The organism is Aquabacter spiritensis, assembly GCF_004346185.1.
GTDB classification, from domain to species: domain Bacteria; phylum Pseudomonadota; class Alphaproteobacteria; order Rhizobiales; family Xanthobacteraceae; genus Aquabacter; species Aquabacter spiritensis.
Genome location: NZ_SMAI01000003.1, coordinates 112,526 through 224,038 on the forward strand (window position 1 = coordinate 112,526; position 111,513 = coordinate 224,038).

Below are 111,513 nucleotides of genomic sequence, written 5' to 3' on the forward strand. Positions count from 1 at the left end.
GCTGTCGGCCTTCTATTTCGACGTCCGCAAGGACGCGCTCTATTGCGATCCGATTTCCTCGGTGACGCGGCGCGCCTGCCTCACCGTGCTGGACGAGACCTTCGCCCGCCTCGTGACCTGGCTCGCGCCGATCCTGCCCTTTACCTGCGAGGAGGCGTTTCTCGCGCGCACTGGCTCGGTCGACGGCTCGGTGCATCTTCTCACTTTCCCCGACACGCCCGCCGCCTGGCGCGACGAAGCCTTGGCGGAGACCTGGCGCAAGATCCGGCAGGTGCGCCGTGTGGTCCTGGGCGCCCTGGAACTCGAGCGCGCAGCCAAGCGCATCGGCTCGTCGCTGGAGGCGGCGCCGGTCGTGCATGTCGCCAATCCGGAGCTGGCGGCGGCCCTCGAAGGTGTCGACTTCGCCGAAATCTGCATCACCAGCGGCGTGGCGCTCCGCTTCGACGACGGTCCGGCCGAGGCGTTCCGTCTCGACGACGTGCCGGGCGTCGCGGTGGTGCCGGGGCTCGCGGCAGGGCGCAAATGCGCCCGGTCCTGGAAGGTATCGGAAGAGGTCGGACGCGATCCCGACTTCCCCGACGTAACGCCGCGCGATGCGCAGGCCCTGCGCGAGCTTGCCGCCCGCGCCGCGGCGGAATGAGGCAGCAGCGCAACGGAGCATTCCATGGCCCCCCTTCGCCTCGGCATCCTCGTCGCGTTCCTGGTCCTGATCCTCGACCAGGGGAGCAAGACCGCGGTGCTGTCCTGGTCGGACAATTGGACCCAACCGACCTATCGCGTCACGCCGTTCCTGGACTTCGTCTATCTCTGGAACACCGGCATCAGCTACGGCCTGTTTCCGCAGGGCGATGCCGGGCGCTGGGTGCTGCTGATCATCAAGCTCGCCGCCGCGCTTCTGTTCGCGGCCTGGCTCGCGCGCACCGACCGCCGCCTCGAAGCGCTGGCGCTCGGCCTTCTGATCGGCGGGGCGATCGGCAATGCGGTGGACCGGCTGGTGTATGGCGCGGTGTTCGATTTCATTTCGTTCCACGCCTTCGGCTATCACTGGTACGTGTTCAACATCGCGGATGTCGCCGTCGTTGTGGGCGTGGTGCTGCTCCTTTATGATGCGCTTTTCGTGCGCGCCTCAAAAACGCCGCCCTCCGACGTCAGCCCTAGAGGCTGAGGAGAGCCGCGCGGTGCGCGGTTTCGAGGGAAGGCGCCCATGACGACGTCCATGCGGATCACTTTCGAACGGTGCGGTGCCTGGCGACGCCGCGTCATGGCCGTTCCGGCGGCGGGCCTGATCGGGGTCCTGACCCTTGCTTTGGCCGGCGGGGTTGCCCGAGCCGAAGACGGCGACACCGGCGATGGCGCCTTCATGCAGAATGTCTTGAGCGCGATAGGCCTGGTCGGCGACGCGCAGCCAAACATCCAGTATCGCGAGCGCGCGCCGCTCGTGGTCCCGCCGCCGCACGTGGCGGCGACCCTGCCGCCGCCGAAGTCGAGCGCGGCGGCCACCAATCCCAATTGGCCGAAGGACCCGGACGTGCTTCGGGCCCGTGCGGCCGCCGCTGAGGACCGCTCGCCGGTCGGGCTGAACGACATCGAGGTGCGCGGTCGCGCGCTCATGCCCTCGCAGCTCAACAATGTCCGGCACAAGCCGACCGCGAGCGTCACGTCCGGCGCGCCGGTCGGCGCAGATGCCCGTGCGCGCGACGAATTGATGCCGAGCGAACTCGGTTTCTTCGGCTGGACCAAGGGCTTGAACGGGGCGTTCAGCGACAAGCCGCTCACCTTCACCGGAGAGCCCGTGCGTGAGAGCCTCGTCGAGCCGCCGCCGGGATATCAGACCCCGGCGCCGAACGCGCCTTACGGGGTGGTGGAGAAGAAGGAAGAGACCTTCAAGTTCCCCAGCCTGTTCGATCTGCAGAATCAGACGTTGAACTGACCGCATTTCCTGCGTGCCGTACGCCGGGGCCGCGGGCCACGCACCCGTGGAGACCTTTCCTGTGACCATGAGACTTTTTGCAATGGCCGTCCTGATCGCCGCCACCGCTGCTTCGGCCGCTTTGTCCACCGCCCAGGCGGTGGGGCCGCAAGTGAGCGAGTTCACACTCGACAACGGCCTGAAGGTGTTGGTGATCCCTGATCGGCGCACGCCGGTCGTCACCCATATGGTCTGGTACAAGGTGGGCTCGGCGGACGAGGCGCCCGGCAAGTCCGGCATCGCCCATTTCCTCGAACATCTGATGTTCAAGGGTACCGAGAAGACGCCGCCCGGCATGTTCTCGGGGGAAGTCGCGCGGCTCGGCGGCCAGGAGAACGCCTTCACCTCCTATGACTACACCGCTTATTATCAGCGGGTGGCCAAGGAGCATCTCGAAAAAGTGATGAACTTCGAGGCCGATCGTATGACCGGCCTCAAGCTGACCGACGAGGTGGTCCTGCCGGAGCGCGACGTCGTGCTGGAAGAGCGCCGCATGCGGACCGACAACGATCCGGGCGCGCGGCTCGCGGAATCGCTCCAGGCGACGACCTATGTGAACCATCCCTACCAGCATCCGATCATCGGCTGGGAGCACGAGATCAAGCAGCTCAACCGCGAGGATGCGCTGGCCTTCTATCGGCGCTTCTATGCGCCCAACAATGCCGTCCTCGTCGTCGCCGGCGACGTCGAGCCCGAGGCGGTCCGCGCGCTCGCGGAGAAGACGTTCGGCCAGGTGCCGCGCGCCGACACGCCGCCGCGCAACCGCCCGCAGGAGCCGGAGCCGGAGGCGCACCGGCGGGTGTCGCTGAGCGACCCGCGTGTCGCCCAGCCGAGCGTCCAGCGCACCTATCTCGTGCCGTCCTACCGCACGGCGACGGGGCGCGAGGCGGAAGCCCTGGATCTCGCGGCGCAGATCCTCGGCGGCGGCCAGACCGGCCGGCTCTATCGCGAGCTGGTCGTCGGGCAGGAACTCGCCGCCGGGACGGGCGCCTGGTATCAAGGCACGTCCTACGACGCGACCCGCTTTGGCGTCTCCGCCGCGCCGCGTCCCGGCGTGTCGCTGGAGACGCTGGAAAAGGCGATGACCGGCGTGGTCGAGCGCTTCGTCGCCGAGGGGCCGGACGAGCTCGAACTGGCGCGCGCCAAGACCCGTCTCGCCGCCGATGCGATCTATGCCCGCGACAATCAAGCGACTTTGGCGCGGATCTACGGCGCCGCCTGGGCCACCGGCATGTCGGTGAAGGACGTGAACGAATGGCCGGACCGGCTGAAGGCGGTCACCGCGGACGAGGTGAAGGAGGCGGCCAAGCGCTATCTCCAGCTCGGCCGTGCCGTGACGGGGTATCTCTCGGCCCCGGAGGCCCCGGCCACGCCGGCCAAGGTCGAGACGCGGGAGAACCGTTCGTGAGGGCTGTGCGCGGGGCCCTTCCCGCAAGAGGCTCGCGGACGGTGCGTCGCTCCGCTTCGGTCTATTGGAACGGCATATTTTTCGGCCCTCGCGCCGTCCTGCCCGTGCTCGGGCGCATTCTTCTGTTGGTGCTCATGTCCTTGTCTCTGGTTTCGCCGGCCGCCGCCCAGTCTCAGACCACGCGCATCACCCGCGTCGTGAGCCCGGGAGGTATCGAGGCCTGGCTGGTGCGCGACACGACTCTGCCGCTGATCGCGATGGAATTCGCGTTCCGGGGCGGCGCGGCCCAGGATCCGCCCGCCACCCCCGGCGTCGCGAGCCTCACAGCCTCGCTGCTGGACGAAGGCGCGGGCGATCTCGACGCCGCCGCCTTCCAGCGCAAGGTCGCCGACCTCGCGATGGAGATTTCCTTCGACGCCAACCGCGACGAACTGCGCGGCTCGCTGCGGACGCTTGGGGAAAATCGCGACGCCGCCTTCGATCTTCTGCGCCTCGCCGTGACGGCACCGCGCTTCGACGAGGAAGCGGTGGAGCGCATCCGCGCCGCTCAGCTCGCCTCGCTGCGCCGCCGCTCGACCGATCCCAATTCGCTGGCCAGCGAGCGCTGGTTCGCTCTGGCTTTCCCGGACCATGCCTATGGCCGACCGGTCGACGGCACGCTTGCCAGCGTGCCCACCATCACCCAGGCCGATCTTCAGACCTTCACCCGCAACACGCTGGCCCGCGATACGCTGAAGGTCGCCGTGGTCGGAGATATCGGCCCGGAGGAACTGGGCCGGGAGCTCGACCGGGCGTTCGGCGCCCTGCCGGCGAAAGCCACGCTCCGCCCGGTGGCGGACGTCGCGCCCAAGGGCATCGGCACGGTGGACGTGATCCCGCTCAACATCCCGCAATCGGTCGTGCTGATGGGAACGACCGGGCTCGAGCGCAAGGACGACGACTTCATCCCGGCCTATGTGCTGAACCACATTCTCGGCGGCAGCGCCTTTTCATCGCGGCTCTTCAAGGAAGTGCGCGAGGCGCGCGGTCTCGCTTATTCGGTCTATTCCTACCAGGTGGCGCTGGAGCATGTCGGGCTCTGGTTCGCCGGCACGGCGACCAAGAACGAGCGGGCCGGGGACTCCATCCGCATCATCGGCGACGAGTTCCGCAAGATTCTCGATGAAGGTCCGACCCAGACCGAGCTGGACGAGGCGAAAAGCTACCTGACCGGCAGCTATGCCCTGCGCTTCGACACCTCCTCGAAGATTGCCGGCCAGCTTCTGCAGATCCAGATCGACGATCTCGGCATCGATTATATCGATCGTCGCAACGCGCTCATCGAAGCCGTGACGCTGGACGATCTGCGGCGGGCCGCGCACCGCCTGACGGAGGCCGCCAAGGCCCTGACCGTGGTGGTGGGGCGTCCGGCGGGCCTCTCGGGAGGCTGAGCCGCCTTAACCATGCGGGCGGATTGTCCGCCCCCACCGTCTGCATGCGGCGTTAACAGTCTGTTATACAAACCGCCCGGTGCCCTGGAACTGGAGCTTCGTCATGCCCATGCCGTCCGTAGCCTCCCCGCTGAGCCGCCTGCTGGTGCCGGCCGCGCTTGCGGCGATGCTCGCCGGTTGCGGCGGCAATTCTCAGGGCCTGTTCGGCGCCCCCGGGACGACCGTGGACCCGGCCGGCGGCGGGCAGAGGATCTCCGATGCCGCGGTCGCGGGCGTCGGCGGGCCGTCGGTCACGGGTCCGCCGTCGCTCACGGTGGGATCGGGACCGGATGCCATCGATTATTCGTGCCCGATGGTCGATGTGCGGACCGGCGCGGCGGCCTGGCAAGTGCCGGCATCCGGTGGCGGCCTGCGCTATCAGGGGTCAATCAGCAACATGGCGCGCGAATGCGCCATCGTCGACCGCACCATGACCATGAAGGTCGGTATCGAGGGGCGTGTCCTGCTCGGCGACAAGGGTACGCCCGGCGCGGTCAATGTCCCGATCCGCATCGCAGTGGTCCAGGAAGGTCCGAGCCCGAAGACCATCACCACCAAATTCTTCACCGTGCCGCTCAACATTCCGGCCGCCGAAGGTCAGATCAGCTTTTCGGTCGTGGAGGATACGATCAGCTTCCCGCTCGTCTCGGCGGCCGAGATCGAGCGCTACGTCGTCTATGTCGGCTTCGACCCTCAGGGCACCGAAACCCGCCCGTCACGGCCCCGTCCCGCCCGCCCGGCGCCTTCGGCCAGCGCGCCGGCTGCGACCGCGCCGGCTGCCGCCCGTGCACCGGCGGCTTCGACGCCGACCGCCACCGCGGCTCCGGCCGCCAGTTCCAGCGCCGGGCAATCCGCTGCGCCGCCGGCAGCCACCTTCGGACCGCCGCCCGCCGCCAGCACGTTCAGCGCGCCGCCGGATTCCGGGACGTTCGGCCCCCCCCCCGCCACTTTTGGACCGCCGCCCGCCAGTCAGTGAGCGGAGGGGAGAGGCCCGTCGACGCGCGTTGACGCGGCCGGGCGATCTTCTATGCTGCACGGCGATGGCGGTTCGCCGCCGTCGATCGGACGATCCCTGCGGGAGAGACCGGCGGTTCGAGGGGGAAGCCCTACGGATTGCGCCGGCGCCGAAGGCGCAACCGCCCCGGAACCGCTCAGGCAAAAGGGCCGCAGGGGGACGAGCCTCTGGAAAGCAGATGCGGGGTCATAGCCGCGTCTCACCGAAGGAGTAAGCCGCACGGTGCAAGCCGGGCGCGCGAAATCTCTCAGGTTCCGGTGACAGAGGGGGCGCCGCCCGGGCCGTTCGGCCCGGACGCTTTGGCGCGACCCGATGGACACCGCAATGACCAATGACTCCGCCTCCCTTCAGCGCACCCCGCTCCATGCGGCGCACGCCGCCCACGGCGCGCGTCTTGTGCCGTTCGCCGGTTACGACATGCCGGTCCAGTATCCCGACGGCATCCTCGCCGAACATGCCTGGACCCGCACCCAGGCCGGCCTGTTCGACGTGTCGCACATGGGCCAGGCTCTCTTGGTCGGGCCTGACCACGATACGGCGGCGCGCGCGCTCGAGGCGCTTCTGCCGGCCGACCTGCGTGGTCTGAAGCCCGGCCAGCAACGCTATTCCCAACTCCTCGCGGAGGATGGCGGCATTCTCGACGATCTGATGGTGACGCGCCCGCGCGACCCGGCGCGCGAGGGAACCTTGTTCCTCGTCGTCAACGCCGCCGGCAAGCGCGCGGATTATGTTCATATCGCCCCCCGTCTGCCGGCCGATGTCCGGCTCGTGCCGCAGGAGGATCTGGCGCTGATCGCGCTCCAGGGGCCGCAGTCCGAAGCCGTGATGGCGCGGCTCGCGCCGGGTGCGGAGACGCTGACCTTCATGCACGCCGCCCCGCTCGAGGTCGCCGGCATCGCCTGCCATGTCTCGCGCTCCGGCTATACCGGGGAGAACGGCTACGAGATTTCGGTGGCCGCCGCCGCGGCCGCGGCGCTGTGGACCCGCCTCCTCCAGGAGCCCGAAGTGAAGCCGGTGGGCCTCGGCGCGCGCGACAGCCTGCGCCTGGAGGCCGGGCTCTGCCTCTATGGCCACGACATCGACCCCACCACCTCGCCGGTCGAAGCCGCCCTCGTCTGGTCGATCCAGAAGCGGCGCCGGGAAGAGGGTGGCTTTCCCGGCGCCGCGCGGATCCAGCGCGAGCTGGCGGACGGGCCGGCGCGGGTGCGTGTCGGCCTGACGCTGGAGGGCCGCGCGCCGGCCCGCGAAGGCGCCGAGATCGTCAAGGATGGTGAGACGGTCGGCGTCGTCACGTCGGGCGGCTTCGCGCCGACTTTGGGTGCGCCGATCGCCATGGGCTATGTCCCGCCGGCACTGGCCGCACCGGGGACGGGCCTCGACATTCTGGTCCGGGGACGGGCACTGCCGGCCAAAGTGGTCCGGATGCCGTTCGTCGCGCCGCGCTACGCCCGCAAAAATTGAAGAGGGGACAGGACGATGAGCGAGATCCGCTATTCCAAGGACCACGAATATGTCCGCGTCGACGGCGACGTCGCGACCATCGGCATTTCCGACTATGCGCAGAGCCAACTGGGCGACGTGGTCTATGTCGAGCTGCCCGAAATCGGCAAGGCGGTCGCCCAGGGCAAGGAAGCGGCCGTGGTCGAGAGTGTGAAGGCCGCGAGCGAAGTCTACGCGCCCGTCTCCGGCGAAGTGGTCGAGGTCAATGGTGCGCTCGAAGGTGCCCCCGCGAGCGTCAATGAGGATCCCGAGGGCCAGGGCTGGTTCCTCAAGGTCCGGATGTCGAACCCTGCCGAGCTCGAGGGTCTGATGTCCGCCGACGCCTATGCCGACTTCCTGAAAACCGTGTCCTGACGGCGGAGCAAGCCACGCCCATGCGCTATCTGCCCCTCACGCCCGAGGACCGCGCCGAGATGCTCGCCCGCGTCGGCGCCTCCGCGGTCGACGATCTGTTTGCCGACATCCCGGCCGACAAGCGCCTCACCGATCTGCCCGATCTGCCGCTGCGCAAGAGCGAGATGGCGGTCGAGCGGACCCTCGCCCGCCTTGCCGCGCGCAACGTGCCGGCCGGCAGCGTGCCCTTCTTCGTCGGCGCAGGCGCCTACCGCCATCACGTCCCTGCGACCGTCGACCATCTGATCCAGCGCTCGGAATTCCTCACCTCCTACACCCCCTACCAGCCCGAAATCGCCCAGGGCACGCTGCAATATCTGTTCGAGTTCCAGACCCAGGTCGCCGAACTGACCGGCATGGAGGTCGCCAACGCCTCGATGTATGACGGCTCGACCGCCGCAGCCGAGGCGGTGCTGATGGCGCATCGCCTGACGCGGCGCGATACGGCGGTGCTCGCCGGCAATCTCCACCCGCATTATGCCGAGACCATCGCGACGGTCTGCGCCCATGCCGGCCAGCCGATCCGCGCCCTTTCCCCCAACCCGGGCGGAGAAGACGATCTTGCGGCGGCGATCGAGGCTTCAGCCTCCTGCATCGTGGTGCAGACGCCGGACGTGTTCGGCAATCTGGTCGATCTGCGCCCGATCGCCGAGAAGGCCCATGCGGTGGGCGCTCTGCTGATCGCGGTGGTCACCGAGGCGGTCGCGCTCGGCCTGGTCGAGCCGCCGGGAGCGCAGGGAGCCGACATCGTCGTGGGCGAGGGACAGTCGATCGGCAATGCGTTGAATTTCGGCGGGCCTTATGTCGGCTTGTTCGCGACGCGGCAGAAATTCGTGCGCCAGATGCCGGGGCGTCTCGCCGGCGAGACGGTCGATGCGGAGGGGCGGCGCGGCTTCGTGCTCACCCTTTCCACCCGCGAGCAGCATATTCGCCGCGAGAAGGCGACGTCCAACATCTGCACCAATTCCGGCCTGTGCGCGCTGGCCTTCACCATCCATCTTTCGCTGCTCGGCGAGGCCGGACTGACCCGGCTCGCCCGCATCAACCACGCCGCCGCCTGCGATTTCGCCGACCGGCTCGCCGCACTGGACGGGGTGAGCGTGCTGAACGCGTGCTTCTTCAACGAGTTCACGATCCGTGTCCCGGGCGATGCCGCGGCCCTGGTCGAACGTCTGGCGCAGAAGGGCGTGTTGGGCGGCGTGCCCTATTCCCGCCTCGCCCCCGCCGCCGGTTTCGACGATCTGATCCTGGTCGCCGCCACCGAGACCACGACGCCCGAGGACCGGGCCGCTTATGCCGCCGCGCTCAAGGAGCTCCTGCCATGAACCGGGAAGGACGTGGCGCGACGGCGCCGGGCGCCATCTCCAATTCCGCACCCGCCACCTTCACCGGCAACCGGGCGCTGGATCTGGAGGAGGGACTGCTGTTCGAAATCGGCCGCACCGAGGTTACCGGCGTCGATCTCGACGAGCCGGACGCCTTCGCCCTGCGGCTCGGCGGATTGGAGCGCACCGCGCCGCTCGGCCTGCCCGGGCTCTCGGAACCCGAGGCGATGCGGCATTATGTGCGGCTGTCGCGGATGAATTACGGCATCGACAGCGGCCTGTTCCCGCTCGGCTCCTGCACCATGAAGCACAATCCCCGCCTCAACGAGCGGATGGCGCGTCTGTCGGGCTTTGCCGACCTGCATCCGCTTCAGCCGGTCTCCACCGTCCAGGGGGCGCTCGGCCTGATCGACGAACTCTGCCGCTGGCTGCTGGAACTCACCGGCATGGCGGCCGTCGCCTTCACGCCCAAGGCCGGCGCGCACGGCGAATTGTGCGGCATGATGGCGATCAAGGCGGCGCTGGCGGCCCGCGGCGACGCGCGGAGCGTGGTCCTGGTGCCGGAAAGCGCCCACGGCACCAATCCCGCGACGGCCGCCCTGCTGGGCTATGAGGTCCGCTCCATCCCCGCGCGTGCGGACGGGACGGTCGATCCGGAGAGCGTCAAGGCCGCGCTTTCCCCCGAGGTCGCCGCGCTGATGCTGACCAATCCCAATACGTGCGGCCTGTTCGAGCGCAATGTGGTGGAGATCGCGGCGGCGGTGCACGAAGCCGGCGCCTATTTCTATGCCGACGGGGCGAATTTCAACGCCATCCTGGGCAAGGTGCGGATCGGCGACCTCGGCGTCGACGCGATGCACATCAATCTCCACAAGACGTTCTCGACGCCGCACGGTGGCGGCGGGCCGGGGGCCGGTCCGGTCGTCCTGTCCCCGGCGCTCGCCCCCTTCGCCCCCTTGCCCGCTGTGGTCGCGGACGCGGACGGGCTGCGCCTCGTCGAGACGACGGACGCGCCGGAGACCGCCCAGGCGCTCGGGCGCATGTGTGCGTTCCATGGCCAGATGGGCATGTTCGTCCGGGCTCTGTCCTGGATGCTCTCGCACGGCGCCGACGGCATGCGCCAGGCCTCCGAGGATGCGGTCCTTTCGGCCAATTACATCCGCGCGAGCCTGATGGACCTGATGAGCGCGCCGTTCGCCACCCGGCCCGCCATGCACGAGGCCTTGTTCGACGATGCCTGGCTGGAGGGCACCGGCCTCACCACGCTCGACGTCGCCAAGGCGCTGATCGACGAGGGATATCACCCGATGACGGTGTATTTCCCGCTGGTGGTGCACGGCGCGATGCTGATCGAGCCGACCGAAAGCGAGAGCAAGGCGTCGCTCGATCTGTTCATCGCCGCCTTGCGCGACCTCGCTCTGGCGGCGAAGGCGGGGGACATGGCGCGATTCCAGGGCGCGCCCTATTACGCGCCGCGCCGTCGCCTCGACGAGACCCGTGCCGCCCGTGCCCCGGTGTTGCGCTGGACTGCGCCCGCGCCGGTGCCCCGCGCGGCCGAATAGGCCCGCGGCATAGCGGCTATTTCGCGCTGCGCCCGCCTCGGAGCGGGGGCAGCGCGACCAGAAGCAGACCGACCGCGATCAGACCCATCCCCCCGAGGCGAAGCGGCGGAAAACGTTCGCCGAGGACCAGAGCGGCGGTGACCGTGCCGGCGAGGGGGACCAGAAGCGAGAAGGGCGCGACCGTTCCGGCCGGATAGAGCTTCAGAAGATGGCCCCAGATGCCGTAGCCGATCCAGGTCGCGCCGATCGCGAGGAAGGCCACGGCGCCGAGCCCCTCCCAGGTCGGACGGAGCAGCGCGCCGGAAACGGCCGGCCAGCCTTCGAGCGCGAGCGAGAGGGCGAAGGCGGGCAGAGGCGGGACCAGGCTGAGCCAGGCGACCAGGGCGAAAATCTCGGTCGGCGGCGCACGACGGATCAGCACGTTTCCGGTCGCCCAACTCGCCGCGCCGCATAAGGTCAGAGCCAGGCCGAGCGCGGTCATGTCGCCGCCCGTGCTGGCCGCAATCAGCAGCAACCCGGCCAGGGCGACACCCGCGCCGGCGAGCTGGCGCGGCCGCGGCCGCTCCCCGAGGAAGAGCGCCGCGATCAGGATCGTGAAGAAGGCTTGGGCCTGGAGCGCGAGCGAGGCGAGGCCGGGCGGCATGCCGGCATCGATCGCCGAGAACAGGAAGGCGAACTGGCCGAGGAACCAGGTCAGGCCGATCGCCACCATCTGTCCCGCCGGCAGAGCCGGGCGCGGCACGAAGAAGACCGGCAGAGCCGCCGCGACGAAGCGCAGGGTCGTCAGGAGCAGCGGCGGATAATGGTCGAGCCCGAATCGCATGACGACGAAATTGACGCCCCAGATCGCCGCGGCGAGCACGGCAAGGGCAAGGTGTCGGGGCGCCATTTCGGATCCGTGGGCTGTCGCCGGCGAAGCGTGACGGAACCGTCTGGCCGCCGCCGCTCCCGCGATGTCGAGAGAGAATCGCGGGTGGTTTGCCCGCGCCGATCGGCCGGCATGCCGGCCGGATCGCATGAGGGAGCGTGTTTACCCGCGTTCGGGGAGCGGTGCACCGCACGTGTGGCGCGCACCAGCCGGCTTTAATCGGCGCCGGGTTCGGCGCGGGGCAAGGGGATGGTGGAGGGCTGGGGAATCGGCACGGTGTAATATTTGCGATTGGCAATGGTGCCGGTCTCGAACGGACCGGCTCCGGTCGCGTCTCCGGGCGCATAGGACATGGGGCCGGGTGGACGCGGGATCGCGGGCAGCGTCCCCGGCGGGGTCAGCACCGGCTGATAGGGATCTCCGGGCGCGGGATAGCTCCGCTGCGGTGCAGGGGCATAAATCGGCTGGCCCTGGGCATAAGGCGGACGAGGCGGTTCCTGGGGGGCGGCCGCCTGCTCCGGCTCGAAATCCTCCAAGCCGTGCTCGGGCGGGTGGGGCAGGATGTCGAGGGGCGCGCCGGGGGGCGGAATGTTTGCCGGCTGCGGCATCTGCCGCATCTGGGGTGCGGGAGCGGAGGGGCGCGCGAACAGCGGCGCGGGGCCGGAGGGCGGGGCGAACAGAGGCGGCGGCCCGGACGGCGGCGCGATCAGCCCGCCGCCGGCGGGTCCCGGCTGGCGCGCCATCAGCACCGGGGGCGCCATCGGGCGCGGCGCGGGCTTGCAGATCGTGCGGCCCTTGGCATGGCGCATCAGGTCCACATGAATGTGGTCGTAATGAAAGATGTTCGAGCCCGGCGCGAGGACGGTGGTGAACATGTCGCAGGCCCCCGCCTGGACCTGAAGCAGGAAACCCCGGGCTTCCTTGGGGCCGCGCCAATTGTCCTTGATCGTGATCGTCGTTCCGTCGGCGAACTGGAAGGCGCCGATGTCGAGCGCATTGCCGAAAGCGTGCTCGGAAATCTTGGCGGTCGCCGAGCCGTTCATCCCGCGGCAGGAGTAAGAGGACATCTGGCGGATGCCGACGACCGGCTGCCCCATCCAGGCGAGGGCGGCGGGCTGTACCACCTGGTCCAGCCAGATATTGAGGTCGCGCACCATGGGGCAGGCGAGGGTGGCGCGCGGCTGTACCGCGACGATGCCATCGTCGAGCGCGGTCACGCGGAACGGATGCTCCATGCCGCAAACGCCCGGCCCGTCGATGCCGCGCGCGGGTTCGACATAGGCCGAAACCGTGACGCCTTTTTCGGCGAGGCACTTCTCCTCCGCCTGGGCGCGCCAGGGCTCCCGTCGGTCGAACAGATCGAAACGACAGCCCGACAGGAGCCCCACGCAGACGAGCGGGGCTACGAGATACCTGAATACTCCGCGCGTCATGGAAGCACGATGCCGCGGCGGTCGTTGAAATCGGGTTAAAGGGGTCGCCGCACTTCTTGCGCGGCGCGAGCCGAGCCGATATAGAAGCGGCCTCCCGGCGGATGGGCGCGTAGCTCAGCGGGAGAGCACTACGTTGACATCGTAGGGGTCACAGGTTCGATCCCTGTCGCGCCCACCATCCGCACCTCTGCCGCCGACGCCGGCTTTCGCGCCCTATGCGGCGCGCGGCCCGGCTTTTCCGCACCGTTTTGCTTGACTGCCGCCGGTGGCGGATCAGATTGCGGCCCTTGTGGATACAGGACGGATTCGTCCGGCCGAGGGAGGGCATGCGGCATGGGGCAGGGAGACGGGCCGACGGGCACATTCGGACGCGCCACCCCGCTGCCGGCCGGCATGAAGCTTCTGCTCGCCGCCTTCCTTCTCACCTCCTTCGCCGTGAAGCTGTTCGTCGCCTGGCGCTTTCCCAATGCCAGCTATGCCGACGTCACGATGCAATATCTGGAGCAGGCGCACCGCCTGCTGACCGGGCAGGGCCTGGTGCCGTGGGAATATGTGGTCGGCGCCCGCTCCTGGCTGACGGCAGGTGCGATCGCGCCGGGCATGAAGCTCGCCGCGCTGCTCGGCGGCGGGCCGGACGCCCGTATCCTCGGCGCCGTGGCGATGTGCAGCCTGTTTTCGCTGAGCCTGATCGCGCCGGCCTTTCTGTGGGGCTGGCGCTTCGCCGGCCCGGTCGGCGCCGCGCTCTGCGGCGCGTTCGGCGCCTATTGGTTCGAGACGGTCTATTATGCCGGGCATCCCCTCCAGGATTCGTTCGGCACCTATTGCCTCGTGCCGGCGCTTTATCTCGCTTATCCCAATGGGCCGGCCACGTCGCTGCGCCGGCTGTTGGCCGCCGGCATCCTGCTGGGACTTGCCACCGCCTTTCGCATGCAGCTCGGCCCGGTCGCGGCGCTGGCGGCGATCTGGGTGGCGCGCACCCATCCCGGCCGATATCTGGCACTCGGCCTTGGCGGCGTGCTCGGGCTCGGCGTCCTGGGGCCGCTCGATTGGGCGACGTTCGGGGTGCCGTTCAACTCGATCATTCAATATGTCAAATATCAGGGCTCGACGATCGGTGCGGCCGAAGGCGGAAAATGGGGCTATGTCCCCTGGTACAATTATCCCGGCTGGATCCTCGGCTTCTATTCCGGTGCCTTCCCGCTCCTGTTCCTCACCGGCCTGATCGGCGCACGGCGCCTGCCATTGCTCCTGGCCGTGTTCGTGGTCAACGTCGCCTTGCTCCTGTTCGTCGAGGTGAAGAGCCCGCGCTACATGTATCCCGGGGTGCCGCTCGTGCTCACTTTGTGCGGCATCGGCATGGCCGAGCTGGCTCTGCGGCTCTGGGAGGGGCGGGTGCGCACCAGCCTGATCGCAGCGGGCGGCATCCTGTTCGTGGCCGTGATGTCCGCACTCCTGGGGGCCTTCAGCCATTTCTCGTCGCATTGGGTGCTGGGGCGCGGCATTATCCTGGCGACGCGTGCGGTGAATGCCGATCCGGCGGCCTGCGGCCTTGCCATCGTGCCGGCGAGCGCCTGGTGGATCAGCGGCGGCTATGTCTCGACCGATCCGCGCATCCCGCTCTATGGCGCGCAGGCCTCCGGGCCGGACGCGAAAGCGCAGAGCGCCGCGTTCAATTATGCCATCACGACCACGGAAACCCCCGACGAGCCGCTCCCGGATCTTTCGGCCCTCGGCTATGCGCCGCGCGGCTGCTATGCGAACGGCAGCCGCGGGCCGGCCTGCGTCTGGTTCCGGCCGGGCACCTGCACGCGCGGCGCTGCGCCTCCGCTCGCGGCCTCGTTGCCGAACTGGCTGGACGTGCCTGCCGCATCCGGGGCAGGGCGGCCGGAGCGGTGACACCATGCTGATCGTCACGAATTACACGGCGTTTCCCTCCCGCTGGCGGGCCGCCTGCGGGACCGAGGGCGAGACCGTTATCGCCCGCGGCCTCGCTGAGTTCCATCGCCACGCGCGGCGGCGGGACGCGGTGTTCGTGATCAATGGGGATGCCCATACGGTGATGGCCCTGGCATTCGCCCGAATGGCGATTCCCGGGTTCGATCGGCCGCTGGTCGCGATCGACCTGATCTTTCGCCGGCCGTCCGGCCTGAAGGGCCGGCTTGCCCATCTGGTCAAGCGGCCGCTCCTGGCGCGCGCGGACCTCTATATCAATTTCTTTGCCGACGCCCGCGGCGTCGGCGCGGTCTATGGGATTCCCCCCGAGCGCTGCAGCTATGTCCCCTTCAAGGTCAATCTCGACATCGCGCAGGTGGCGCATGTTCTGCCGACCGAAGAGTTCGTCCTGTGCTTCGGCCGGTCGATGCGCGATTACGACACCTTTTTCGACGCGATGGCGCGCCTGCCGCATCCTGCGGCGATCGCCGACGTCAACCCCGCGGACCTTGCGCAGCACGGCGCGCGCTTCACCCGGCGGCTCGAAGACCTGCCGGCGAATGTGTGCGTGCTCGACGATGATGGAAGCAGCGAGGCGCAACTCGACATGCTCCGACGCGCCAAGCTGGTCGTCATCCCGGTGCGCAAAGCGAGCTTCGTCGCCTCGGGAATCTCCACCGCGCTCAATGCCATGATGGTCGGCAAATGTGTGATCGGCACCGAGGGGCCGGGAATGACCGATATCTTCACCGAGGAGATCCTCGCGGTACCTCCGGAAGATCCGGCCGCTCTGGCCGCGATGATCGACCGCGCTTGGAACGATGACGCTTTGCGGCGCCGCGTCTCGGATACCGGACGGCGCTGCGCGGAGCGCCTCGGCGGCGAAGACGCGCTGGTGCAGCGCCTGATCGACCGCATCGCGGACACGTATGGCTGAGATGGCGATGCCGCCCCGCCTCAGCGTCGTGATCCCGACCCGCGACTGCCTGGCTTATCTCCCGGCCGCGATCGCAAGCGTCCGGGCGCAGGCGCTCGGTCCGGTCGAGATCGTCGTGGTCGACGACGGGTCCCGAGACGGAACCGGCGATTGGCTCGCCGGGGCGGCCCGCTCCGACCCACTTCTGCGCCCGGTCGCCGGGCCGGCCCGCGGCGTCGCGGCGGCGCGCAATCGGGGCATCGCGTCGGCGTCGGCGGAGATCATCGCCTTCCTCGACGCCGACGACCAGTATCTGCCCGGCGCATTGGACGACCGTTTGCCGCTGATGGAAAGCGACCCCGCCATCACCCTGACCTTCGCGGACGTCATGTCGGTGACGCCGGACGGGGCCCTGGTCGGGCATCAATTCGCCTATTGGCCGCTGTTCCGCGATTTTCTCGCCGGACGGTCGGGGCTGCTGCCGCTGGGACCGGACGCGTTCGCCATGCTGCTCGCGGAAATGGTCTGCGGCACCTCCTCGGTCGCAACCCGAAAAAGCGCGCTTGCGGCCGTGGGCGGCTTCGACGAGCGCTATCGTATCTCCGAGGATTGGGACCTGTGGCTGAAGCTCGCCCGGCACGGGCCGGTCTGGTGCTCGACCCGGCGCGCGACTCGCTATCTGGTGCGGCCGGGCTCTACGAGCCGCGACATGGGCGAGCTGGCACGCACCATGCGCGCGGTGTTCGACGCCCAGGTCCCCGACCCCGCCGCGATTCCCCAGCCCTGGCGCGGCGTCGCGCAGGCGCGGGTCCGGGTGGCCGAGGCCGAGGCGGCGATGATCGCCGGGCGGCATCGGGAGGCGATGCTCGGCCATCTCGCCGCCTTCCGCGTCGCGCCCTCGAAGGTGCTGGCGAAGAAGGCGGCGGCCGACCTGTTGCGGCTGCTGCGGCTCAAATGAGCCGCGTCAGGTGATGTATTGGGCGCCGTTCGCGGTCAGCGTCGAGCCAGTGATGAAGCCGGCGCCGTCGGCGGCGAGGAAGACCACGCAGCGGGCGATGTCCTCCGGCTCGCCGAGCCGGCCGACCGGGATCGTGGCGATGATCTTCTTCAGCGTCTCCTCGGGCACGGCGCGGACCATTTCCGTCGCGACATAGCCCGGCGCGATGGCATTCACCGTGATGCCGAGCGCGGCGCTTTCTTGGGCGAGCGCCTTCACGAAGCCGATCTCGCCGGCCTTGGCGGCGGAATAATTGGTCTGGCCGAATTGGCCCTTCTGGCCGTTGATCGAGGAAATGCAGACGATGCGGCCGAATTTGCGGGCGCGCATCCCCTCGATCACCTGGCGGCACATGTTGAAGGCGCTGTTGAGATTGGTGTTGATCACCGCGTTCCATTGCTCCAGCGTCATGCGATGGAGGGTGGCGTCGCGGGTGATGCCGGCATTGTTCACCAGAATTTCAACCGGGCCGAGTTCGGCTTCCACCGCGGCGACGCCGGCCTTGCAGGCGTCGAAATCCGAGACGTCCCACTTGAACACCGGGATCCCGGTCTTCTCCTTGAACGCCTGAGCGGCCGTGTCATTGCCGGCATAATTGGCGGCGACAGTGTAGCCTTCCGCCTTCAGCGCGATGCAGATGGCTTCGCCGATGCCTCGGGTGCCGCCGGTGACCAGAGCGGTTCGTCCCATGTTTCTCTCCCTCTCTCTTGCCTTGGTTATTTTGAGCCCGAAGCGGTCCGCACAGCTTTGCTTCTACGCAACGTCACGGCCGCATTCGACCTCTTTTTCCGCGTCGTCCTGTCGCGAAACAAACGTATGAAACGCAAAAGGCCGGCTCCCTCCCCGCGGCGGGGGCGGAGCCGGCCCTTGCATGGCCGAAGCGGCGGTGCGCGTCAGGCGCGCTCGAGGCACATGGCGATGCCCATGCCGCCGCCGATGCAGAGCGTGGCGAGCCCCTTTTTGGCATCGCGCTTCTGCATTTCGTGCAGCAAGGTGACGAGGATGCGGGTGCCGGACGCGCCGATCGGGTGACCGATCGCGATCGCCCCGCCATTCACGTTCACCTTCGAGGTGTCCCAGCCGAGTTCCTTGTTCACCGCGATGGCCTGGGCGGCGAAGGCCTCGTTGGCCTCGATCAGATCGAGGTCGTCAATCGTCCAGCCGGCCTTTTCCAACGCCGCCTTGGAGGCGGGGATCGGGCCGGTGCCCATGACCGCCGGATCGACGCCGGCCTGTGCCCAGGACACGATGCGGGCCAGCGGCGTGCGGCCTTCGGCGGCGGCGCGGGATGCGCTCATCAGCACCACGGCGGCGGCGCCGTCATTGATGCCGGAAGCGTTCGCGGCCGTGACCGTGCCGTCCTTGACGAAGGCGGGCTTCAGCTTGGTCATCGCATCCATGCTGGCGCCATGACGGATATATTCGTCGTCGCTGACCACGACGTCGCCCTTCCGGGTCGAAATCGTGACCGGCACGATCTCGTCCTTGAAGCGTCCGGCCTTCTGCGCGGCCTCCGCTTTGTTCTGCGAGGCGACCGCGAAATGGTCCTGGTCGGCGCGGGTGATCTGGTATTTGGTCGCGACGTTCTCGGCGGTATTGCCCATATGGTAGCCGTTGAAGGCATCCCACAGACCGTCCTTGATCATGGTGTCGACCAGATCGAGCGACCCCATGCGGGTGCCGCTGCGCAGATGAGCGGCGTGCGCCGACATGCTCATGGATTCCTGGCCGCCCGCGACGACGATGTCGCTGTCGCCGGTCTGGATCGCCTGGAAACCGAGCGCCACGGACCGCAGCCCGGAGCCGCAGACCTGATTGACTTCCCAGGCCGGGCTCTCGATCGGCACGCCGGCCGCGATCGAAGCCTGCCGGGCCGGGTTCTGGCCCTGTGCGGCGGTGAGCACCTGGCCGAGGATGACCTCGCTCACCGTCTCGGAGGAGACGCCGGCGCGCTCGAGCGCAGCCTTGATGGCGATCGCACCGAGCTGATGGGCGGGAAGGCTGGCGAGGGCTCCGTTGAACGAACCCACCGGGGTGCGCGCGGCCCCGACGATGACGACGTCGTCCTTCATGCTGATCTCCTGCAGGCGGGGGCCGGTAGCGGGCGAGTGCGTCCGGTGTGCCGCGCCCCGAGCGGCGCATCGTCCGTTGCCGTGCGATGTCGTGTCAATGGCCGCCAATGTCAATGCGCGCGTCCCGCCCGGGGAGCGCCGCTGCGGTCGATCGGGCGCCCGCGTGCGGTGCATCACGTAAGGTGAAGGCGACGGGGTGGATGCCGTCCCAGGACAAGGCGGCAAAGCGATTTCGCACCTCATGCTGCGCACAATAAGCAGGCATGCTGCGCACAAAAATAGTAGCCGCGCTGCGGGAAAGGCCGTACCCTCCCTCTGATCGAGGAAACGGATGCGCCCAATGGCCAAGACGCAAGACCCCGTCACCATCAAGAAATACGCCAATCGCCGGCTCTACAATACCGGTACCAGCACCTACGTGACGCTGGAAGATCTCGCCACCATGGTGAAGGAAGGCGAGGATTTCGTCGTCTATGACGCCAAAAACGGCGACGACATCACCCATTCCGTGCTGACGCAGATCATCTTCGAGCAGGAGAACAAGGGGCAAAATCTTTTGCCTATCGCCTTCCTGCGCCAGATCATCCGCTTCTACGGCGACAGCATGCAGATGATGGTGCCGCGTTATCTTGAAATGTCGATCGACAGTTTCACCAAGGAACAGGAGAAGTTTCGCGATCAGGTCGCGAAAACCCTGGTGGGCGCGCCCTTCGGCGGCGGATTCGACGAGCATGTGCGCCGCAACATGGAGATGTTCGAGCGCGCGTTCAATATTTTCATCCCCTTCAATAAGGGCGATGAGGCCGCCGCCCCCGCCGCGACGCCCGAGCGGCCGACCGACGAGCTCGACGCGCTGAAGCGGCAGATGGCCGATATGCAGCAGAAGCTGGAGCGCCTCGCAACCAAGCCAGAAGGCTCGAATTGAGCCGATCCCTTAAGGGATGATCCGAAGGTGCGGGGCGACCGATCCGCCCCGTCGCGGCATCGCTCTGCCGCGTAGGGGACGGCGCGGCGCCCCGCGCTGCGGGCTCACCCCTCCGGCTGGACCGCGCCCCCGCAAGGGCCGGCATAAGGCAGCGCGAGCCCCGTCAGCGCGCCCTGGATATAGTCGCATCCCGCCTCTTGAAGGGCCTTTGCGGTGCGTTCGCTGCGCACCCATTCCGCAACCGTCTTCAGGCCGAGCTGGCGGGCGAGTTCGATCAAGGCGCGGACGAAGGCGCGGTCGTCGGACGAGCGCATCATGTTGATGATGAAGCTGCCGTCGATCTTGACCATGTCGACGCCGAGGCCGCGCAGATTGCGGAACGAGGTCGCGCCCGCACCGAAATCGTCGATCGCGACGCGGGCGCCGGTCGCGCGGGCCTCGGTCACGAAGGTGCGAACGGCGCTGAGATCGTGGAGCACCACCGATTCCGTGAGTTCGAGGATCAGGCGCGGCCCGATGTCCGGCCCGACCTCCCGGCCGAACTGGCGCAGCCAATCGAAATCCGCGATCGACGAGGGCGAGACGTTCACCGACAGCGTGAGCGCCGCATCCCGCCGCAGGGCTTTGGTGGCCAACCCGAGGATATGGCGGTCGAGCACCCCCATCAGGCCGAGGCGCTCGGCCGAATCGACGATTTGCCCGGCATGCCGGCGGGCGCCGTTCGGCATCGGTGCCATCCGCACCAGCGCCTCGTGGAATCCGATCTGCCGGGTCCCGGTCTCGACGACCGGCTGAAGCGCGAGGCCGATCCGGCCGTCCCAGATGGCGCGCACGATCTCCTCGGCGGTCTTCTGATTGGCCCGCCTTTGCCGTTCGCGGGCGCGGTCGCGTTGATAGAGGTGGACCGAGCCGCGCGCCCGCCGCTTGGCGATGTCCAGCGCTTCGCCGAGGCCGGAAATCAGTCCCGACAGTTTGGCGGGAATTTCGGGCGCGGCGATGCCGCCGACGGTGACGCTGACCGGCATTCGTCCGGCCGATGTCTCCACGCGCGCGGCGCGAATGCTCGCGCAGATCGCCTCGCCCCGCTGCCGTGCGGCCTCGGCGCCCGTACAGCCGGTCGACAGGATGGCGAACTTGCTGCCGGAGAAGCGTGCGATGAGGTCGTCGGCGCCGATATGCCGGCGGAGCAGCACCGCGACGGCCTCGACCACCTGGTCCACGACCTCGAAGCCGAAGGCGTCGTTCATCCGCCCGAGATGGTCGATGCCGACCAGCAGGACGCACCAGTCCCCGGCCTGCCGCGCCCGCAAGCGTCCGGCGATACGCGCCATCAAGGTGCCGCGGCTCGACAATCCTGGTGGGCCGTCCGGATCTCCGGTGGACGTCGAATCTCCGGCTTGATCCGCCGAAGCGGCCTGTTCCTTGCGTCGTCCCATGCCGCCCACGGTCGCGTCTGCCGTCAAAATCTACAAAACACTATCACGCCAACAAATCACGCCCGTCACCCGGTTGGGGGAGCAAGCGCAACGTCGCGCTGGGCCACGCGCACGGACACTGAAAATCCGGTGATGACGTCGAGGAGCATGATGCCGACCAGCAGTGCGAACACGGACGTCGCCGCCTGCGGCACCAGCAGGAATTCCACCAGCGCCAGCACGAAGACAAGGATCGAGAGGATGTGATCGACGATTGAGCGCGAGGAGATGCGCGTCGCCTTGAGCACCTCGAACAGGAGGACGAACAGGCTGAGGGCGAGGAAGGCGTCGCCCACCGTGATCGGCCATGCCGCGCCGGAGACCATGGCGACAGGCAGGATCACCGCGTTCCATTCGACCCCGGGCGTCAGGAATACGACGATATTATAGATGGCGAGAGGGATGATGAGCAGCGGGATAGGCGTCAGCATGCAGCCTCCTCGATGACCCGAGCGCTATTGCGATCGAAACACTCACCGATGGGTCGCACATCCGAAGCCGAAAGTCACCGCCCTTCGTTGCGCCCCAGGAGAGAGGCCGCAACGCAATCAAGGGCTTGCACAAATTCGCCGGGTCGTAAAACCGCCCCGGCGCGGGGCTCACGCCTCGGTGGATTTGGGCTTCAGAATCTGCCGGCCGCGATACATGCCGGTCTTCAGATCGAGGTGGTGGGGACGGCGCAGCTCGCCGGAATCCTTGTCCTCGACATAGGTCGGCTGCTTCAGGGCGTCCGCCGAGCGGCGCATGCCGCGACGCGACGGCGAGGTTTTTCTCTTCGGGACGGCCATGTCCAAAACTCCGGCAAACGTTGTGTTCAGCCCCGCCCGCAGCGTCGGTTCGCGCGGGCCAGCGAAACCATCTTTCTGGATTGGAGGCGCGCCTTATACAGCGTCGCGCGGTGGAGCGGAAGGGCTCCCCGCGCTTTTCTGTTCCGCACCGCCCGAATCCCGCCGCACAGTCCCGGTTTGGTGGCCGTGGTCGCACGGTCACACCGCGGTGGGCGCCCCTTGCCACGCCGATGAAGCTGGGCGAGGGTGCGCGCCGCTCGGGAGGGCCCGTCGGGACGCCCCGAATATAGACAAAGGATAACGGCACATGATGCGTTCCGCCCAGACCGCTTTCCTCGCGGCGGCACTTTCGGCCCTCGCGGCCGGTGCGGCCATGGCCCAGACGCCGGCCCCGGCAGCGCCCGCCGCCAAAGGCGCGCCGGCCAAACCCGCGGCGCCCGCCGCCGCCAATCCGGCGGCCGCCGCCGACCCGGTGGTCGCGACCGTCAACGGCCAGCCGATTCGCGCGAGCGAGCTCGCGCTCGCCGAAGAGGATATCGGCCCCGGTCTGCCGCCCCAGGTGCAGCCGGACCAGCGCCGGGACTATGTGCTCTCCTTCCTCACCGACATGACGCTGCTCGCCCAGGCGGCGCAGGCGCAGAAGCTCGACCAGAGCCCCGCATTCCAGCAGCGCCTGGCCTATGCGCGGACCAAGGCGCTGATGGAGGCGCTGATGATGGCCGAGGCCGAGAAGGCCGTCACCGAGGAGGCCAAGCGCAAGACCTATGAGGAGTTCGTCGCGGCGAACAAGCCGGAGACCGAGGTGCGGGCCCGGCACATTCTCGTCGACGACGAAGCCAAGGCGAAGGAGATCGCCGCCAAGGCCAAGGCCGGCGCGGACTTCGCGACCCTTGCCAAGGAAAATTCGAAGGACAGCGCCGAGGATGGCGGCGATCTTGGTTATTTCACCAAGGAACAGATGGTCCCCGAATTCGCCGACGCCGCCTTCAAGCTGGATAAGGGGCAGGTCTCCGATCCGGTGAAGAGCCAGTTCGGCTGGCACATCATCAAGGTCGAGGACAAGCGCGAGAAGCCGGTGCCGACCTATGACCAGGTGGCCGACCAGATCGACCAATATCTGGTACGCAAGGCCCAGACCGACCTCGTGACCAAGCTGCGCGCGGATGCCAAGGTCGAGAAGACCGCAGCCGCCCCGGCCGCTGCGCCTGCGGCCCCCGCCGCGGCTGCGCCCGCGGCTCCGGCTACGCCTGCGGCTCCCGCTGCGCCCGCGACGCCGGCGCCCGCCAAGAACTGATCAGAGAAATGCCCGGGCGGCGCGCCGCCCGGGCAGAGCAGGCGGTGGCGCTGACCATCGCGGCTTCCGGCGCGGGCGGCCCTTCGGGCGGTCGGCGCCGGTTTCGTTTCCGGCACCCTTGCCTCGGGCGGCGACCTGCGGCACATCAGGCCCGCCGGGCTCCGGCGCGCCGCCGCCGCGGCGCCACCAGAGGGTGAGCTTATGTCCGTGTCCGTCTCTCCGCTCGCGCCGCAGGTCGAGCCGGTGGTTCCCCCGGTTCCCGGCGTCACCTTCGCCACCGCCGCTGCCGGCATCCGCTACAAAGGCCGCACCGACGTCCTCATGGCCGCGTTCGCGCGCGGCACGACGGTCGCGGGCGTGACCACCCGCTCGCTCTGTCCCTCCGCCCCGGTCGAGTGGTGCCGCAGCGTGCTCAAGAAGGGCAAGGCACGGGGCCTCGTCGTCAATTCCGGCAATGCCAATGCCTTTACCGGCGTGAAGGGGCGTGAGGCCACGGCCTTGACGGCGGAGATCGCGGCCCGCGCGCTCGGCTGCAAACCCGGCGAGATCCTGCTGGCCTCGACCGGCGTGATCGGCGAGCCGCTCGACGCGACCAAATTCGACGGCGTGCTTCAGGATCTCTCCGGTCGGCTCGCGCCCGAACCCTGGAGCGAGGCCGCCCGGGCGATCATGACCACCGACACCTTCCCCAAGCTCGCCACCGCGACCGTTTCGCTGGACGGGATCGACGTGGCGATATCGGGCATGGCCAAGGGCGCGGGCATGATCGCGCCGGACATGGCCACGATGCTCTCCTTCGTCTTCACCGACGCACCGATCGCCGCCGACCTCCTCCAGACGATGCTCCAGAAGGGCGTGCGCGACACGTTCAATGCGGTGACGGTGGACGGCGATACTTCGACCTCCGATACCTTGCTCCTGTTCGCCACCGGCGCGGCCAAGGCGCGCGGCGTCGCGCCGCTGAAGTCGGCCGACGATCCGCGGGTCCGCGTGTTCCGCACGGCGCTTCAGACCGTCCTCGCAGACCTCGCCGAGCAGGTTGCGCGCGACGGCGAGGGCGCGCGCCATCTGATCCGCGTGAACGTGCGGGGCGCGGTGTCGCGCAAGTCGGCGCGGCGCATCGCCATGTCGATCGCCAATTCGCCGCTGGTGAAGACGGCGATCGCCGGCGAGGACGCCAATTGGGGCCGCGTCGTGATGGCGGTGGGCAAGGCCGGCGAGCCGGCCGATCGCGATCGCCTGTCGATTTCGTTCGGCGACATCCGAGTCGCCGCCGAGGGCATGCGCGACCCGTCTTATGACGAGGCGGAGGTCTCCCGCTATATGACCGGCGCCGTCATCGACATCACCGTCGATCTCGGGCTCGGCACCGGCAGCGACCGTGTCCTGACCTGCGATCTCACCAAGGAATATGTTGCCATCAACGGCGACTACCGGTCGTGAAGATCACCCTCGTCGCGGCCTGCGCTCTGGTCGATGCCGACAATCGGGTGCTCGTCGCGCAGCGGCCCGAGGGCAAGGCGCTGGCCGGGCTCTGGGAATTTCCCGGGGGCAAGATCGAGCCCGGCGAGCGGCCGGAGGAGAGCCTGATCCGCGAATTGCGCGAGGAACTCGGCATTACGGTGAAGGAGGCCTGTCTCGCGCCCCTCACCTTTGCCAGCCACGGTTACGAGACCTTCCATCTTTTGATGCCGCTCTGGATCTGCCGGCGCTGGGAGGGACGGGTCGAGGCGCTGGAGCATGCGGCTCTGAAATGGGTGCGCCCCGCACGGCTGCGCGATCTCGCCATGCCGCCGGCCGATGCGCCGCTGATCCCGCCTTTGATCGACCTTCTCGGCCCCTGACCGCTCAGGCGAGGCGGGCGAGAGCGGCGCGCAGGTCGTCCGGCAGCGGCACCGGACGCCTCGTGTCGCGGTCGACATAGACATGGACGAAATGGCCCTGGGCGCAGGCGGTGTCGGGCGCCCCCTGGAAGATGCCGATCTCGTAGCGCACCGAACTGCCGCCGAGCCGCGCCACCCGGACCCCGGCACTCACCGGCTCCGGCACCGAGAGGCTGCGGAAATAGATGCAGCGGGTCTCCACGACGAGCCCGATCACGCGGCTGGTCTGCGGATCCAGCACGCCGCGGGACATGAGATATTCGTTCACCGCCGTATCGAAGAAGGAATAGAACACGACGTTGTTCACATGGCCGTAAATGTCCATGTCCGCCCAGCGCGTCGTGATCGCGAGATGGTGGGGGAAAGCGTCGCGGCGCGCGGGCTGCTCGCGGGCGGGGGACGGGGCGGTCATGCCATATTCCCTGGTTGAGCCTGAACCATTTAACGCGTTCGTTCGACGAACAGGACCGCGCCGTCCGACCGGATCACGGTGACGCGCGTGCCCGCCGGGAGGTCCGGCCCATGCACCCGCCAGAGCGAATCGTCCACCCGCACCGTGCCGGTGCCGTCATGGATCGCGCCTTCGAGGATGAAGGTGCGGCCGACCAGAGCGTCGATCCGCCGGTTGAGGAAAGGCCGGTCGCTCCCGGCCCCCCCGCGCGCGGCGAGCCAGCGGCCGGCCATCACCGCTGCGAGCGACAGCAGCGCGAACAGCAGGATCTGGATCTGCCATGCCGGCCCGAGGAGGAGGCCGATCGCGCCCGCGGCGAAGGCGGCGAGGCCCAGCCAGATTAGGGACGCCCCCGGCACGACGATCTCCGCTCCCAGCAGAAGGCCGCCCAGCAGGAACCAGCTCCAGGCGCCGAGCCCGAGAACCGTCTCGGCCATGGGTCAGACCTCCGAACCCGGCGTCCGCCCCACCGCTGGCCCCGTAGGGCCGGGGCCGCGGCGCGGCGACCGGGCGGACTCTCCGAACGCATCGCGCGCAATCTCGCCGATGCCGGCCAGGGAGGACAGCAGCGCGGTCGCCTCATAGGGGATCATGATGACTTTCTGATTGGGCGCCGCGGCGAGGCGCTCGAACGCCTTCACGTATTTTTCCGCGACATAGTAATTCAGCGCCGCCGGATCGCCGGCCGTCACCGCGCTGGACAGCATGGCGGTGGCCTTCGCATCCGCCTCGCCCAGACGCTCGCGCGCCTCCGCATCGCGGAACGCGGCCTCGCGGCGGCCCTCGGCCTCCAGAATCTGCGACTGCTTCTGGCCCTCCGCCCGCAGGATCTGCGCCTGCCTCAGGCCCTCGGCCTCCAGCACCGCCGCGCGCTTCTCGCGCTCCGCCTTCATCTGGCGGGCCATCGCGGTGACGAGATCGGCGGGGGGAACGATGTCCTTGATCTCGATGCGGTTGATCTTCACGCCCCAGGGCGACACCGCCGCGTCGACCACCCGCAGCAGACGCTCGTTGATCTCGTCCCGGTGCGACAGCAACTGGTCGAGATCCATCGCGCCCATCACGGTGCGGATATTGGTCGTGGTCAGCGCCAGGATGGAAGCGTCGAGGCGGGACACTTCATAGCTGGCCTTGGCGGCGTCGAACACCTGGTAGAACACAACCCCGTCAACGGAGACGGTCGCATTGTCCTTGGTGATGACTTCTTGGGTCGGCACGTCATGGACCTGTTCCATGACGTTTACCCGGTTGCCGATCCGGTCGATGAAGGGAAGGATGAGGTTGAGGCCCGGCCTCAGGGTCCGCGTATAGCGGCGAAAGCGCTCGACGGTGAATTCATAGCCCTGGGGAACCGTCTTGACCCCCGCCACGACGATGGCGATGGCGAGAACCAGCAGCACGAGGACGAAGAGGTTCGGTCCGATGTCCGGCATGGATGTCTCCCCGCCGGCCGAGGCGCGCCGGCAGGCGGGATAAGCGCATGCGCCGGGCGTTCCGGCAAGACCCGGCGTGCGGCGCTGTTACGCTTCGCCGGGTTGCCGCGTCACGTCGCAGTGAACGACAAGATCGTGAGAATGGCCGCGCCCGCCGCCATGAAGCCGACCATCATGCCCCAGAGGTGCCAGCTCGGTTGCTCGGCCGGCGGGGTGCTGTGATCTTCCTCGCTCTGCGCGAGATGGAGGGGATAGCCGCCATGTCCGGGGGCTGCGGCTGCGGCACCGGGACCCTGGTGCGGCATATCCTGATCCGTCCCGCTTGGCGGATGCTCGTCGTTTCGGAAGCGGTCACGTGCCGGATACCGAATGTCCATGGGAAAATCTCCTTTTCCCATCAACCTCCTGCTTCACGTGGGGTTCCGCATTTGCCCGGCGGTGCACCGCGGCATCCAGACAGGATTACCCAGTCGTGAACGCCCGCGTTGCCATCCGGCGGCCACAGCGGTCCGGATGCGGCAGCAGTCCGAGACTGTCGCAGCGGCTGGTCTCGCGCGTCACGCGATCCAAGGTGCCATTCGGTCGAGGGCGATCAGCGCCTCGGGCTCGACCCGCGGGCGCACCAGCGCCCAGTCCGTGTCGCGCACCAGCACCTCGGGGACCAAAGCGCGGCTGTTATAGGTGCCCGCCTGGACCGCGCCATAGGCGCCCGCCGTCATGACCGCCAGGAGGTCGCCGGGAGCCGGCAGAGGCATGGTGCGGGCGAGCGCCAGATAGTCGCCGGTCTCGCAGACCGGTCCGACCACGTCGACGACCGCCTTCCGTGCGTCGCCGGCCGGAGCCGCGACCGCGACGATGTCGTGATGCGCGTCATAGAGGGTCGGCCGGATCAGGTCGTTCATGCCGGCATCGACGATGACGAAGGTGCGGTTTTCGCCCGTCTTCACATAGAGGACGCGGGTGACCAGGATGCCGGCATTGGCGACGATCATCCGCCCCATCTCGAAGATCAGCGGCAACTTGAGGTCGCCCAGTGCCCGGCCGATCACGTCGGCATAGGCCGAGGGCGCCGGGGGGGCCGGATCGGAGGCGGCATAAGGCACGCCGAGCCCGCCGCCGAGATCCATGTGGTGCAGCCGGTGACCGGCCGCCATCAGATCGCGCGCCAGTTCCGCGAGCAGAAGCGTGGCATTCTCGAACGGCGCCATGTCGGTGATCTGGCTGCCGATATGCATGTCGACACCGGAGACCTCGATGCCCGGCAGACGCGCCGCCTCATCGTAGACCGCACGGGCGCGCGAGATGGGAATGCCGAACTTGGTCTCCGACGTGCCGGTCGAGATCTTGGCGTGGGTGCGGGCATCGACGTCGGGATTGACCCGGATCGAGACCCGCGCCGGTGTCCCGCGCGCGGCCGCGACTGCGGACAGGGCCTCGAGTTCGGGCTCGCTCTCCACATTGAAGCAGAGGATCCCGGCATCGAGCGCTTCGGCCATTTCCCGGCGGGTCTTGCCGACGCCGGAGAAGACGATGCGTCCGGCGGGGACGCCCGCCGCCAAAGCGCGCTTGAGTTCGCCGCCCGACACGATGTCCGCGCCGGCACCGAGGCGGGCGAGGGTGGCAATCACCGCTTGGTTGGAATTCGCCTTCAGCGCGTAGCACAAGGTGACGTCGCGGCCGGCGAACGCTTCGGTGAAAACCCGATAATGGCGCTCCAGCGTGGCGGTGGAATAGCAATAGAAAGGCGTGCCTACGGCCGCGGCGATCGCCGCGACATCGACGCCCTCGGCGTGGAGGCGCCCGCCGCGCTGCTCGAAATGATGCATGGTCCCCGGCCTCAGAGCAGGAAGTCGAGGAAGAAGGATTTTTGCGGCGCGGTGGGCTGCGGCGCGGGCCGCGAGATCGAATCGCCCGGCATGTCGGGCGGATTGATGCCGCCGGCATATTCCGGATTGGCCCCCCAGGCCTGCTGTCCGGCCTGGCGCGTCGCCTGGCCCATGGTCTCGGGGGTGCGATTTCCGATCTGCGGCGCGGACGCATTGGCCTGGGGCGCGCCCGCGGCATTCGGGGGCGGCTCCAGCGGACCCTTCACGCCGCAGCCCGCGAGGGCGAAAGCGAGCAGGCTGCACAGGAGAAGGGGACGAAACGACACGGTGCGGCATTTCCCGGCAAAGATGCCGCCACTATAGCGTCGGCGGCGGCAAAGGCGAGCCCCGTGCGCCGGCCTCACCGCCGCAGGATGGTCCCGCCCGCCCGCGCCCGCTTCTCCCAACCCAGCGCTTCCAGGGCCGGCATGTCGCTTTCTTCAAGGGGATAACCAAGGCAGAAATAGCCGATGAACCGCCAGTCCTGCGGCACGTCGAGCTGCGCGCGGACCGTATCGGGGTCCAGGATCGACACCCAGCCGAGGCCGATCCCTTCCGCCCGCGCCGCCAGCCAAAGCGTGTGCACCGCCATCACCGCCGAATAATCGACCGTCTCGGGCATGGTGAGCCGCCCGAGGCGGTGGCCCTGGCGCGTCTCGCGGTCGGCGAACACGGCGAGATGCACCGGCGCCTCGTCGAGCCCGGCGAGCTTCAGCCGGGCATAGGTGCGGGCGCGTTCGGGCGCCTGGCGCGCCAGCGCCTCGGCATTGCAGGATTCGAAGCAGGCGCGGATCGCCTGGCGCCGCGCCGGAGCATCGACCAGGACGAACCGCCACGGCTGGCTGAGGCCGACGGAAGGGGCGAGGCAGGAGATCTCGATCAGCCGCTCGACCGCCCCCTCCGGCAAAGGGTCGGGCCGGAAGCGGCGCACGTCGCGGCGCCAGACCAGGAGCGCCACGAGCCGTTCTCTGAAGGCGGCGTCGAAGCGCGGGCCGGGCATGGCGTCAGGCCGGTTTCGCCAGCGTCTTCAGCCAGCGCCGCGCCTGCGCGCGGACCCGGACCGGCGCCGTACCGCCATAGGAGGTCCGGCTCGCCACCGATTTCGTCACCGAGAGCACGGAGAAGACGTCTTGCGTGATGCGCGCGTCGACGCCCTGCATGTCCTCCAGCGAAAGACGGTGCAGCGGCACGCCGCGCTCCGAGGCGAGGGCGACGATGCGCCCGGTCGCGTGATGCGCCTCGCGGAACGGAATGCCCAGCGCGCGCACCAGCCAATCGGCGAGATCGGTCGCGGTGGAATAGCCCTGTCCGGCGGCGGCGCGCATGCGTGCGGCCTCCGGCTCGAGATCGCGCACCATGCCGGCGGTCGCGGCGATGACCAGCGAGAGGGCCGAGAATGCGTCGAAGGCGCCTTCCTTGTCCTCCTGCATGTCCTTGGCATAAGCGAGCGGCAGGCCCTTCATCACCACGAGCAGGCCGGTCAGGGCACCGACGATCCGACCGGCTTTGCCGCGCGCGAGTTCCGCGGCGTCCGGATTGCGCTTCTGCGGCATGATCGAGGAGCCCGTGGTGAAGGCGTCCGACAGCTTGATCAGGCCGAAGGACGGCGAGGTCCAGATCACCACCTCCTCGGCGAAGCGCGAGAGATGGATGGCGCAGATCGCCGCGGCCGCCAGCGTCTCCAGCACGAAGTCGCGATCGGACACGGCGTCGAGCGAATTGGCGGTGGGGCGGTCGAAGCCGAGCGCCGCGGCGGTGGCGTCGCGGTCGATGGGAAACGAGGTGCCGGCGAGGGCGGCGGAGCCGAGCGGCGATTCGTTGAGCCGCGTCCGGGCGTCGCGCAGCCGCCCGCGATCGCGCGCCAGCATCTCGACATAGGCCATCAGATGGTGGCCGAACGTCACCGGCTGGGCGGTCTGCAGATGGGTGAAGCCCGGCATCACGGTCGCCGCATGCGCCAGCGCCTTTTCGGCCAAAGCCGTCATCAGATCGGCGAGCTGGGCGTCGAGGGCGTCGATCGTGTCGCGCACATAGAGCCGGAAATCCGTCGCCACCTGATCGTTGCGCGAGCGCGCGGTGTGGAGCCGGCCGGCGCTCGGGCCGATCAGGTCGGCGAGCCGCTGTTCGACATTCATATGGATGTCTTCGAGGTCGCGGCGGAAGGTGAAGCGGCCCGCCTCGATCTCTGACAGGATCGTGTCTAGACCCTTCTGGATCTTCTCGACATCTTTCGCCCCGACGATTCCCTGCGCCGCCAGCATGGTGGCATGGGCCTTGGAGCCGGCGATGTCCTGGGCGTAAAGACGCTGATCGAAGCCGATGGAGGCGTTGATTTCCTCCATGATCGCGTTGGGGCCCGTGGAGAAACGCCCGCCCCACATCTTGTTGCTCATGACGGACCTCCCGAGATGACCGAACCCGACGCCCCGATCCCGCATCCGCCGCCCGACGCCGCGCGCACGGGCCGCGGACGCATGCTGGCCGTGCTGGGCGTCGCTGCGCTCGCCGGCGCTGTGGCCGGCGCGCTTGCCCTATACGTGATGCAGGGGGCGCCCGGCAATGCGCCCGCACCGTCCGCGGTCACTGCGGCGCAGGCGGCCCCGGTCAAGGATCCGGCCTGCGCACCCGCCGTGGCCGCGGCGGACCGGCTCCGTGGACTGGCCAAGGGCGAGATCGCCGCGCTCTCGCTCGCGACCGAACCGCGTCGCCTGCCGCCGCTGAGCTTCACCGATGCGGCCGGCAACCCGATGAGTCTGACCGATTTCAAGGGCAAATTGCTTTTGGTCAATCTCTGGGCGACCTGGTGTGTGCCGTGCCGTGAGGAGATGCCGGCGCTGGATGCGCTCGAACAGGCGCTCGGCGGCGACCGCTTCCAGGTCGTGGCGATCAATCTCGACACGCGCGATCCCGCCAAGCCCAAGGCCTTCCTGGATGAGATCGGGGTCAAGTCGCTCGCTTTCTATGCCGATCCCGGCACCAAGAGCTTCCAGGCCCTGCGCGCCGCCGGGCGCGGCTTCGGCCTGCCGACGAGCCTTCTGGTGGACGGCGAGGGCTGCGAGATCGGCTTCCTCGCAGGGCCCGCGGAATGGGCCGGCGCGGACGCGAAGGCCTTGATCCAGGCCGCTTTGGCGGGGCCGAACTGAGCCCTGCATGCATTGGCGACCTTTTCGCCCGGATCTGCCTTAAAATGATGCGGACGCCCATTCAAGCGGCCTGCGCCTCTCATGTCATGGCCGCCGGCCATTGACGTCAAAGGAAGTTTTCCCTGGCACGCGGTTTGCTTTCCTTGTTGCCAGAGTTGGTGGCTAGGGTTCCGGCATCTTCCTGAAGATGCGCTGGTCCGAGAGCTGCCGCCGGTCCGGGAGACATCCGGCCGGGCGCACGGCGGGATAAAAGCCCGGGAGACCTCGGTGGCCAAGGAATTGGCGGCACTGGAGTCTCCGCCAATTCCTCATCGTTCGACGCAACATCGTTTGACGCAACGAAGGGGAATTCAGAACATGCGCTCTCGCTTATCGACCCTATTCGCTCTGGCCTGTGCCGCCGCCCTCGTGACCGGCGCCGCGCCCGCGCTCGCCGCGCCGAAGAAGGATTTCAAGGTCGCCTGGTCGATCTATGTCGGCTGGATGCCCTGGGGCTATGCGGCGGACACCGGCATCGTCAAGAAATGGGCCGATAAATACGGCCTGACCATCGAAGTCACCCAGTTCAACGATTATGTCGAATCGATCAACCAATACACCGCCGGCGCTTTCGACGCCCTGACCGTGACCAATATGGACGCGCTGTCGGTTCCCGCCGCGGGCGGCGTCGACACCACTACGGTCATCGTCGGCGACTTTTCGAACGGCAACGACGCTGTGATCCTGAAGAACAAGACCAAGCTCGCCGACATCAAGGGCCAGAAGGTCAATCTGGTCGAATTCTCGGTGTCGCATTATCTGCTCGCGCGCGGGCTCGAGAGCGTCAAGATGACCGAGCGCGACGTCAAGGTGGTGAACACCTCCGATGCCGACATGGTCGCCGCCTACAAGACCAAGGGCGTGACCGCCGTGGTCACCTGGAACCCCCTGGTCTCGGAAATTCTCCAGGAGAAGGGCGCGAACAACGTGTTCGACAGCTCCAAGATCCCGGGCGAGATCATGGATCTCATGGTCGCCAATACCGCCACGCTCAAGGACAATCCGGACTTCGGCAAGGCCCTGGCCGGGATCTGGTACGAGACCATGGCGGTCATGACCGACACCGGCGAAAAGGGTGCGGCGGCCCGCTCGGCCATGGGCAAGGCGTCGGGGACCGACCTTGCCGGTTTCGACAGCCAGCTCGCGGCCACCAAGCTGTTCGCCAAAGCGCCTGAGGCGGTCGCCTTCGTGCGCTCGCCCGAGGTCGGCGCGACCATGGACCGGGTGCGCAAATTCCTGTTCGCCAAGAAGCTGCTCGGCGACGCCGCCAAGTCCGCCGACGCAATCGGGATCGAACTCGCCGACGGCAAGATTTTGGGCAGCGCCAAGAACGTGAAGTTCCGCTTCACCGACGCCTATATGGCCGCGGCGGCCGACGGCAAGCTCTGAGGCGCCAGCGAAAGCGAGGCCGGGGGCTGCCATGCGTCTCATCAACCGCCGCCCGGACCGCGGCACGGCGCTGGTGCTCGCCGCCTTGCCGTTCGCGCTGGTCGCGCTCGCTTATGTGCTGGGTTCGGCGGAGCGCCTCGCCGAAAACCCGGCGGACAAGCTGCTGCCGAGCTTTGCCACGATGGCGGAGACCTTCGGCCGGCTGGCCTTCGTCGCCGATGCCCGCACCGGCGACTATATCCTCGTCTCCGACACGCTCGCGAGCCTTGAACGGCTCGCGAGCGCGCTGTTCATCTCCACGGCGCTCGCCTTGGTGCTCGGCCTGCTGATCGGCCTCCTGCCGCTGGTCAACGCGCTGTTGGCGCCGTTCGTGGCGCTGGTCTCCATGGTGCCGCCGCTCGCTTTGCTGCCGATCCTGTTCATCGTCATGGGGCTGGGCGAAGCCTCGAAGATCGCCTTGATCGTGATCGGCGTCGCCCCTTTCCTGACCCGCGACCTCGCCATGCGGGTGCGCGAATTGCCGCGCGAGCAAATCATCAAGGCGCAGACGCTCGGCGCCTCCACCTGGCTGATCGCGCTGCGCATCGTGCTGCCGCAGATCGTGCCGCGGCTCATCGACGGGGTGCGCCTCTCGCTCGGCCCGGCCTTCCTGTTCCTGATCGCGGCCGAGGCGATCGCCTCGGATTCCGGCCTCGGCTACCGCATCTTCCTGGTGCGGCGCTATCTCGCGATGGATGTGATCCTGCCCTATGTCGCCTGGATCACCCTGTTGTCCGTGGCGATCGATTACGGCCTCGCCCGCCTGCGCGACGCCGCCTTTCCCTGGTTCGGGAGGGGCGCATGACCGCGATCCGGGTCGAACATGTCTGGATGGAATATGGCGACCAGATCGTGCTCGAGAACATCTCGCTGGATTTCGCGCCGCGGTCCTTCGTCGCCCTGGTCGGCCCGTCCGGCTGCGGCAAGACCACCTTCCTGCGCCTGCTCCTGAGCGAGGAGCGGCCGACGCGCGGGCGGATCACGGTCGACGGCGCGCCGCTCGCGCCCGAGCCCGGCGCGGATCGCGGCGTGGTCTTCCAGCGCTATTCTGTGTTCCCGCATCTCACCGTGCTCGGCAATGTCCTGCTCGCCGCCGAACTGCCGAAGGCGCGGTTGAGCGGGCGGCTGTTCGGCGCGGCGCGCCGCCGGGCGGAAGAGGAAGCCCGCGCGCTGATCGCCGAGGTCGGCCTCGCCGGCGCGGAGGACAAATACCCCGCCGCTCTGTCCGGCGGCATGCAGCAGCGCCTCGCTCTGGCCCAGGCGTTGATGCGCAAGCCGCGGATACTGCTGCTCGACGAGCCGTTCGGCGCCCTCGATCCGGGTATCCGCGCCGACATTCACGGCCTGATGCTGGCGCTCTGGCACAACTGCGAGATGAGCGTCGTGATGGTCACGCATGATCTGCGCGAGGCCTTCACCCTCGCGACCCGCGTCATCGCCTTCGAGCGGCGGCGCAGCGGCGACGACCGCGCGCGCTTCGGCGCCGTCGTCGCGCGCGACATCGAGGTCTGGCCGCGCCGCATTGCGGGGCGGGGCCACCCCACCGTTTCCGGCCGGGACGACCCGGCCTCTCCCATGGACATCGGCCGGGACGACCCGGCGCCCCTTGCCGTGTGAGGACTTTTCATGACCGAGCCCGTGACCCCGGCGGCCGAGACGGCCGCGCGCATCGCCGAGAACAAGCGGCGCTATGAGGATTTGAAGGCCGCCGGGCAGGATCACGCGCCCCGCGTCCTGCCCCCGCCGACGCCGCGCGGCAGCGTCCTGCTGCCCCCCGGCCCCGTGAAGCGGGAGGTAATCCCCCCCTTCTGGTACGCGACGCTCCGGCTCTTGCCCGGCGAGGCAGTCCGGATTGCTTTGATGGATGCGCCGTCCGCGGTCTCGCTGATCGCCTGGAACGCGCACGACACGTCCGAGCGCATCAATTATGCCGACACGGTCAAGATCCAGTGGACCGCCGCGCTCGGCAAGGGGAGGGTGATCTTCTCCGACATGGGGCGGGTCATGCTGTCCATCGTCGAAGATACCAGCGGGATGCACGATGCGCTGGTCGGCGGCTCCACCGCCGCCTCCAACCGCCGCCGCTACGGCGTGCGGCCGATGCGCAACACGCGCGACAATTTCCTCCTCGCCGCCGGAAAGCTCGGCCTCGACCGCCGGGACGTGCCGCCGGCGATCACCTTCTTCGCGCCGGTGCGCACCGATGCCGCCGGCGGCTTCGTCTGGCAGGACGCGCCGCGCGTCGCCGGCGACTTCGTCGATCTGCGCGCCGAGATGGATCTGCTCGTGGCGCTGTCCAATTGCCCGCATCCGCTCGACCCGAACCCGGATTATGCGGCGGGCAGCGTCGAGGCGATCCGCTTCTGGGCGCCGGAGCCGGCGTTCGACGATCTGTGCCGCACCGCCACCCGCGAGGCGGTGCGCGGCTTCGAAAATCTTGCGCGCTGAAGGGAGCGGCCCATGACCTCCGGTTTCATCGCCAGCCCGGTGCGCGACCCGGCCTCCGCGCTCGCCGTCTTCGATATCCCCGCCGAAGCGCCCTGGTCGGGTATCGTCCGGCGCGGCCAGTCGATCCGCATCGTCGATCTCGAAGGCCAGCAGGCGGTGGACACGCTGTTCTACCGCGCCGACGATTTCGCCGAGCGCTATTCGGCGCAGGACACGCTGCGCGTCCAGGGCGCCGCTTACGTCACCACGGGCACGCGCCTCATTTCGAACGAAGGCCGCATCATGGCCGTGGTGACCGCCGACAGCTGCGGGCGTCACGACACCTCGGCCGGCGCCTGCTCGTGCGAGAGCAATACGGTGCGGTTCGGCCACCACACGAAATACCTGCACGCCTGCCGGGAGAATTTCGTTCTGGAAGTGAGCCGGCATGGCCTGTCCAAGCGCGACATCGTGCCGAACATCAATTTCTTCATGAACGTGCCGATCGAGCCCTCCGGCGCGCTGGCGATCGTCGACGGGGTCTCGCGCCCGGGCGACCATGTCGAGCTGCGCGCCGAGATGGACGTCTTGTGCGTGATCTCCAACTGCCCGCAGATCAACAATCCCTGCAACGGCTTCAATCCGACGCCGATCCGCGTCCTGATCTTCGCCGCCGACGGGGACTGAGCCATGTTCAAGACGGTCCTGATCGCCAATCGCGGCGAGATCGCGCGCCGCATCGGGCGTACGCTTCGCCGGCTCAATATCTCCTCCGTCGCGGTCTATTCCGACGCCGACCGTTTCACGCTGCCGGTCCTGGAGGCCGATACGGCGGTGCGGCTCGGTCCAGCGCCGGCGGCCGAGAGCTATCTCGACATCGAAGCCGTGCTTGCGGCTTGCCGCGCCACCGGGGCGGAGGCGGTCCATCCCGGCTACGGCTTCCTTTCCGAAAACGTCGCCTTCGCGGAAGCTCTGGCCGAAGCCGGGATCGTCTTCATCGGCCCGCGTCCGGCCCATCTGACCGCGTTCGGGCTGAAGCACGAGGCGCGGGCGATCGCGCTGCGCTCCGGCGTGCCGCTTCTGCCCGGCACCGACCTGCTCTCGGACGCCGCGGCGGCGTGCGCGGCGGCGGCGGAGATCGGCTATCCGGTGATGCTGAAGAGCACGGCCGGCGGTGGCGGCATCGGCATGCAGCTCTGCGCCACCCCGGAGGAATTGGCCGAGACCTTCGCGCGAGTCGAGCGCACGGCCCGCGCGGCGTTCGGCGATGCGCGGGTCTATCTCGAACGCTTCGTCGCCGCGGCGCGCCATGTCGAGGTGCAGATTTTCGGCGACGGCAAGGGCCGCGTGGTCGCGCTCGGCGAGCGCGACTGCTCGCTCCAGCGCCGCAACCAGAAGGTGATCGAGGAGACCCCGGCGCCGCTGCTGCCGGAGCCGACACGGCGGCGGCTGCATGCGGCGGCGGTGCGGCTCGGCGAGAGCGTCGCCTACGAATCCGCCGGGACGGTGGAATTCATCTACGACCCCGAACGCGACGATTTCTATTTTCTGGAGGTCAATACCCGGCTCCAGGTGGAGCATCCCGTCACCGAGGCGGTGTTCGGCATCGATCTCGTGGAATGGATGATCCGCCAGGCGGCGGGCGAGGACGTGATCCCCGAAACACCCCCGGCGCCGATCGGCGCGGCCATCGAGGCGCGGATCTATGCCGAGATTCCGCACGCCAATTTCCAGCCCAGCGCCGGGCTTCTGACCGAAGTGCGGTTTCCGCAGGGGCCACGGGTCGACGGCTGGATCGAGACCGGCACCGACGTGACCCCCTATTACGATCCGATGCTGGCGAAGGTGATCGTGCGCGGCCCCGATCGTCCCGCCGCGCTCGCCGCCTTGCGCGCCGCGCTCGCGGACACCGCGATCTTCGGCATCGCGACCAATCTCGACTATTTGCGGGCGATCGCCGGCTCCGACCTCCTGGCCTCGGGCCGGGTGGCGACGACGGCGCTGCGGGACTTCGCCTTTTCTGCGCGGAGCGTCGAGGTGCTGCGTCCCGGCGCGCAATCGAGCATCCAGGACCTGCCCGGCCGCCGCGCGCTCTGGCATGTCGGCGTGCCGCCCTCCGGCCCGATGGATGCGCGCTCTTTCGCCCGCGCCAACGCGCTGGTGGGAAATCCCGAGACATGTCCCGCCCTCGAACTGACGGTCGACGGCCCGGTCCTGCGCTTCCACGCCGATGCGACGGTCGCCCTCGCAGGGGCACACATGCCGGCGACCCTCGACGGCGCGCCGGCGCCGCACGATGTCGGCTTTGCCGTGCGGGCCGGCCAGACGCTCGCGGTCGGCGCGGTGGCGGGGCCGGGCCAGCGGGCTTATCTGGCGGTCGGCGGCGGCTTCCAGGTGCCGGAGGTGCTCGGTGCGCGCGCGACCTTCGCCTTGGGCCGGTTCGGCGGTCACGCGACCGGCCTTCTGCGCACCGGCGACACGCTCGCGCTCGCCCCGCCCGAAACATGCCCGCCGCTCCCGGCCACGGTCCGCGCCCCCGCCGCGGACCTCGTCCATGACTGGCGGATCGGCGTCGTCTACGGGCCGCACGGCGCGCCGGACTTCTTCACCGAGGCCGACATCGCGGACCTGTTCTCGGCCGCCTACGAGGTGCATTTCAACAGCGCCCGCACCGGCGTCCGGCTGATCGGGCCGGCCCCGCGCTGGGCGCGGGCCGATGGCGGCGAGGCGGGGCTGCACCCCTCGAACCTCCACGACAATGCCTATGCGGTCGGGGCGATCGATTTCACAGGCGACATGCCGATCCTGCTCGGGGTCGACGGACCCAGCCTCGGCGGATTCGTCTGCCCGGCGGTGATCGGCCGCGACGAACTCTGGAAGATGGGCCAGCTGAAGCCCGGCGACACCGTGCGCTTTCACGCTCTCGCGCGTCCGGCCGATCCGGTGGCGGGGCCGCACGTGGCGCGGGTGCCGGAGGCCGCCTCGCCGATCCTCGCCCGGCGCGACGACGGTCCGGTGCCGGTGGTCTATCGCCGCCAGGGCGACGACAATCTCCTGGTCGAGTTCGGCGCGATGACGCTCGACATCGCGCTGCGCCTGCGCGCCCATCTGCTGGCGCAGGCGGTGGAGGGGGCGAAGCTGCCGGGCCTGCGCGACATCACCCCCGGCATCCGCTCGCTTCAGATCCATTATGACGGCACGGTCCTGCCGCGTGCCCGCCTGCTCGGCCTGCTGGACGAGATCGAGCGCGCCTTGCCGGCGGCGGAAGAGGTGGTGGTGCCGAGCCGCATCGTCCACCTGCCGCTCTCCTGGGACGATCCGGACGTCCGGCTGGCCATGCGCAAATACCAGGAGCTGGTGCGGCCCGATGCGCCGTGGTGCCCGTCCAATATCGAGTTCATCCGCCGCATCAACGGCCTGCCCGACGAGGCCGCGGTCCGGCGGATCGTGTTCGACGCGCGCTATCTGGTGCTCGGCCTCGGCGACGTCTATCTGGGCGCGCCGGTGGCGACGCCGACCGATCCCCGCCACCGCCTGGTCACCACCAAATACAATCCCGCCCGCACCTGGACGCCGGAAAACGCGGTCGGGATCGGCGGTGCCTATATGTGCATCTATGGCATGGAGGGGCCGGGCGGCTACCAATTGTTCGGCCGCACGATTCAGATGTGGAATACATGGCGTTCGACGCCGGTCTTCGCCCCCGGCACGCCCTGGCTGCTGCGCTTCTTCGACCAGATCCGCTTCTTCCCGGTGAGCCACGCCGAACTGACCGAAGCGCGCGCCGCTTTTCCGCATGGCGCCTATCCGATCCGCATCGAGGAGGCCAGCTTCTCCTATGCCGCCTATGCCGCCGACCTCGCCCGCGACGCGGCCGAGATCGCGGTCTTCAAAGCGGGCCAGCAGGCCGCGTTCGAGGCCGAGCGGGCGCGTTGGAAGGCGGAGGGGCTCGACACCTTCACCGCCGAGGAGAGCGGCACGCCGCTCGGCGAAGATGCGATTCCGGACGGTTGCCTCGCGGTGGCGGCGCAGGTGCCGGGCAATGTCTGGAAGCTGGTGGCCGACCAAGGCGCAGACGTCGCGGCGGGCGACCCCCTCGCCATCCTCGAATCCATGAAGATGGAGGTGGCGATCGTGTCCCCCGCCTCGGGGCGCCTGCGCGAATGGCGCATTGCGCCGGGCCGGATCGTGCGTGCAGGTGACGTGGTGGCGGTGATCGAGCCGCTTTAGACGGGCGTCGGTGATGGTCGGAGCGTGCGGCGCCTGTCCTGCTGCCGGGGTCCCGCCGCCCTTTGGAGGCGCCCCCTTTGCGGGGCCTGGGGAAGGCGGCATAGTGCGTCCATGTGCGCCCGTTTCGCCCAGCACAACGGCCCGAGCCGCTATGTCGAGTGGTTCGGCGCGCATTGGATCGACCCGGTCCTGCCCAACGCGCCGGCGCGCTTCAACGCGGCGCCGACGCAGGATCTGCTGGTGCTCCGCCGCAATCCCGAAACGGGCCTCGGTGCTTTCGGGCTGTTGCGCTGGGGTCTGGTGCCGAGCTGGGCGCAGGATCTGAAATTCGGGGCGAAGACCATCAATGCGCGCGCCGAGACCGTGCGGACGTCGCCGGCCTTTCGCGGCGCCTGGAAGGCGGGCCGGCGCTGCGCGGTGCCGGTCGACGCGTTTTATGAATGGCGTCCTGGCAGCAGCCCGAAACAACCCTACGCCATCGCCCGCAAGGACGGCGGGCCGCTGGCGGTCGCCGGGTTGTGGGACGGCTGGAAGGATCCCGCGACCGGAACCTGGGTCCGCAGCTTCACGCTCCTCACCGCGGCGGCCAATGGCTTCATGCAGCCGCTGCACGACCGGATGCCGGTGATCCTCGCCCGTGAAGAGGTGGCGCCCTGGCTCGGCGGCGAGATCGGATATGAGCGGCTCGGACCTTATCCCGGCGACGATCTGACGGCGTGGCCGGTCTCGACCCGGCTCAACGCGCCGCGCAACGAAGGCGCGGATCTGATCGAGCCGGTCGCGGCGCCCGCCTTTCCGGGCGTCGCGCCGGTGTGACCATTACGCCTTGCGGCGGGGCAGCGGCGCGTCGTCCTCGTCCGGCAGCGGGCCGGGATCGTCCGGCAAAGGCGGCAGGGCGAGCACGCCGTCGGGCTCCGCGCGCTCCGTCCGCTTCGCCGCCGCAGCCGGCGGTTCGGCGGGTTCGACCGGCGCCGGCTCGGACGCCGCGTCGGCTTCGGCTTCCGGCGCGGGAGGCAGGATATCTACGGGCGGTGCCTCGGGTTCGGGCCCGGCGACCGCGGGCGGCGGAATCGCGGCGATGGCGTCGCGCACCCGCTCGGCCTCATGCTCCAGGATCGGCGTCGCCACGACGCCGGGCGGCACCGCCCAGATATAGGCGTCGAGCCGTCCGGTAACGGGCGAGATCGCCGCCCATTGGTCGGAGACGACGCCGTCGGCGATCCAGGCCGGGTCGCGCGGTGCGCGCACCGCGCGGGCGGCCCACTCGCGGGCTTTGCCGATATCGGCGTGTTCGCGGGCTTCGAGTTCCGCCATCAGGAAACAGATGCGCTGGGTCGGTTCGGCGGCGAGCGGGGAGAGCAGTGCGCGCGCCTCGGCGAATTCCAGGGCATCGATGGTGGCGTGGGCGAGGGCGATGATGCTCTCGGGATGATCCGGCGCCTTGGCGGCGAGCACGCGGACGCGCTTCAGCCGGTCCTGCGCGGCATCGCCGGGCCGCAAATGGGCATAGGCCTCCGCGAGATCGGGGTGGGGGGCGGCCTCATAGGCGGTGGCGAGGATCTTGGCCGCCTTGCGCATCTCGCCGGCGGCACCGAGCAGGCGCCCGGCGACCGCGGCGGCCGGGATGAGCGTGGGCGCGAGCCGCACGGCCTCGAGCGCGCGTTCCCTGGCGACCGGCGGATCGGCGATCTCCAGCATCATCGCTTCGGCGGCCAGCAGGACGGCGCGGCGGCGGCGGTGCTGCACCTTGTCGATGCCGCGCGCCGCCATCTGGCGCTCCAGCATGGCCCGCGCGCCGGCATAGTCGCCCTCGGCGCACCGCGCCTCGACCACGGCATCGGCGGCCCATTCCAGCGCCGGGGCCTGCCGGGCGGCCTCTTCGGCATAGGCGTTGGCGGATTCCGTCTCGCCCGCCCGGCGCGCCTCCATATAGAGACCGCGCAGCGCGATCAGCCGGGTCTCGGGGGCGTCCAGCATCACTTTGAACGAGCGCGCGGCGAGATTGCCGTCGCCGTCGAGCTGGGCCGATTGCGCGGCGAGCAGATGGGTCAGCGGCTCGTGCGGGAGATAGCGGGCGGCTTCGTCGCGCGCGCTGCGGGCCTTGGCACCGTCTCCGGCGCCGATCGCCATCAGGCCGCGCGACAATGCGTTCCACCCCTTCTCGCGTCGCCGACGCTTGGAAAAGGCGGCGAGCAGGCGCGGCGAGGCGAACACGAAGGCGAGGAGCCGCCAGAGCAGGAGCAGCACGGCGCTGAACGCCGCCAGAGCGGCCAGCGCGACCGGCACCGTGGTTTCCAGGCGCCAGCCTTGCCAGACCAGGACGATTTCGCCCGGGCGATCGGCAATCCAGGCGGCCCCGAACGCGACGAGGGCGAGGACGATGAGGAGCAGGAGGAGGCGGATCACGGCACCTTCCCGGAAATGGCGGCAAGCGCCTGCTGATAGAGGGCGGTAGCGGTTGTCGCGGCCTCGCGCCGCGTCGCGATTTCCGCGGCGATGTCCTTGAGCTTGGCGCGGGTCGCCGGCGGCAGCGCTTCGATTTTCTTGAGCGCGCCGTCGAGGTCGCCGGAGCGCACCGCGCCCACCACGCCGTCCAGCGAGGCGGGCGGCCCGCTCGCGGCTGCGTTCTCGGCGGGACCGACGCGGACCAGATTTTCGGCGCTGGTGACGATGCGGTCCAAGAAGCTGCTGCCGGTCGAGGACGCCCCGGCCGGCGCCGGGGCGGCTTCCGCCTGCACCAGACGCTCGGCCAGTTTGGCGGGCGGCGCATAGCCGGAACTGGCGCCGGCGGCGAAGGGATCGAGCGAGCCGGCCGACTTGCCCAGAACGGCGCGGGCGGCATCGAGTTCAGCGGCGAACGGGCGGCCTGCCAGGACGGCGTCCTTCAGCGCGCCCAGGACGACCACCGTGGCAACCGCACGGTCGAAGGAGGTGGCGGCGCTTGCGACCTCCTCGGCCCGGCGCCGAGCCTCGGCGGCCTGAGCGGCCAAAGTCGAGACCTGCTGGCCCAGAGCGGCGACCTGCGCGGTCGCGGCCGGAATCGCCTGCGCCGCCTGTTTGAGGCCGGCCATCTCCCCCTGCATCGCCGCGGTCGCGCGCTGCAGGTCGGCAATCGGGGCCGTCGCCGCCTCGGCCCGCGCGAGACGCTGTTCGAGCGGCGACAGATTGGGCTGTGGACGGGCCTCGACGGCGGCGAGCCGCTGGAGAAGCGGTTCCAGATTGCGCTCGCCCGACGGCTTCAGGACGCCCTGCTCGATCAGCGCATAGCCGACCAAAGCGGCGGACAAGGCTCCGGCGAACGCCCCGATCGGCAGTGCGAGCCAGGGCGAGGGGCCGCTCCGTCGCGCGGAGCCGGCGACCTGAGGGACTGGCGCCCGCGCCGGTTCGGAAACGGGTTCGGCCGCGGGCGGGGGATCGAGGGTGGCCGCGGCGACCGGATCCGGGCGGGCGGTGCGGGATTCGATGGTGGCGGGATCGTCGGCATCGTCCGGACGGGCAGGCGCCTGCGCGGCGTGGACGGTCTGCGCATTGGCGTCCGCTGCGGATTCGGCGTCGGGCGGTGCCGCGCGGGGGCTATCCTCGGGCACGAGGCGGGCCACCGCCGCCTCGATGTCGGCGGGCGAGGAGGAGGCGTCGCGCTTGGCGGCGTCCTGCCGGTTCGGATCGTCGCTCGCCATGGCCTCCTCGTCGCTTCCTTCCGGTCCTCCGGCTTAAACCCCCGGCCCGCCCGGGGCAACCTCGACCGTTTCGACCGGCTCCCCCTCCAAGAGGCCGAGCAGTGCGTCCGCATTGGGGCGCGGCGCCCAGTCGGCCGGCAGTCCCGTCGCCTGGAGCGGAGCTGCAACGGCCTCGGACAAGCACAAGTGCCGCAGACGCCCGAACGGTTCCCTCAAACCCGCGTCATCGACGCAGCGCAGCAGGGCGCGGACGGTGCGCGGGGAGAAATGGAGGGCGGCATCCAAGGCGCCGTCGCGCAGCGCCGCTTGGGTTTCGGGCGCGAGCCCCGCCGCTTCGGGCGCGAGATAGCCGACATGGACGATCACCTTCACGTCAGCGCGCGTCAGCAGCGCCGCGAGATCCGCAGCGCGGTCGGCGCCGGCCGCGTGCAGGATGCGGGCGCCCGGCGGCAGGTCCGCGTCGAGCCGACCGGCCAGCGCCACCGCGTCGCCGGCGCAGTCGACGACCTGCCGAAAGCCGGCGCTGCGGGCCGCGGCGGCCGTGCGGGGTCCCACGGCGAAGACCGGCACGTCCAGGCCTCGCACGTCCAGGCCTCGCACGTCCAGCGCCCGCAGGCCGTTGGCGCTGGTCGCCGCCAGCGCGTCGAAGCGGCCCGGCGGGAGCGGCGCGCCGGTCGATGCGATGCGCAGCATCGGATCGCACAGGACCGCATGTCCCCGCGCGGCGAGCCGTGCGGCGGTGGCGCTCGCCCCGGGCTCGGGCCGCGTGACGAGGACGCGCACCTTACAGACCGAGGGCGCGGGCGGGCGCCGAGCCGCGCAGCTCCGCGCCGCTTTCGGTGCCGAGCCGGACGGCGTCGGCAATCGGCGCGCGCGCATCGCTTTCGGCCGCCGAGCGGCCGTCCGGACTGAGCACGAGGCCCCTCAACCGCACATCGTCCCCCTCGACGGTCGCGAGACCGGCGATCGGCGTCCGGCAGGAGCCGTCCAGGGCGGCGAGGAAGGCGCGCTCGGCGGCGAGCGCGATCCCGGTCGCGCGGCAGGCGATGGCCGCAATGGCGGCTTCGGTCGGCGGGTCGTCCTTTCGGGTCTCGATCGCCACCGCGCCCTGTCCGACGGCCGGCAGGAAAGCGTCGATGTCGAGCACGGCGCTCGCCGCCGCCGCCAGCCCCAGCCGCGTCAGCCCGGCGAGCGCGAGCAGGGTGGCGTCGAACGCGCCCTCGCGCACCTTGGCGAGGCGGGTGTGGACATTGCCGCGCAGCAGCGACACGTCGAGGTCGGGCCGCAGCCGGCGCAATTGCGCCTCGCGCCGCAGCGAGGCGGTGCCGACGCGGGCGCCGGTCGGCAGATCCGACAGGCCGGCGCCCTCCCGCAGGATCAGGGCGTCCCGGACATCGGCGCGGGGCAGGAAGCCCGCGAGGTGCAGCCCGTCGGGCAGGATTGTGGAGACGTCCTTGGCGGAATGGACGGCGAGGTCGATCGTGCCGGCGAGGAGCGCCTCCTCGATCTCCTTGGTGAACAGGCCCTTGCCGCCCGCCTCGGAGAGCGCGCGGTCCTGGATGCGATCGCCCGAGGTGCGAATCACCCGGATCTCGATGCTCTCCAATGGCCGGTCGAGCGCGGCCGCGAGGGCGTCGCGGACGGCATTCGCCTGCCACAGAGCGAGCGGGGACCCGCGGGTTCCGATGGCGAGGCGGGCGGTTTGGGGGCCGGTGGCGGCGAAGCTGGCTTGTGTCATGGCTGGGAGGGATGATAGCCGGGAATTGGCCGACGATGGAGCGACCTTGCGGCGCGGGCGTCCGGCGGGGAGGAAAAGGGTGGCGGACCTGCTGGTGCTGGGGATCGAGACCACCTGCGACGAAACCGCCGCGGCGGTGGTGGCGCGCGCGCCGTCAGGCGCGGGGCACATCCTGTCCAATGTCGTGCGCAGCCAGATCGCGGATCACCTGCCGTATGGCGGCGTGGTGCCCGAGATCGCCGCGCGCGCCCATGTCGAGGTGCTCGACATCGTGATCGCCGACGCCATGCGGCAGGCGGGCGTCGGCTTCGGCGACCTCTCCGCAATCGCCGCGGCCGCCGGGCCGGGCCTGATCGGCGGCGTCATCGTCGGGCTGACCACCGCCAAGGCCCTGGCGCTGGCCACCGGAAAGCCGCTGGTCGCGGTCAATCATCTGGAGGCGCATGCGCTGACCGCGCGGCTGACCGACGGGGTGGCCTTCCCCTATCTGCTGCTCCTCGTCTCCGGCGGCCACACCCAATTGCTGGCGGTCGAGGATATCGGGCGCTACCGCCGCATCGGCACGACCCTCGACGATGCCGTGGGCGAGGCCTTCGACAAGGTCGCCAAGATGCTGAGCCTGCCCTATCCCGGCGGGCCGGAAGTGGAGCAGCAGGCGGCCCTCGGCGATCCCGACCGCTTCTCCTTTCCGCGTCCGATGATGGGGCGGCGCGAGCCCGATTTCTCTTTGTCCGGCCTGAAGACCGCGGTGCGCCTCGAGGCGAGCCGCCTGGCGCCGCTCGGCACCCAGGACGTTGCGGATCTGTGCGCCTCGTTCCAGGCGGCGGTGGTCGACGTGATCTGCGACCGCGTGCGGGCGGCGGCGCGCCAGTTTCGCGATCTGGTCGGCATCGGGCCGACTGCCCTGGTCGTGGCGGGCGGCGTCGGCGCGAACGAATCGATCCGGGGGGCGCTTCAGCGCACCGCTGCGGAACTCGGCACCCGGATCGCCGTCCCCCCGCCGGCCTTGTGCACCGACAATGGCGCGATGATCGCCTGGGCGGGGGCCGAGCGACTGGCGCGCGGCCTCACAGATCCTCTCACCCTCGCCCCCCGCGCGCGCTGGCCGCTCGATCCGGCCGCCGGCGGCGGCAAGGGATGAGGCCGGCATGAGGTCGGCATGAGCGATTTCGCGCGCATCGGCGTGGTCGGAGCGGGCGCGTGGGGCACCGCGCTCGCCAATGCCGCCGCGCGCGCCGGCCGGACTGTGACGCTGTGGAGCCGCGACCCCGCCGCCGCCGCACAGATGACGGCGATGCGGGAGAATCCGCGCGGCCTTCCCGGCGTCGCGCTGGAGGATGCGGTGCAGCCGACCGCCGACCTCGCGGATCTCGCGGACTGCGATGCGCTGCTGCTCGTGGTGCCGGCGCAGGCCTGCGGCCCGGTGGCGGCCGCGCTGGGGGAAAAGGTGCCGCCCGGCACGCCGCTGGTCTCCTGCGCCAAGGGGATCGAGCGCGGCACCGGCGCCTTCATGAGCGAGGTGATCGCCCGCGCGGCGCCGGATCTGATCCCCGCCGTGCTGTCCGGCCCGAGCTTCGCGGCCGACGTGGCGCGCGGCCTGCCGACGGCGGTCACGCTGGCGGCGGTGGACACCGACCTCGCCCGCGCGCTCGCGGCGGCGCTGGGGTCAGCCTCGTTCCGGCTCTATCATTCGGCGGACGTGCGCGGCGTTGAGATCGGCGGCGCGGCGAAGAATGTGCTCGCCATCGCCGCCGGCATCGTCGCCGGCCGCCGGCTCGGGGCGAGCGCGGGCGCCGCGATCACGGCGCGCGGCTTTGCCGAACTTCTGCGCTTCGGCGCCGCGTTCGGCGCGCGCAGCGAGACCCTGACCGGCCTGTCGGGGCTCGGCGATCTGATCCTCACCGCCTCCGGCCCGCAATCGCGCAATTTCGCGCTCGGCCTCGCGCTCGGCGCGGGGACGGCTGCGGACGGCAAGCTGGCGGAGGGCGCCTATACGGCGAGCGTCCTCGTCGCCATGGCGCAGACGCGCGGCGTCGACATGCCGATCTGCGCGGCGGTCGAGGCGGTGCTGGCGGGGCGGCTCAGCATCGAGGCCGCGATCGAGGCGCTGATGGCCCGGCCGCAGCGGTCGGAAACCGCCGGGCCCTGACCCGGCGCGGCCCGACCTTCAGGCCGCGACCCTCAGGCCGACATCGGGCAGCACCGGACGGGACGCGAGCGCGGTCGCCATGAGCGCCTCCACCTCGGCCCGCTCGGCATCCGGCAAAGCGAGGCGCGGTGGACGGGTGCGCCAGGTGCCCCGGCCCATGACGTGCTCGCACAGCTTGATGCACTGGACGAGGTCCGGGCGGGCATCGAGATGCAGCAGCGGCATGAACCATTCATAGAGCGCCATCGCCTCGGCGAAGCGGCCCTGGCGGGCGAGGCGGAACAGGGTCTCGCCCTCGCGCGGAAAGGCGTTGGACATGCCAGACACCCAGCCGACCGCGCCCATGGCGATGCTCTCCACCACCACGTCGTCGAGCCCGGCGAACATCACGAACCGGTCGCCGACCTTGTTGCGCACGTCGATGAAGCGGCGGGTGTCGCCCGAGCTTTCCTTGAAGCAGACGATGGTCTCGACGTCGGCGAGGGTCGCCAGAATGTCGGGGGTGACGTCGTTCTTGTAGATCGGCGGGTTGTTGTAGACCATGACCGGCAGGTCGGTGGCCTTGGCGACGCCGCGGAAATGCGCGGCGGTCTCGTGCGGTTTCGAGGAATAGACCAGCGCCGGCATCACCATGATCCCGTCGACGCCGACCCGCGCGGCCTCCTTGGCGGTCTCGGCGGCGAAGGCGGTGGTGAATTCGGCGATGCCGCAGATCACCGGCACACGCCCGGCCGCCGTGCTCTTGGCCGCTTCCATCAGCGCGACCTTTTCGGCCGTGGTGAGCGAGCAGTTCTCGCCCACCGTGCCGCAGATGATGAGGCCGGAGACGCCGTCGCGGATCAGGGCGTCCATCACCCCGGCGGTGGCGTCGAGGTCGAGCGAATAATCCTCGCGGAACTGCGTGGTGACGGCCGGGAAGACGCCTTCCCAGGAAACTTTGGGCGACATGGGATTCTACCTTGATGGGGCCGGCGGGATCGCCCCGCCGGCGGGGGGATCAGAGCGTCGCACCGACCTTGCGCAGCTCGGTGAGGATGGGGGCCTTCGGCACCCAGATCTTGTCGTATTCGGCGATGATGGACTTGGTCTCGGCGTCACCGATCTTGGCTTCCTTGATCGAAATCCCGGTGCCCTTGAATTTTTCCAGCAGGACCGGCTCGTTGGTCACGGTCTCGGCGATCTGCTTGTCGAGCGCGGCCTGCGTCGCCTTGGTGATCAGTGCCTTGTCGTCCGGCGCGAGCGACTGCCACACCCGGCCCGACACCAGCGCGATGCACGGCATGAAGATCGCGTTCATCCGGAGCATGGTCTTCGACACCTTGTCGAAGCGCTGGTTCCAGGAGAAGTCGAGGTCGGCCTCGAGCCCGTCGACCTGCCCGTTGCTCATCGCGTCGAACACCTGCGGGGTGGGGATCGGAGTCGGGGCGGCGCCGAGCAATTGGTAGAAGTCGCGATAGGCCGGCGTGGTGTTGATGCGCAGCTTCATGCCCTTGAGATCGCCGATTCCCTCGATCGGCTTGGCGGTGAACACCACGCGCATCGTGGTGATGCCCCAGGCGAGGCCGACCGTGCCGGTCTCGCGCGGCAGGAGGTCGAACAGGCTCATCGCCACCGGGGTCTTCACCAGCTTCGCCACCTTGGGCGTGGAATCGACGATCCAGGGGGCGTTGATGGCGGCGATGGCGGGCAGGCGCGAGCCGAGCTCGGCGGTCATGATGAAGCCCATGTCGAGCGCGCCGGTCTGCATCTGCTGCAGCATCGCGCCTTCATTGCCGAGCTGGCCGGAGGGGAAGACCGTGACCGACAGGCGGCCGTTGGTTTCCTTCTTCAGCGTCTCGCCCATCGCGATCGCCGCCTCGTTCCAGGGATGGCCGGGCGGGGTGATGATGCCGAGGCGGAAATCCTTGGCCTGGGCGCGGGCGATCGAGGGCGCGGCCAGCGGCAGCGTGGCCCCGGCCGCGGCGGCCAAGATGAAATGACGGCGATTGAGGCTCATGGTCTGTCTCCGGAAGATTCGTTATTTGACGAGAGCGGTGGAGAGGAAGGGAAAGATCGACAGCAGCACCAGCAGGGCGCAGGCGGCGAAGAAGAACGGCAGCGTGACGATGAACATCTTTCCCGGCTTGGCCCCAGTGACCGCCGAGGCGACGAAGAAGCACAGGCCGACAGGCGGGGAGAGGAAGCCGAGGACCAGATTGATCACCACCACGACACCGAAATGGATCGGGTCGATGTGATAGATCTGGGTGGCGATCGGCAGGAGGATCGGCACCGTCATGATCAGACCCGGCGCGCCGTCGATCACCGTGCCGATGATCAGCAGCACGACGTTGAGAAGCAGCATGAAGGTGATGGGATCGTCGGCCGCGGCGCGCACCCAGAGCGCGACTTCCTGCGGCACCTTGGCGTAGATCAGGATCCAGGTGAACACGGCGGCGGCCGCGACCAGGAACAGCACGGCGGCGGAATACAGGCCGGCGCGCAGGAACATGCCGGGAAGCTGGGAGAATTTCAGCTCCTTGATCCAATAGCGCCCGACCAGGACCGCGGCGACCGCGCCGACCGCCGCCGATTCCGTCGCATTGGCGAGGCCGGTGAGGATCGAGCCGACGATGACCACGGGAATGAGCAAAGTCGGGGCGGTTTCGAGCACCACGGCGATGCGCTGGCGCAGCGTCATGCGCTCGGCGCGCGGATACTTGTAGACGAAGCCCATCAGCGCGATGACGAGGCAGAACAGGCCGGTCAGCAGGACGCCGGGAATGATGCCGGCGACCAGCATGTCACTGACCGGCACCTGCGCCATCACGCTGTAGATCACGAACATGATGGAGGGCGGGATGATCGGCCCGAGCATGCCGGCATAGGCCGTCAGGCCGGCGGCGAAGGTCTTGTCGTAGCCCTTCTTGACCATTTCCGGGACGAGGATCTGCGACATGATCGCGACCTGGGCGGTGGCCGATCCCAGGATCGAGGACACCAGCATGTTGGCGAGCATGTTCACATAAGCGAGCCCGCCCTTGATGTTGCCGACGAAGGCCATGGACAGATCGATGATGCGCCGGGTGATGCCGCCGCCATTCATGATCTCGCCTATCAGGATGAACAGCGGGATGGCGATCAGGCCGTAGCTGTCGACGCCGCCGAACAGCTGGCTCGGCAGCGTCTGGTAGAGCAGCGGGTTGCCGCTCGCCTGGATGAAGACGATGCCGGCGAGGCACAGGCAGAGGCTGATCGGCACGCCCACCAGCATGAAGGCGACGAAGGCGGCGGCGGTGATCATGTCAGCTCACCCCCTCGGGCGCGGCGAGGGTGGCCGCACGCGCCGGCATCCGGGCGAGGCCGAGATCCTCCAGGAGGTTGGCGAGGCCGTGGATCACCAGCGAGACCGCGAACAAAGGCATGACGAGACTGATCAGCCAGGTGGGCCAGCGCAGCGTCTGGGTTACCTCGGTGTAGAGGAAGTTGAAGGTCTGCCCGGCATGTTCGCGGGCATCGAAGCCGGCGGCGGCGATGCCCACCGGATCCATCCAGAGCCAGCACATGGCGGCGAGGGCGAGGCCGAAGGCGATCAGCAGCAGGGTCGAGACCACCTTTGCGCGGCGCGCCATGGCGGGCGACAGGCGCTCGGTCAAAAGCGTCACCGAGAAATCCAGCCGAAGCCGCGTCATGGCGGAGGCGCCGACGAAGGTCAGCCAGACCACCGCATAGATCGCGGCCTCGTCGACCCAATAGAGCGGCATGCCGGTGTAGCGGGTCGCGACATTGAGGAGGATCAGCCCGGTCAGCAGCATCAGAAAGCCCGCGACGGCGATCTTCTCCGCTTTCAGAAGCCCTTCGGACAGGCGGACCACGAGGCGCGGCGCCACGCCGAACCGGGTGTCCTCGGGGCTTGGGGGCATGCCTGAGCGATCCTTGTGCATGGGCGAAAATTGAGCTTTCAAACGCAATGTAGATTTTATACATTTTTCCCGTCAATCCCCCTCCGCGCCTTTTTCCGCTACGTCCCTCAGATGAGCCCCTCCCCGATGAGCGACCGCACGCCGACCGCACGCCTGAAGCATCGCACCCTGTCCGCGGCGATCGTCGACCAGCTGCGCAGCGCCATCCTCAACGGCACGCATGCGGCCGGGACCCAGCTTCGGCAGGACGCCCTCGCCGAGGCCTATGGGGTGAGCCGGATCCCGGTGCGCGAGGCGCTGTTCCAGCTCGAGGCCGAGGGCCTGGTGCGCATCACTCCGCAGAAGGGCGCCATCGTCTCGGAATTGTCGGTCGCCGAGATCACCGACGTGTTCGAACTGCGGGCGATCCTGGAGCCGCGTCTGCTCGCCGCCTCCCTGCCCGGCTTCGACGCCGCCGACATCGTCGCGCTGGAGGAGATCCAGGGCCGGTTCGTGGCCGCTACGTCGGCCCGCGACATCGGCAGTTTCGGCATCCTCAATGCGGCCTTCCACATGGCGCTGTACCGCCATGCGGACCTGCCCCGCACCCAGATCATCGTCGGTTCGCTGCTCCAGACCTCGGACCGCTACACCCGGGTCCAGCTCTCCAGCGAAGCCGCCATGGCGGTGGCGGTGGCCGAGCATGCCGAGCTGATCGCGCTCTGCCGGGCCGGCGCCGCCGCCGACGCCGTCGCGCTTCTCCGGCGGCATATCGAGACCGTCCACCGCGACCTGCTGCGGGTGATCGAGAGCGCCTGAGGCGCTCGGCCGTCCGACGCGGCTGCCGCAGACCGGGGGCCTCTTGCTCTCGCCGGCCGCCGCGCGTAGGGGTGCGCGCCATGCGAAACGCAGCGCGGACAGCGAGGCCCGAGACGTGAGCGCCGCCCCGAACTCCCCCAACGCGATCGTTGCCGTCGGCGCGGTGCGCTTCGGCAACGATCTGCCGGTCGCGCTCATCGCCGGCCCGTGCCAGCTCGAAAGCCGCGCCCATGCGCTGGAAGTCGCCGCGGCGCTGAAGGAATGCGCCGCGCGGCTCGGCATCGGCCTCGTCTACAAGACCAGCTTCGACAAAGCGAACCGCACCAGCGCCTCCGCCGAACGCGGCCTCGGCCTGGCGAAATCGCTGCCGATCCTCGCCGAGATCCGCGAGAGCCTCGGTCTGCCGGTCCTCACCGACGTGCACGACGCGGCGCAGTGCGCGCCGGTCGCCGAAGCGGTGGACGTGCTCCAGATCCCGGCCTTTCTCTGCCGGCAGACCGACCTGCTGCTCGCCGCCGCCGCGACCGGCAAGGCGGTGAACGTGAAGAAGGGCCAGTTCCTCGCACCCTGGGACATGGCGAACGTGGTCGCCAAGATCACCGGCGCCGGCAATCCCAACGTCCTGCTCACCGATCGCGGGACCAGCTTCGGCTACAACACCCTCGTGACCGATTTCCGCGGCCTGCCGATCATGGCGCGCACCGGCGCCCCGGTGATCTTCGATGCCACCCATTCGGTGCAGCAGCCGGGCGGGCAGGGGACGAGTTCGGGCGGGCAGCGGGAATTCGTGCCGGTTCTGTCGCGCGCGGCGGTGGCGGTCGGGGTGGCGGGCCTGTTCATCGAGACCCATCCGGACCCGGACCACGCCCCCTCCGACGGCCCGAACATGGTGGCGCTGCGCGATTTCGAGCCGATGATGCGCGATCTCGTCGCGCTCGACCGGCTGAGCAAGGCGCAGCGCGCCGCCGCCTCGTGAGGCCGATCATCCTGATCCCGGCGCGCCTCGCCGCGACCCGGCTGCCCGACAAGCCGCTGCTCGACATTGCCGGCGTGCCGATGATCGTCCAGGTGCTGCGCCGCGCCTTGGAGGCGGACGTCGCTCCGGTCTTCGTCGCGACCGACACGCGGGCCATCGCCGCCGCGGTCGAGGCCGCGGGCGGGGCGGCCGTGATGACGCGGCCGGACCATGCCTCCGGCTCCGACCGGATCTTCGAGGCCCTGGAGGCGCTCGACCCGGACGGTCGGTTCGATGCGGTGATCAATATCCAGGGCGATCTGCCCACCGTGGCGCCGGAGACCATCCGTGCCACCGTTCGGCCGCTCGCGGATGCCGAGGTGGCGATCGGCACGCCGGTCGCATTGATCGTGCGGGAGGCGGAGAAGACCGCGCCGAGTGTGGTCAAGATGGTCGGCACCCCGCTCGGCGGCGGGCGCCACCGCGCGCTCTATTTCACCCGGGCGACCGCGCCCTGGGGCGAGGGCCCGCTCTACCATCATATCGGCCTTTATGCCTGGCGCCGCAGCGCCTTGGCCCGCTTCGTCGGCTTGCCGCCCTCGCATCTGGAGCGGCGCGAGAAGCTGGAGCAGCTCCGGGCGCTCGAAGCCGGCCTGCGGATCGACGCGATGGAGGTCGCCGAGGTGCCGCTCGGCGTCGATACGCCGGAAGATCTGGAGCGGGCGCGCGTCCTTCTGGCCGCCCGCCCGCGATAGAGCGCTGTTCGCGAAAGCCCGTGCGGTCAGGCCGGGACGGTCTCGACCACCAGCATCGCGGCGGTGATGTCCTCGAGCGCGGCGCCCACCGACTTGAAGACCGTGATCGCGTCCGCCGAGGTGCGCCCCTGCACCCGTCCGGCGCACAGATCGCCGAGATCGCCGCGCAGGCGGTCGGCCGACCAGGCGCCGGCCGCGATCGGCTGGAGCAGATCGCCGGCCTCGGCCAAGGCGCCCGCGCGGGTGTCGACATAGACCGCGCTCGCCGCGATCAGCGCGTCGTCGCTCTCGCGCATGGCCGGCGTGAAGGCGCCGACCAGATCGACATGGGTGCCCGGCCGCACCTGCGCGCCGCGGATCAAAGGCGCCGTCGCGGTGGTGCCGCAGGTGATGATGTCGGCCTCGCCGCTCGCCGCCGCGAGGTCGGGGGCGAAGAGGGCGTCGATCCCCGGCGCGCGCAGCCGGGCGGCGAAGGCCTCCGCTTTGTCCGCCGCGCGGCCATGAACCAGGATCCGCGTGATCGGCCGCACCGCGCAATGCGCCTGCGCGGCGTGGAACGCGACCTGTCCGGTACCGACCACGAGCAGGGTGGCGCTCTCCGCCCGCGCCAGGAAGGACGCGGCGAGGGCCGAGGCCGCGCCGGTGCGCCGGTTGGTCAATTCGTCGCCCGGCAGAATGGCGCGCGGCACCCCGGTCGTCCCGTCGAGCAGGACATAGAGCGAGGCCACCGCGCCGAGCCCGCGCGCCGCATTGTTCGGAAATACGGTCGCCAGCTTGACGCCGATCGCGCTGCCGCGCCGCCAGGCCGGCATCACGAGGAGATGGCCCGGCGCCTCCTCGGTGCCGACGGCGAGCGACTGGCGCACCGGCATCGGTTCGCCATCCTCGGCGAAGGCGGCGCGCAGAGCGGCCACGAGGCGGGGATAGTCCAAGGCGGCCTCGACCTCGGCGGCGGTATAGAGACGTGTCATGGTCAGGCTCCTCGGAGAAAGGTCGCGCCGGTTGCAAGCGGCGGCGCCGCTCGGGAAAGGCTTGGCTTCATTGACCCGCCGATGACGGCCGTGCTACCGGCGGGGACCCGGCGAAGATCGCGCTCGTTCGATCCCTGCCGGCGCTTGGAGCACGGCATGTCTGAGCGAGGCAAGTCCGGTGCGTTCGAAAGTTACGCGCGCGATCCGGATCAGTTGAAGAGTTCGGACCGCGGCTTCGGCCGGGTGATGGCGGTCTTTCTCGCCATCGTCGGCGGATTTCAGGCTTGGCACGAGCGCCCGGTGATCGCGGGCACGCTGTTCGCGGTCGCGGCCGCCTTCGCGCTTGTGGCGCAGGTCCGCCCGACCGCGCTGCACCGGCTGAACCTGCTCTGGTTCAAGCTCGGCCTCCTGCTTCACCACATCGTCAACCCGATCGTGATGACGGTCATTTTCTACGGTGCGGTGGTTCCGACCGGCCTTCTGATGCGCCTGTTCGGCAAGCGCCTGATGCCGACCGGCTTCGACCGGGCGGCGCAGACCTATTGGATCGCCCGCACCCCGCCGGGGCCGCCGCCGGAGAGCATGAAGCGTCAATTCTGAGAGGGATCGGGGGATTTCTCTAAATCTTTGATAGGGAACGTTTTATCGATACAGTCCGAAGGGCTTCGAGCGGCGTCTGGCGGCCGAACCGGCCGGGGTGCAAGGGGAACCGGTCCGCCGACCGGACGGCGAAGTCCTTCGGCGGGCGCGGTCTTCGAAGGTGATGCGAGGGCATGATGGGATTTGTCGCCGAACTCTGGGAATTTCTGCGGGTCCGCAAGAAATTCTGGCTTCTGCCCATGCTGGTCGTGATGGCCATGCTCGGCGGCCTGCTGATCCTCGCCAAGGGATCGGCCGTGGCTCCCTTCATCTATACCGTGTTCTGAGCCCGGCGTGCGGATCCTCGGCCTCTCGGCGCTCTACCACGACAGCGCGGCCGCCCTCGTCGTCGACGGCGAGATCGTGGCGGCGGCGCAGGAAGAGCGCTTCACGCGCCGCAAGCACGACGACCGCTTTCCGCGCCATGCCATCGATTATTGCCTGGCGGCGGGCGGGATCGCGCTCGGCGACATCGACCATGTCGTGTTTTACGACAAGCCGTTCCTGAAATTCGAGCGCCTGCTCGAAACCTACGTCTCCTTCGCCCCCAAGGGGTACAAATCCTTCCGCATCGCGCTGCCGCTCTGGCTGCGCGAAAAGCTGTTCCAGAAGGACCTTCTGGCCGGCGAACTGAAGGACATGGCGGGCGGCACCTTCGATGCGGGGAAGATGCTCTTCACCGAGCACCATCTCAGCCACGCGGCGAGCGCCTTCTTCCCCTCGCCGTTCGAGGAGGCCCTGGTCCTGACCTTGGACGGGGTCGGCGAATGGGCCACCACGTCGGCCGCGATCGGCAAGGGCCACAGCCTCGACATCTTCAAGGAAGTGCATTTCCCGCACTCCCTCGGTCTGCTCTATTCCGCCTTCACTTATTATACCGGCTTCAAGGTGAATTCCGGCGAGTACAAGGTGATGGGCCTCGCGCCCTATGGCGAGCCGCGCTTCGTCGACACCATTCTCGAACATCTGATCGATGTGAAGCCGGATGGCAGCTACCGGCTGAATCAGGACTATTTCGATTATTGCACCGGCCTGACCATGACCAATGCGCGCTTCGACGCGCTGTTCGGCGCGCCGCCGCGCAAGCCGGATAAGGACTTGCTCACGCCGTTCCACATGGATCTCGCCGCCTCGGTGCAGAAGGTGACGGAGATCGTGGTCGAGAAGCTGGCGCGCGGGCTCCAGAAGGAGACCGGCCAGCGCAAATTGTGCATGGCCGGCGGCGTGGCGCTCAATTGCGTCGCCAATGGCGTGCTGCACCGGCTCGGCATCTTCGACGAGATCTATGTCCAGCCCGCCGCCGGGGATGCCGGCGGGGCGGTGGGCGCGGCGCTCGCCGCCTACCACATCCATCACGGCCGGCCGCGCACTGCCGGTCTCGACCGCATGCGCGGCGCCTATCTCGGGCCGGAATTCGCCCAGGCCGACATCGAGCGGCGCCTCGCCGCGGCCGGCGCGGTGTTCGAGGTCCTGTCCGACGACGAGCTGATACGGCAGAGCGCCGAGGCGCTGGCGGCGGAGAAGGCGGTGGGCTGGTTCCAGGGCCGCATGGAGTTCGGCCCGCGGGCCTTGGGCGGCCGCTCGATCCTCGGCGATCCGCGCTCGCCGACCATGCAGAAGACGCTGAATTTGAAGGTGAAATACCGCGAGAGCTTCCGCCCGTTCGCGCCCTCGGTGCTGCGCGAGCACGTCGCCGACTATTTCGACTACGACGCCGACAGCCCCTATATGCTCATGGTCGCCCCGGTGGTCGAGGGGCGCCGGCTGCCGATGACGCCGGAGCAGGAAGCGCTGTTCGGGATCGACAAATTGAACGTTCCGCGCTCGGACATTCCCGCCGTGACCCATGTCGACTATTCCGCGCGGCTCCAGACTGTCCGGGCGGAGGTGGCGCCGCGCTATCACGCTCTGATCTCGCGCTTCCGTGATCTCACGGGCTGCCCGCTCGTAGTAAATACTTCCTTCAATGTGCGCGGTGAGCCCATCGTCTGCACCCCGGAAGATGCATTTCGCTGCTTCATGGGGACAGGGATCGACGTGCTCGCCGTGGGCAATTGCCTGATGCACAAGGAGCGGCAGGATCCTGCGCTGGCGCTGAACTACGAGACCGCGTTCGAACTGGATTGAGCCGCCGGAGCCTGTGGGGCGGCGTCGTCCTGCCCCGCTTCGGCGGGGTGGAGCGAGGGGAATGCGGCTCCGCCTGTTGTCAGGGCCGAGCGGAGTGCATTCCCCTCGTCATCCCCTCGCGGGGAATCCGCGTGTCAGGCGGCGGTGCTCACCGGAGCGGCCGCGAGGGCGGTGACGCCGGCCTGGGCCAGTTCCTGGATCCTGGCATCGGAGAGACCGATCTCCCGCAGAATTTCCTGGGAATGCTGCCCGAGCAGCGGCGCCGCGCTGCGAATGTCGGGGCCGCCGGCATCGAACAGGATCGGATTGCGCACGGTGCGCATCTCGCCGAGCACCGGATGCGTGACGCTGGTGATCACCTCGCGGGCGGCGCTCTGCGGATTGGTCAGCGCCTCCTCGAAATTGTTCACGAGGCCGCACGGCACGCCCATTTCGACCAGCGCCGCTTCGATCTCGGCCGCGGGCAGGCGCTTCATGGCCGGCTCGACCAAGCCGATGAGGGCCTCCTCATTGGCTTTCCGGCTGGCATAGGTGGCGAAGCGGGGATCGGACACATGGTCCGCGAGCCCGATCGCCGTCATGAATTTCTGGAACAATTGGGTGTTCGGGGTGCCGATCGCGACATAGCGCCGGTCGGAGGTCTCGAACAATTGGTAGGGCGCGTTCAGCCGGTGGCGGTGGCCCATTTGGCCCGGAACGGTCCCGACCGCGAGATATTCCGCAGTCTCCCAGGCGGCGACGGCGATCGAGGATTCGACCAGCGACACGTCGACGGTCCGGCCGGTCTTGTGGCGCAGCTTGCCGATCAACCCGGCGAGCGTGGCATAGGTGGCGAACATGGCGCCGAACATGTCGGCGGTCTGCACGCCGGGCCGGACCGGCATCTCGCCGTCTTCCCCGTTCACCGAGAGCGTGCCGGAGGCCGCCTCGACGATCAGGTTCACCGCGGCGCGGCGGCGGAACGGGCCGGTCTGGCCGTAGCCGGACACCGAAGTGTAGACGATCCCGGGATTGACCGCGCGGATCGCCTCCGCGCCGAGCCCGAGCTTGTCGAGCACGCCGGGGCGGTAATTCTCCAGGAACACATCGGCCGTGGCGGCGAGGGTGCGCACGATCTCGGCCGCCTCCGGCTTCTTCAGGTCCAGGACCAGGCTGCGCTTGTTGCGGTTGAGGGCTACGAAGGTGGCGCTCTGGGCCGAGATGACGGGCGGCATGGCGCGCGCCATGTCGCCGCTCGGCGGCTCGATCTTGATCACCTCGGCGCCCATGTCGGCCAGCATGGTGCCGCAGAACGGCGCGGCGATGAAATTTCCGAGTTCGAGAACGCGGATCCCTTCGAGCGGCTTCTGCACCGTCTGCTCCTCATTGTTTGGTCGTCCGAGGCCCGGCGGCGCCACGCGGCGATTGACGCTTGACGGCGCCGGGATGGGTGTTACCTTGCGATCAAACGATTGATCAAGTCAATCCGAAACACGATCGAAGAGGGAAACGCCAGATGGGGCAGGGTTTGGAGGCGGCCATCGTGGCCGTCGGCCAGTCGCGCTATGTGCGCCGCCCGGAGCCGGGGGAGACGACCCACACCTTCATCCGGGACGCGATCCTCGCGGCGCTCGCCGATGCGGGAATGGCGGCCTCCGAGATCGACGGGCTCGCGGTGACCTCCTTCTCGCTGGCGCCCGATGTCGCCATCGACCTCGCCTGGCGGCTCGGCCTGTCGCTCCGCTGGCTCCATCAGGACACCAATGGCGGCTCCTCCGCCATGAACATGCTCGGCCACGCCGCGCGCGGCGTTCATTGCGGAGCGGCACGCAACATTCTGGTGGTGGCGGGCGACGCGACCGGCCTCGCCGGCTATGCCAAGATCGCCGCCAATTACAACCGCGCCACCAGCGACCACCTCGCTCCGCTCGGCCATGGCGGGCCGAACGGCGTCTATTCCCTCGTCACCACGCGGCAGATGAAGGCCTACGGGCTCGAAAAGAGCGATTACGGCCACATGGCCATCGCGCAGCGGGACTGGGCGGCCAAAAATCCCTTCGCGGTCTATCGCGACCCTCTCACCATGGACGCCTATCTCGCCGCGCCGATGGTCGCCGATCCGCTCACGCGGTATGATTGCGTGCCGGTTGTGGCGGGTGCCCAGGCGATCATCCTGACCCGGCCGGACGCCGCCCGCGGGCCCCATGCCCCGGTCCATATCCGCGCGGTGCGCAACAGCTTCAATTTCGACAATCAGCGCGGCGACGGCCTGCGCACCGGCATCTCCACCTTCGCCGACGACCTTTGGGAGGCGGCCGGCTTCGGGCCGGACGCGATCGACGTCGCGTCGATCTATGACGATTACCCCGCCATGGTCCTCGCCCAGCTGCTCGATCTCGGCATGATCCCCGACGGCGATCTCGGCCGGTTCGCCCGCGAGGCGATCGGGCGGGACCGTCGCCCGATCAATACCTGGGGCGGCATGATGTCGGCGGGCCAGCCGGGCGGCCCCGCCGGCGGCCTCAACGGCATCTCCGAGGCCGTGCTCCAGCTTCAGGGCCGGGCCGGGGCGCGCCAGGTCGCCGGTGCGCGCCGCGCGGTCGCGACCGGCTACGGCATGACCCTCTATCGCTATGGCGGGACCGCCGCCGCCGCCCTTCTGGAGCGTGCATCATGACCCCCGGTGTCACCGTCTGGCGCTGCACGGCCTGCGGCAGCCTGTTCTTTCCCCGCCGCCTGCTGTGCGCGACCTGCCACAGCCCCGATTTCGCCGAGGCGCAGGCGGTCGCGGCGCGCATCGAGGAGATCACCGAGATCCGCCACGTTCTCGGCCAGACCCACTGGGCGCCCCGGCGCCTCGCAAACGTGCGCACCGCGGATGGCCTCGCCTTCACCGTCGGCCTCCTCGACGGGTCGCAGGAGGGCGAAGAGATCGCGCTGTTCCAGGACGGCACGGCGCCGTTCGGTCGGCGCCTAAAGGAGAGTGCGGCATGATTTGCGCAGCGATTCTCGGGCTCGGCCGCTGGGGCCGCTCGCTCGTCACCTCGGTCCAGGGCAAGAGCGACGACATCCGCTTCGTCGCCGCCCACACGCCGACGCGGGCGCGGGCGGAGGAGTTCTGCGCCGCGCAGGGCCTGCGCTTCTGCGACAGCTATGACGCGATCCTGCGCGATCCGGAGATCGATGCGGTGGTGATCGCCACCCCGCATTCCCAGCATCTCGACCAAGTGCGCCGCGCCGCCGCCGCCGGCAAGCACGTCTTCGTCGAGAAGCCGCTGGCGCTCGACCATGGCGACGCATTGCGGGCGGTCGAGGCGGCGGACCGCGCGGGCGTGGTCCTCGCGGTGGGCTTCGTGCGGCGTTTCCATCCCTCGGTGTGCGACGTCCGCGCCCGCCTGAAGGATGGCCGGCTGGGCACGATCTGCGGCATTGTCGGTCAGCAGACCTCGGGCACGGGGCCGTTTCTGCCGGCCGGTGGCTGGCGCGCCGATCCGGCCGAATCCCCGGCGGCGGCGATGACCGCGATCGGCGTGCATCTGCTCGACCACATGATCGAGTTTGCCGGCCGGATCGGCGAGGTGGAGTGCCGGGTCGCGCGCCGCGGCGCCGCGCCGGTGGACGACACGACCTCCGTGCTTCTCGCCTTCGAGAGCGGGGCGAGCGGGCTCTTGTTCTGCTGCCTGTCGACCGGCCCCTATTACAACCTCTCGGTCTACGGCACCGGCGGCCATGCCGAAGTCTCCGAAAGCACGCTGGAAAACTTCCGCTTCACGCCGATCCCGGACGCCGCCCCGACCGGTCCGGTCAAGGCCCCGCCGCCGGAAATCGTCCGCCGCCCGGGCTTCGACATGCTGCGCGCGGAACTCGAGGATTTCGCCCGCGCGATCGTCGAGCGCCGGCCTTTCCTCGTGCCGATCGCCGACGTGCTGCACGGCGCGGAAGTGTTCGACGCCATCGTCCGCTCCGCGCAGACCGGCGCGCCCGTCCGGCTGAAAGGACCGGCCTGACCGTCCGCCGCCATTCCGCTTACGCCGACCAAAAACACAAAACAGGAGGAAACCGTCCATGAGAATGCTGAAGGGAGCCCCGCCGCGCCGCGCGGGCCGGTTGATGCCGCGGCTTCTGGCTGCCGGGCTGGCGCTGGTGATGACCGCCGGGGCCTTCGTCGGACGCGCCGCGGCGGACTGGCCGGACCGGCCGATTACCGTCGTCGTCCATTTCGCCCCGGGCGGGTCGAACGATCTGCTCGGCCGCCTGATCGCCTCCGAACTCGGGCCGGTGCTGGGCCAGAGCGTGGTGGTGGTGAACAAGCCGGGCGCCAATGGCGATATCGGCGTGTCCTTCGCCTCGCGCGCGACGCCCGACGGCTACACCCTGCTTGTCGCGTCGGGCTCGGCGCTGGTCAATCCGGCGACGGGGAAAGTGTCGTACGACCTGCTGAAGGACTTCGCCCCGGTCGCCTATCTCGGCGCCTCGCCAAACGTGGTGCTGGCGGGTCCGGCGGCCGGCGTCGCCGATTTCGCCGAACTGGTGGCGAAGGCGAAGGCCAATCCCGGCAAGATGACCTATGGCAGCCCCGGCGTCGGCTCCACCCCGCACCTCGCCATGGAGCTGATCAAGCTGAAGCTCGGGCTCGACATCCTGCACATCCCCTTCACCGGCCTCGGCCCGGCAATGACCGCCGTGCTCGGCGGCCAGACCGACTTCTCCTCGACCACGGTCGCCGGCGTGATGGGCAATGTGCGCTCCGGCAAGCTGAAGCCGATGGTGCAGACCGGGACGCAGCGCTGGCCCGAACTGCCCGACACGCCGACCGTCGGCGAGGTCGGGGCGCCGGGCGCCTCCTCGGAGACCTCGCAGATGGTGCTGGTGCCGACCGGCACGCCGCAGCCCATCATCGACCGGCTGAGCGCCGAGATCCTGAAGATCATGGCCAAGCCCGAGGTGAAGGAGAAGATGCTCACCGCCGGCTTCGCGGTGAAGGGCGAAGGCCCGGCGCAGCTGCGCCAGCGCATGGAAAAGGAGATCGCGATGTGGAAGGACGTCGCCGAGCGGGCCGGGATCCGGCGCGAATAACGCGCCCGGCGCTCAAAAACCGGGACCGGCCGGCGCCGGTCCCGTGCTGCCCCGCTCGACCAGCCGGACCGGCAGGGTGACGGCGAGGGGCGCCTGGGCCGCCTCAAGCGGGCCGGCGAGCCGCGCGAGAAGATGCGTCGCCGCGGCCCGCCCCATCTCCAGATTGGGCGGGCAGATCGCCGTGATGTCGGGATCGGCGAGCGCGCTGAAGCCCACGATCGACAGATCGTGCGGCACCCGCAGCCCCGCCTCGAACAGCGCCGCGACCGCGCCTTGCGAAACCATGGTCTGGGGCGCGAACACGGCGGTCGGCCGGGTGGCGGCGGGCCGGCGCAGCAGCTCCGCGACGAACGCCTTGGCCGCGGCGCGGGTGTCGAGATCGGTGGCGATCAAGGCCGCCGCCGGGTCGAGGCCGGCTGATGCCAGCCCGGCCAGGAAGCCGTCGAGGCGGCGGCGGTGGTTCCACACCGCGAGATCCGAGATCAGGAAGGCGATCCGCCGATGGCCGAGCCCGGCCAGATGGGCGCAGCCGATTTGTCCGACGGCGAAATCGTCCGGCCCGACCCAGGGATCCAGCGCGTCCGCCGTGCGCCGGTTCACCAGCAGATAAGGCAGGCCCGCGCTCCGCAGCCAGGCGATCGATTCGTCCTGCGCCCGCGCGGTGCCGACCAGCAGCCCGTCAATATGGCCTTCCGCGAGAACCGAGACCAGCTTGCGGCAGCGTTCGGGATTGTCGTCGGTGTTGCACAGGACCGTGTCGTAGCCGCCCGCCATCGCCACCTCCTCCACGCCGCGAAACATCACGGAATGGAACGGATTGGTGATGTCCGGCGTGAGCATGCCGAGAATGTGGGCGCGCCCGGTGCGCAGCGACCGGCCGATGCGGTTCGGCCGATAGTCGCTGTCGGCGGCGATCTTCAGGATCTGCGCGCGCTTCGCGTCGGAAATGCGCGCCTTGGAATCCCCGCGCAGGACGCGGGAGACCAGCGAGGCGTCCACCCCCACCAAGCGCGCTATGGACCCGAGCGTGGTCGCCACCCTGGTTCGGCCTCCTGCCCCATCGTCGGGACCAGTGCGCCGCACCGCCGCGCCTTGTCAATGCGGCGGCATGGCGGGATCAGGTCCGGCGCGCGAGCTGGCCCCAGGCGATCAGGATGATGATGGCGCCGACGATCGCGCCGATGAAGCCCGCACCCTCGCCGGCCCGATACCAGCCGATCGCCTGGCCGAGATAGGTGGCGACCAGCGCGCCGACGATGCCGAGCACGGTGGTCAGGATGAAGCCGCGCGGCTCGTTCGGCCCGGAATAGAAGAACTTCGCGACGAGACCCGCCAGAAATCCGATGAGGATGGTCCAGATGATGCCCATATTCGCCTCTCGCAAGGAATTCCGACACAGAACGGCAAAGGTCGCGCTCGGTTCCGGGAGATTGCCCGCCGCCGGGGATCCCCGCAAGGTCCCGGATTGCGCGGTCCAGCCGGCCGCCGCGCGGGCGGCGGGCGAGAACCTGAAGGCTTCACCGCAGGATCCGCCATTGCTGCAGGATCAGCGCCAGGTCCGGATGATAGAGCTTCAGATAAAATGCCGCACGGGTCCGCAGCCGCCATTCCGGCAGCGGATAGGCCTGGAAGACCAGGATCTCCTCCCGCGCAACCCGGTAGGACTTGGTGAAGTACAGGCGCAGGAGGGCGCTTTCGCGCAGGGCGGCGCGATAGCGATCGGCATGCGCGGCCCGGCACAGAAAGGTCTTGTTGAAGCCGATCGCGAACGGGACGAGCCGCGTCTCGCCGCGCGCGATGTGGGAAAACAGGCCGAGGCTCACGTCCGGCCATTCCGGCCGGAACACGTCGTCGACCGCCAGGATGCCGCCATCGCCGAGGCTCGCTTCGGCAAGCGCCAGATCGTGGAGGACCGCGTCGACATGGTGGGCGCCGTCGACATGGAAGAAGCGGGCCGCGCCCACCCGCGCGCGGATGTCCTCGGCGGTCACCGCCTGCGAGGGCCGCGCATCGATGGCGATCGCGCCGGGATCGAGCCCGAAGCGCGCGAGATTGGCGAGGAAGCGGGCCTTGTCGCCCGCCCCCGACGCATCGAGATTGAGGTGCTGCGCGTCGAAGACGTCGATCGCGTAGCAGTCCTGCCCCGCATTGGCGAGGGCGAGGAGGATGAAGGATTTTCCCTGATGGACGCCGATTTCGACCACGGATCCGGCGAGGCCGGCCGCGCTCTGGCAGGTCAGCAGAACCCGGAACATTTCGGCGTCGCACCGCGACAGCCAGCCCGCGACGCGGGTGCGTCCGCGCCGCACATAGGTTTCGAGGCGATCGTCTTGCATGGGCCGCGCATTCTCTTCGATCTGCGGTGGTAGACGAGGTTCGCGCGGGTTTGAAGCGGCGCCTGGTGCCTGAGCGGCGCGGCCTCTACCCCGCCGCCCCCGCCGCGTGCTCGGTGCGGGCCCGCAGCACGGTGGTCAGATGTTCCGCGAATTGCGCACCGGCCAGCGGCAGGTTGCGGCCGCGCAATTGGCCGAGCACCAGATCGGCCGAGGAGAGGTCGCGTTCGTCGATCGGCCGGACCACGATCCCGGCGGGCATCGCCTCGGGCAGGGCACCGATCTGGATCTGGAACGAGATCATGCCGCAATGCGCCACCAGCCCGCGCAGCAATTCGAAGGAATTGGACTGGGCGGCGACCGAGAAGCGCAGCCCCGAGCGCGAAATCTGCTCCTCGATCATTTGCCGGCCGCCGGTCGAGCGTTCCGGTAGAGCGAGGGGGTAGCCGGTGCAGTCGGCGAGCCGGACCTTGGCCTTGGCGGCGAGCGGATGGTCGGCCGGCATCAGCGCGACAACCCGCTGCGGCAGCGTCATCAAAGGCCGCATGCCGGCGACGAAAGGCGGGCGGAACACCAGGATGAGGTCCACCTCATAGGCGATCAGCAGGGCCACGGCATGCTCGTGGTCCGCCACCATCACCTCGAAATTCATCAGCGGATAGCGCTTGCGGAACGCCGCCGCCTCCTGCGGCAGGAAATCGTGGGCCAGCGCCTGGCTGCAGGCGATGCGCACCGTGCCGCGCCGCAGCCCGCGCAGGTCTTCGAGCTGCGAGCGCATCCGCTCGGCATCGTTCAGCTGCTCGCGGATATAGCTCACGAACACCTCGCCGGCGGCGGTGAGATCGACGCCGCGTGCCCGCCGCTCCAGCAGCTTGAGGCCGAGTTCCTCCTCGAGATCCATGATGCGGCGGTTGAGGGCCGAGGGCGTCACGTTGAGCCGGCCCGCGGCGCGCCGGATGGATCCGGTGCGGGCCACTTCGTCCATGTAGCGCAGGAATCGCAGATGACGCACGGCGTCCGGCTCCCCGATCGAAGGTCGTAGCCGAACAGGCTACAGCGAGGACGAAAAACGGCAATAGATCGCATCAGTCTTTCGGGCCAGTCTCGCTCTCGTCCGGGTGTCGGCTAAGCTCGCGACGTCCCCCAAGGCTGGAACGCAGTGTCATGTCCTCCCCCGATGCCGTCCTCAGCTTCGTGCGCCCCGTGCCCCCGCCGCGCCGTGTCACCCTCGACGCCAAGCCGCAGCGCGCCGAGATCGACCTCGCGCGCACCGCGCTCATCGTCGTCGACATGCAGAACGACTTTCTGCATCCCGACGGCTGGTTTCCCCGCCTCGGCTTCGATCCGGCGCCGCTGGCGGCGATCATCCCGCAGCTCATCGCCGTCACCGGCGCGGCGCGGGCCGCCGGCCTGCCGGTCGTCTGGCTCAATTGGGGCGTGCGCGCTGACCGCGCCGAACTCTCCCACCCCTGGATCGAAAAGGCGTCGGCCTGCGGCACCCGTCCGGTCTATGCCGATCCGGGGGCGGCGGGCCGCGGCCGCATCCTGGTGGCGAGCGACTGGGGCGCGCAATTGGTCGACGAACTGGTGCCGGACCCGGCGGATCTGATCGTCCACAAGCACCGGCTCTCGGGCTTCCACGACAACGAACTCGACACCGTGCTGCGCAACCGCGGCATCGACACCCTGCTGTTCGCCGGCGTGAACACAGACCGCTGCGTCTTCTCCAGTCTCTGCGACGCGAGCTTCCTCGGCTATGGCTGCCTGATGGTGGAGGATGCCTGTACCACCGGCTCGCCGGCCTATGTCACCGAGGCGATCCATTACCTCGTGCGCCTGCTCTACGGCGTCACGCTCACCAGCGCCGACCTGATGGCCGCGCTCGCCCCCGCTTCCGCCGACCAATAACAAACCAGACGGGATCCCGCACCATGACGCTTCGAACCCTTACCCGACGCCTCGCCTTGGGGCTCGTTCTCGGCTTGGCCGGCGGCGCGCTCGCCGGCGCGCCGGCGCATGCCGACACCAAGCTGAAAGTCGTGCTCAACTGGAAGTATCAGGGGCCGCAGGGCATGTTCTTCCTGGCCCAGGACCGCGGCTATTTCAAAGCCGAGGGCCTCGACGTCTCGTTCGACCAGGGCAACGGCTCCGGCGCGGCCGTGCCTTTGGTCGCGAACGGCACCTATGACATGGGCTTCGGCGACATCAATGCGCTGATCGAGCTGGTCGCGAAGAAGCCCGTCGATGCGCCGATCGCGGTCTATGTGATGTTCAACCAGCCGCCCTTCACCATCGCGGTGAAAGCGGACAGCCCGATCAAGACGCCGAAGGATCTGGAAGGCAAGACGCTCGGCGGCGCTGCCAATGACGGTGCGCTGAAGCTGTTCCCCGCTTTCTGCAAGCTCGCCAAGATCGACTGCACGACCATCAAGATCACCAATATGCAGCCGAATCTGCGCGAGCAGATGCTGATGCAGGGGCAGGTCGACGGCGTGTTCGGCTACGTCAATACGATCCGCTTCTCCGCCAAGATGATCGGGGTCGGCGAGGACAAGCTGCGCTACATCAATTTCGGCGAATACGGCATGGATCTCTATTCCAACGGGATCATCGTCTCGTCGGACCTGGTGAAATCCAAGCCCGAGGCGATCAAGGGCTTCCTCCGCGCGCTCAACAAGGGCGTGATCGACATGCTGAAGGACCCGGACGCGGCGGTCGCGGCGGTCGCCAAGCGCGAGCCGCTGATCAAGGTTCCGGTCGAGCGCGAGCGGCTCGACGCCACCCTGAAGGCCGAGATGAACCATCCCGAGATCGCCAAGATCGGCCTCGGCAATGTCGATCCGGCGCGGCTGAAACTGGCGATCGACATTCTGGTGGACGCCAACAATCTGCCGACCACGCCGAAGGTCGATCAGATCTTCACGCCGGCCTTCCTGCCGCCGGTCGCCGATCTGCCGAAGTCGCTGTTCTGAGCCGGCCGGCATCCACTTGCACCACGGGACCACGGCCGGCTCCGGCCGTGGCGCCACCCGACACCGGAACCCCGAAGACCGGACATAAAATGGATCTCAATCTCAAGGATCGCGTCGCGATCATCACCGGCCCGGCCAAGGGCATGGGCGCCGCGGTCACCCGGGCCTTCGCGGCGGAGGGCTGCCGCCTCGTCTTGGTCGGCCGAGACGTCGCGGCGATCACGCCGGTGGCCGAGGAGGTCCGCAGGACGGGCGCCGAGGCGCTCGTCACCGCTTGCGACCTCACCGATGCGGCGGCCTGCGAGGCGGCGGTGGCGCGCGCGGTGGAGACGTTTGGCGGCGTCGACATCCTGGTCAATGTCGCCGGCGGCTCCGGGCCGATCGGCAAGAGCGGCATGGAGACGACGCCGGAGGAGTTCGACGAGATCGTCACGCTCAACATGAACGGCTGCTTCCACACCATCCGCGCCGTCCTGCCTTTCATGGTGGCGCAGAAATACGGCAAGATCGTCAATGTGGGCGGCACGTTTGGGCTGCGCGGCCGGGCCGGGCGGATGGCCTATTCGGCCTCCAAATGGGGCCTGCGCGGCATCACCAAGAGCTTCGCCCTGGAGGTCGGGCCGTCCAATGTGAACGTCAATTGCGTCGCGCCGGGCATGGTCGACGGCCCGCGCTTCCGCGACAAGGTCTGCGCCGACATGGCCCGCAAGCAGAACATCACGGTCGAGGAGGCGATGCGGCGCCATGCCGAGGATTATGCGCTGCGGCGCGTGACGACGGACGCGGACGTGGCCAATGCCTGCCTCTTCCTCGCCAGCGACGTGTCGCGCCAGCTCACCGGCATCGACCTCCCGGTCGATGGCGGCTGGGCGATGCTGTGAGGACGGGGCGATGAATGCGATGGCGCGGGAGGCCGACCTCCTCATCCGGAACGGGCGCGTGGTGACGCCGGACGAGGTGTCCGAGGCCTGCGTGGCGGTGCGCGACGGGCGCATCGTGGCGGTGGGCGCGGCGGACGCGATGCCGCCGGCGCGGGAGACCTTCGACGCCGCCGGCCTGCACATCCTGCCCGGCGCGATCGACGTGCACGTGCATTTCCGCGATCCCGGCTACACCCACAAGGAGGATTTCGAAAGCGGCACGGCCGCGGCCGCGTTCGGCGGCGTGACCACCGTCTTCGACATGCCCAACACCCTGCCGACCGTCGCCACCGGCGCGGCGCTGGCGCAGAAGCATGCCGTCGCCGCGGCCAAGGCCTGCGTCGATTACGGGCTCTATGCCGTGCTGGGCGAAGAGAGCCTCGATCACCTGCCGGATCTGATCGCGGGCGGCATCATCGGCTTCAAGCTCTATATGGGCAACACGTTCGGGCGGATCCCTTCGCCCTCGACCGGGGCGATGCTGGAGGCGTTCGAGCGCGTCGCGCCGACCGGCCTGCGCATCGCGCTCCACGCCGAGACCAATTCGATCATGGAGCGGCGCCAGGCGCGCCTCGCCGCGTCCGGCCGCAGCGACCCGCTCGCCCATCTCGCCTCGCGCCCGGCGGTGGTGGCGGTGGAGGCGGTGGCGCGCGCCGCCATCCTCGCCGAATGGACCGGGGCGCGGATCCATGTCCTGCACATCTCCTCCGCCGCCGAACTCGCGCCGCTGCGCGATGCGCGGGCGCGCGGCGTCGACGTCACGGGCGAGACCTGCCCGCATTATCTCCTCCTCGGCACCGCGGATTATGCCCGCTGCGGGGGCGTGATCCGGGTCAATCCGCCGGTGCGCGAGGCCGACAATCACGGCCCGCTCTGGGCGGCGCTGCGCGACGGCACGATCGACATGATCGCCACCGACCACGCCCCCCACACCCCCGAGGAGAAGACCCGCGCCGACATCTGGGCGGTCGATTGCGGCTTTCCCGGCGTCGAGAGCCAGATGCCGCTGATGCTGAGCGGGGTCGCGCAGGGGCACTATTCGGTGTGCGATTATGTCCGCTGGAGCGCGGAGAACCCGGCCAAGGTCTTCGGCCTCCACCCGCGCAAGGGGGCGGTGGCGGTGGGCGCGGACGCGGACTTCGCCTTTGTCGATCTCGCGCGGCGCTGGACGCTGCGCGATGCCGATCTGCAGTCCCGCTCCAAGATCTCGCCCTGGGACGGGCGTGCCGTCACCGGCCTGCCGGTCCATACCATGGTGCGCGGCCGCTTCGTGATGCGCGACCGGGCGCTGGTCCCCGGCAGCGCGGGCTTCGGGCGCTCCGTCCACCCGCTCCAATCCATGCCCCCCGCCCAGCCGCGCCACCAAGACCAGAGCCTCGCGGCGGTGACGGCGCAGCGCCCGGAGGCGGCGGAATGACCGAGGATGCGCGCGCCTTCGTCCAGCTCCAGGACGTCACCCTCGCTTATGGCCGGGGCGAGCGGAGGGTCGCGGCCCTGGGCAAGACCGACCTTTCCATCGCCAAGGGCGATTTCGTCGCTCTGGTCGGGCCGTCCGGCTGCGGCAAGTCGACCATCCTGAAGCTCGTGACGGGCCTCATCCCGGCGTCGTCGGGCTGGGTCTTCGTCGCCGGCCGCGAGGTCGGCGCCGAGCCGGTGCGGGTCGGCATGGCGTTCCAGAACCCGACCTTGCTGCCCTGGCTGTCGATCCGCGACAATGTCATGCTGCCGCTGAAGATCGTCCCGCCGTTCCGGCAGGAGTTCCGGGCCAAGCGGCGCGGCGAGTTCCGCGACCGGGCCGACGCGCTGCTCGCCCAGGTCGGCCTGTCCGGCTTCGGCGACAAATTTCCCTGGCAGCTCTCCGGCGGCATGCTGCAGCGCGCCTCCTTGTGCCGCGCGCTGATCCACGATCCGCAATTGCTGATGCTGGACGAGCCGTTCGGCGCGCTGGACCAGTTCACCCGCGAGGAATTGTGGGGGATTCTCCAGGAATTGTGGATGGACCGGCGGCCGACCGTGCTGCTCGTCACCCACGATCTGAAGGAAGCGAGCTTTCTCGCGACCCGGGTCTGCGTGATGCGCGCCCGGCCGGGGCGCATCGTCGAGGACAGCTTCGTCGACTTCCCCCGCCCCCGCACCATCGAGATGACCTACGAGCCGGGTTTCGTGGCGCTGACCCAAAGGCTGCGCGAACGGATCGTCTCGGCGCGGGGCGATGCCGCCGCGGCCGATCTTCAGGAGATCCCCGCATGACACCCGGCTGGCGCCGTCATTTGCAATCCGCCGCGGTCATCGTCGGCTTCTTCGTGCTCTGGGAATTGGCCTGCATCGTCTTCCACATCAAGGAGATCGTGCTGCCGCGGCCGACCCAGATCCTGTTCACCCTGTGGGAGCGCGCGCCCGCGATCTGGCCGCACACGCTCCAGACCCTGTACACGACCCTCGTCGGCTTCGCCCTCGGCATCGTCTCCGGGGTGCTGATCGGCGCGCTGATCGGCTCCTCGCGCCTCGCTTATGATGTCGGCTACCCGCTTCTGATCGGCTTCTCCTCGATCCCCAAGGTGGCGGTGGTGCCGATCTTCGTCCTGTGGTTCGGCGCCGGCACCGTGCCGGCCGTGCTCACGGCGATGATCATGAGCCTGTTTCCGATCGTCGTGAACGTCGCGACCGGCCTCGCCACCACCGAGCCGGAGCTGGAGGACGTGATGAAGGCGCTGCGCGCCAGCAAGTTCGACATCCTGATGAATGTCGGCCTGCCGCGCGCCATGCCCTATTTCTTCGCCTCGCTGAAAGTGTCGGTGACGCTCGCCTTCGTCGGCACCGTGATCGCCGAGACCGTGGCCTCCAATCTCGGCATCGGCAATCTGATGATGATCGCCTCCTCCTCCTTCGACGTGCCCTTGGTGTTCGCCGGCCTTCTGGTTCTGGCGCTGCTCGGGGTCGGCCTCTACGCCATCTTCTCCCTGATCGAGGGGCGGGTGATCGGCTGGGCCAAGCGGAAGGACGAGTTCGCGCTCGGCTGACCGCCGGGCCTGCGCCATTCGAAGAGAGCCCCCATGCCCATCGCCAAGGTTACCCGCATTTCCGCGTCGGCGCCGGACGACGTCGCCGGCCTCGAGACCGCGATCGCGCGCGGCGACATCCGCCCCGAGGGGATCCTCGCGATCTTCGGCAAGACCGAGGGCAATGGCTGCGTCAACGATTTTTCGCGCGGCTTCGCGGCCCAGTCGCTCGGCGCGATGCTGGAGCGGCATGTCGGCGCCGCGGCGCGCGAGGTGTGCCTCGTCATGTCGGGCGGCACCGAGGGCGGCCTCTCGCCCCATTGGCTGGTGCTCGAACGCGGCGAGGGCATGGCGGAGCCGGGGCCGGCGCTGGCCATCGGCCGCGCCCATACCGCCGCGCTCGCGCCGGAGCATCTCGGGCGGATGGGGCAGGTGGAGCAGGTGGCGGACGCGGTCCGGCGCGCCATGGCGGCGGCCGATATTGCCGATCCGCACGCCGTGCATTTCGTCCAGGTCAAATGCCCGCTTCTGACCGCGGCGCGGATCGGCGCGGCGCAGGCGCGGGGGGCCTCGGTCGCCACCACCGACACGCTGAAATCAATGGGCCTGTCGCGGGCGGCGAGCGCGCTCGGCATCGCCCTGGCGCTCGGCGAAGTGGCGCACGGGGATCTCGCGGATGCGGCGATCGGCACCGATGCCGGCTTGTGGTCGGGCCGGGCGAGCTGTTCCAGCGGCATCGAACTGATGGGGCACGAAGTCGTGGTGCTCGGCATGTCCCCGGTTTGGTCCGGGCGGCTCGCCATCGCGCACGGCGTCATGGCCGATGCGATCGACGTCGCGCCGGTCAAGGCGGCTCTGGCGGCGCTCGGCCTGTCCCCGGACGGAGCCGGCGACCAGATCGTGGTTCTGGCGAAGGCCGAAGCGAGCCGCAGCGGGGCGATCCGCGGGCGGCGTCACACCATGCTGGACGACAGCGACATATCGGCGACCCGCCATGCCCGCGCCTTTGTCGGCGGGGTTCTGGCGGGGCTGGTCGGGCACACCGAGCTTTATGTCTCGGGCGGCGCCGAGCATCAGGGGCCCGATGGCGGCGGGCCGGTCGCGCTGATCGCGCCGCGCCCGCTCTGACCAAAGGGTCAGTCCGCTTCGGTCTCGCGCCAGCGCTTGGTCAGCTTAAGGCGGATGTCGAACAGATCGAGCGCGCGCGCCACGGTCTGATTGACGATGTCGTCGAGGCTCGTCGGACGGTGATAGAAGGCGGGGACCGGCGGCATGATGATCGCCCCGCTCTGCGTCGCCTGCGCCATCAAGGCGATATGGCCGGCGTGCAGCGGCGTCTCGCGCAGCAGCAGCACGACCCGCCGCCTTTCCTTCAGGCAGACGTCCGCGGCCCGCGCGGTCAGCTCGTCATTGTAGCAATTGGCGATGCCGCTCAGCGTCTTGATCGAGCAGGGCGCGACCAGCATGCCGGCGGTGATGAAGGAGCCGGAGGACAGAGCGGCGCCGATATCCTTGGGATTGTAGAGCGCGTCCGCGAGCGCGCGGACCTCCTCGGCGCTGTGGTCGGTTTCCTCGGCGATGGTCCGCAGCCCGGCGGGGGTGAGGATGACATGGGTCTCCACGTCCGGAACGTCGCGCAGAAGCTGCAGCGCGCGGATGCCGTAAATGGCGCCCGAGGCCCCGGTGATGGCAACGATGAGCCGCCTCATGCCGGGGCGCTCCCGGCGGCGCGGGCGATGATGTCCACGGCGTCCTTCTCTTCTGTCTCGAGGGCGCGGCCCGCGGCCGCCGCGACGACGGCTATCATGCCGGCGGCGGCTTTGTCGCGGCCCGCGCCGTCGGGGGCCGCCGGCGCGAGGGCTTCGCCGAAACGGCCCAGCTCGTCCAGTTCGACCAGTTCGGCGGAGATTTCGAGCCCCTGAAGCTTTTCGCGCAGCCGGGCGGTCGCCTCCGAGGGGGCCGGCGCCGGCCCGGTCTTGAGGCGGCGGCGCACGGCGCGCAGCGGCCGGACCACCTCCCGGTGCCAGTCGCGCACCAGGGCCTCCGCCTGCCCGGCCTCCGCCGGGGCGAGCGCGTGGCCGCGCGCCGCGCCCATCCAGGCGGCGAACAGCAGCACATTGACGTCGAGCCCGGTGCGCTCCTGCAGCAGGAGGCAGGCGGCCGAGACCCCCGCGCGGCCATAGAGCGCGACGGCATAGTCTCTCAGGCGGGAATGGTCCTCGGTCATGCGGTCGCTCCGCAGGTCGTCGCCGCGATCATACGAGCGAAATGGCTTCGGCGCGTTCCAGGATCGAGCGCAGCTCCACCACCGCCGTCTCCAGTTCCGCCTCGCTCGCCGCCGCGCCGAGGCACAGGCGCACGCCGAGGCTGGCGGGATCGTGCGGGCGCAGCGCACCGGGCGGCGCGAGGGTGATTCCCGCCTGGGCCGCCTGGGCGACCAAAGCCGTCAGAGTGCGGCCCATCGGCAGCGGCAGCCAGACATGGAAACAGGGCGGGCCGGCGCGGTGCGGCAGCCAGCCCTTCAGGACGCGGCGCACCACGTCGTCGCGGGCCACGGCGCGTTCGCGCTTCAGCATGACCTGGCGGGCGAGGCCGCCATTCTGGATCAGCCGGGAGACCGTCTCGGCCATGGCCGGCACGGCCATCCAGCCGGTGGCGCGCAGCCCGTTGATGCAGCGGTCGCGGAACGTGTCCGGGGCGATCATGGCGCCGATCCGGAGCCCGGGCGCGAGGCATTTGGCGAGGCTCACCGCATAGAAGCTGCGCTCCGGCACCAACGCGGAAAGCGGGCGCGCCGGGACCGGCAGCAGAAAGGCGTAGGCGTCGTCCTCCAGCAGGAAGGCGTCGTGGCGCCGCAGGATGTCGGCGATGGCGAGGCGCCGCTCCTGGGGCATCAAGGTGCCGGTGGGGGTCTGGAGGGTCGGCATGCAATAGAGCACGCGGGCGCCGGTCTCGCGGAATGCGCGGTCGAGCGCCTCGGGCTGAAGGCCGTCCGAATCCATCGCCACGCCGTGCAGGCGGTAGCCCGACTGCGCCGACAGCGCCAGCATGCCCGAATAGGTCAGGGTCTCGGTCAGTACCGGGTCGCCGGGCGCCGCGACCAGAGCGAGGGCGATCGACAGTGCGTGCTGGGCGCCGTGGGTGATGAACAGGCGGTCCGGGTCGGCCGCCATGCCGTGGATCGCGAGCCAGGACGCGATCGCTTCCCGATGGTCGCGCCGTCCCTGGTGGGGCAGATAGCCCAGCAGCCCCTCCATCTCGCCTTCGGCGACGATTTCGGCCAGCGTCGCGGCGATCACGTCCGCCTCGCCGGTCGAGGGCGGGACGTTCAATGCGAGATTGATGCTGTGGCCGGCGCTGCGCTCCTCGCTCTTGGCGGGCGCCTTGCGCCGCAGGACGAAAGTGCCGCGCCCGACCTCTCCCGAGATCAGCCCGCGCTGCTCGGCCTCCGCATAGGCCTTCGAGACCGTGCCGACGCTGAGGCCGAGGCGCTCGGCCATGTCGCGCTGAGGCAGCAGGCGGGTCCCGGGCTTCACGCGACCGGCGGTGATGTCTTCCTCGAGCTGGTCGACGATCGCCACATAGCGCGGCCCGCGCTGCGCGGAGAGGGAGGGAACCCAATCGGTCATGCTTCACCCGGTTTCTTCTCCAGCGAATAGTGCAATCCGTGAATTGTTGCAATATGGCACGGCAAAGGAGACGGGTTTGCACACGCAAAATGATGCTTCCGCGCGGAATTACCTCGAAAAATAGGACATTCATGGTGCGGCGCAGCAAAAATCTTTGCATTGCATCATATTCATATAAGTCAAATTACCAAATTGGCTTATCTCAATTGTTGACGAGGTGTCTTTTGAACTTGTATCGTCCCAATCAATCGCGGCGCACCGACGCCGGTCCAATCGGGAGCACGCCCATGCTGTACGAAATCCGGGTGTATCAGGCGGCGGAGGGGCGCGCCGAAGCCATGCGCCAGCGCTTCCTGACCGAGGTGGTGCCCCGTTTGCCCAAGCACGGGATCGAGCTGCTCGGCGTCTTCACGGCCCCCGAGGAAGACGGCCGGATGACCTATATCACCCGCTTCGCCGACGAAGCCGCGCGGACCAAGGGGTGGGCGTCGTTCGGCGCCGATCCGGATTGGAAGGCCGTGAAGGCGGCGAGCGAGGTCGATGGCCCGCTGCTCGCCTCGCAGACCGTCTCGGTCCTCGCGCCGGCCGCGGCCGGCCTCCTCCTCGGTTGAACCGAAGCGGCGGGCCAGTCGCCCGCTTTGAGGACGTCAGATGAAACCGGCACCCTTTCGCTATGTTCGGCCCACCACTCTGGGTGAGGCCTGTGCGGTCCTCGCCGCCGAGGAGGATGCGCGCGTCATCGCCGGCGGGCAGACCCTCGTGCCCATGCTGGCGATGCGGCTCGCCCGTCCCTCGACCCTGGTCGACATCGCCCGCATGCCGGGCCTGTCCGGCATCGCCCGCGATGGCGACGTGCTGGTGATCGGCGCGACCACCCGCCAGGTCGAGGCCGAGCGCTCGGCGCTGGTGGCGCGCGATCTGCCGCTGCTCGCCGCCGCTCTGCCCTGGGTCGGCCATCCCCCGACCCGCACCCGCGGCACGGTCGGCGGCTCCTGCGCCAATGCCGATCCTTCGGCGGAAATCCCCCTCGTCGCCGTCACCCTCGATGCCGAGATCGTGGTCGAGGACGAAAGCGGCCCCATGCCGATGCTGGCGGACGATTTCTTCATCGGCCCGATGATCACGGCGGTCCCCCCGAGCGGCATCCTGACCGCGGTGCGCTTTCCGGTCTGGGACGAGGCCCGCATCGGCGCCGCGTTCCACGAGATCAGCGCCCGCCGGTCCGACTTCGCCTTCGTTTCCGCCGCGGCCCAGGTCGCGCGCGATGCCGAGGGCCGCTGCACGCGGATCGCGCTCGGCATTGGCGGGGTGGGCGACCGGCCCGTGAAGCTCGACGTCTCCGGCCTGATCGGCACCGCGCTCGATGCGGCCACGGTCGCGGCGGCGGTCCATGCCGCGGCCGCCGCGCTCGAGGCGACCAGCGACCTGCATGCCAGCGCCGACTATCGCCGCCGCGTCGCGGTGACGCTCGGCGCCCGGGCGATCGCCGACGCAGCGGCCAACATCCAAGCAAAGGAGGGCGGCCGGTGAAGGTCGAACTCACCATCAACGGCACCGCGCGCACGGCCGAGGTCGAGGCGCGCAAGACCCTGCTCGACGCGCTGCGCGAGGATTTTCAGCTCACCGGCACCCATGCCGGCTGCGAGCACGGCGTGTGCGGCGCCTGCACCGTCCTGATCGACGGCGCCCCGGCCCGCTCCTGCCTGATGTTCGCCTGCCAGGCGGACGGCTACGACATCACCACGATCGAGGGCATGGCGCCGGCGCCGGGCGAACTCTCGGTGATCCAGGACGCGTTCTGCGAGACCCACGGCATGCAATGCGGCTTCTGCACGCCGGGCATGGTGCTGGCGGCGCATGCGCTGCTGGCGCGCGAGGACAGCCCGGACCGCGCCGCCATCGTCGAGGCGATCTCGGGCAATATCTGCCGCTGCACCGGCTATGGCCAGATCGTCGAGGCGATCGCGCTCGCCGCCGAGCGCCTGCGCACGGCCAACACGCCGCGCGGCGTGCGCCCGCCGCAGATCGGCGCCCCGCATGTCGATCCCGACGCCGGCGAGGACGCGCCGGGCGCCGGCATCCTCGAAGCCGCGGATGCCGACATGCCGCATGGAGGCCGGCCATGACCGAAGCCCCGTCCCAGTTCCGCTTCGTCTCCGCCAATCGCCGCGTGCGCGAGGACCGGCGCTTCGTCGCCGGCCGCGGCCATTATGTCGCCGACATCGCGCTCGAGGGCATGCTGCACGTCGCCATGGTCGCCTCGCAGCACCCGGCCGCCCGCATCGTCTCGATCGATGCCAGCGCTGCGCTCGCTTTGCCGGGCGTGCATTACGTGCTGACCGGCGAGGAGCTGGCCGGCGGTGTCGATCAGTTGATGAACGGCCTCGACACGCCCAATGTCCGCCGCTACCCGCTGGCGGTGGGCCGCACGCGCTATGCCGGCGAATGGGTCGCCGCGGTGGTGGCCGACAGCCGCGCCCTGGCCGAGGACGCCGCCGAGAAGGTGCGCGTCGTCTACGAACCGCTGGCCTATCTCACCAAGGCGGAAGAGGCCCTCGACCCGGCGAGCCCGCCGGTCCATCCCGAGCACGGCTCCAACATCCTGCTCGACCGGCAGTTCGTGTGGGGCGAGGTGGACCGCCACTTCGCCGAGAGCCCGCGGCATTTGTCGTTCCGCGTCACCTGGGGGCGCAATTCCACCGTCCCGATCGAGACCTTCGGCGTCGTCGCCTCCTGGGATCCCTGGCGCGACATGCTCGACGTCTGGGCCTCGATCCAGATGCCGAAATATTCCGACCAGATCTCGCGCGCGCTGCGCATCCCCACCAATGCGGTGCGGGTGCATCAGGATGTCGATGTCGGCGGCTCCTACGGCGTGAAGCGCGGCATCAAGCACACCGTGCTGGTCGGCTATCTCTCGCGCCGGCTGAACCGGCCGGTGCGCTTCCTGGAAGACCGGCTGGAGAATATGCGCTCCGGCGACGCCCATGGCCCGGAGCGGATCTTCGACGTCGACGTCGCCTTCGACGAGGCCGGCATCATCAAGTCGATGAAGATGCGCGCTCTGGACAATGCCGGCGCCTATGCCGGGCGCGCGCCGTTCCAGCTCGGCAAGCCGATCGGCGCCATCGTCGGGCCCTACAAGATCCAGAGCGTCGCCTATCGCGCGCAGTCGGTCACGACCAACAAGGCGGTGCAGGAGGCGGTGCGCGGCTTCGGCCAGTCGCCGACCAATTACGCCATCGAAACCGCGATGGACAAGGTGGCGCGCGCCTGCGGCCTCGACCGGGTCGAGGCGCGGCGGCGCAATTTCATCCGCAAGGAGGAGTTCCCCTATCTCATCCCGAGCGGCACGCGCTACGACAGCGGCGACTATCACACGGTGGTCGAGAAGGTGCTGGCGCACGTCGATTATGACGGCCTGCTTGCGGAACGCGACCGGCTGCGCGCCTCCGGCCTGCTCGCCGGCATCGGCATCGCCGCCTGCCTCGAACCCTCGGGCGGCAATTCCTCGTTCGAGCCGCTGCTGAACGAGAAGAACACCACCACGACCTGGATGGATTCGGCCCGCATCACCATCGACGGGCCGGGCTTCGTCACCGTCACCATCCACACCACCTCCTCCGGCCAGGGCCACGAGACCTTGGCCGCGACCGTGGTGGCGGAGGTGCTGGAGATCGATCCCGACCGCATCCGCGTGGTGCGCCCCGACACGCTGGAGAGCCTGCCGTCCAATTCCCCGGTCGGCAGCCGCATGGCCATCATGCTCGGCGGCGCCTGCTTCCATGCCGCGCAGAAGCTGAAGGCCAAGCTGGTGGCGATCGCCGCCTTCCAGTTCGGCATCGCGCCCGAGGCGGCGCGCTACGAGACCGGCGCGGTGAGCGATCCGGCGAGCGGCCGGCGCCTGGACTGGGCCGACATCGTCAACATCGCCCACCGCAACTTCCATCTCCTGCCGCCCGACACCGAGCCGGGCCTCGCGGTCACCCACGTCATGCAGGTGCCGACCGCGACCAAGCTGCCGGAGGACGGGCGGGTGCAGATGTATCCCTGCCACTCGTTCGAATTCCACGTCGTGCTGATCGCGCTCGACCCCGTGCTCGGCAAGCCGGAGATCCGCCGCTACGTGATCGGCCACGATTGCGGCACGGTGATCAATCCGCACATCGTCAAGGGCATGACGCTCGGCGGCATCGCCCACGGCATCGGCGCGGCGCTGCTGGAGGAGTTCGTCTATGACGACGAGGGCCAGCTCCTGACCCAGAGCTTCATGGACTATCTCCTGCCCTCCTCGCACGAGGTGCCGGCCGTCGAGATCGTTCACCACGTCACGCCCTCGCCCTTCACCGTGTTCGGCCAGAAGGGTTCGGGCGAGAGCGGCTATCTCGGCGCCCCGGCGGCCATCTCCGGCGCCCTGAACGATGCCGTCGACGCCCTCGGCATCGCCTTCGACAAGCTGCCGATCCGCATCTTTGCCATCAGCGACGCGGTTGCGGCCGCGCGCGCCAAACAGAGCCAAGAGAAGACATCCGCATGATCATCGACGCCCACGCCCATCTCGTCCCGCCGACTTTGGTCGACGCCATCAAGTCGCAGGCCGACAAATTCCCCTCGGTCCGGATCACGGAAGAGGGCGGCTTCGCCTTTGCCGGCGGCAAGCCGACCCGCCCGGTCTCCAAGGGCCTCAGCGATCTGCCCGCGCGCCTGAAATGGATGGACGAGAACAAGATCGCGCGTCAGGTGGTCGGCGGCTGGCTCGACATTTTCGGCAATGATCTGCCGGTCGAAGAGGGCGTCGCCTGGTCGCGGCTCTACAACGCGCACATGCTGGAGACCGCCAAGGCTGAGCCGCGCTTCGTGCCGCTCTGCCTGGTGCCGCTGCAGGACGGCGCACGCGCCGCCGAGGTGCTGCGCGAGGCCCACGCCGCCGGCTTCCGCGGCACCATGATCGGCACCCAGCCCAAGGGCAAAGGCGGCGTCCTCGACGATCCCGCGCTGCTGCCGTTCTGGGAAGCGGCCGACGCGCTGGAAATGGGCGTCTTCATCCATCCGGTGTTCGAGAGCGGCGACGACCGGGTGCACGATTACGGCATGGCGAATGCGGTCGGCCGCATCACCGACATGATGATCGCCTTCTCGCGGCTGATCTATGCCGGCCATGTCACGCGCTTCTCGCGCGCCAAGATCGTCGCCGGCATCGGCGGGGCGGCGCTGCCTTATGCCATCGGCCGGCTGCGCCGGAACTACACGCTCGACAAGAAACTCGGCGATCCCGACGCGGCGCTGGCGACGCTCTATTACGACACCATCGTCCAGGACCCCCGGACCCTGCGCTATCTCGCCGACATCGTCGGCGCGGACCGCATCATGATGGGCTCGGACATGCCGTTCCCGATCGGCGATCTGGAGCCCCTGAAGATCGTCGCCGAGACCGCGTTCAGCGACGCCGAGCGCGCCTCGATCAATGGCGGGCTCGCCCAGCGCCTGCTGGGCCTCTGAGGAGACGCGCCCCATGAAGCTCGACATCGCCGGAAGCGAAACCATCCAGACCGACATCGAGAGCCTGTGGCGGGCGCTCAACGATCCCGCCGTGCTGACGCGCTGCATCCCCGGGTGCAAGGCGATGATCGAGACGGCGCCCGACGCCTACAAGGTCGAGATGCAGTTGCGCGTCGCGGCGGTGGGCGGCTCGTTCGAGGGCGAGATCGCGCTGTCGGACAAGCAGCCGCCGCACACCTGCCGCATCACGGTGTCGGGCGCCGGCTCGCTCGGCCACGGCAATGGCGAGGCGAAGTTCGAGATCACGCCGCAGGAGGACGCCTGCCTCCTGGCCTATCAGGGCGTCGGCGAGGTCGGCGGCCTCGTCGCCGGGGTCGGCCAGCGCATCCTCGGATCGGTGTCGAAGCATCTCATCGGCCGCTTCTTCACCGCTCTGCGCAAGGAATTCGAGCCGGGCCAGGCGCTCGGGGCGGCGGAGTAAGACTATGGACGCAGCCACCGACACCCACCGCATCGCGGTCGCCCCCGGCGTCCACCTCGCCGTCAAGGTCTCCGGAACGCCGGGCAAGCCGGCTCTGGTGTTCAGCAATTCGCTGGCCGCCGACATGAGTTCCTGGGACGCGGTCGCCGACCGCCTCGCCCCGCACGCCCGCATCGTGCGCTACGACACGCGCGGCCACGGCGCATCGGACGCCCCGCAGGGGCCCTACGACATCGCCATGCTGGGGGGCGACGCGCTTGCCGTGATGGATGCCCTCGGCATCACGCGCGCCGTCTTCTGCGGCCTTTCGCTCGGCGGCCTGACCGGCATGTGGCTCGGCGCCCATGCCGGCGACCGTCTCGCCGGGCTGGTGCTCGCCAATACCGCGGCGAATTTTCCGCCGGCCCAGATGTGGCTCGACCGGGCGGAAGGGGCCCGCCGCGACGGCCTCGCCGCGCTGGTCGAGCCGACTTTGGCGCGCTGGTTCACCGCGGCCTATCGCGCGGCGCAGCCCGCCCGCGTCGCCAAGGTGGGTGCGGCGATCGCCGCCACCCCGGTCGAGGGCTATGCCGCGAGCTGCGGCCTGCTCGGCGCGACCGATCTTCTGCCGAGCCTCGGGGAGATTTCCTGCCCGACCCTCGTCATTGCCGGCGCGCACGATCCCTCGACGCCGCCCGCCCGCGCCGCGGAGATCGCCGCCGCCGTGCCCGGCGCCGAGCTGGTCACGCTCGATGCCGCCCATCTCAGCGCGGTCGAGGCGGGCGACGCCTTCGCCGAGGCGCTGACCGCATTTCTGTCCCGCCTGAAGCTCGCCTGATGATCAACGAGAAGAACCGGAGGAAACAGATGAAGACGATACGCACATTCGCCCTCGCCGCGACCCTCGCCGCCACCCTGTCCGCGCCCGCTTATGCCCAGGGCCTGGACAAGCTGTCGATCGTGGTGTTCGGCGCGCCCTCGCTCGGCGCCTTCATGCCGCCGGTGATCAAGGCGCAGAAGCTCGACGAGAAGAACGGCCTCGACATCACCTTCGCCGAGCGCACCCCCGACGCCTACACCGCCCAGTTCAATTCGGGCGAATACCAGGTCGGCGGCAGCGCGGCGCTCCTCACCGTCGGTCTCGCGGACGTGCGCGGCGTGAAGGTGACCTATCTGTTCAATCTGTTCGATTATTGGGGCGCGGTCGTCACCTCGCGGCCCGAGATCAAGACCCTGAAGGATCTCGAGGGCAAGGACCTCGCGGCCGCCAAGGGCACGACCAATTGGGTGATGTTCGACTGGCTGGCGCGCCAGCAGGGTGTCGACACGTCCAAGATCGGCGTCGTCAACACCGCGACGCCCGGCCTCGTCGGCTATGCGCTGGCGGATCGCGCAAGCGCCGTCCAGCTCTGGGAGCCGGCCTATACCACGCTGCTCTCGAAGAAGCCGACGATCCGCACCCTCGATCTGAAGATCCAGGAGAGCTGGACCAAGTTCACCGGCACCAAGGACATTCCCTATCTCGGCGTCGCCGCGCATACGGCCTGGGTCGAGAAGAACAAGCCGCTGATTCCCAAGCTGTTCGCCGCCTATAAGGAAGCGGCCGCCTGGATCGCCGCGCATCCCGACGACGCCGCCAAGCTGATCGCGCCGAAGGGCACCCCGGACGACCAGAAGGCGATTTCCGATCTGATCAAGGCGAACGACCGCCTCGGCATGAACGTGCGCTGGGCCGGCGACGTGAAGAAGGAAATCCAGGCGGTCTATTCCGCCGGGCGCAGCATCGATTTCCTGCCCGGCGACCCGTCGGCCGCCACCATCTATGAGGGAGGACGCCAGTGACCGACCGAACTCTATCGGGCGGCCCGCCAGCCATGCCGGGCGCCGTCCTTCTCGGGCGCATCGCCCGGACCGCGGCGCCCTTCGTTCTGATGGCGGTGGCCTGGCAGATCGCGTCGCTGTTCTTCCCGCCTTATCTGTTCCCCTCGCTGGTCGCGGTCTTCTGGCGCTGCCTGGAGATCCTGACCCACTGGTCGCAGCTCGTCGACGTGCTCGCCACCGTGTCGCGCATCCTCGCCGGCCTGGCGGGGGCGTTCGTGATCGGCGCCGCCATGGCGCTGGCCATGGCGCGCTCGAAGGCGGTGGACGGCTTCCTGTCGCCCATCCTCACCTTCTTCCAGGGCATTCCCGCCCTGTCCTGGGTGGTGTTCGCGATCATCTGGTTCCACGGCATCGAGTTCCGCATCTTCTTCATCATGGTGCTGACGACGCTGCCGGCCTTCACCTTCCAGGTTCTGGGCGCGCTGAGGGCGATGCCGAAGGACCTGGTCGAAATGGTGATGAGCTTTCGCCCCTCGCGGGCGAAGATCTTCCGGGTGATGGTGCTGCCCTCCATCCTTCCGGAAATCCTCACCGCCTGGAAGGTCAATCTCGGCAATGCCTCGCGCGTCGTCGTGGTGGCCGAACTGGTGGGCGCGACGGGCGGCGTCGGCTACCAGCTGCTCCAGCAGCAGCAGATTTTCGACATGGCGGGTGCGCTCGCCTGGACCCTCCAGCTCGTCTTCTTCGTGCTGATCGTCCAGTACGTGCTGACGCTGATCGAGACCGTCGCCTTCCGCTACCGCGCCGTTTCGGAGCGCTCGCTATGAACGCCATGGATGCCACTCTCTCCACTCCGGCCAATGCGGCCGGCCCGGCCGAGATCCGGTTCGAGAACGTCACCAAGACCTTCGGACGGATGGGCGGCGGCGACCTGTTCAAGGCCGTGGACGACCTCAATCTCGAGATCCGCCCCGGCGAACTGGTCGCCATTCTGGGCAAGACCGGCTGCGGCAAGTCGACCATGTTCAACATGATCGCCGGCCTGCTGGAGCCGAGCCAGGGCAAGGTCGAGGTGTCGGGCCACAATCCCTTCACCGAGTTCAACTGGTTCCGCGGCAAGATCGCCATCGTGTTCCAGAACGACCGGCTCCTGCCCTGGCGCACCGCCATCCAGAATGTCGAACTCGGCCTCGAAATGCTCGAAGTGCCGAAGGCCGAGCGGCATGCCACCGCCCAGCGCTGGCTGACCCAGCTCGGCCTCGGCGGACACGAGAACGATTATCCCCACGCTTTGTCCGGCGGCATGCGCCAGCGCGTGTCGATCGCCCGCGCCTTCGCCACCAATGCCGGCATCCTGCTGTGCGACGAGCCGTTCTCCGCGCTCGACGAGATGACGGGAAACCGGCTGCGGGCGGAATTCGCGAACCTGGTGCGCGAGAACGGCAAGACGGCCGTCTTCATCACCCATTCCATCAACGAGGCGCTGCAGATCGGCGACCGGATCGTGGTGCTCCGGCGCCCCGCCAAGATCGCCTACGACGTCAAGCTGCCGCGCAATGCCGACAAGGCGGTCCAGGAAGAGATCCGACTGAAGATCCAGGCCGTCCTTTCCGAATAACCCGAAGAATTGGGAGGAAACACCGATGACGCCAATCACCCGCCGCACCTTCGTGGCGCTCACCGCCGCCGCCGCGGTCGCCCGTCCCGCTCTGGCGCGGGCGGCCCAGCCGCTCAATGTCAGCGTCGTGCTCGGCAACGCCATCCATTGGGTGCAGTTCATCGCCAATGAGAAGGGCATGTACAAGGACGAGGGCTTCGAGCCCAAGCTCCTGGTGATGCAGGGGTCCGCCAGTTCGGTCCAGATGGCGATCTCGGGCGAGTACAACATCGCCACCACCCAGCCGGAGACCTTCGTCTCCGCCGTCTCGCAGGGCGCCGGCGAAATCGCCGCGATGAGCGCGCCCGCCAACAAAGCGGACTGGATCCTGGTCGGCGCCCGCGGCGTCACCTCGATCGAGCAGTTGAAGGGCCGCCAGATCGGCCTGTCCGGCCTGCGCAACAGCGAAAGCTGGCTGACCACGCGCCTGCTGGAGGAAAAGGGCCTGAAGAAGGGCGATTACAGCTTCATCATCGCCGGCACCTCGCCGGCCAAGGCGGCGGCCCTGGAGAAGGGCGGCATCGGTGCCGCCGTGCTGTTCCAGCCGAGCGCCGAATTCGCGATCCGGCAGGGCCTCACCCCGCTCGCCGCCTTCAAGGACATGCGCGACTATCCCACCGTCTTCTATGTCGTGAAGAAGAGCTGGGCGGGCACCGACGAGGCCGGCCCGCGGGCTTCCCGCGCGCTGCAGAAGGCCTATGCCTGGCTGTGGGATCCCGCCAACAAGGCGGAGGCGATCCGCATCCTCGGCATCTACACCAAGCGCGACGCCGCGATCCTGGCGCCGGTCTACGAGGATTATTTCGTCACCCAGAAGCTCTATTCGCGCACCGGGAAAATCGACGTGGCGGGCTTCCGCACCGTGCTCGCCGACATGGCGGAGGACGGCCAGGCCTTCACCACCGCCCCGGCGCCGGAGAAATTCCTCCTCGATCCCAAGCTCGGCGGCCTCGCCACCTGAGCGCCAACCCGAGCGCTCATGCGCGGCGGCGCCGCCCGTCCGGGACGGCGCCGCGCTTCAAGCTCTGTCCCGTTCGTTCCGCAGGAGAGTTTCATGACCGGTCCGGCGCGCGCCTATAACGACCTCCACGACCATCTCGACGCCCTGCGCGCCAGGAACCTGCTCGTCACCGTCGACCGCCGGATCGACAAGGACAGCGAGATGCATCCGCTGGTGCGCTGGCAGTTCGTCGGCGGCATGGAGGAGAAGGACCGCAAGGCGTTCCTGTTCACCAATATCGTCGACGGCAAGGGCCGGCCCTACGACATCCCGGTCGTGGTCGGCGCGATGGCGGCGAACCGCGACGTCTACAGCGTCGGCATGGGATGCCCGGTCGAGGAGATCCAGGCGAAGTGGGACCACGCCATCGCCAATCCGATCCCGCCCCGCATCGTCAACGAGGCGCCGTGCCACGATGTCGTCCACGAGGGCGCGGCGGTGACGGGGGAGGGCAACGGACTCGACCGCCTGCCGATCCCGGTCTCCACCCCGGGCTTCGATTCCTCGCCCACCCTCTCGGCGACCAATGTCATCACCCGCGATCCCGTCACCGGGATCCAGAATATGGGCACCTATCGCGCTGCGCTGAAGGCGCCGGACCGGCTGGTGGTGCGCATGGCGACGCGGGTCGGCGGCGCCGGCGGCTACCAGCATTATCTCGCCCACCAGAAGCGCGGCGACCGCGAGATGCCGTGCGCCATCGTGCTCGGCTGTCCGCCTTATGTCGCCTTCATGGGGCCGCAGAAGCTGCCGATCGGGGTCGACGAATTCACCGTCGCGGGCGGCCTCGCGGGCGAGCCGATCAATGTCGTGCGCGCGCGCACCGTCGACCTCCTGGTCCCCGCCGAGGCGGAAGTCGTGATCGAGGGCTATATCGACACCACGCGGGTCGAGCCGGAGGCGCCGTTCGGCGAATCCCACGGCCATGTCGCGCTCGAAGAATACAACATGCCGATGCGCATCACCGCGATCACGCATCGCCGCGCGCCGGTCATTCCGTCTTACATCAGCCAGGTCGCGCCGTCGGAATCCAGCGTCATCAAGCGCGTCGCCTACGAGCCGCTGTTCCTCACCCATCTGCGCGACACGCTGTCGATCCGCGGCGTCAAGAAGGTGGCGCTGCACGAGCCGCTGACCGGCCTGCTGCGGGTGACGGTGATCACCATGGAGCGCGACGCGCCGCGCACCGAGGTGTGGCGGGCGCTCTACGGGGCGGCCTATTTCAAGGGCGATTGCGGCAAGATCTGCCTCGCGGTGAACGACGACATCGAGGCCGACAATGCCGACGCGCTGCTCTGGGCCATGGCCTATCGCGCCAACCCGGTCGAGGACGTCCAGACGCTGGGGCATCGCGGCCAGGGCCATGGGCCCAAGCGCGAGACCCATGGCGAGGAGGATTCCACCCTCCTGATCGACGCGACGATGAAATCGCCCATGCCGCCGCTGGCGCTGCCGAAGCGCGAATTCATGGAGAAGGCCCGCACCATCTGGGAGGAGATCGGCCTGCCGACGCTGCGGCCGCAGGCGCCCTGGTTCGGCTATACGCTCGGCGACTGGACGCCCTATTGGGACGCGTCCGCGGCGCGGGCGGTGGCCGGCGACTATCTCGAGAACGGCCGCATCAGCCTCGCCCAGCAGAAGGAAGGGCTGAAGCCGGAGACCAAGTTCCGGCCGGACTGAGCCCGCCTCACGGCAGCAGCACGGCCGCGCCCTGGAGGGTCCCGGCGCGCAGATCGTCCAGCGCCCGGTTCGCCTCGGTGAGCGGATAGGTCGTCACCTTCGGAAGCAGGTTCACCTGCCGCGCCACCGCCAGGAATTCGGCGGCGTCGGTGCGGGTGAGATTGGCGACCGAGACGACCTGCCTCTCCTCCCAGAGCAGGCTGTAGGGAAAGGCGGGAATGTCGCTCATATGGATGCCGGCGCAGACCACGCGCCCGCCTTTGCGCACCGCCTTCAGCGCCGCCGGCACCAGGGCGCCGACCGGGGCGTAGAGGATCGCCGCGTCGAGCGGTGCGGGCGGCAGGGTGTCGGATCCCCCGACCCAGCCGGCCCCGAGCCGCCGGGCGAAATCCTGCGCGGGCCGGTCGTCCGGCCGGGTGAAGACGAAGACCTCGCGGCCCTGCCAGAGCGCGACCTGGAGGATGATGTGGCCGGCGGCGCCGAAGCCGTAAATGCCGAGCCGCCGCGCATTGCCCGCCGACACCAGCGAACGCCAGCCGATCAGGCCCGCGCACATCAGCGGCGCCATCTCGGCATCGCTGCCGGCCTCGCCCAGCGGATAGGTGAATCGCGCATCGGCGACCGTGAGGCTGGCGAAGCCGCCATTGCGGGTATAGCCGGTGAAGCGCGGGGCATCGCAGAGGTTTTCCCGGCCCGAGCGGCAAAAGGCGCACGTCTCGCAGGTCCAGCCGAGCCAGCCCACCCCGACCCGCTCGCCGATCGCGAACCGGTCGACGCCGTCCCCCAGCGCATCGATGCGCCCGACGATTTCATGGCCGGGAATGAGCGGCAGCGCGGGCGCCGCCAGGTCGCCGTCGATCACGTGCAGGTCGGTCCGGCAGACCCCGCAGGCGCCGACCCGGAGGCGGACCTCGCCCGGCCCGGGCACCGGATCGGGGAGAAGCACGGGCTCCAGCGGGGCCTGCGCCCGCCGCATCATCATCGCGTACATGGACGCTCCGCGCTCATCCGAACCGGCCGGTGACATATTGCTGGGTGCGATCGTCGCGGGGATGCATGAAGACCTGCTCGGTCTGTCCGAATTCCACGATCCGGCCGAGATACATGAAGGCCGTGTAGTCCGAGACCCGGGCCGCCTGCTGCAGATTGTGGGTGACGATCGCGATCGTGTGGTCGTCCTTCAAGGAATCGATCGTCTCCTCGATCTTCGCGGTCGATAGCGGGTCGAGCGCCGAGCAGGGCTCGTCGAGCAGGATCACGTCGGGCCGCACGGCGATGGTGCGGGCGAGGCAGAGACGCTGCTGCTGGCCGCCGGAGAGGCTGAGGCCGCTCCGGGGCAGGATGTCCTTGACCTCCTCCCACAGCGCCGCCCGGCGCAGCGCCTCCTCGACCCGCGCCCGCAGCGCGGCGGGCTTCAGCTCCTCGTTGAGGCGCATGCCGAGGGCGACATTGTCGAAGATCGACATGGGAAAGGGCGTCGGCTTTTGAAACACCATGCCGACCTTGGCCCGCACCGTGATGGGGTCGACCCCGCGCGCCAGGATGTTGCGCCCGTCCATGATCACCTCGCCCTCGACCGTCTGGCCGGGCATGACCTCGAAAATCCGGTTGAACACGCGCAGCAGCGTGGATTTTCCGCAGCCGGACGGACCGATGATCGCCGTCACGCAATTGCGATAGAGCGGCATCGTGACGTCGCAGAGCGCGACCGTCGCGCCGTAGCGATAGGTGATGTTGCGCGCGGTGATCTTCTCGACCGGGGCGGTGGCGGCGGCCGGCTTCCAGGGAAAGGCGCTCGGCCCCTTGGCTTCGGCGCCGGGCGGGACGGGCACACAGACGGACACGGCAGGCCTCCGCGGAACGGGTCGACCATTATCCTGCCCGGGCGCGTGCGCCGCGTCGTTGCGCCAGATCACGTCACGTAAGTGTCATCGGAAAGAGGGGGCGCGGGCCTTCAGCGACGCGGCCGGTTCGCCATGACGAGGCCGATCAGAATCGCAGCGGCACCGGCGAATTGGAACGCGGCCAAGGGTTCCCCCAGCACCGCCACCGCCAGCGCCAGCGAGGCCAGAGGGGAGAGATAGAGAAAGGGACCCGCGCGCGCCGCGCCGATCTGCGAGGCGCCGTAGATCCAGAACAGATTGCCCACCAGGGTCGGGCCGAGCGCGATATAGGCGACCGACCAGGCGGCCGGCGGCGGCGGGAGCGCCAGCAGCGGGTCCGTGCCGCCGGAGGCGAGGAATCCGACATAGAGCGGCAGGGCGACCAGGATCAGGCCGGCCCAGGCGGTGAGCGTCGTCACGGTCAGCGCCGACAGTTTGAGCGGCCGGGCGCCGAGGGCCACCGTGAACCAGGCGAACAGGGCCGCGCCGATCAGCGCCCACAGATTGCCGATCCGGAAATCGAGCGCCGCGAGATTCGCGAGGTCGCCCTTCAGGAGGATCGCCAGCGTGCCCGCCAAAGCGAGCCCGATGCCGGCCATCTGGCGGCGGCTGGCCAGGGCGCCGCCCATCAGCGGCGCGATGAGCAGCACCCAGACCGGCGTCGTGGCATTGAGCAGGCCCACTTCGAGCGCGAGGCTGTGATAGGCGCCGGCATAGAGGAAGACCGAAAACAGGCCGACCCCGACCCCGCCGAGCAAACCGAGGCGCGGCAGGCGGGGGCGGATCAGCGGCCATTCGGCGATCAGGGTCGGCAAGGCGATCGGGGTGAGGACGAGCAGCGCCAGGCCCCAGCGCCAGAACACCAGCGACGGCAGCGGCAAATGATCGTGGATCGCCCGCGCCGCCACATGGTTGCTGCCCCAGAGGATTGCGGTGGCGACGAGCGCGACGGGGGCGAGGCGCGATCCCGCCGCAGCGGGGGCGGTCAATGTTGCGCGGCCCGCCCGGAGCGCTGCGACACGTGCCAGGGCAGAGCCAGCCGCTCGATCGCCTCGACGACATAGAACAGAGCCGTGCCGAGAAGGCCCAGCAGGATCAGGCAGACGAAGACGCGCGGCGTGTCGAACTGGCCCTGCGCGGTGAGGATGGCGAAGCCGAGCCCCTCCGAGCCGGCGACGAATTCGCCGACGATCGCGCCGACCAGCGCGAAGGAGATCGCGACCTTCAGCCCCGCGAAGATGCTGGGCAGCGCGTTCGGCAGGCGGATCTTGCGCAGGATGGCGAAGGTCGAGGCGCGGCTCGCTTTGGCGAGGCTGATCATGTCGGGATCGACCGAGCGCAGCCCGAGCACCGCGTCGATCACCACCGAGAACAAAGCCAGCATCAGCGCGATGGCGATCTTCGGCTCGATCCCGGTGCCCATCCAGATGACGAAGAGCGGCGCCAGCGCCACCTTGGGCACGCTGTTGAGCGCCACCAGCACGGTATAGACGGTCTTCTCCATCAGCCGGGAATGCACGATGCCGACGGCGAGGGCGAGACCCAGCACGACCGCGAGGGCGAAGCCGGCGAGGGTCGTATAGAGGGTGAACAGCGCCTGACGCAGGAAATAGGACGGGGCGGCGAGGAATTCCCCCCACAGCGCGCTCGGGGCCGGCAGGATGATCGGCGAGGGCTTGAACACCAGGACCGCGCCCTCCCACAGCACCATGATGCCGAGGATCAGCAGGACGACGGAGGAGGCTTCCTTCAGCGCGTCCCAGAGGTGGCTCGGGCCGGCTCTCATGGCGTGTCGTCCTTCAGGATCCCGAGGCGCGCGAACAGATGCCGGATATGGGCGACGTAGCGGCCGAACTCGGGGGTTTCGCGGATCGCCAGCGGGCGCGGGCGCGGCAGCGCGATGTCGATCACCTCGACGATCCGGCCGGGATTGCGGTCCATCATCACCACGCGGTCCGAGAGGAAGATCGCCTCGGCGATGGAATGGGTGACGAAGATCACGGTCTTGCGGGTGTCGTTCCAGATCCGCGCGAGTTCCAGGTTGAGATCGTCGCGGGTCATCGCGTCGAGTGCGCCGAACGGCTCGTCCATGAGCAGCAGGTCGGGATCGCACAGCAGAGCCCGGCAGATTGCGGCGCGCTGGCGCATGCCGCCCGACAATTCCCAGGGGTGGCGATCCTCATAGCCGCCGAGGCCGAAGCGGGTGAGGAGCTGGACCGCGCGCGGCTTCATCCGGGCGCGGGGCGTGCCGGCGAATTCGGCGGTGATCAGCACATTGTCGAGGATGGTGCGCCAGTCCAGCAGCACGTCGCGCTGGAACACCATGCCCATGCCTTCGGGCGGCCCCGTCAGGGGCTTGCCATTGACGGCGATGGTGCCGCCGCTGACCGGTTCGAGGCCGGCGATGCATTTCAGCAAGGTGGATTTGCCGCAGCCGCTCGGCCCGAGAATGGAGACGAATTCCGCGGCGCGGATGTCGAGGCTGATGTCCTCCAGGGCGAGGACCGGGCCGCGTGGGGAGCCGTAGGACTTCCCCACGCGGTCGATGCCGACATAGGCCATCGGATCGGGCCGCCGCACCGTGTCCGCCTGCGCCCTCACGGGACGAGGTCGTTGGTGTAATAGTCCGACGGCTTCCAGCCGGGCTTCACCGCGCCGGCCGCTTCCATGGCGGTAAGCGCCTTCGTCCAGTCGGCTTCCGCCTGCCAGCCGATCGGCTTGCCCTTGGTGGCCGGGGTGTCGAAGAAGTCCACGGTGAGCCGGATCTGCTCCTCCAGGACCTTCTTGTTCAGCTTGGCGTCCGGCCGCTGCTTGATGATGGCATCCGCGCCCTCGGCGACATGGCCGTCGCGGATATAGTTCCAGGCCTTCTGCTGCACCGCGACCAGCTTCTTCAGCGCGTCCTTGCGCTCGGCGAGGGTCTTTTCGGTGGCGACCAGCCCGTAGCTCGGGAAGGCGATGCCGACATCCTCGGCGAGGATCGCCTTGGAGGGCCGCGCGGCTTCCGCGACCGGCAGAGCGGACGGCTCGGTCGACATCAGCCCGTCGGCCCGGCCCGCCGTATAGGTCCCCCACAGGGCCGAGGGATCGACGAACATGACATTGACCTTGCTGCGGTCGAGCCCGCCCTGCTTCAGCCAGTAATCGATGAACGGCGCCCAGGGGCTCGCGGCGAACACCACGATGCTCTTGCCGGCGAAGTCCGAAACCTTGCTGATGGGGGAGGCCTTGTCGACCAGGACGGCGAGATCGGTGCGGCGGTCGAAGCCGGCGAAGGAGGTCACCATCGCGCCCTTTTCGCGGGCCTGCGGCAGGAGGCCGAGCTGGATCTGGCCGATATCGGCCTGGCCGGCATTGACCAATTGGAGCGTGTTGCCGGATCCGCGGCCGTCCTGCACCTCGACGTCGAGGCCTTCGGCCTTGAACCAGCCCTTCTCGTTGGCGAGATGCATCGCCGCATGCACGCCCCAGGGCGAGAAATCGAGCCGCACGACCAGCTTTTCCTGCGGCTTGTCCTGCGCCGCCGCGGCGCCGCAGGCGAGGCCCGCCAGAAGGCCCGCGGCGAGGCCGAGTGCGGGAGCCAGGGACCGCGCGACGCGGCCGCCCTTTGCCAAGATGCCCATTGCTGCTGTCCCCTTCTCTGGTTTTGAATGAGACTACATGGTCCAATTCATTCGACAAGCCATTTTATGTGTCAACGTGTGCAAACAATTCGTGCGGTTGGATCCTTGACGCGGGATCGCATCAGAACTAACCATTTGGTCCAATAGCAGTGGAGGTGTCCGTGATTGGCTTGAGCCCGGCGGGGGCGGATCGCGCACCTCGAAATCCCGTCGGGACCCGCATCGGCGTGGATGTCGGCGGGACCTTCACCGATCTGGTCCTGACCGACGCCGCGGGGCGGGTGTTCCACCGCAAGGTCTCCTCGACGCCGCACGCGCCCGACGCCGCGGTCGTCAAGGGCATCGCCGCCCTCCTCGCCGATGCCGGATGCTCCGGCGCCGGGGTGGTCGAAGTGGTGCACGGCACGACCGTCGGCTCGAACACCCTGCTCCAGAAGACCGGCGCCCCCACCGGCCTGATCACCACCAAGGGCTTCCGCGACGTGCTCGAGATTGGGCGGCTGCGCACCCCCGGCATGTTCGACCTGCAATGGGAGAAGCCTGCGCCTCTGGTGCCGCGGCGCTACCGCCGCGAGGTCGCCGAGCGCATCGCCGCCGACGGGACGGTGCTGGTGCCGCTCGACGCTGACGCGCTGATGGCGGTGGCGGAGGATCTGGTCGCGGCCGGGCTGACCTCGATCGCGATCTGCTTTCTCAACTCCTATCGTAATCCGGTGCATGAACAACAGGCCGAGATGCTGCTGCTCGCCCGTTATTCGGGCCTGAAAGTCACGTGTTCGGTGTCTGTTTTGCCCGAGGCCAAGGAATATGAGCGCACCTCCACGACGGTGGTGAACGCCTATGTCCGGCCGGTCCTGGAGGATTATCTCGCCCGCCTCGAGCGCGGCCTCGCCGCGGCGGGGATCTCGGCCCCGCTCCTGGTGTGCAATTCCAACGGCGCCCTGGCCTCCGCCGAGACCGCCCGGACCAAGCCGGTCTTCTTCATCTCCTCCGGCCGCGCGGCCGGCGTCGTGGGCGGGGCGCGGCTCGGAGAGGCATTGAATATCAAGGACTTGGTCGTGTTCGACATGGGCGGGACGACGGCCTCCGCCTCGCTCGTGCAGGACGGCGCCCTCGCCCGGGTCAGCGAATACGAGTTCCGCGCCGGCATCTCCACCCCGAGCCGGTTCATCAAGGCCGGCGGCTATATGATGAGCGTGCCGACGGTCGATGTCGCCGAGGTCGGCTCCGGCGCCGGCTCGATCGCCTCCGTCGACCCGGGCGGCCTGCTGAAGGTCGGCCCGGTCTCGGCCGGCGCCGATCCCGGCCCCGCCTGCTACGCCGCCGGCGGCACCCGCCCCACCGTCACCGACGCCAACCTGCTGCTGGGTTTTCTCCCCGACGTCCTCGCCGGCGGCGAGCGGCGCCTGTCGCACGAAAGCGCCGCAGCGGCGATCCGGGACCATCTGGCGGCCCCGCTCGGCCTGTCCGCCGAGGCCGCGGCCCATGGCGTGCGCGAGGTGGTCAATGCCAATATGGCCCGTGCCATCCGCGCGGTGACGGTCGAGCGCGGCACCGATCCGCGGGACTTCACCTTGGTCGCGATCGGCGGGTCGGGGCCGGTCCATGCCGCCGATATCGCCCAACTCCTTTCAATGCCACGTGTTCTGGTCCCCGCCTGCCCCGGCGTGTTCACCGCCATGGGGATGCTGGCGGGCGATGTGGAGCGCTATTTCATCCGCCCCTTCCCCTGCCGTCTCGACATGCTGGACCTCGCCGCTCTGGAGGCGGTGCTCGCGGACCTGAAGGTCGAGGCGAAGGCCGCCCTGCAAGCCGAAGGGATCGCCGAACCCGACATGGTGTTCGCGCCGGAGGTCGACATGCGGTTCCGCGGCCAGGAGACGGCCCTCGCGGTACCATATGAGTCGGCGGGGGCCGCGCCCCTGAAGGCCGCCTTCGATGCCGCCTATGAGGCCATGTACGGCTATGTCTCGCACGATGTCGTGGAGGTCGTCAGCCTGCGCCTGATCGGGCGCGGCGCGCGGCCGGGCAAGCTCGATTTCCGCAGCGCCGCCGCCGTGACCGCCGCTTCCGCACCGACGGGGATGCGGGCGGTCTATTTCGGCCCGGAGCTGGGGCGCCGGGACGTGCCGGTCTATGACCGGGCCTCCGCGCCGGGCCGCCTGACGGGGCCGGCGATCCTGGAGGGGGCGGACAGCACCGTGGTCGTGCCGCCCGGCGCGGAGGCCGTGGCGGATGCTCACGGCAATCTCCTCATCACCCTCGCCTGATCGGAGCCCGCCGTGACCGAAGCCGCAAAACCGATCGATCCCATCACCTTCGCGGTGCTGAAAAGCGCCTTCGAATCGATCGTCGACGACATGGCCTATACGGTGATGCGCACCGCTCGCTCGCCGATCGTGCGCGATGTGCTCGATTATTCCACCACCATGTGCGACGCCGAGGGGCGCATCCTCGCCCAGGCCAAGACCGTCGCACTGCATCTCGGCGCGGTGCCGGACGCCATGGCGGCGCTGCAGCGGCACTATGGCGACGACCTCCATCCCGGCGACGTCATCGTGTTCAACGATCCCTATGACGGCGGCATGCATCTGCCCGACATCTTCATGTTCAAGCCGATCTTCGCCGGCGCGCGGCATGTCGGCTATGCGGTCGTGATCTGCCACCATTGCGATGTCGGCGGGCGGGTGCCGGGCTCGAACGCCTCCGATTCGACCGAGATCTTCCAGGAGGGCCTGCGCATTCCGCCGCTCAAGCTGTTCGACCGCGGCGTGCGCAACAAGACCCTGTTCGACATCATCGCCAAGAATGTCCGCCTGCCGGACCTCGTGATCGGCGACCTCGAATCGCAGCTCGCGACCTGCATGCTGGGCGAACGCGAACTGCTCCGGCTGGTCGCCAAATACGGCGCCGACATGCTGGAAGGATTTCTGGCCGAGTTCCTGGATTACGGCGAGCGTCTGACCCGCAGCGCCTTCGCGGCCTGGCCGGACGGAACCTACCGCTTCACCGATTATATCGACGGCGACGGCTTCGACGAGGCGCCGATCCCGATCAAGGTCGCGGTCACGGTGGCCGGAGACGGAATCTCGGTCGATTTCGCGGGGTCCGCGCCGCAGGTGCGGGGGGCCATCAACTCGACCTTCTCGTTCGTGAAGTCGGCCACCTATCTCGCCGTGCGCTGCATGCTCGATGCCGATGTCCCGAACAATGCCGGGGTCTATCGCTGCATCGGCGTCTCGGCTCCCAAGGGCAGCCTGCTGAACCCGCACTTTCCCGCCCCGGTTGCCGCCCGCGCCTTGACCGGCTACCGGGTTGCCGACACGGTGCTCGGAGCGCTGGCGCAGATCGCGCCCGATCGCGCGGTTGCGGCGGGCGAGGGGGGAAATTCGGTGGTCTGTCTCGGCGGCTATGACAGCGAGACCCGCGAGCCCTTCATCGTTGTCGACATGATCAATGGCGCGCTCGGCGCCCGGGCGGAGAAGGACGGCATCGACGCCATCACCAACCCGACCCAGAACATGTCCAACATGCCGGTCGAGATCATGGAGGCGACCTATCCGCTGCGCATCGAGGAATATGCGCTGCGCGAAGATTCCTGCGGCGCCGGCCGGATGCGGGGCGGCCTCGGCATCGTGCGCCAGTATCGCCTGCTGGCGGCGGAGGCGGTGATGCAGTTGCGGACCGATCGCCACGCCAACCCGCCTTACGGTCTTTTCGGCGGCGGGCCGGCGGCGTCTTCCCGCAACATCCTCAGCGAAAACGGGGCAAGCGAGGTGCTCGCCAGCAAGGTCACGCGCACCGTGCGCGCCGGCGCGGTGATCCGCCACGAGCAGGCGGGCGGGGGAGGCTATGGCGATCCCCTCCAGCGCGACCCGGCACGGGTGCTGGAAGACGTGATCGACGGCAAGGTCTCGCCCGATTATGCGCGATCCGGCTTCGGCGTGGTGGTGCGCGACGGGCGACTCGATCTTCCCGCGACGCAGGCGTTGCGGGCCAGCCGGGCCAAGGCGGCCTGAGACATGGCCGACCTCTCCCGCTTCGCCGTGAACCAGATGACCACGCGGTCCTTCACCCTGCGCCAGGCGGTCGAGGCCTATGCCCGGCACGGCATCGGCGGGATCGGCGTCTGGACGCAATATCTCGAGGACATGACGGGGGCCGAGGCCGCGCGGCTGATCCGCGATGCCGGCCTGTTCGTCCCCTGCCTCTGCACCACGGCGTGGGTCAATCTGCGCGACCCTTCCGCTCTGGCCGCGGCGCTCGACGAGAACCGGCGGCGGATCGATCTCGCCGCCGAGATCGGCGCGGCCTGTCTGGTCGTGGTTCCCGGCGGGCTCGCGACCGGGGAGAAGGATCTACCCGCCGCCCGCGCCCGTGTCGGCGACGCGCTGCGCGCCCTGCTGCCGCAGGCAGAGGCGGCGGGCATCAAGCTCGGCCTCGAGCCGCTGCATCCGATGTATGCGGCGGAACGCTCCTGCCTCAGCACCTTCGCCCAGTGCCTTGCTCTGGTCGAGGAGTTAGGACCCGGCAGTGGCCTCGTACCCGACCTCTATCATTGCTGGTGGGATCCGGACTTCCCCGCCGGCCTGCGCCAAGCCGGGCCGGACAAGATCCTGACGTTCCATTTGTGCGACTGGCTGACGCCGACCCGCGACGTCTATCAGGATCGCGGCATGGTGGGGGACGGCGTGATCGACATCGCCTTCTATCGTGGGCTTCTGGACGAGATCGGCTTCGACGGTCCGTTCGAGATCGAGATCTTCTCCAAGCTCGACTGGTGGCTGCGCGATCCGGAGGAGGTGACCCGCATCAGTGTCGCGCGCTGCGCCCCCTTCGTCGGCCCGCGCATTGCGCAGGCGGCCGGCCTATGAGCGAACCCGTGCCAGGCCCCGATCCCATGGGGCTCCTCGCATCCGCCAAGCCGGCCCGGCGGCCGGGCGAGAAGGCACCGCGCAAGCGCGACGCCATCCAGACCCAGGAGCGCATTCTCGCGGCGGCGCAGGCCGAGTTCGCCCGGCGCGGCCTCGACGGGGCGCGGGTCGACGCCATCATCGCCCGGGCCAAGGTCAGCAAAAATTTGCTCTATCACCATTTCAGCTCCAAGGAGGAGCTGTATGTTCGGGTGCTGGAGCGCACCTATGCGACGCTCCGCCGGCGCCAGGAAGAAGTGGTGCTGACCGGCCTCGATCCCGTGGAGGCGATGACGCGGCTGTGCGAGAGCACGTTCCAGACCTTCATCGACGAGCCCGACGTGATCGTCATGCTGAACACGGAAAACCTGCATCGCGGCAAGCATATCGCCAAGTCGCCGATCATCCGCTCGCTGTACAGCCGGCTGTCCGAGTCGATGCGCACCATTCTTGCCGAGGGCGAGCGGCGCGGCGTCTTCCGTTCCGGGATCGACCCCGTCGAGTTCTACATTTCGATTTCCGGGCTCGGCTATTTTTACCTGTCGAATCGCTACACGCTCTCGATGATCTTCGATCGCGACCTGAAGCAGCCGGAGAATCTCGCCCGGCGCAAGGCGCACATCGTCGAGATGGCGCTGGCTTATCTCACCCCGCGTCCCACGCGCTGACGCCCCGGAGGACTGCCCGATGGCCCATGCTCTCAACCGCGACGCCGCGCCCGCGCCGCAGACCGAGGCCCCGAACCGCCCGGACCTCGACGGTCCGGAGGTGTGGGAGGCGCGGGTCGACCTCGCCGCCTGCTTCCGTTTCGCGGCGCGGCTCGGCATGCACGAGGGCATTTGCAACCATTTCTCGGCCGTCGTGCCGGGCTATGACGATCTGTTCCTGGTCAATCCCTATGGCTATGCGTTCCGCGAACTGACCGCCTCGCAGCTTCTGGTCTGCGACTTCGACGGCCATGTCCTGTCCGGCGCCGGCATGCCCGAGGCGACCGCCTTCTTCATCCATGCGCGGCTGCATCTGAAGGTGCCGCGGGCGCGCGTCGCGTTTCACACCCACATGCCCTACGCCACGGCTCTGTCGATGACAGAGGGCGAGCCGCTGCTGTTCGCCGGCCAGACGGCGCTGAAATTCTACGGGCGGACCGTGGTCGACGCGGACTATAACGGCCTCGCGCTCGATGCCGCCGAGGGCGACCGCATCGCCGCCGCGGTCGGCGGGGCCGACATCGTCTTCATGAAGCACCATGGTGTGATAGTGCTCGGCGGCACGATCGCCGAGGCATGGGACGATCTCTATTATCTCGAACGGGCCTGCGAGGTGCAGTGCCTCGCGCTCGCGACGGGACGGCCGATCCATCCCGTCAAGCCGGAGATTGCGGCGGCGGCGGCGCGCCAGATGCGGGAGGGCGACGCGGAATCCGCCCGCCTGCATCTCGCCAGCATGAAACGCATCCTCGACCGTGAGGAGCCCGATTATCGGGCCTGAGGCGCAGGTCCGAGCCGCGCTACAGCCAGCTCGGCGGGGCCCCCCCGCCGGCCGCCACCGCGACTGCCGCGCCGCGCGGCCCGATGCCGGGTCCCTCGCGCTGGAAGTTCGGGCAATAGGCGAAGCTCATATTGCGAACGCGGTCGCACCAGGTGAAGGCGCCGCCCGTTCCGGTATGGCCGAATGCCGCCATGTTGATCCCCATGGGCGCGGTCTCCGGCTCGTTGTGCATGAAGCCGTAGCCCATGCGCAGGCGGCGCTGGGTCATGATGCAATCGCCTTCCCAGACGAGCTGCGCGGCGCGCTCCACCGCCTCCGGCGACAGGATCCGCACCCCGTCCACGGTCCCGTTCCCGGCGAGCGCCGCATAGATGCGTGCGACCGCCCGGGCATTGCCGTGCCCGCCGAAGGAGGGCACTTCCAGCTCCCGGATTTCCCGGCAGTTCTGAAAATAGCCGAAGGTCGGCGCCGAGCGGAAGGCGCGGCCGAGCGGGGTCGATGGATCGCCGGAAATCTTGAAGAAGCCGTTCTTCGGGTTCTGGTGCATGTCCGAGACGCGGGCGATCTCGTCGGGGCGAAGGCCGATCTGGTAATCCGCCCCCAAAGGTCCGGAAAGCTCCTCGCGCAGGAAGGTGCCGAGGGACTTGCCGGTTACCCGGCGGACGATCTCGCCGAGCAGGAAACCGATATTGATCGAGTTGTAGGCGCCATTGGTGCCCGGCTCCCAGGCCGGTTCCTGGACTTCCAGTGCATGGATGTGGGTGTCCCAGTCGAACCAGGAGCCCGGCGGGGCGGCATCGCAATAAATCACGCCGTCGGTGTGGGACAGGACATGGCGCACCAGCACCTTCTCCTTGCCGGCCTGGGCGAATTCCGGCCAGTAGGTGGCGACCGGGGCGTCGAAATCGACGAGCCCCCGGTCGATCAGCATATGGGTGCAGATGGCGCTCATGCTTTTCGCCACCGAATTCATGATCACGATGGTGTCGGGGCGCCAGGGATCGGTCTTTTCGGCGTCCTTGTAGCCGCCCCAGAGATCGACCACCGGCTCGCCGTCCTTATAGACGCAGACGGCGGCGCCAAGTTCGCCGCGGCGGCGGAAATTCTGTTCGAACGCCGCCCGCACGCCGGCGAATTCGGGACTGCAGGTGCCCTCGATGCGGATTGTGTCCTCGTCCATGGACGGCCTCGCTGTTCGCGTTGGGGAGATCAGTTGGCTTCGGGCTGAATATTGGCCTCGCGGACCACGGCGCCCCATTTCTTGGCCTCGGCGGCGACGAAGGCGTTCGCCGCTTCGGGCGAGAGCTGGTCGGGCGGGAAAGCCTGCACGCCGCGCTCGACATAGGCCTTCTGGATCTTCTCGTCGGCGAGCGTCTCGCGCAGCGCGGCATTGAGCTTGTCGATGATCGGCTTGGGGGTGCCCGCGGGCACGAACAGCGCCTGCCAGAAGGGGATGTCGAGATTGGGATAGCCCGACTGTCCCATCGTCGGGATCTCCGGCAGGCGCGGATAACGCTGCGGTGCGCCGAAGCCGTAGCCCTGGATCTTCTTGGCCAGGATCAGTTCGGCCGAAGTGGTCGGCGCGGCCCAGACCAAGTCGGCATGGCCGCCGACAATATCGCTCATGGCCTGCCCGCCGCCTTTATAGCCGATCAGCGTGACCTCCGCGCCGATGTCCTTGGCGAAGATGATGGCCTGGAGATGCGCCAGCGTGCCGATGCCGGGATGGGCGAATTTGACCGGCTGGGCCGGCCCCTTCATCCAGGCGATGAGTTCCGGCAGGGTCTTCGCCGGCACCTTTGTGCTGCCGACCAGAAAGGAATAGGAGGTGTTCACCAGGCCGACGGCGGTGAGTTCCTTCTCCACGTCGATCGACTGCTTCGGATAGAGCGCCGGAGCGATGACGAGACCGTTCTGGTGGATCATCATCGTGTAGCCGTCCGGTGCCGAGCGCGCCAATTTGGCCGCGCCGATCATGCCGCCGGCCCCGGGAACATTCTCGGTGACCAAGGATTGGCCGAGCGCCTGCGACATGCGATCCGCGATCGTGCGCATGGCGATGTCGCTGGGGCCGCCGGGCGCATAGGGCACGATCACGGTGATCGGTCGGGTGGGAAAATCGGCCGCCGCCGCGGGTGCGCAGGCAAAGCCGAGCGCGGCGAGGGCGAACAGTTTCAGATTACGGGAAATCCGGCGCATTCTTGTTTCCTCCCAGTGGGGTTCCGGTCGCAGTCCCACTCCCGCGTGCGGGAGAGGGGAGGGAGGCGAAGGCGGGCGCTGCCGTGGCGTTTCGGCTGCGCCGGCCCCTCCGTGTCCCCTCCGCCGCTGGAGAGGGGAATGGCCGAGGCCTCAGGCGGGGATGACGGGAAGCAGCAGATAGGGCGCCCGCTCGGGTGAGACGTGCAGGGTGTTGGTGCTCCCGAACACGTCCGCCGGCCGGTCCTGCGGGTCGTCATGCACGAACGGGCCGCAGCCTTTCATCGGGTTCTTCATGTTGGAGAGCGTGGCCGCGGCGCCCGCCCATTCATAATCGCGGCCGCGCACCGTGAGGCCGATCCGGTAGCCCTTTGGCACGACGATGCAGGTCGGCCAGATCTCGATGTCGAGCTCTTCCGGCTTGTCGGGGGTGAGCGGCCAGACTTCGTCATGGGGGTGATAGGGTCGGTAGGGCAGGCTGCGGGCGGGATCGAGCTTGCGGTGCGAGGCGCGCAGCCAGCCCTGGCCGACCGGCGTATGGGGATCGAGGGCGCCATAGAAGACGACTTCCACGCCCGCAGGATCGAAGACGCGCAACACCAGAAACACGTCGGCGTCGCGGGTCTTCGAGGACAAGAACAGCTTGGCGGCGGAGGGGCCGGTAATCTCCAGCTCCGAGTCCAGCGGCGGCGTAAGGAAGGTCAGCCCCTCGCCCATCGCCTCATAGTCGAGCGCCGCGGCCTGCGTGGGGGGCGTGGGGCTCAGCGACTTGGCGGCGGGATCGAGGTAGAATTTGGTCCATTGCGTGCGCGCCAGCGGCCATTCGTGCTCGTGGCGCACCGGGAATTTGATCTCTCCCGGCCGGCGGATCTGGATCTGCACCTTGGGCTGCGTGTCCCAGCCGGTCTCCTCGCCCTTCAGGAAATAACCGAGGAAGCGCTTCTGAATGTCGACGCCGTAATCGGTGTAGAATTCCGCCCAATGGGCCCCACCATGGATTTCGAGCCATTTGTGCTCGGAAGCGGCCTGGAGGAAGCCCTCCACATTGCCCCGCAAATGCAGGCCCTGGCCGCCCCAGTTTCCGGCCGAGAGCAGCGGCACCGTGATCTTGGAGAGATCGCCGCCGAGGGCGCGGTAATAGTCGCCGTCGAGATGGTTGCGCAGCAGGTCGCCCGGCATGTCCGCGCGGTTCTTCGCGAGTTCCTCTTCCGGCAGGGTTTCCGGGCCGCAGACCCATTCCCCCGTGACCCGGCTCTTCGGCCCGCGCGCGCCGAGGCCGTGCTGCACCGTCTTCACCTGCATGTCCTGCCAGTTCTTGCGGAACACGGAGAGGATGCCGCCATGATGGGTGGCGTCGCGGTAATTGTCGGCAAAGCCCTCCCAGACGCAGATCGCGGCGAGGTGCGGCGGCTGCTGGGCCGCGATGCGCCATTGATTGGCGGCGAAATAGGAAATCCCGTTCATCCCCACCTTGCCGCTGCACCAGTTCTGCTCGGCCAGCCATTCGATGCAGTCGTAGATGTCCTTGGTCTCGCGCGGGCTGTGGACCGAGAGGAAGCCTTCCGATCGTCCGGCGCCCCGGCTGTCGATCCGTACGCAGGCATAGCCGTCCGGCACCCATTTCTCCGGGTCCGGCACTTCCCAGGATTGGTATTTGTTGGTCGAGCCTTCGAGCGCGTCGGGATAGTCGCGGGCCATGATGTCCCAGGCGGTCTTGTAGCCGTCCTGGAAGGCGAGGCCCTTGCCGTAGGGGCCGTAGGTGAGGATGGCCGGCACCTTGGCTTCGCCCAGCGGGCGGAAGATGTCGGCGCGCAGAACCACGCCGTCATCCATCGTAATCGGCACATCCCAGTCGATGCGCATGCCGTCGCGCACTTCGCTCTTGTCGCTCATGCTACTCCTCCCGAATTTCGCGCGGCGAATGCCGCAATGCCCTACGGATTTCGATCGATCGGCACGCCACGCCCCTCCGCCACGGCGCGCGCATAGACCAGCTTGGCAAGCGCGACGTCCTCGATGGCGACGCCGAGCGATTTGAACAGCGTGACGTCCGCCGCGCGGCGCGCGGGGGGCGACCGCGTGACGTCGGACAGGGTGCGCACCCGCGCCCAGTCGAACGCTCCGGTCGCAGCGAGGTCGCGGAACTCGGCGGCCTCCATATGGGCCTGGGGAATGTCGTCGGTGACGAGCAGCGCGGCCCGCTCGATCAGGGCACCATCGACTTCGCGCCGGTCGGCGGCATTGGCGCCGGCGACGTTGACATGGGCGCCGTCATCGACCCAGGCCGAAAGGCAGACCGGGCTGTGCGCCTTGGTGATGGTAGCGACGATGCTCGCGCCGCGCACACAGGTTTCCGCGTCCGGCGCGCTGCGGGTCGAGATGGCGAGGCGGGATTCGACGCTGCCGGCAAACGCTTCGCGCCGCTCCCGGTCGCGCCCGAACACGCGGATTTCCTTGAGGTCGCGCACGGCCGCGATCGCCGCCGCCTGCCAGAACGCCTGCTTGCCCGTGCCGATCACCGCCAGCACGTCGGCGTCCGCCCGCGCCATCTGGCGGGTGGCGAGGCCGCTCGCGGCGCCGGTCCGCAACTGGCTCAGAAGATTTGCTTCGATCAGCGCCAGCAGGCGCCGCTCGGAGTAGGAATAGAGCATCACGTGATAGAAGGTGCCCTGCGGCGCGCCGGAATAGGCCTTGAGCCCGAAGACGTCGCCGGCCGCATAAGTCGCCGCCATCAGATGGAACATGCCGCCGGGCAGCGGGGCGCGCTGGCGCGGCACGATGTAGGTTTCGTCCGGCGATGCGCCGAAGCAGCCGTCGAGCGCGTCGATGGCGTCGGCGACATCGACGAGGTCGCCGACATCGGCTTCGGAGAGGAAGAGCGGAGCATTCGGTGTCATTGGCAAGTCCATGTTCACGCGCGCGGCACGGCACCGGCGTCGGGCCGGAGACTAGCTCCGGCCGCTGAACGAATTGGCACTCCGGCGCGACCTGCGCGGAAGATCAAAGGACGGCGCGGAGCGCCCTCTCACATCTTGAGGGCCTTCGCCTCGGCGATGACGGTGGCCTTGTCGAAGGCGTTGATCTCGTCGAGCAGGTCCTTGGTGGACACGCCGGACACGTCCTTCACCTGGCCTTCGAGCCCGGCAAAGGCGACCTGCGCCTCCCATTGTTCCTTGGAATGGGCGCCGAAGCGCTGGTCAGGCTGCCAAGGCTGGGGCATCCATTTGTCGGCGCGCGAGGCGACGATGATGCGCGCCTCCTCCATCGCCTGCTCCTCGGTCCGGCCCTTCGGCTTGGACTCCGGATAGATTTCCCAATGCAACAGGATGGCATTGTCGATGTTGGCATAGGCGAACACCGTGGACTTCGCCATCGCCCGGAAGAAGCGGACGACGGTGTCGCGGTTCTGCTTGAGCGCCGACTTCTGCACGCCGTAGCTGTTGCCGAACAGCTGCTTCATTCCCTCCGTATTGGGGAGCTGGCGCAGCGGAAAGCCGGCAATGGCGATGCGGGCGAAACTCGCATCCCAGAAGGCCATGGCGTCGACCCGGCCGCGATAGACCGCATCGCCCGCCGGCCCGCCTTCGCCGACCGCGACCCATTCGACATCGCTGTCGGGATTGATGCCGAGTTCCTGGAACATCGCGCGGGCGCCGAAATAGCCGGTATCGCCCTGATTGCGGATGCCGACCTTCTTGCCCTTCAGTTCGGCGAGGCTCTTGACCGGGCTGTCGGGCTTCACCGCCACCGACCAATGCGGCTCGCGCAGCCAGCAATAGGGGAAGATCACGTCGAGGCGGGGGTTCTTGGCATAGGCGTTGAGGAAGGCGACCGGAGACACCGCGGAGGTCTCGCAATTGCCGCTGGCGACCGCCTGGAGGGTCTGTCCGGCACCGGACATGTTCATGATCTCCATGGCGACGCCTTCCTTGGCGTAATAATTCACCTTGGGATTCTGGCCGACCGTCATGAAGACGAGCTGCGGGTCGATGATGCCGGCGGCATTGCCGAGCCGGACCACGGCGGCGTCCTTGGCGAAACTGAAGGTCGGAAACGCCAACGAGGCACCGGCGGCGCCGAGAAGCGCATTGAAGCTGCGACGGTTGAGCATGTTCTCTCCCTCTTTCTTGGTTGATTGATGTCAGCGGGCCTCAGGCGCCCGCCGCCGGATTGTTCTGTCCGGGCCCCGACCAGAACAGGACGCGGCGCTGGACGATCCGCAGCACCCCGTGGAGCAGGATTCCGATCAGGGACAGGATGATGAAGACCGAGAAGGTGCCCGCCGTGTCCATCTGGGCGTTCATGGACAGGATCAAGACGCCGAGACCGCGCTGAGCGCCGACGAACTCGCCGACCACCGCTCCGACCACCGCGAACACCGCCGCCATGTCGAGGCCGGCGAAGATATAGGGCAGGGCGCTCGGCAGCCGCACTTTCCAGAACATCTGCCAGGCATTGGCGCCGATCGCGCGCATCAGTTCGATGCGCTCCGGTTCCACCGCACGAAATCCCGCCATGGAATTCACCAGCAGGGGGAAGAATGTGAGCAGACAGATGATGATTACTTTCGACGTCAGGCCGAAACCGAACCAGAGCACGATGATCGGCGCGAGCGCGATCTTGGGCAGGCTCTGAATCGCGACGAGATAGAGGCTGAAGGTCGCCTCCAGGATCCGCACCTGGGAGATCAGCGTGCCGAGGATCAGCCCCGCGGTGCTGCCGATGGCGAAGCCGAGCAGCACTTCCCAGAGCGTCACGCCGGCATGGAGCCAATATCCGCCGCGCGACAGGAGGCCGGCGTCCAGTCCGCGCCACAGTGCGGTCGCGACGTCGGTGGGTGGCGGCAGGATGAAGGTGGGAACGTCAAAGAGAACGACGCCATATTGCCAGACAAGCAGCAGGACAATCAGGACGGTCGGCGCCAGGATCAGCTCGGGCCGGGTCCGCAGAAGCAGGCGAAAGCCGGAAATCGGGCGCGACGGCGCCTCGGTGATGGGGCCGGTCTGGGTTTGGGTGGTCATCCGAGGCCTCCCCCTTCATGCGCGGGTGCGGCGTCGCTCAGGCTGTAGAGCAGCCGGCGGATGTCGCTCGTCAGGCGGCCGAAAGCCGGGTCGCCCATGGCGTCGAGGCCGCGCGGACGCGGCAGCGGCACGTCGATGGTGCAGGCGATGCGCCCCGGGCGCGGCGTCATCACCACCACGCGGTCGCCGAGAAACACCGCTTCGGGAATGGAATGCGTGATCAGCACGATGGTCTTGCCGCTCTCGCGCCAGATCCGCTGGAGATCAAGATTCATCTGTTCGCGCGTCATCGCGTCGAGCGCGCCGAACGGCTCGTCCATGAGCAGGATGGCGGGATCGCAGATCAGGCCCCGGCTGATCGCCGCGCGCTGCTGCATGCCGCCGGACAATTCGCCGGGATATTTGTTTTCGAAGTCCGCCAGTCCGACCATTTTCAGGAGATCGCGGGCACGGGCGCGGGTCGGGCCCGAGGGGAGGTGCTGGACCTCTGCGGGCAGCAGGACGTTCTCGAGCACGGTGCGCCAGGGCAAGAGGACCGGGCTCTGGAACACCACGCCGATGTCGCGGCGTGGCTTCAGAACCGGCTGGTCCACGACCCGGAGCTGTCCCGACGAGGCGGGAAGCAGGCCGGCAATGATCTTCAGCAGGGTGCTCTTGCCGCACCCGCTCGGCCCGACAATTGTGACGAACTCCTTATCCTTGACCGTCAGCGAGATATCATCGAGCGCATGCACCCGTTCGTTGCGGACGGTAATGAAGACCTTGTCTAAATGCGCGATGCGAATGGCAGCATTCGCGGCTGTTCCGGTCGCCGAACTGACGGAAATAGGACGGGGATCCGGGAGACGGACTGTCTCCAGAGCCATGCATTTTCTCCCTCACGCCGCTTTTTTTGCTTTGCAATAACGAGATGTGCGGCAGGGAAAGGCTAGCTCTATAGGGTGATGCTATCCAATACTTTAGTGCTATGTCTGCGATGCCGATCCGGCATCGCTTCGGTCGCGGGCATGCCGGCGGCTTGGTCGGCGCTCTGCCTCCTGAGCCGTCGCGCCGAACACGCCCGCTTCTTTCAGGCGCGCCATTTCCTTCCGCGTCACCTCGATCATCTTCTGCACCGCCGGGCTCAAGGGACGGTCGGTGCGCCATGCGAGGACGCGGTCCATCAACCAGCCCTCCACCCGGCAGAGCGTGAGGTCGCCGGCCGCGAAATCGCCGTGCACCGCGCTGTGCGGCAGCACGGCATAGCCGAGCCCGGCCTTCACAAGCTTCTTCTGGACCTGGAGGCTTTCGGTCTCGACGCCGATCCGCAACTGTTCGCCGGATTGCGCGATCAAGGCCGAGAGCCAGCCCCGCACCGTAGAGGGCGGCGCTGCCAGGATCAGCGGCAATGGCAGGAGGTCGTGCCAGGCACAGGTCGAGCCCGGCTGGAATTCTCCCGCGCGACCCACCAGATAGACCGGCTCGCGCACCAGGTTTTCCAGCCCGACATGCCGCTCCGTGATGCCGCGCGTGTTGGGGAGAATGGCGATGTCGATCTCCCCCGACAGCAGCCAGGAGCGCAGATGGCCGACGCCCTCAAAGAAGGCCAGCTTCACGCTCGGATAGAGCGTGAGATAGGCGCTGGAGAGCGGGCAGAAGAGGATTTCCGCGATCGAGGGGGGCGCTCCGAACCCGACCACGCCACTCGGCACGGTGCCCTCCGCCATGACGTCGGCGAGGGCCTGCTCGGTCTGGCGGCGGATGAAGCGCGCCCGTTCCAGAAGGAGTGTGCCCGGCGGCGTGGTGACGATGCCCCGGCTGCCGCGGTTGAACAGGGCGACGCCGAGTTCCTCCTCCAGCTTCTTGATCTGGCGGGTCAAAGCGGGCTGGGCGATGCGCAGCGCCTCCGAGGCTTTGCGGAAGCTGCCGAGTTCGGCGATGCGGACGAAATATTCGAGCTGCTTGTCGTTCATTCGCCGTCTCCGGCATCCGGCTCTCGATCGTCCGGGAGGGTGACGCGGAAAAGCGCCTGCGGGCCGAGTTTACGCGGAGATGCGGTAGAGGAGGCGGAAATCGGTGCGCGGTGCGGCTCCGCCCAATGCCGCATCGAGTGCGCATGCCGCGGACGCCAACGCATTCCGGTCGGTCGCCTCGATCATCAGCGCACGCACAATAATTTCATTCCCCTGCCGGACATGGTTCCGTGCCGACGCCTCGGTGGCCGCCGCGTCGTGGCGGGTGAGCCGCACCGCGACGACGCCCGGCCGCTCAAGGGCCTGCCGTGCCGCGACTTCGAGTTGGTCGCTGCCGAGCGCACCCGGTTCGCCTTCGACCGGCAGTCGCCACAGCGCGAGCGCGGCACCCTCGCCTTCGCCATAGGCGAACAGGATCTGCGATATGGTGCGGCGGGCGTTTCTGAAACGCAGGATGAAATGGCGGCTCAGCGGGTCCGGGTCGGTGACGAGGCGGACATAGTTCGGGTCGGCGAACACCGCCGCTTCGGTCGCCTCGTAAATGGCGAGATATTTCGGCCCGCCGCCTTCCGCAACATACCGCCGGCCGCGCAGAATTCCGGGGAAGCGCATCACCCGGTCGCGCATGTGCTCACGATTGTACCATTCGTTGAAACGAGGCTCGTCGTCCGCCGCCATGTCGGCCCAGGCGATCAGAGCGCAGCCGGCCCGGACGTCACGGGGAAAGGGGCGCATGCCCGCACTGGGTTCGCTCACGACGTTGCTCCTGGTCTTCCGTTTCGCCCGTCGCCTTGCAATGGGCGGACCAGCGCCCGCAGCATCCTGCATCGGTTCGGGCGGCTGGCACGGCCCTTGCGGTGAAAAGCGCGGAAACGTCGAAAGAGGTGTGACATGAGTGAGACCAGAAGCAGCGACGCCACGGGCCTTTTGATCGTGTTCGTCGATCCGCCGAACCGGGAGGAAGACGAACTGCATCTGTGGTACGACGTCGAACATCTGCCCGAGCGGGCGGCGGTCGAGGGTTTTCTCAGCGTCCAGCGGTATGTTTGCCTTGAGGGCTGGCCGCGTTACATGGCGCTGTACGATCTCACGGCCCTCGACGTGCTGGACAGCCCGGCCTATCGCGCAATCGCGGGAGCGAATTTCTCGCCCTGGTCCAAGCGGATCATTCCCCTGGTGCGGGGCTGGACGCGGGCCGAGGCGGAGCAGATCCATCCGGGCAAAGCGGCCACCGGGGCGGCAGGGCCGGCCTTGCGCGTCGCCGTCGTTCGCGTCCGGGGGCTCGACGCGGAGCATCTCGATCGACTCGCGGATGCATTCGATCCGATGTTCCGCGATATGCGCGGGCTTCTCCAATACCGGCTGTTCGCGGCCAAAGCGGGGGGCGAGCCCGGCGACGTTTATGCGGTGGCCGAGTTCGCCCATCCGGTTGCGCTCGGCGATCTCGACTGGACCCGGCTCAAGCTGCCGTCGGGGGCGGTCGACGTCGCCAATCTCTATACCCGCTATTGGCGCAAGGAGGATTGACGGGCGCCGCGCCAAAGAAAATGCCCGGGACCAGCCCGGGCATTCTCGACTTCCGACCTTTACGCCGGGCGTTATTTCGCCCACAGCTCCTGGGTCTCCGCACGCTCCTTTTCCACCCGCTTCAACATGTCCGCGGCATTGGCATAGAGCGGGAGAAGGCCGACCTTCAGGAGACCGTCGACCACCTTGGGGTCCGACGTGATCTCGCGCATCGCCTTGTCATAGGCGGCGACGATGTCGGCGGGAAGCTTCGGCGGACCGGAGAGTCCGATCCAATAGAGCGTCTCGATCGAAGGATAGCCCGCTTCCTTCGCGGTGGGCGTGTCGGGCAGGTTGGGCCAACGCTCCGGCGAGGCCACGGCGAGCACCCGCAGCTTGCCGGACTGGAGCGGCGCTGCGATCGAGGAATAGGAGCCGACGCCCATTTTCACATGTCCGCCGGCGGTCATGGTGATCGCTTCCGACCCGCCTTTGAGCTGCAGCGGCCGGGTCTTGGTGACGTCGACGCCGATCGCCTTGAAGAACTGGCGGTTCGCCATGTCCTGCGCGCCGGCACCGCCGAGCGAGGTCCAGGTGAAGGTGCTGGGATCGGCCTTGGCCGCCGCCGCGGCGTCGGCCAGCGTCTTGAACGGGGAATCGACGGGCACCACGAACTTCATGGGCGTGTAGGCGGCCACGCCGACGAAGGTCCGGTCGACCACCTTGAAGGGCAGGTTCTTGACCGCCGTGTCGAGCATCGAGCTCTGCGGCGGTCCATCCGCCAGCATGGTGTAGCCGTCCGGCTTGGCGTTCATCACCTCGTTCACCGCCGGCACGGTATTGCCGCCGGGCTTGTTGATGATGCGCACCGGCACGCCCCATTTGGCCTCCAGGGCCGGGGCGATGACGCGCATGCCGAGATCGGTCGAGCCGCCGGCCGCGAACGGCACGATAA

The 111,513-nt window shown here is 68.9% G+C and carries 110 protein-coding genes, 1 tRNA gene and 3 riboswitches (2 of these 114 only partly in view); of the genes, 63 read left to right on the forward strand and 48 right to left on the reverse strand.

Features of this window, described 5'->3' with window-relative positions; translation table 11 throughout:
- From ileS to gcvPB, 10 genes are all read left to right on the forward strand, one after another.
- A protein-coding gene (gene ileS, locus EDC64_RS06875) for an isoleucine--tRNA ligase (RefSeq protein WP_132030535.1) crosses the window boundary here: on the forward strand, positions 1–640 show its final stretch. It extends 2,429 nt beyond the left edge of the window; only the last 640 of its 3,069 coding nucleotides appear in the window; its start codon lies beyond the left edge, outside the window; its stop codon occupies positions 638–640.
- A 24-nt stretch (positions 641–664) separates the two neighbouring features.
- Positions 665–1,165: a signal peptidase II gene (lspA, locus tag EDC64_RS06880; protein ID WP_132030536.1), complete on the forward strand. Its 501-nt coding sequence runs from the start codon at positions 665–667 to the stop codon at positions 1,163–1,165.
- A 39-nt stretch (positions 1,166–1,204) separates the two neighbouring features.
- Positions 1,205–1,930, forward strand: coding sequence for a hypothetical protein (locus EDC64_RS06885; RefSeq protein ID WP_132030537.1), 726 nt, complete (start codon positions 1,205–1,207; stop codon positions 1,928–1,930).
- Positions 1,931–1,997: 67 nt separating this feature from the next.
- Positions 1,998–3,377, forward strand: coding sequence for a M16 family metallopeptidase (locus EDC64_RS06890; RefSeq protein WP_207915942.1), 1,380 nt, complete (start codon positions 1,998–2,000; stop codon positions 3,375–3,377).
- 134 nt (positions 3,378–3,511) lie between these two features.
- Entirely contained in the window at positions 3,512–4,807 is a 1,296-nt protein-coding gene (locus EDC64_RS06895; protein WP_132030778.1) for a M16 family metallopeptidase, read from the forward strand.
- Between the two features lie 103 nt (positions 4,808–4,910).
- On the forward strand, positions 4,911–5,822 hold the full coding sequence (locus EDC64_RS23465) for a hypothetical protein (protein WP_165933664.1): 912 nt from the start codon (positions 4,911–4,913) through the stop codon (positions 5,820–5,822).
- An 89-nt stretch (positions 5,823–5,911) separates the two neighbouring features.
- Positions 5,912–6,023: riboswitch (glycine riboswitch) on the forward strand.
- A 2-nt stretch (positions 6,024–6,025) separates the two neighbouring features.
- A riboswitch (glycine riboswitch) is annotated at positions 6,026–6,128 on the forward strand.
- A gap of 57 nt (positions 6,129–6,185) precedes the next feature.
- The gene (gene gcvT / locus EDC64_RS06905; RefSeq protein ID WP_132030539.1) at positions 6,186–7,322 is read left to right on the forward strand and encodes a glycine cleavage system aminomethyltransferase GcvT; all 1,137 of its coding nucleotides are present in this window, start codon (positions 6,186–6,188) and stop codon (positions 7,320–7,322) included.
- Between the two features lie 15 nt (positions 7,323–7,337).
- Positions 7,338–7,715 (forward strand): glycine cleavage system protein GcvH, encoded by a 378-nt coding sequence (gcvH, locus tag EDC64_RS06910; protein ID WP_132030540.1) that lies wholly within the window; start codon positions 7,338–7,340, stop codon positions 7,713–7,715.
- Between the two features lie 20 nt (positions 7,716–7,735).
- Positions 7,736–9,079 carry an aminomethyl-transferring glycine dehydrogenase subunit GcvPA gene (gene gcvPA / locus EDC64_RS06915; RefSeq protein ID WP_132030541.1) on the forward strand — a complete coding sequence of 448 codons (1,344 nt, stop codon included), beginning with the start codon at positions 7,736–7,738 and terminating at the stop codon, positions 9,077–9,079.
- Complete coding sequence (gene gcvPB, locus EDC64_RS06920) at positions 9,076–10,641, forward strand: aminomethyl-transferring glycine dehydrogenase subunit GcvPB (RefSeq protein WP_132030542.1); 1,566 nt, start codon at positions 9,076–9,078, stop codon at positions 10,639–10,641. The genes gcvPA and gcvPB overlap by 4 nt, the downstream gene beginning before the upstream one ends.
- Before the next feature lie 16 nt (positions 10,642–10,657).
- On the opposite strand, the gene EDC64_RS06925 is transcribed toward gcvPB, so the two are convergent.
- Both EDC64_RS06925 and EDC64_RS06930 read right to left on the reverse strand, forming a co-directional pair.
- Entirely contained in the window at positions 10,658–11,530 is an 873-nt protein-coding gene (locus EDC64_RS06925; RefSeq protein WP_132030543.1) for an EamA family transporter, read from the reverse strand.
- Between the two features lie 194 nt (positions 11,531–11,724).
- Positions 11,725–12,942: an extensin-like domain-containing protein gene (locus tag EDC64_RS06930; protein ID WP_132030544.1), complete on the reverse strand. Its 1,218-nt coding sequence runs from the start codon at positions 12,940–12,942 to the stop codon at positions 11,725–11,727.
- A gap of 103 nt (positions 12,943–13,045) precedes the next feature.
- Between EDC64_RS06930 and EDC64_RS06935 the strand changes: the two genes are divergently transcribed.
- From EDC64_RS06935 to EDC64_RS06950, 4 genes are all read left to right on the forward strand, one after another.
- Positions 13,046–13,120: transfer RNA gene (locus tag EDC64_RS06935), tRNA-Val, on the forward strand.
- A gap of 155 nt (positions 13,121–13,275) precedes the next feature.
- Positions 13,276–14,838 (forward strand): glycosyltransferase family protein, encoded by a 1,563-nt coding sequence (locus tag EDC64_RS06940; protein WP_132030545.1) that lies wholly within the window; start codon positions 13,276–13,278, stop codon positions 14,836–14,838.
- A gap of 4 nt (positions 14,839–14,842) precedes the next feature.
- The gene (locus EDC64_RS06945) at positions 14,843–15,811 is read left to right on the forward strand and encodes a glycosyltransferase (protein ID WP_165933665.1); all 969 of its coding nucleotides are present in this window, start codon (positions 14,843–14,845) and stop codon (positions 15,809–15,811) included.
- A 7-nt stretch (positions 15,812–15,818) separates the two neighbouring features.
- Entirely contained in the window at positions 15,819–16,748 is a 930-nt protein-coding gene (locus EDC64_RS06950; protein ID WP_165933666.1) for a glycosyltransferase, read from the forward strand.
- A 6-nt stretch (positions 16,749–16,754) separates the two neighbouring features.
- Here the strand turns inward: EDC64_RS06950 and phbB are convergent, their stop codons facing one another.
- Positions 16,755–17,477 carry an acetoacetyl-CoA reductase gene (phbB, locus tag EDC64_RS06955; protein WP_132030548.1) on the reverse strand — a complete coding sequence of 241 codons (723 nt, stop codon included), beginning with the start codon at positions 17,475–17,477 and terminating at the stop codon, positions 16,755–16,757.
- A gap of 203 nt (positions 17,478–17,680) precedes the next feature.
- A complete protein-coding gene (locus EDC64_RS06960) occupies positions 17,681–18,859 on the reverse strand; it encodes an acetyl-CoA C-acetyltransferase (RefSeq protein ID WP_132030549.1) in 1,179 nt (392 codons plus the stop codon).
- Positions 18,860–19,199: 340 nt separating this feature from the next.
- Between EDC64_RS06960 and phaR the strand changes: the two genes are divergently transcribed.
- Positions 19,200–19,784 carry a polyhydroxyalkanoate synthesis repressor PhaR gene (phaR, locus tag EDC64_RS06965; protein WP_132030550.1) on the forward strand — a complete coding sequence of 195 codons (585 nt, stop codon included), beginning with the start codon at positions 19,200–19,202 and terminating at the stop codon, positions 19,782–19,784.
- 104 nt (positions 19,785–19,888) lie between these two features.
- On the opposite strand, the gene EDC64_RS06970 is transcribed toward phaR, so the two are convergent.
- The 3 genes from EDC64_RS06970 to rpmF all read right to left on the reverse strand — a co-directional run bounded on the left by EDC64_RS06970 (position 19,889) and on the right by rpmF (position 22,047).
- Entirely contained in the window at positions 19,889–21,220 is a 1,332-nt protein-coding gene (locus EDC64_RS06970) for an EAL domain-containing protein (RefSeq protein WP_132030551.1), read from the reverse strand.
- Between the two features lie 65 nt (positions 21,221–21,285).
- Positions 21,286–21,690 carry a hypothetical protein gene (locus EDC64_RS06975; protein ID WP_132030552.1) on the reverse strand — a complete coding sequence of 135 codons (405 nt, stop codon included), beginning with the start codon at positions 21,688–21,690 and terminating at the stop codon, positions 21,286–21,288.
- 168 nt (positions 21,691–21,858) lie between these two features.
- Positions 21,859–22,047 (reverse strand): 50S ribosomal protein L32, encoded by a 189-nt coding sequence (gene rpmF, locus EDC64_RS06980; RefSeq protein ID WP_132030553.1) that lies wholly within the window; start codon positions 22,045–22,047, stop codon positions 21,859–21,861.
- 307 nt (positions 22,048–22,354) lie between these two features.
- Between rpmF and EDC64_RS06985 the strand changes: the two genes are divergently transcribed.
- From EDC64_RS06985 to EDC64_RS06995, 3 genes are all read left to right on the forward strand, one after another.
- Complete coding sequence (locus EDC64_RS06985; protein ID WP_132030554.1) at positions 22,355–23,341, forward strand: peptidylprolyl isomerase; 987 nt, start codon at positions 22,355–22,357, stop codon at positions 23,339–23,341.
- Positions 23,342–23,542: 201 nt separating this feature from the next.
- On the forward strand, positions 23,543–24,784 hold the full coding sequence (gene argJ, locus EDC64_RS06990; RefSeq protein ID WP_132030555.1) for a bifunctional glutamate N-acetyltransferase/amino-acid acetyltransferase ArgJ: 1,242 nt from the start codon (positions 23,543–23,545) through the stop codon (positions 24,782–24,784).
- Complete coding sequence (locus tag EDC64_RS06995) at positions 24,781–25,185, forward strand: (deoxy)nucleoside triphosphate pyrophosphohydrolase (RefSeq protein WP_207915944.1); 405 nt, start codon at positions 24,781–24,783, stop codon at positions 25,183–25,185. Before argJ ends, EDC64_RS06995 begins: the two co-directional genes overlap by 4 nt.
- Positions 25,186–25,189: 4 nt before the next feature.
- On the opposite strand, the gene EDC64_RS07000 is transcribed toward EDC64_RS06995, so the two are convergent.
- The 8 genes from EDC64_RS07000 to argH form a co-directional block, all read right to left on the reverse strand.
- The gene (locus EDC64_RS07000) at positions 25,190–25,636 is read right to left on the reverse strand and encodes an acyl-CoA thioesterase (RefSeq protein ID WP_132030557.1); all 447 of its coding nucleotides are present in this window, start codon (positions 25,634–25,636) and stop codon (positions 25,190–25,192) included.
- A gap of 29 nt (positions 25,637–25,665) precedes the next feature.
- Positions 25,666–26,112 carry an NfeD family protein gene (locus tag EDC64_RS07005; RefSeq protein WP_132030558.1) on the reverse strand — a complete coding sequence of 149 codons (447 nt, stop codon included), beginning with the start codon at positions 26,110–26,112 and terminating at the stop codon, positions 25,666–25,668.
- Positions 26,113–26,115: 3 nt separating this feature from the next.
- Entirely contained in the window at positions 26,116–27,108 is a 993-nt protein-coding gene (locus EDC64_RS07010; protein WP_132030559.1) for an SPFH domain-containing protein, read from the reverse strand.
- 110 nt (positions 27,109–27,218) lie between these two features.
- On the reverse strand, positions 27,219–27,485 hold the full coding sequence (locus EDC64_RS07015) for a hypothetical protein (protein ID WP_132030560.1): 267 nt from the start codon (positions 27,483–27,485) through the stop codon (positions 27,219–27,221).
- 180 nt (positions 27,486–27,665) lie between these two features.
- On the reverse strand, positions 27,666–28,934 hold the full coding sequence (lysA, locus tag EDC64_RS07020) for a diaminopimelate decarboxylase (RefSeq protein WP_132030561.1): 1,269 nt from the start codon (positions 28,932–28,934) through the stop codon (positions 27,666–27,668).
- A gap of 11 nt (positions 28,935–28,945) precedes the next feature.
- Positions 28,946–29,260: an LPS translocon maturation chaperone LptM gene (lptM, locus tag EDC64_RS07025; RefSeq protein ID WP_245504574.1), complete on the reverse strand. Its 315-nt coding sequence runs from the start codon at positions 29,258–29,260 to the stop codon at positions 28,946–28,948.
- 74 nt (positions 29,261–29,334) lie between these two features.
- Positions 29,335–29,973, reverse strand: coding sequence for a 5,6-dimethylbenzimidazole synthase (gene bluB / locus EDC64_RS07030; protein WP_132030562.1), 639 nt, complete (start codon positions 29,971–29,973; stop codon positions 29,335–29,337).
- Positions 29,974–29,977: 4 nt separating this feature from the next.
- Positions 29,978–31,366, reverse strand: coding sequence for an argininosuccinate lyase (gene argH, locus EDC64_RS07035; protein ID WP_132030563.1), 1,389 nt, complete (start codon positions 31,364–31,366; stop codon positions 29,978–29,980).
- Between the two features lie 15 nt (positions 31,367–31,381).
- Here argH and tlpA point away from each other — a divergent pair, with 15 nt between their 5' ends.
- From tlpA to EDC64_RS07075, 8 genes are all read left to right on the forward strand, one after another.
- Positions 31,382–32,116: a thiol:disulfide interchange protein TlpA gene (gene tlpA, locus EDC64_RS07040; RefSeq protein WP_245504575.1), complete on the forward strand. Its 735-nt coding sequence runs from the start codon at positions 31,382–31,384 to the stop codon at positions 32,114–32,116.
- A gap of 151 nt (positions 32,117–32,267) precedes the next feature.
- Positions 32,268–32,379: riboswitch (guanidine-I (ykkC/yxkD leader) on the forward strand.
- 94 nt (positions 32,380–32,473) lie between these two features.
- A complete protein-coding gene (locus EDC64_RS07045) occupies positions 32,474–33,544 on the forward strand; it encodes a putative urea ABC transporter substrate-binding protein (protein WP_132030564.1) in 1,071 nt (356 codons plus the stop codon).
- A gap of 31 nt (positions 33,545–33,575) precedes the next feature.
- Positions 33,576–34,388 carry an ABC transporter permease gene (locus tag EDC64_RS07050; protein ID WP_132030565.1) on the forward strand — a complete coding sequence of 271 codons (813 nt, stop codon included), beginning with the start codon at positions 33,576–33,578 and terminating at the stop codon, positions 34,386–34,388.
- On the forward strand, positions 34,385–35,200 hold the full coding sequence (locus tag EDC64_RS07055; RefSeq protein ID WP_132030566.1) for an ABC transporter ATP-binding protein: 816 nt from the start codon (positions 34,385–34,387) through the stop codon (positions 35,198–35,200). The genes EDC64_RS07050 and EDC64_RS07055 overlap by 4 nt, the downstream gene beginning before the upstream one ends.
- 9 nt (positions 35,201–35,209) lie before the next feature.
- A complete protein-coding gene (locus EDC64_RS07060) occupies positions 35,210–36,031 on the forward strand; it encodes an urea amidolyase associated protein UAAP1 (RefSeq protein ID WP_132030567.1) in 822 nt (273 codons plus the stop codon).
- 12 nt (positions 36,032–36,043) lie between these two features.
- Positions 36,044–36,697 (forward strand): urea amidolyase associated protein UAAP2, encoded by a 654-nt coding sequence (locus tag EDC64_RS07065; protein WP_132030568.1) that lies wholly within the window; start codon positions 36,044–36,046, stop codon positions 36,695–36,697.
- Between the two features lie 3 nt (positions 36,698–36,700).
- Positions 36,701–40,240, forward strand: a complete 3,540-nt coding sequence (uca, locus tag EDC64_RS07070; protein ID WP_132030569.1) for an urea carboxylase — start codon at positions 36,701–36,703, stop codon at positions 40,238–40,240.
- Between the two features lie 111 nt (positions 40,241–40,351).
- Entirely contained in the window at positions 40,352–41,056 is a 705-nt protein-coding gene (locus tag EDC64_RS07075) for an SOS response-associated peptidase (protein ID WP_132030570.1), read from the forward strand.
- 3 nt (positions 41,057–41,059) lie between these two features.
- Here EDC64_RS07075 and EDC64_RS24025 read toward each other — a convergent pair whose 3' ends face one another.
- From EDC64_RS24025 to hemC, 4 genes are read right to left on the reverse strand one after another with little or no spacing between them, the layout of a single operon-like run.
- Positions 41,060–42,646, reverse strand: coding sequence for a heme biosynthesis protein HemY (locus EDC64_RS24025; RefSeq protein WP_132030571.1), 1,587 nt, complete (start codon positions 42,644–42,646; stop codon positions 41,060–41,062).
- On the reverse strand, positions 42,643–43,917 hold the full coding sequence (locus EDC64_RS07085; RefSeq protein WP_132030572.1) for a hypothetical protein: 1,275 nt from the start codon (positions 43,915–43,917) through the stop codon (positions 42,643–42,645). Before EDC64_RS07085 ends, EDC64_RS24025 begins: the two co-directional genes overlap by 4 nt.
- 33 nt (positions 43,918–43,950) lie before the next feature.
- The gene (locus EDC64_RS07090; RefSeq protein WP_132030573.1) at positions 43,951–44,700 is read right to left on the reverse strand and encodes a uroporphyrinogen-III synthase; all 750 of its coding nucleotides are present in this window, start codon (positions 44,698–44,700) and stop codon (positions 43,951–43,953) included.
- A 1-nt stretch (position 44,701) separates the two neighbouring features.
- The gene (hemC, locus tag EDC64_RS07095) at positions 44,702–45,655 is read right to left on the reverse strand and encodes a hydroxymethylbilane synthase (RefSeq protein WP_132030574.1); all 954 of its coding nucleotides are present in this window, start codon (positions 45,653–45,655) and stop codon (positions 44,702–44,704) included.
- Between the two features lie 79 nt (positions 45,656–45,734).
- Between hemC and tsaD the strand changes: the two genes are divergently transcribed.
- Both tsaD and EDC64_RS07105 read left to right on the forward strand, forming a co-directional pair.
- Positions 45,735–46,796: a tRNA (adenosine(37)-N6)-threonylcarbamoyltransferase complex transferase subunit TsaD gene (tsaD, locus tag EDC64_RS07100; RefSeq protein WP_245504576.1), complete on the forward strand. Its 1,062-nt coding sequence runs from the start codon at positions 45,735–45,737 to the stop codon at positions 46,794–46,796.
- Between the two features lie 18 nt (positions 46,797–46,814).
- Positions 46,815–47,804 carry an NAD(P)H-dependent glycerol-3-phosphate dehydrogenase gene (locus EDC64_RS07105; protein WP_132030576.1) on the forward strand — a complete coding sequence of 330 codons (990 nt, stop codon included), beginning with the start codon at positions 46,815–46,817 and terminating at the stop codon, positions 47,802–47,804.
- A gap of 18 nt (positions 47,805–47,822) precedes the next feature.
- Here the strand turns inward: EDC64_RS07105 and EDC64_RS07110 are convergent, their stop codons facing one another.
- From EDC64_RS07110 to EDC64_RS07125, 4 genes are read right to left on the reverse strand one after another with little or no spacing between them, the layout of a single operon-like run.
- Positions 47,823–48,752 carry a dihydrodipicolinate synthase family protein gene (locus EDC64_RS07110; protein WP_132030577.1) on the reverse strand — a complete coding sequence of 310 codons (930 nt, stop codon included), beginning with the start codon at positions 48,750–48,752 and terminating at the stop codon, positions 47,823–47,825.
- A 49-nt stretch (positions 48,753–48,801) separates the two neighbouring features.
- Entirely contained in the window at positions 48,802–49,800 is a 999-nt protein-coding gene (locus tag EDC64_RS07115) for a TRAP transporter substrate-binding protein (protein WP_132030578.1), read from the reverse strand.
- 21 nt (positions 49,801–49,821) lie between these two features.
- The gene (locus EDC64_RS07120; RefSeq protein WP_132030579.1) at positions 49,822–51,087 is read right to left on the reverse strand and encodes a TRAP transporter large permease; all 1,266 of its coding nucleotides are present in this window, start codon (positions 51,085–51,087) and stop codon (positions 49,822–49,824) included.
- 1 nt (position 51,088) lies between these two features.
- Positions 51,089–51,706, reverse strand: coding sequence for a TRAP transporter small permease (locus EDC64_RS07125; RefSeq protein ID WP_132030580.1), 618 nt, complete (start codon positions 51,704–51,706; stop codon positions 51,089–51,091).
- A gap of 126 nt (positions 51,707–51,832) precedes the next feature.
- Between EDC64_RS07125 and EDC64_RS07130 the strand changes: the two genes are divergently transcribed.
- The 3 genes from EDC64_RS07130 (at position 51,833) to EDC64_RS23820 (ending at position 54,214) form a co-directional block, all read left to right on the forward strand.
- Positions 51,833–52,504 (forward strand): GntR family transcriptional regulator, encoded by a 672-nt coding sequence (locus EDC64_RS07130; protein WP_132030581.1) that lies wholly within the window; start codon positions 51,833–51,835, stop codon positions 52,502–52,504.
- A gap of 115 nt (positions 52,505–52,619) precedes the next feature.
- Entirely contained in the window at positions 52,620–53,480 is an 861-nt protein-coding gene (kdsA, locus tag EDC64_RS23815; RefSeq protein ID WP_245504577.1) for a 3-deoxy-8-phosphooctulonate synthase, read from the forward strand.
- Positions 53,477–54,214 (forward strand): 3-deoxy-manno-octulosonate cytidylyltransferase, encoded by a 738-nt coding sequence (locus EDC64_RS23820; RefSeq protein WP_245504578.1) that lies wholly within the window; start codon positions 53,477–53,479, stop codon positions 54,212–54,214. Before kdsA ends, EDC64_RS23820 begins: the two co-directional genes overlap by 4 nt.
- 26 nt (positions 54,215–54,240) lie before the next feature.
- On the opposite strand, the gene lhpI is transcribed toward EDC64_RS23820, so the two are convergent.
- On the reverse strand, positions 54,241–55,185 hold the full coding sequence (gene lhpI / locus EDC64_RS07140) for a bifunctional Delta(1)-pyrroline-2-carboxylate/Delta(1)-piperideine-2-carboxylate reductase (protein WP_132030582.1): 945 nt from the start codon (positions 55,183–55,185) through the stop codon (positions 54,241–54,243).
- Between the two features lie 156 nt (positions 55,186–55,341).
- Here lhpI and EDC64_RS07145 point away from each other — a divergent pair, with 156 nt between their 5' ends.
- From EDC64_RS07145 to EDC64_RS07150, 3 genes are all read left to right on the forward strand, one after another.
- Positions 55,342–55,785 (forward strand): hypothetical protein, encoded by a 444-nt coding sequence (locus EDC64_RS07145; protein WP_132030583.1) that lies wholly within the window; start codon positions 55,342–55,344, stop codon positions 55,783–55,785.
- Between the two features lie 176 nt (positions 55,786–55,961).
- A complete protein-coding gene (locus EDC64_RS23470; protein ID WP_245504593.1) occupies positions 55,962–56,111 on the forward strand; it encodes a DUF5989 family protein in 150 nt (49 codons plus the stop codon).
- Positions 56,112–56,118: 7 nt separating this feature from the next.
- A complete protein-coding gene (locus EDC64_RS07150; RefSeq protein WP_132030584.1) occupies positions 56,119–57,951 on the forward strand; it encodes a carbamoyltransferase family protein in 1,833 nt (610 codons plus the stop codon).
- Between the two features lie 134 nt (positions 57,952–58,085).
- On the opposite strand, the gene EDC64_RS07155 is transcribed toward EDC64_RS07150, so the two are convergent.
- Positions 58,086–59,303: a CaiB/BaiF CoA transferase family protein gene (locus EDC64_RS07155; protein ID WP_165933668.1), complete on the reverse strand. Its 1,218-nt coding sequence runs from the start codon at positions 59,301–59,303 to the stop codon at positions 58,086–58,088.
- A gap of 143 nt (positions 59,304–59,446) precedes the next feature.
- On the opposite strand from EDC64_RS07155, the gene EDC64_RS07160 reads away from it, so the two are divergent.
- Genes EDC64_RS07160 through EDC64_RS07175 form a run of 4 tightly spaced genes read left to right on the forward strand, consistent with a single transcriptional unit; the run spans position 59,447 to position 63,006 of the window.
- Positions 59,447–60,607 carry a thiolase family protein gene (locus EDC64_RS07160; protein ID WP_132030586.1) on the forward strand — a complete coding sequence of 387 codons (1,161 nt, stop codon included), beginning with the start codon at positions 59,447–59,449 and terminating at the stop codon, positions 60,605–60,607.
- Positions 60,604–60,924, forward strand: a complete 321-nt coding sequence (locus tag EDC64_RS07165) for a zinc ribbon domain-containing protein (RefSeq protein WP_132030587.1) — start codon at positions 60,604–60,606, stop codon at positions 60,922–60,924. The genes EDC64_RS07160 and EDC64_RS07165 overlap by 4 nt, the downstream gene beginning before the upstream one ends.
- Complete coding sequence (locus tag EDC64_RS07170) at positions 60,921–61,937, forward strand: Gfo/Idh/MocA family protein (RefSeq protein WP_132030588.1); 1,017 nt, start codon at positions 60,921–60,923, stop codon at positions 61,935–61,937. The genes EDC64_RS07165 and EDC64_RS07170 overlap by 4 nt, the downstream gene beginning before the upstream one ends.
- Before the next feature lie 58 nt (positions 61,938–61,995).
- On the forward strand, positions 61,996–63,006 hold the full coding sequence (locus EDC64_RS07175) for a Bug family tripartite tricarboxylate transporter substrate binding protein (protein ID WP_132030589.1): 1,011 nt from the start codon (positions 61,996–61,998) through the stop codon (positions 63,004–63,006).
- A gap of 12 nt (positions 63,007–63,018) precedes the next feature.
- Here the strand turns inward: EDC64_RS07175 and EDC64_RS07180 are convergent, their stop codons facing one another.
- From EDC64_RS07180 to EDC64_RS07195, 4 genes are all read right to left on the reverse strand, one after another.
- Complete coding sequence (locus EDC64_RS07180) at positions 63,019–64,044, reverse strand: LacI family DNA-binding transcriptional regulator (RefSeq protein WP_165933669.1); 1,026 nt, start codon at positions 64,042–64,044, stop codon at positions 63,019–63,021.
- Positions 64,045–64,123: 79 nt separating this feature from the next.
- Positions 64,124–64,375 carry a GlsB/YeaQ/YmgE family stress response membrane protein gene (locus EDC64_RS07185; protein ID WP_132030591.1) on the reverse strand — a complete coding sequence of 84 codons (252 nt, stop codon included), beginning with the start codon at positions 64,373–64,375 and terminating at the stop codon, positions 64,124–64,126.
- Positions 64,376–64,523: 148 nt separating this feature from the next.
- On the reverse strand, positions 64,524–65,342 hold the full coding sequence (locus EDC64_RS07190; protein WP_132030592.1) for a class I SAM-dependent methyltransferase: 819 nt from the start codon (positions 65,340–65,342) through the stop codon (positions 64,524–64,526).
- An 85-nt stretch (positions 65,343–65,427) separates the two neighbouring features.
- A complete protein-coding gene (locus EDC64_RS07195; protein ID WP_132030593.1) occupies positions 65,428–66,351 on the reverse strand; it encodes a LysR substrate-binding domain-containing protein in 924 nt (307 codons plus the stop codon).
- A 152-nt stretch (positions 66,352–66,503) separates the two neighbouring features.
- Between EDC64_RS07195 and EDC64_RS07200 the strand changes: the two genes are divergently transcribed.
- From EDC64_RS07200 to atzD, 7 genes are all read left to right on the forward strand, one after another.
- Complete coding sequence (locus tag EDC64_RS07200; protein ID WP_132030594.1) at positions 66,504–67,247, forward strand: cysteine hydrolase family protein; 744 nt, start codon at positions 66,504–66,506, stop codon at positions 67,245–67,247.
- Positions 67,248–67,270: 23 nt separating this feature from the next.
- Positions 67,271–68,311: an ABC transporter substrate-binding protein gene (locus tag EDC64_RS07205; RefSeq protein WP_132030595.1), complete on the forward strand. Its 1,041-nt coding sequence runs from the start codon at positions 67,271–67,273 to the stop codon at positions 68,309–68,311.
- A gap of 89 nt (positions 68,312–68,400) precedes the next feature.
- Complete coding sequence (locus EDC64_RS07210) at positions 68,401–69,192, forward strand: SDR family NAD(P)-dependent oxidoreductase (protein ID WP_132030596.1); 792 nt, start codon at positions 68,401–68,403, stop codon at positions 69,190–69,192.
- 10 nt (positions 69,193–69,202) lie between these two features.
- Complete coding sequence (gene allB, locus EDC64_RS07215) at positions 69,203–70,648, forward strand: allantoinase AllB (protein ID WP_245504579.1); 1,446 nt, start codon at positions 69,203–69,205, stop codon at positions 70,646–70,648.
- A complete protein-coding gene (locus EDC64_RS07220) occupies positions 70,645–71,481 on the forward strand; it encodes an ABC transporter ATP-binding protein (protein ID WP_132030597.1) in 837 nt (278 codons plus the stop codon). The genes allB and EDC64_RS07220 overlap by 4 nt, the downstream gene beginning before the upstream one ends.
- Complete coding sequence (locus EDC64_RS07225) at positions 71,478–72,251, forward strand: ABC transporter permease (RefSeq protein ID WP_132030598.1); 774 nt, start codon at positions 71,478–71,480, stop codon at positions 72,249–72,251. Before EDC64_RS07220 ends, EDC64_RS07225 begins: the two co-directional genes overlap by 4 nt.
- 33 nt (positions 72,252–72,284) lie before the next feature.
- Positions 72,285–73,358, forward strand: a complete 1,074-nt coding sequence (atzD, locus tag EDC64_RS07230) for a cyanuric acid amidohydrolase (protein ID WP_132030599.1) — start codon at positions 72,285–72,287, stop codon at positions 73,356–73,358.
- An 8-nt stretch (positions 73,359–73,366) separates the two neighbouring features.
- Here atzD and EDC64_RS07235 read toward each other — a convergent pair whose 3' ends face one another.
- From EDC64_RS07235 to EDC64_RS07245, 3 genes are read right to left on the reverse strand one after another with little or no spacing between them, the layout of a single operon-like run.
- On the reverse strand, positions 73,367–73,939 hold the full coding sequence (locus EDC64_RS07235) for a UbiX family flavin prenyltransferase (RefSeq protein ID WP_132030600.1): 573 nt from the start codon (positions 73,937–73,939) through the stop codon (positions 73,367–73,369).
- Complete coding sequence (locus tag EDC64_RS07240) at positions 73,936–74,457, reverse strand: TIGR02444 family protein (protein WP_132030601.1); 522 nt, start codon at positions 74,455–74,457, stop codon at positions 73,936–73,938. Before EDC64_RS07240 ends, EDC64_RS07235 begins: the two co-directional genes overlap by 4 nt.
- A gap of 28 nt (positions 74,458–74,485) precedes the next feature.
- Positions 74,486–75,859 carry an aminotransferase-like domain-containing protein gene (locus EDC64_RS07245; RefSeq protein ID WP_132030602.1) on the reverse strand — a complete coding sequence of 458 codons (1,374 nt, stop codon included), beginning with the start codon at positions 75,857–75,859 and terminating at the stop codon, positions 74,486–74,488.
- Positions 75,860–76,146: 287 nt separating this feature from the next.
- Here EDC64_RS07245 and EDC64_RS23475 point away from each other — a divergent pair, with 287 nt between their 5' ends.
- From EDC64_RS23475 to EDC64_RS07305, 12 genes are all read left to right on the forward strand, one after another.
- Complete coding sequence (locus tag EDC64_RS23475) at positions 76,147–76,470, forward strand: NIPSNAP family protein (RefSeq protein ID WP_165933670.1); 324 nt, start codon at positions 76,147–76,149, stop codon at positions 76,468–76,470.
- A gap of 40 nt (positions 76,471–76,510) precedes the next feature.
- Positions 76,511–77,389, forward strand: a complete 879-nt coding sequence (locus EDC64_RS07255) for an FAD binding domain-containing protein (RefSeq protein ID WP_132030604.1) — start codon at positions 76,511–76,513, stop codon at positions 77,387–77,389.
- Positions 77,386–77,985 carry a (2Fe-2S)-binding protein gene (locus tag EDC64_RS07260; protein WP_132030605.1) on the forward strand — a complete coding sequence of 200 codons (600 nt, stop codon included), beginning with the start codon at positions 77,386–77,388 and terminating at the stop codon, positions 77,983–77,985. Before EDC64_RS07255 ends, EDC64_RS07260 begins: the two co-directional genes overlap by 4 nt.
- Complete coding sequence (locus tag EDC64_RS07265) at positions 77,982–80,396, forward strand: xanthine dehydrogenase family protein molybdopterin-binding subunit (protein WP_132030606.1); 2,415 nt, start codon at positions 77,982–77,984, stop codon at positions 80,394–80,396. The genes EDC64_RS07260 and EDC64_RS07265 overlap by 4 nt, the downstream gene beginning before the upstream one ends.
- Positions 80,393–81,358, forward strand: a complete 966-nt coding sequence (locus tag EDC64_RS07270) for an amidohydrolase family protein (protein ID WP_132030607.1) — start codon at positions 80,393–80,395, stop codon at positions 81,356–81,358. The genes EDC64_RS07265 and EDC64_RS07270 overlap by 4 nt, the downstream gene beginning before the upstream one ends.
- A gap of 13 nt (positions 81,359–81,371) precedes the next feature.
- Positions 81,372–81,839, forward strand: a complete 468-nt coding sequence (locus EDC64_RS07275; RefSeq protein WP_165933671.1) for an SRPBCC family protein — start codon at positions 81,372–81,374, stop codon at positions 81,837–81,839.
- 4 nt (positions 81,840–81,843) lie between these two features.
- Positions 81,844–82,656 carry a 3-oxoadipate enol-lactonase gene (gene pcaD, locus EDC64_RS07280; RefSeq protein ID WP_132030609.1) on the forward strand — a complete coding sequence of 271 codons (813 nt, stop codon included), beginning with the start codon at positions 81,844–81,846 and terminating at the stop codon, positions 82,654–82,656.
- A 29-nt stretch (positions 82,657–82,685) separates the two neighbouring features.
- Positions 82,686–83,660, forward strand: a complete 975-nt coding sequence (locus tag EDC64_RS07285; protein ID WP_132030610.1) for an ABC transporter substrate-binding protein — start codon at positions 82,686–82,688, stop codon at positions 83,658–83,660.
- The gene (locus tag EDC64_RS07290) at positions 83,657–84,466 is read left to right on the forward strand and encodes an ABC transporter permease (RefSeq protein ID WP_132030611.1); all 810 of its coding nucleotides are present in this window, start codon (positions 83,657–83,659) and stop codon (positions 84,464–84,466) included. Before EDC64_RS07285 ends, EDC64_RS07290 begins: the two co-directional genes overlap by 4 nt.
- Positions 84,463–85,257, forward strand: a complete 795-nt coding sequence (locus EDC64_RS07295; RefSeq protein ID WP_245504580.1) for an ABC transporter ATP-binding protein — start codon at positions 84,463–84,465, stop codon at positions 85,255–85,257. Before EDC64_RS07290 ends, EDC64_RS07295 begins: the two co-directional genes overlap by 4 nt.
- A gap of 25 nt (positions 85,258–85,282) precedes the next feature.
- On the forward strand, positions 85,283–86,257 hold the full coding sequence (locus EDC64_RS07300) for an ABC transporter substrate-binding protein (RefSeq protein WP_132030612.1): 975 nt from the start codon (positions 85,283–85,285) through the stop codon (positions 86,255–86,257).
- Between the two features lie 93 nt (positions 86,258–86,350).
- Positions 86,351–87,976: a UbiD family decarboxylase gene (locus EDC64_RS07305; RefSeq protein ID WP_132030613.1), complete on the forward strand. Its 1,626-nt coding sequence runs from the start codon at positions 86,351–86,353 to the stop codon at positions 87,974–87,976.
- Positions 87,977–87,983: 7 nt separating this feature from the next.
- Here EDC64_RS07305 and EDC64_RS07310 read toward each other — a convergent pair whose 3' ends face one another.
- From EDC64_RS07310 to EDC64_RS07335, 6 genes are all read right to left on the reverse strand, one after another.
- Entirely contained in the window at positions 87,984–88,967 is a 984-nt protein-coding gene (locus EDC64_RS07310; protein ID WP_132030614.1) for a zinc-dependent alcohol dehydrogenase family protein, read from the reverse strand.
- A 13-nt stretch (positions 88,968–88,980) separates the two neighbouring features.
- The gene (gene pstB, locus EDC64_RS07315; RefSeq protein WP_132030784.1) at positions 88,981–89,808 is read right to left on the reverse strand and encodes a phosphate ABC transporter ATP-binding protein PstB; all 828 of its coding nucleotides are present in this window, start codon (positions 89,806–89,808) and stop codon (positions 88,981–88,983) included.
- Positions 89,809–89,930: 122 nt separating this feature from the next.
- On the reverse strand, positions 89,931–90,848 hold the full coding sequence (locus EDC64_RS23480) for a DMT family transporter (RefSeq protein ID WP_165933672.1): 918 nt from the start codon (positions 90,846–90,848) through the stop codon (positions 89,931–89,933).
- Positions 90,845–91,645 (reverse strand): ABC transporter permease, encoded by an 801-nt coding sequence (locus tag EDC64_RS07325; RefSeq protein ID WP_132030615.1) that lies wholly within the window; start codon positions 91,643–91,645, stop codon positions 90,845–90,847. Before EDC64_RS07325 ends, EDC64_RS23480 begins: the two co-directional genes overlap by 4 nt.
- Complete coding sequence (locus EDC64_RS07330) at positions 91,642–92,460, reverse strand: ABC transporter ATP-binding protein (protein WP_338023388.1); 819 nt, start codon at positions 92,458–92,460, stop codon at positions 91,642–91,644. Before EDC64_RS07330 ends, EDC64_RS07325 begins: the two co-directional genes overlap by 4 nt.
- Positions 92,457–93,482 carry an ABC transporter substrate-binding protein gene (locus EDC64_RS07335; protein ID WP_132030616.1) on the reverse strand — a complete coding sequence of 342 codons (1,026 nt, stop codon included), beginning with the start codon at positions 93,480–93,482 and terminating at the stop codon, positions 92,457–92,459. Before EDC64_RS07335 ends, EDC64_RS07330 begins: the two co-directional genes overlap by 4 nt.
- A 161-nt stretch (positions 93,483–93,643) precedes the next feature.
- Here EDC64_RS07335 and EDC64_RS07340 point away from each other — a divergent pair, with 161 nt between their 5' ends.
- The 5 genes from EDC64_RS07340 to EDC64_RS07360 are packed head-to-tail and all read left to right on the forward strand — an operon-like array spanning position 93,644 to position 99,883.
- On the forward strand, positions 93,644–95,752 hold the full coding sequence (locus EDC64_RS07340; RefSeq protein WP_245504581.1) for a hydantoinase/oxoprolinase family protein: 2,109 nt from the start codon (positions 93,644–93,646) through the stop codon (positions 95,750–95,752).
- 12 nt (positions 95,753–95,764) lie between these two features.
- Positions 95,765–97,501: a hydantoinase B/oxoprolinase family protein gene (locus tag EDC64_RS07345; protein WP_207915946.1), complete on the forward strand. Its 1,737-nt coding sequence runs from the start codon at positions 95,765–95,767 to the stop codon at positions 97,499–97,501.
- Between the two features lie 3 nt (positions 97,502–97,504).
- Positions 97,505–98,356, forward strand: a complete 852-nt coding sequence (locus tag EDC64_RS07350) for a sugar phosphate isomerase/epimerase family protein (RefSeq protein WP_132030617.1) — start codon at positions 97,505–97,507, stop codon at positions 98,354–98,356.
- Positions 98,353–99,063, forward strand: a complete 711-nt coding sequence (locus EDC64_RS07355; RefSeq protein ID WP_132030618.1) for a TetR/AcrR family transcriptional regulator — start codon at positions 98,353–98,355, stop codon at positions 99,061–99,063. The genes EDC64_RS07350 and EDC64_RS07355 overlap by 4 nt, the downstream gene beginning before the upstream one ends.
- A 19-nt stretch (positions 99,064–99,082) precedes the next feature.
- The gene (locus EDC64_RS07360; protein WP_132030619.1) at positions 99,083–99,883 is read left to right on the forward strand and encodes an aldolase; all 801 of its coding nucleotides are present in this window, start codon (positions 99,083–99,085) and stop codon (positions 99,881–99,883) included.
- Positions 99,884–99,902: 19 nt separating this feature from the next.
- On the opposite strand, the gene EDC64_RS07365 is transcribed toward EDC64_RS07360, so the two are convergent.
- The 9 genes from EDC64_RS07365 to EDC64_RS07405 form a co-directional block, all read right to left on the reverse strand.
- Positions 99,903–101,063: a serine hydrolase domain-containing protein gene (locus EDC64_RS07365; protein WP_132030620.1), complete on the reverse strand. Its 1,161-nt coding sequence runs from the start codon at positions 101,061–101,063 to the stop codon at positions 99,903–99,905.
- A 29-nt stretch (positions 101,064–101,092) separates the two neighbouring features.
- Positions 101,093–102,082, reverse strand: a complete 990-nt coding sequence (locus EDC64_RS07370) for a Bug family tripartite tricarboxylate transporter substrate binding protein (RefSeq protein ID WP_132030621.1) — start codon at positions 102,080–102,082, stop codon at positions 101,093–101,095.
- A 150-nt stretch (positions 102,083–102,232) separates the two neighbouring features.
- On the reverse strand, positions 102,233–103,972 hold the full coding sequence (locus tag EDC64_RS07375) for a CocE/NonD family hydrolase (RefSeq protein ID WP_132030622.1): 1,740 nt from the start codon (positions 103,970–103,972) through the stop codon (positions 102,233–102,235).
- 41 nt (positions 103,973–104,013) lie between these two features.
- On the reverse strand, positions 104,014–104,976 hold the full coding sequence (locus EDC64_RS07380; RefSeq protein ID WP_165933673.1) for an ornithine cyclodeaminase family protein: 963 nt from the start codon (positions 104,974–104,976) through the stop codon (positions 104,014–104,016).
- 128 nt (positions 104,977–105,104) lie between these two features.
- On the reverse strand, positions 105,105–106,190 hold the full coding sequence (locus tag EDC64_RS07385) for an ABC transporter substrate-binding protein (protein WP_132030624.1): 1,086 nt from the start codon (positions 106,188–106,190) through the stop codon (positions 105,105–105,107).
- Positions 106,191–106,230: 40 nt separating this feature from the next.
- Positions 106,231–107,100 carry an ABC transporter permease gene (locus EDC64_RS07390; RefSeq protein ID WP_132030625.1) on the reverse strand — a complete coding sequence of 290 codons (870 nt, stop codon included), beginning with the start codon at positions 107,098–107,100 and terminating at the stop codon, positions 106,231–106,233.
- On the reverse strand, positions 107,097–107,966 hold the full coding sequence (locus EDC64_RS07395; RefSeq protein ID WP_132030626.1) for an ABC transporter ATP-binding protein: 870 nt from the start codon (positions 107,964–107,966) through the stop codon (positions 107,097–107,099). The genes EDC64_RS07390 and EDC64_RS07395 overlap by 4 nt, the downstream gene beginning before the upstream one ends.
- Positions 107,967–108,065: 99 nt before the next feature.
- Positions 108,066–109,052, reverse strand: coding sequence for a LysR family transcriptional regulator (locus EDC64_RS07400; protein WP_132030627.1), 987 nt, complete (start codon positions 109,050–109,052; stop codon positions 108,066–108,068).
- Positions 109,053–109,121: 69 nt separating this feature from the next.
- Complete coding sequence (locus tag EDC64_RS07405; RefSeq protein ID WP_132030628.1) at positions 109,122–109,808, reverse strand: DUF4286 family protein; 687 nt, start codon at positions 109,806–109,808, stop codon at positions 109,122–109,124.
- A 135-nt stretch (positions 109,809–109,943) separates the two neighbouring features.
- Between EDC64_RS07405 and EDC64_RS07410 the strand changes: the two genes are divergently transcribed.
- Entirely contained in the window at positions 109,944–110,579 is a 636-nt protein-coding gene (locus EDC64_RS07410) for a hypothetical protein (protein WP_132030629.1), read from the forward strand.
- Between the two features lie 71 nt (positions 110,580–110,650).
- Here EDC64_RS07410 and EDC64_RS07415 read toward each other — a convergent pair whose 3' ends face one another.
- Positions 110,651–111,513 carry the 3' portion of a tripartite tricarboxylate transporter substrate binding protein gene (locus EDC64_RS07415; RefSeq protein WP_132030630.1) on the reverse strand. 100 nt of this gene lie beyond the right edge of the window, so the window shows 863 of its 963 coding nt (coding positions 101–963); the start codon falls outside the window, past its right edge; it ends in the stop codon at positions 110,651–110,653.

What these genes read in the sequence shown, in the direction of transcription:
- EDC64_RS06945 (WP_165933665.1), top strand. Translation starts at nt 14,843, where the DNA reads ATGCTGATCGTCACGAATTACACGGCGTTTCCCTCCCGCTGGCGGGCC.
- EDC64_RS07200 (WP_132030594.1), top strand. Translation starts at nt 66,504, where the DNA reads ATGTCCTCCCCCGATGCCGTCCTCAGCTTCGTGCGCCCCGTGCCCCCG.
- EDC64_RS06940 (WP_132030545.1), top strand. Translation starts at nt 13,276, where the DNA reads ATGGGGCAGGGAGACGGGCCGACGGGCACATTCGGACGCGCCACCCCG.
- EDC64_RS07190 (WP_132030592.1), bottom strand. Translation starts at nt 65,342, where the DNA reads ATGCAAGACGATCGCCTCGAAACCTATGTGCGGCGCGGACGCACCCGC.
- EDC64_RS07110 (WP_132030577.1), bottom strand. Translation starts at nt 48,752, where the DNA reads ATGTCGCCCAAAGTTTCCTGGGAAGGCGTCTTCCCGGCCGTCACCACG.
- EDC64_RS06930 (WP_132030544.1), bottom strand. Translation starts at nt 12,942, where the DNA reads ATGACGCGCGGAGTATTCAGGTATCTCGTAGCCCCGCTCGTCTGCGTG.
- EDC64_RS07400 (WP_132030627.1), bottom strand. Translation starts at nt 109,052, where the DNA reads ATGAACGACAAGCAGCTCGAATATTTCGTCCGCATCGCCGAACTCGGC.
- EDC64_RS07335 (WP_132030616.1), bottom strand. Translation starts at nt 93,482, where the DNA reads ATGGGCATCTTGGCAAAGGGCGGCCGCGTCGCGCGGTCCCTGGCTCCC.
- EDC64_RS07310 (WP_132030614.1), bottom strand. Translation starts at nt 88,967, where the DNA reads ATGTACGCGATGATGATGCGGCGGGCGCAGGCCCCGCTGGAGCCCGTG.
- EDC64_RS07410 (WP_132030629.1), top strand. Translation starts at nt 109,944, where the DNA reads ATGAGTGAGACCAGAAGCAGCGACGCCACGGGCCTTTTGATCGTGTTC.
- phbB (WP_132030548.1), bottom strand. Translation starts at nt 17,477, where the DNA reads ATGGGACGAACCGCTCTGGTCACCGGCGGCACCCGAGGCATCGGCGAA.
- EDC64_RS23465 (WP_165933664.1), top strand. Translation starts at nt 4,911, where the DNA reads ATGCCCATGCCGTCCGTAGCCTCCCCGCTGAGCCGCCTGCTGGTGCCG.
- gcvPA (WP_132030541.1), top strand. Translation starts at nt 7,736, where the DNA reads ATGCGCTATCTGCCCCTCACGCCCGAGGACCGCGCCGAGATGCTCGCC.
- EDC64_RS07060 (WP_132030567.1), top strand. Translation starts at nt 35,210, where the DNA reads ATGACCGAGCCCGTGACCCCGGCGGCCGAGACGGCCGCGCGCATCGCC.
- EDC64_RS07185 (WP_132030591.1), bottom strand. Translation starts at nt 64,375, where the DNA reads ATGGGCATCATCTGGACCATCCTCATCGGATTTCTGGCGGGTCTCGTC.
- EDC64_RS06975 (WP_132030552.1), bottom strand. Translation starts at nt 21,690, where the DNA reads ATGCTGACGCCTATCCCGCTGCTCATCATCCCTCTCGCCATCTATAAT.
- EDC64_RS06895 (WP_132030778.1), top strand. Translation starts at nt 3,512, where the DNA reads ATGTCCTTGTCTCTGGTTTCGCCGGCCGCCGCCCAGTCTCAGACCACG.
- EDC64_RS07005 (WP_132030558.1), bottom strand. Translation starts at nt 26,112, where the DNA reads ATGGCCGAGACGGTTCTCGGGCTCGGCGCCTGGAGCTGGTTCCTGCTG.
- EDC64_RS07220 (WP_132030597.1), top strand. Translation starts at nt 70,645, where the DNA reads ATGACCGAGGATGCGCGCGCCTTCGTCCAGCTCCAGGACGTCACCCTC.
- EDC64_RS23475 (WP_165933670.1), top strand. Translation starts at nt 76,147, where the DNA reads ATGCTGTACGAAATCCGGGTGTATCAGGCGGCGGAGGGGCGCGCCGAA.
- EDC64_RS06925 (WP_132030543.1), bottom strand. Translation starts at nt 11,530, where the DNA reads ATGGCGCCCCGACACCTTGCCCTTGCCGTGCTCGCCGCGGCGATCTGG.
- EDC64_RS07065 (WP_132030568.1), top strand. Translation starts at nt 36,044, where the DNA reads ATGACCTCCGGTTTCATCGCCAGCCCGGTGCGCGACCCGGCCTCCGCG.
- EDC64_RS06960 (WP_132030549.1), bottom strand. Translation starts at nt 18,859, where the DNA reads ATGAAGGACGACGTCGTCATCGTCGGGGCCGCGCGCACCCCGGTGGGT.
- EDC64_RS07380 (WP_165933673.1), bottom strand. Translation starts at nt 104,976, where the DNA reads ATGACACCGAATGCTCCGCTCTTCCTCTCCGAAGCCGATGTCGGCGAC.
- EDC64_RS07270 (WP_132030607.1), top strand. Translation starts at nt 80,393, where the DNA reads ATGATCATCGACGCCCACGCCCATCTCGTCCCGCCGACTTTGGTCGAC.
- EDC64_RS07170 (WP_132030588.1), top strand. Translation starts at nt 60,921, where the DNA reads ATGATTTGCGCAGCGATTCTCGGGCTCGGCCGCTGGGGCCGCTCGCTC.
- EDC64_RS07085 (WP_132030572.1), bottom strand. Translation starts at nt 43,917, where the DNA reads ATGGCGAGCGACGATCCGAACCGGCAGGACGCCGCCAAGCGCGACGCC.
- EDC64_RS07045 (WP_132030564.1), top strand. Translation starts at nt 32,474, where the DNA reads ATGCGCTCTCGCTTATCGACCCTATTCGCTCTGGCCTGTGCCGCCGCC.
- allB (WP_245504579.1), top strand. Translation starts at nt 69,203, where the DNA reads ATGAATGCGATGGCGCGGGAGGCCGACCTCCTCATCCGGAACGGGCGC.
- EDC64_RS07300 (WP_132030612.1), top strand. Translation starts at nt 85,283, where the DNA reads ATGACGCCAATCACCCGCCGCACCTTCGTGGCGCTCACCGCCGCCGCC.
- tlpA (WP_245504575.1), top strand. Translation starts at nt 31,382, where the DNA reads ATGACCGAACCCGACGCCCCGATCCCGCATCCGCCGCCCGACGCCGCG.
- EDC64_RS23470 (WP_245504593.1), top strand. Translation starts at nt 55,962, where the DNA reads ATGGGATTTGTCGCCGAACTCTGGGAATTTCTGCGGGTCCGCAAGAAA.
- EDC64_RS07360 (WP_132030619.1), top strand. Translation starts at nt 99,083, where the DNA reads ATGGCCCATGCTCTCAACCGCGACGCCGCGCCCGCGCCGCAGACCGAG.
- EDC64_RS07390 (WP_132030625.1), bottom strand. Translation starts at nt 107,100, where the DNA reads ATGACCACCCAAACCCAGACCGGCCCCATCACCGAGGCGCCGTCGCGC.
- EDC64_RS07075 (WP_132030570.1), top strand. Translation starts at nt 40,352, where the DNA reads ATGTGCGCCCGTTTCGCCCAGCACAACGGCCCGAGCCGCTATGTCGAG.
- EDC64_RS07055 (WP_132030566.1), top strand. Translation starts at nt 34,385, where the DNA reads ATGACCGCGATCCGGGTCGAACATGTCTGGATGGAATATGGCGACCAG.
- EDC64_RS07395 (WP_132030626.1), bottom strand. Translation starts at nt 107,966, where the DNA reads ATGGCTCTGGAGACAGTCCGTCTCCCGGATCCCCGTCCTATTTCCGTC.
- lhpI (WP_132030582.1), bottom strand. Translation starts at nt 55,185, where the DNA reads ATGACACGTCTCTATACCGCCGCCGAGGTCGAGGCCGCCTTGGACTAT.
- gcvT (WP_132030539.1), top strand. Translation starts at nt 6,186, where the DNA reads ATGACCAATGACTCCGCCTCCCTTCAGCGCACCCCGCTCCATGCGGCG.
- EDC64_RS07275 (WP_165933671.1), top strand. Translation starts at nt 81,372, where the DNA reads ATGAAGCTCGACATCGCCGGAAGCGAAACCATCCAGACCGACATCGAG.
- EDC64_RS06970 (WP_132030551.1), bottom strand. Translation starts at nt 21,220, where the DNA reads ATGGGACGACGCAAGGAACAGGCCGCTTCGGCGGATCAAGCCGGAGAT.
- gcvPB (WP_132030542.1), top strand. Translation starts at nt 9,076, where the DNA reads ATGAACCGGGAAGGACGTGGCGCGACGGCGCCGGGCGCCATCTCCAAT.
- pcaD (WP_132030609.1), top strand. Translation starts at nt 81,844, where the DNA reads ATGGACGCAGCCACCGACACCCACCGCATCGCGGTCGCCCCCGGCGTC.
- argJ (WP_132030555.1), top strand. Translation starts at nt 23,543, where the DNA reads ATGTCCGTGTCCGTCTCTCCGCTCGCGCCGCAGGTCGAGCCGGTGGTT.
- EDC64_RS07325 (WP_132030615.1), bottom strand. Translation starts at nt 91,645, where the DNA reads ATGAGAGCCGGCCCGAGCCACCTCTGGGACGCGCTGAAGGAAGCCTCC.
- EDC64_RS07295 (WP_245504580.1), top strand. Translation starts at nt 84,463, where the DNA reads ATGAACGCCATGGATGCCACTCTCTCCACTCCGGCCAATGCGGCCGGC.
- argH (WP_132030563.1), bottom strand. Translation starts at nt 31,366, where the DNA reads ATGAGCAACAAGATGTGGGGCGGGCGTTTCTCCACGGGCCCCAACGCG.
- EDC64_RS07370 (WP_132030621.1), bottom strand. Translation starts at nt 102,082, where the DNA reads ATGCGCCGGATTTCCCGTAATCTGAAACTGTTCGCCCTCGCCGCGCTC.
- gcvH (WP_132030540.1), top strand. Translation starts at nt 7,338, where the DNA reads ATGAGCGAGATCCGCTATTCCAAGGACCACGAATATGTCCGCGTCGAC.
- EDC64_RS07285 (WP_132030610.1), top strand. Translation starts at nt 82,686, where the DNA reads ATGAAGACGATACGCACATTCGCCCTCGCCGCGACCCTCGCCGCCACC.
- bluB (WP_132030562.1), bottom strand. Translation starts at nt 29,973, where the DNA reads ATGCCCGGCCCGCGCTTCGACGCCGCCTTCAGAGAACGGCTCGTGGCG.
- EDC64_RS07255 (WP_132030604.1), top strand. Translation starts at nt 76,511, where the DNA reads ATGAAACCGGCACCCTTTCGCTATGTTCGGCCCACCACTCTGGGTGAG.
- EDC64_RS07050 (WP_132030565.1), top strand. Translation starts at nt 33,576, where the DNA reads ATGCGTCTCATCAACCGCCGCCCGGACCGCGGCACGGCGCTGGTGCTC.
- EDC64_RS07175 (WP_132030589.1), top strand. Translation starts at nt 61,996, where the DNA reads ATGAGAATGCTGAAGGGAGCCCCGCCGCGCCGCGCGGGCCGGTTGATG.
- EDC64_RS07375 (WP_132030622.1), bottom strand. Translation starts at nt 103,972, where the DNA reads ATGAGCGACAAGAGCGAAGTGCGCGACGGCATGCGCATCGACTGGGAT.
- atzD (WP_132030599.1), top strand. Translation starts at nt 72,285, where the DNA reads ATGCCCATCGCCAAGGTTACCCGCATTTCCGCGTCGGCGCCGGACGAC.
- EDC64_RS07015 (WP_132030560.1), bottom strand. Translation starts at nt 27,485, where the DNA reads ATGGACATTCGGTATCCGGCACGTGACCGCTTCCGAAACGACGAGCAT.
- EDC64_RS07365 (WP_132030620.1), bottom strand. Translation starts at nt 101,063, where the DNA reads ATGGACGAGGACACAATCCGCATCGAGGGCACCTGCAGTCCCGAATTC.
- rpmF (WP_132030553.1), bottom strand. Translation starts at nt 22,047, where the DNA reads ATGGCCGTCCCGAAGAGAAAAACCTCGCCGTCGCGTCGCGGCATGCGC.
- lspA (WP_132030536.1), top strand. Translation starts at nt 665, where the DNA reads ATGGCCCCCCTTCGCCTCGGCATCCTCGTCGCGTTCCTGGTCCTGATC.
- EDC64_RS07105 (WP_132030576.1), top strand. Translation starts at nt 46,815, where the DNA reads ATGAGCGATTTCGCGCGCATCGGCGTGGTCGGAGCGGGCGCGTGGGGC.
- EDC64_RS07205 (WP_132030595.1), top strand. Translation starts at nt 67,271, where the DNA reads ATGACGCTTCGAACCCTTACCCGACGCCTCGCCTTGGGGCTCGTTCTC.
- EDC64_RS07265 (WP_132030606.1), top strand. Translation starts at nt 77,982, where the DNA reads ATGACCGAAGCCCCGTCCCAGTTCCGCTTCGTCTCCGCCAATCGCCGC.
- EDC64_RS07160 (WP_132030586.1), top strand. Translation starts at nt 59,447, where the DNA reads ATGGGGCAGGGTTTGGAGGCGGCCATCGTGGCCGTCGGCCAGTCGCGC.
- EDC64_RS07240 (WP_132030601.1), bottom strand. Translation starts at nt 74,457, where the DNA reads ATGACCGAGGACCATTCCCGCCTGAGAGACTATGCCGTCGCGCTCTAT.
- uca (WP_132030569.1), top strand. Translation starts at nt 36,701, where the DNA reads ATGTTCAAGACGGTCCTGATCGCCAATCGCGGCGAGATCGCGCGCCGC.
- EDC64_RS07245 (WP_132030602.1), bottom strand. Translation starts at nt 75,859, where the DNA reads ATGACCGATTGGGTTCCCTCCCTCTCCGCGCAGCGCGGGCCGCGCTAT.
- EDC64_RS07115 (WP_132030578.1), bottom strand. Translation starts at nt 49,800, where the DNA reads ATGAGCCTCAATCGCCGTCATTTCATCTTGGCCGCCGCGGCCGGGGCC.
- EDC64_RS07305 (WP_132030613.1), top strand. Translation starts at nt 86,351, where the DNA reads ATGACCGGTCCGGCGCGCGCCTATAACGACCTCCACGACCATCTCGAC.
- EDC64_RS07120 (WP_132030579.1), bottom strand. Translation starts at nt 51,087, where the DNA reads ATGATCACCGCCGCCGCCTTCGTCGCCTTCATGCTGGTGGGCGTGCCG.
- EDC64_RS07355 (WP_132030618.1), top strand. Translation starts at nt 98,353, where the DNA reads ATGAGCGAACCCGTGCCAGGCCCCGATCCCATGGGGCTCCTCGCATCC.
- EDC64_RS06950 (WP_165933666.1), top strand. Translation starts at nt 15,819, where the DNA reads ATGCCGCCCCGCCTCAGCGTCGTGATCCCGACCCGCGACTGCCTGGCT.
- EDC64_RS06890 (WP_207915942.1), top strand. Translation starts at nt 1,998, where the DNA reads ATGAGACTTTTTGCAATGGCCGTCCTGATCGCCGCCACCGCTGCTTCG.
- EDC64_RS07165 (WP_132030587.1), top strand. Translation starts at nt 60,604, where the DNA reads ATGACCCCCGGTGTCACCGTCTGGCGCTGCACGGCCTGCGGCAGCCTG.
- EDC64_RS07210 (WP_132030596.1), top strand. Translation starts at nt 68,401, where the DNA reads ATGGATCTCAATCTCAAGGATCGCGTCGCGATCATCACCGGCCCGGCC.
- phaR (WP_132030550.1), top strand. Translation starts at nt 19,200, where the DNA reads ATGGCCAAGACGCAAGACCCCGTCACCATCAAGAAATACGCCAATCGC.
- hemC (WP_132030574.1), bottom strand. Translation starts at nt 45,655, where the DNA reads ATGACACAAGCCAGCTTCGCCGCCACCGGCCCCCAAACCGCCCGCCTC.
- EDC64_RS07235 (WP_132030600.1), bottom strand. Translation starts at nt 73,939, where the DNA reads ATGAGGCGGCTCATCGTTGCCATCACCGGGGCCTCGGGCGCCATTTAC.
- EDC64_RS07385 (WP_132030624.1), bottom strand. Translation starts at nt 106,190, where the DNA reads ATGCTCAACCGTCGCAGCTTCAATGCGCTTCTCGGCGCCGCCGGTGCC.
- EDC64_RS07000 (WP_132030557.1), bottom strand. Translation starts at nt 25,636, where the DNA reads ATGACCGCCCCGTCCCCCGCCCGCGAGCAGCCCGCGCGCCGCGACGCT.
- EDC64_RS07010 (WP_132030559.1), bottom strand. Translation starts at nt 27,108, where the DNA reads ATGCCGGACATCGGACCGAACCTCTTCGTCCTCGTGCTGCTGGTTCTC.
- EDC64_RS07350 (WP_132030617.1), top strand. Translation starts at nt 97,505, where the DNA reads ATGGCCGACCTCTCCCGCTTCGCCGTGAACCAGATGACCACGCGGTCC.
- EDC64_RS07225 (WP_132030598.1), top strand. Translation starts at nt 71,478, where the DNA reads ATGACACCCGGCTGGCGCCGTCATTTGCAATCCGCCGCGGTCATCGTC.
- lysA (WP_132030561.1), bottom strand. Translation starts at nt 28,934, where the DNA reads ATGCATCATTTCGAGCAGCGCGGCGGGCGCCTCCACGCCGAGGGCGTC.
- EDC64_RS06885 (WP_132030537.1), top strand. Translation starts at nt 1,205, where the DNA reads ATGACGACGTCCATGCGGATCACTTTCGAACGGTGCGGTGCCTGGCGA.
- EDC64_RS07125 (WP_132030580.1), bottom strand. Translation starts at nt 51,706, where the DNA reads ATGCCCCCAAGCCCCGAGGACACCCGGTTCGGCGTGGCGCCGCGCCTC.
- EDC64_RS06985 (WP_132030554.1), top strand. Translation starts at nt 22,355, where the DNA reads ATGATGCGTTCCGCCCAGACCGCTTTCCTCGCGGCGGCACTTTCGGCC.
- EDC64_RS07130 (WP_132030581.1), top strand. Translation starts at nt 51,833, where the DNA reads ATGAGCGACCGCACGCCGACCGCACGCCTGAAGCATCGCACCCTGTCC.
- EDC64_RS07145 (WP_132030583.1), top strand. Translation starts at nt 55,342, where the DNA reads ATGTCTGAGCGAGGCAAGTCCGGTGCGTTCGAAAGTTACGCGCGCGAT.